Raw genomic sequence first — 112899 nt, 5'->3', positions numbered from 1 at the left:
CATTCAGCGTCCATAAAATACGCTGAGACGCTTTCTAAGACAGATGGGGATAAGTTATCCAGATTACTAGAAGAAAAGCGTGACGTGAACCATATTAAGTCTGACGGCAAACTGGATAAAGCTTTTGCAGAGTTTACAGATAGCTTGGATAAACCTAGCGAGGTTATGACAACTTACAAACCTTTAGATGCATTTCTTGGAGGAGGCATCACAGGAGGAAAGCTAATTGTCTTGGCTGGGCGACCAGGTACAGGTAAAACAGCTTTCGCATTGAACATTATGCATAGACTATTTTCAGACAATGACAATGTGCAGTGTGATTTCTTCACTTTTGAAATGGGCCAAAACGAATTGATTAAGCGGCTTATCTCGAAAGAAACAAGAATCAACTCTATGCTGTTCGTTGGAAATAATAAACTGTCAGACGAAAACAAGGTGAGAGCCAGAAAGTCATACGAGGATATGAAGAACAGATTTGATATGCGAGTGTACACTTCGGAATATTCCAATCTAAACGATATCAAGTATGCGATCAAGCAGCGATTAAGCGACAAACGGTACGTAGTGTTCGTGGACTACGCTGGGCTGATAACTGTCAATGATACACGCAAGAACGAACGGCAAGTCATGAACGAGGTTACACGAGAGCTGAAGAAACTGACAACTGATTATGGAATCACGATCGTTTTGTTGGCCCAGCTAAGTAGGGCGGTAATGAACAGAGAAGATAAACGTCCGATACTTAGTGATTTGAAAGAATCAGGCTCGCTTGAACAAGATGCAAATGTTGTGCTTTTGTTATCTGCTGATGAAAAAGAAGAACGCAAGATACGGTGTGATGTGGCCAAAAATCGAGAAGGGATGACAGGCATAGCACCGTTTATATTCGACAAGAAATATATGGATTTCTCAGTAGACTTTGACGAATGGAGAGGTTAGATGGACGGACAAACATATCTGGCTATCTTCAAAGAAAACGGCCTTGTGCGATCGGAATTGGTTCGAACAATTGAATCGCAAGTCAAGACTTTTGATCAATGCGGAATGCTAGATAAGGCCGAGGAAGCAAAATGGGTAGCAATCGAAGCTGCAGAAGAAGAAAAGAAAAAAGGACATCCGATCATGCAGGGCAATGAAACGAAAGAACAAATCGCACAACGATACTTGAAAGCGAGGGGAATGTTCTGATTATCACGATACCAGGAGAGCTAACAGACTTAAACAAATTCATCAATAGCCAACGGACGAACCGCTATGCAGGCGCTAAGTTGAAGAAGGAGAACACGGAAAAATGTTGCTATGCATTCTTGATGGCTAAAGCGGCAGGCCTGAGAGTGACAACACCAATCAACTTGAAAATCACTTGGTACTGCAAAAATAAGCGCAAGGATAAAGACAACATTGCGTTCGGGATCAAGTTTATCTTGGACGGAATGATTGAAGCGAGAGTGATCGCAAATGATGGATGGGGCGAGATTGCCAACTTTGAGCATCGGTTTGAAGTGGATAAGGATTGTCCGAGGATTGAAATTGAATTGGAGGAAGCAGAATGTTAAATATGAGGGTTTTAGATTACCAAATTACTAGTGATGAAAATTCTGTATCAGTTAACAAGGCAAGAATAAGTGAGAAAAATGGTAAAGAAGTTTTCTCGCTAGTTGGGCATTATCCGACTTTAGAAATGGCATTAAGAGGAGTTCAGAAACACTACACGCTAGGAGAAGGAACAGATATACAAACTATCAGTGAATACCGAAAGGCTTTGGCAAAAGTTCATGAAGCATTTCAAATCGAATTGGAGGAAGAAAAATGAATACAGTAAATTTAATCGGCAGATTGGTAAGAGACAACGAATTGAAGTACACGAAGTCGGGCAAAGCTGTGGCGACAAATACGCTGGCTTTAGACGATGGATGGGGAGAAAACAAGAAATCATATTTCATTCCGATCGTAGTGTGGGAGAAACAAGCCGAATCACTAGCCAACTATACAAACAAGGGATCGAAAATTGCTGTCAACGGTAAGCTGACTAGCAGAAGTTATGAAACGCAAGATGGGCAGAAAAGAACGATTATCGAGGTTGTGGCAAATCAGTACGGCGGAATCGAGTTTTTAGATACCAAAAACAACGGTGGTGGTGTTTCAAACAACCAAACGAGTAATAATGCCAACGCACAGCAAAACCGCAACAACGCGCAATCAGACCCATTTGGTAATTCGTCTATCGAGATCGATAGTCAAGACCTTCCATTTTGAGAGGTGAGCAGATGACACCGACACAAGAAAGCATACGCAAAATGTCAGATAAAGACTTAATCTGGCAAAAGAAATCAGTCGCAAGCCACCTGGAAAGAATCGAATTGTATTATCAATGGCTGACTGAAGAAATGGAACGGAGGAGTAAAGATGAAGATAAAGTGTGAATTATACAACGATAATTTTCAAAATAGGAAAAAATACAATATCCCAAAAGCACAGCTAGTGATTGCTGATATACCGTACAACTTGGGGAATAACGCATTTGCAAGCAATCCTAGTTGGTATGTTGGTGGAGATAATAAAAATGGAGAATCTAAGAAAGCAGGAAAGCAGTTTTTTCCAAGTGATAAAAACTTCAATTTAGTTGAATATATGCACTTTTGTAGCAAGTTGCTAAAACCAGAACCTAAAGAAAAAGGCAAAGCACCAGCCATGATAATGTTTTGCTCATTTGAGCAAATGGCTCCGCTGATTGAAGTTGCAAAGCGATACGGATTTAAAAAAAGTTATCCTTTGTTGTTTATCAAGAAGACAAGCTCGCAAGCGTTGAAAGCAAACATGAGAATTGTTGGAGCAACAGAATATGCAGTTGTATTTTACAGAGACAAATTGCCGAAATTTAACAACGATTGGCAACAAGAAGAAACTGGCAAAAAAATGGTTTTAAATTGGTTTGAGTGGAAGAGAGATAGTTTGAAAGAGATACCTAAGATACATCCGACTCAAAAACCAGTAAATTTACTCGAAAAATTAATAAAGACTTTTACAGATCCCGGAGATGTTGTTATAGATCCGTGTGCAGGAAGTGGGTCTACACTTTTAGCAGCTAAAAAAAATGAGCGGCATTCGTATGGATTTGAAATTTACAGACCTTTTTACGAAGAAGCAATAAACAAAATGCTGCCTATCGGGGATGAGAAAGAACATCAGATGGACATATTTGAAATATTGGAGGAAGTCAAATGAAACTAGCAGACACAGTAACAGGCGTACAAGATGGCAAATACAACCCGCCGCCCCGTGTGGTCAGAAAGCAACGGAGAGTAAAACCGTTACAAGAATACTGGTGCGTGACGGAACGGCTTAGAACGCCATTTAAAGCGATATGCGTAAAGGTGCTGACCAACTCGGCAATCGTCAGATTTGGCAGTGAGCAGACTGTAGTCAGGTTCAGGGATATGAAGAAGGTGGACGAATCATGAACATTATTGATATTTTCTGGAAAAACGTCGCTTGGCATTTAGGTAATAAAAATGCTGTGCTAACCAAGACACAAATGATTGCATACAGAAAGAAAGCAGGCGTGACCTTGACCACAGTTCAAGAAATTGCTGAAAAGCTTGATATTGATGATTACGCCATTTTATTTGAGCAGGTGGATTGAGTCAGGAATCGGAAGAAATAGCAAACTAGGAGGAAGAGTGATGGTGCAAGTAGAAGTTCTAAAGTTCATAGGATTTGTAACGGAAATATCACCGAAGGCATTCATCAATCGAAGAAACGAACTAATCTTAGTCCCAACCAAGAATATTTATTTTAACTTAAACGGCGTAGAGTCAAAAAGAGACATAACAGAAAAGATATTTCATTGGCTATCAAGACCAGCGCATAAAGGGGTGGGCAGTTATTGGGAAAACCGTATCAGAGCAATCATCAATAACTACTTACAAACTGACTTTAACCGAGATGATTTTGATTTAATCTACACAGAATTGGGTAATGCAACAAATCCAGAATTAACAGAAAAATTCATTGACTCGGATTATGATCTCAAAGTACTGGAGGAAGAGTGATGGCTAAAAAAATTGCCTCAGCTGCAGGATTGGGAAGGAACTCTTTTCACTACTGGGACTCGGAGATGGCACAAATTAATCTATATAGAGGTGGAAATCCAGATCCAACTTTCATCAGAAAAAGCAAACGAACTAAACCAAAAAAGCGGAAGAAGTAATTCCACAATCGTCAGCGATAGCAAACAGGAGGGATAAGATGGTACCAAAATTTAGAGCATTTTTAACCGAAACAAAAACAATACATGAAGTGCTACAAATTGATCTAAGTAGAAGTATGGTTAGTCTCAAAATTGAAAACGCCAGCGAGTGGTATTGGTTTAAAGAAGTAGTCCTCATGCAATCCACTGGCTTGAAAGACAAGAACGGCGTGGAGATTTTCGAGGGGGATATCGTTTCAGTAAGAAATCATCCATTTCAGAAAACAGAAAAATCGGGCGCTGGCATCGAAATTGATGGTGATTATGCGATTTCATGGAATGAAGGTGACCTAACTTGGTGTGCGGGTAATCTTTTGTTAGCAAGATTAAAACCTTATGTAACTGTCGCCGGCAATGTTTGGGAGAACCCAGAACTATTGGAGCAAGCCAATGAAAACTAGCCAAGCAATCATCATAGTGCTGCTAACGATCGCTGGCTTGAGTTGGCTATCCTATACAATTATCGACCAGCAAAAGCAGATCGTGAAGCTAGAACAGCAGCTGCAGCATGAGCAAATGAAGTACAAGATTATTATCAACGATCCGTTAGTCAGGGATGCGATGGAAGCGGGAGGATGAAAATGGGACTACCTAAGAAATCAAATCATGTTCGTGAAGTTAAAATGATGGAAGTTATTCATGTGGTTTCGTTTGAAGGTGAAGGAACCAAAGAAAATCCAGCAAGATTGATCAATGAATATTACTCCAAAGAAGGTACCTTGCTAGCAACGAAAGATGAATGGCTAGAGCGGGAAATTGAGAAGGCACAAAAATGACAGAAGCGGTTTTGATATTTGTAGCCGTAATAGCTTCTGTATTCGCAAGTGTGATTTTTGGTAAGGAAGATAATGAGGAGGGCAAGTGATTGGAGAAATGGCGTGTTGAACGAGTCAAGGCAGTGTTGAAAGATTACCGAGATACGGATAAGTACGTCAGAAAGCTTGAAGAAGAGATTCGAGTTCCGTATCGAGAAGAAGATGTTAATGGGGATATCAAGGGAACAAGAAGCGATAGCGATTTGATGTTCGGCACATTGTGGACCATCGAGACGGATAAGCAGATTCGGCGGTTGAAACGCAATAAGCAGATTGTGGAAGAGCTTCTGGATGAATGTGGCAGTGACACTGAGACGATCATCCGAGAGTTGTATATCAAGCGATTTCCGCAATATACGATGCAAGGGTTGGTTGATAGTTTCCAGATAAAGTGTGGTAAAACCAAAGCGTTTGAATATCGGAACAGATTTTTCGAAGAGTTAGACAAGATGCTTGATATATGAACGATTTGCGGAATTTTAGGCACTGAAAACGTGGTAAATTAGTATTATCAGATATCGCCCACAAGCAGAAACGCACAACGGCATTCAACCTCCTTTTGATACGTAAAAATTATTCTGTGGGCGATAGTCACTGTGGCGGAAGTAGAAGACGCAAAGGGTAATTGAAGTAGTCGGTGGTCGGCTACGAATCCTTGTTGCCAAAAGCAAAGACAGTTTCGTGAGTGGGGCAGTACCACTCCAGTGACATAGCAACCGAGGATTGTGGCATAGTTGGATATGGCGGCTCGAGATTGCGAGCGTGTAGGTTGCTTTAAATTTAAGTCAATACTCTCATTCCCTTGTGGCAGACGTGTATCTGATATGAGAGTTTTATAAGTCACTCATTGCGAGTGGCTTTTTATTTTGCAGAAAAGCGAGGTGGCAGACATAAACTGGACGGAACAAGAAATTGATAGGCTCAAAGATTTAATCAATGAAGGTTATACCAATAAAGAAATAGCAATCATATTATCAAACGAGTACGGAAGAGAGTTTACCAAGATTAGTGTAAAGAGCAAACGTCAACGATTGAACAAAGTAACGCCGCCTCGCACCATGGATGGCCAGTCGATCAACGAAAACAAACGATACAACATTGACGGCACCATTTCTCAAGCTGAATTCGATGTGAAGATGGCTTTCTACCAGAAGGACAGTAAAACGCCAGAAGACATCCTTAAGTACAAAGGCTATGATCCACAAGAGTGGGAAATATCTCAAGTAACCACCAATGAGTGGACGACCACTACAGCGGATGTCCAGAAATGGAATCAGCAGTTGAAGTTTGTGGTGAAGCCAAAGATGCAAAGCAACTCCAAGGATATCGTAGCAGCGATCAAAAAAGGAATAAAGCCTATAAAAGTTGATCCAATCAAAACAGGTATCAGAAATTTAGTCATTAATTTAACTGATGTTCACATGGGGATTGTTGACTACGAGTACATGAAGCCAGCTCAAGATGAAATTATGGAGATTATTAATAATGGTTACAAAACGATTTCTTTCAATATTATTGGGGATTTAGTTCATAACGACAGCATGGTCAATCCGTTTACAACAAAAGGAACACTAGTTGACGAGGTTGACATGGTTAAGGCTGTCGAGGATTTGAAGCAGTACATTGAACCGATGGTGCATGAAGCCTTGAGGCACTCAAAGGAAGTTCGAGTATATTACGTTCCTGGCAATCACGATTTGAGTATCTCCTATATGTTCATGCAGTATCTACAAGCTACTTTAAAAGGAAATGAAATAAAATTTGATTGTAGTCTAGCTCACCGAAAAGCTTATATGCTAGACAATGTTCTTATAGGTATAGCTCATGGTGACTTAGCTAGGAAAAACTTGCCTATGCTCTTAGCAACTGAGTTTCCACACCTGTGGGGTATTGCCAAAACAAGAGAATACTTTGTAGGTCATTTTCATAGTGAGAAAAAGGAAGTTACAGTTCCTGTCCAAGACAAAGACGGCGTGACTGTTAGGCAGCTTTCTACACTGAAGAAAAGTGACTACTACGAAGTAAAAAACGGCTATACAACCAGTAGAAAGAAATTGCAAATATTTGAATTTAATAATGATGAATTGAAGGTTACTTACGATGTGTAGGTAGCCTTTTAATTTTGCACAAACTAGGGTAGCTCCCGAAGAGAGTCGTCTCACTCCTGTTTGTGCTTATTTTGCTTAGAGACAAATAACTAAAGGAGACGGTAGTTATGGAAGAAATTTGGAAAGACATTAAGGGATATGAAGGAATTTATAAAGTAAGCAGTTTGGGCAGGATAAAATACCTTGAAAGAACTAATTCGGGTGGAGTTTATGTATCGGAAGGGATAAAACGACCTCAAGACAACGGGAATGGATATAAGTATGTTCAATTAAAAAAAGAAGGCACAAGAAAGAATTTTTATATTCACAGAATTGTAGCGGAGTGTTTCTTGCTTAATCCTGAAAAACTAAAAGAAGTTAATCATAAAAATGAAAATAAATCAGATAACCGAGCAGAAAATTTAGAATGGTGCACGCATTCTTACAATAACAGGTATGGCACAAAGGTCGAGCGAACAAAAAAACATCCGAACTATATAGCTCGTACACAAAGAGCAAAAACAAAAATTATTTGTATTTATCCAGATGGAAGATCAAAGAGATTCCCATCACAAGTTGAATGTGCAAGAGAGCTAGGAGTACCTGTTGCTGGAATTAATCAAGTTCTTAAGAAGAGGCAAAAAACACATTACGGATATCGGTTTGAATATGATAGCGAAAGGTTGAGGGTGACTTATGACATTTAAACGGTGTAAGCATGAATACGAACAGGTAGCTCGTATAGGTGGAGATACTCAAGCGACTGCTTTGAAATGTTCTTTGTGCGGCAAAACTAAAACAGAATGTCACGGCATCAACGGTCGCTTATCTTTCGAATATATCATCAGATATGTTGACGAAGTCCTATCGAGTAGGTGACTGATATGCATTACTATTACATCCAACTATCAGTAGGAATACTAAGGCATAAGAACATCCGACAAGCGGAGTTGAAACCTAAGCACACATTGCTTGAATGCTATGAGCAATTTAGTGACGAGTATATCGATCGGCATAGGTTGATATACATTGGGCATGGTTGGAAGAGTGATCCGCATATTGTGGAGAGACTGAGGAGGTATGGGATATGAGTAAAGATAAAAGAATGATTTTGGGAAATGCGTTTACTGCTTTTGAACAATTAGATTTAAGTAGAGTTCAATCGATAAATCTGGAATTGGTTGAATACGATGACGTTACTAATAAATTAGCCCTTGAAGTCGTATACTCGCCAGAAGTGGAAAAGAAAGCAGATGGATTCTTGTACAGTGACAGAGAGTTTTAAATGATTCCAATAGTAAAAACCAAAGCAGATCGTGCTAGGTTTTATGGATCGACCAAGTGGCGCAATCTAAGGCAGCAAATACTTGAGAGAGATCACTACGAATGCTTATGGTGTAAAGCCGAAGGTAGACTGACTACACAGCATGATTCGATACTGGAGGTCGATCACATAAAAGAGCTAGAAACAAATCCAGAGCTGGCGTTTGATCCAGACAACCTAAGAACGTTATGCAAGGACTGTCATAACAAGCGACACGATCGGATGAACTATCGTGGCCAAGCTAAGCAGAAGCGTTGGCAAGATGAGTGGTGGGGAGATTGATAAAAAATCAAATCCCAAAAATGACTAGAAAATCAAACGAAAGTGGGGAGTGACATACCCCCGGTCGAATTATTTTGGGGTCAAATCCCAATCTAGGGAACCGGTGGATGGGGTCAACTCCGCAGATGTATTCATTATTTTTCACACAACCCCACCCCGGGCTAGAAAGGAAGTGATTGTATGGCAGATTTAAAAAAGAGAAATAAGCTAGTTGCTGCCGAAGAAAAGCGGCTAAGCAAATTGTTTGAAGATATTGACGGGGACAAAAAGAAAGTCGTATCTGGTTTAATTACACAAGCAGCGCGGTTGAAAATTCTTCTTGATGAGATGTGGGTTGATATTTCTGAAAAAGGCGACTATGAACTTTTTTCTCAGTCAGAAAATCAAATTCCTTACGAGCGTGAGCGACCGGTTGCGAAACAATATAATTCTCGTGATCAATCTTATCAACGCGTGATTAAACAACTCACTGATTATTTGCCGGCCGAAAAGCAAAAACCTGCTCAAAATGCCGCGTTGGATGGCAGTGATTTGTTATGACAATAATAAAACCTTACTTCTTTGACGAATATGTAGATTTGTATGAACGAGGAATTATACCTTTTAACAAAGAGCGCATTCAGCTAGTTGATTACTTAAAAAAAGAAGTCCTGATTCGAGATGATATTTATTTCGATGATGAAATGATACAAAAGTTTGTGCGATATGCCGAAAAAAACTTTTTCCCATTAGCTAAATATCAAAAATTTATCACACCTTTCATTTTCTGCTATCAAAAAGAAGATGACGAGGTGTTTTTTGATGAGATTTTAAACTCTATCGCTCGTGGTGGAGGGAAAAACGGCTTTATGTCTGCACGCGATTCTTTTTTTATTAGCCCTCTATACAACGTTAGAAATTATGATGTAACAATTACTGCTAACTCAGAAAAACAAGGGAAAGTTAGTTTCAAAGAAGTTTATGAAATGGTTCAAATGAACCGATTAGAAACGCAATTTTATCTTACAAAGATGGCTATAACCAACCGAGTTACTAATTCTATTTTTAGCTATCGTACAAATAATCCAAAAACAATGGATAGTGCACGTGACGGTTGTTTGGAGTTTGACGAGATACACCAATTTGAATCATCTGATTTAGTAGATATCCAACGAAGCGGACTCGGTAAAATAAAGAATCCTAGAACTTTTTATAATGGAACGAACGGACATGTGCGTGAAGGGTTTTACGACAAAATTCTCGAGAGGGCGCAAAAGATATTCAGTGGAGAAAATAAAAACGACAGGCTATTTCCTTTCATCTGCAAAATAGACACGATTGACGAAATGGACAATCCAAAAATGTGGTCAAAAGCTAATCCGATGTTTGAGGAAGATACGTCTTATTCGAGACGCTTATTTTCAACTGTTAAAAAAGAATATGACAAACTTCAAGAAGAGCCATCTGGAAGAAGAGAATTTGTCGTTAAACGAATGAACTTTACAGAAGGAGATTCGGAAAAAGATGTTACAACTCACGAAAAGCTAATGGCGACTAATCAACCTATACCAGATTTGAAAAATCATTCTTGCGTTGCGGGTTTTGACTATGCAAGCATTCGAGATTTCGCAACAGTCGGATTGCTTTTCAAGGAGGATGACAAGTACATTTGGTTTCAGCATAGTTTCGCAAGGAAACAGTTTCTGGATACATTTAAATTGAAAGCACCTATCAAAGATTGGGAATCCAAAGGTCTAGTAACCATACTTGATGAACCGTCTATCGACCCTCGTCATTTAGTGGATTGGCTTGTGGAAAAAAGGAAACATTACAACATTGAGATTGTGGCGTCTGATGGATTTAGAATGGATTTGTTACGGCCGTTGCTTGATGAGAATGAATTCGCTAATGAATTCTTCAGAAACCCAAGGGGAGTTCAAGCTAAAGTAGCGCCAATCATTGAAGATGGATTTGCAAATGAACGATTTATTTTCGGTGACGACCCTATGATGCGATGGTACACGAACAATACGTATATCAAAGAAGACAGTTTAGGAAACAGAACGTTTTTGAAGAAGGAGCCAATACGACGAAAAACAGATGGCTTCCACGCTTTCTTGGCTGCTTTGTACAAAAGAGAGTTGATTGCCGAAACTATCGATTATGATGATGCTTTTGATATGTTGGATGAGATTGAATTTTAGAAAGTGAGTGATCACTATGTATAAACCTCAATACCTGAATGTAGAGCGAAAAACGAAAAACGTAATGGCTGGCAACACAGTTTATTTCACTAAAGTAACTTCAACACCTTTGGGCTACAAGAAGAAACAACCTGAACAGGTCCAAAATAAATCAGGTCGGCGATTTGCCGGAAAGTGAAGGTGATCCTGAAATCTCGCATTTATGCGTTAAATAAAAATAATAGAAAAGGAGTGGTTTTCGTGGGAGAAGAAAAGAATCATGGGAATGTGACAATTAACTTAAAATTCAAGAAAACTATCTATTTGAAAATCTTGCAAATTAAAATCGTTAGTTTCTTTAGCAAGAAAAAAGCAGAAGAAATGTACAACAATTTGAATGGCAATGACTTTGTCAAATTAAAGTCAATCAGATAGGCGTCCGTCACTAATTGAAAGGTGGTGAAAATATGTGAGTTTATTTGATGTCTTTAAGCAGTCCATACGTAACGAAGAACCCTCAGACTGGATTCCCGATCTTGTCTATGGGGATGATGAATCTGCTCGAGCATATCTGAAAATCATGGCTAAGAACACAGTGCTTGATTTTGTAGCAAGAACAATGTCCACGTTGGAAGTAAAGTTCAAAAACAAAGATGGCACTGCTGACTGGGAATACATTTTGAATGTTCGACCCAACAATGATATGTCGGCTGCAACGTTCTGGGAAAAGTTTTTCTACCGTCTTATGGACGACAACGAAGTGCTGGTCATTTTTACTGAAGATAACCAATTGCTGATCGCGGATGATTTTTCTCGCACGGAATACGCTGTTTATGATGATGTGTTCACTGGCGTAACAGTAAAGAACTATGTGTTTCAAAAAAGCTTCAGTATGTCAGATGTGATCTACATTGAATACAACAATGATAAACTTGATCGTTTTACAAAGGGCTTGTTCGAAGACTATTCCGAGTTATTTGGGCGAATCATTGAAATTGCAATGCGAAACAATCAAATTCGTGGATCGGTGTCTATCGATTCGACCGGAAGTATTAACGAAGAAAAAGGAAAGGACGGCAAGACACGTAGTCAAAGATTACAAGAGTATATTGACAAGGTCTACAATGCATTCAAAACAAAGTCTGTAGCAATTGTAGCAAAAATCAAAGGATTCGAGTACGAGGAATACACCAACAAACAAGGGGTTTCCAATCAATCCCTTGATGAGCTGAACAAAATGAAAACATCGTTGATCGATGATGTAGCCAACGCCATAGGAGTTCCTACGGCGCTTATTTATGGTGAAAAAGCTGAACTTGATTCTAACCTTCAAGCCTTTCGGAAGTTGTGTATCGCACCACTGATGAAGAAGCTTCAGGATGAGTTGATGGCCAAGATTATTACCAAAAAAGAATACAAGAATGGCGAACGTATCAAAGTTTCTAAAGTATTACCTGTCAGCATTCTGGAAAACGCTACTCAGATTGATAAGATCGTTTCTTCTGGAACTTTCTTGCGTGATGAAGTGCGTGAAGTGACAGACTATGATCCATTGCCGAATGGCGAAGGACAACGACTAATAATGACTAAGAATTATGACTACTTGGAAGGGGGTGAGAACGAAAATGCCGAAAGTTAAGAAAGTACCGTTTCAATTTACCAACGAAATCCAAAATGGTAAGCACATTCTCACCTTGAGTGGCAATGTCCAAAAGAAATATTGGCGTGATGATGATGTTATTAATGCGAAAGATATCCGAGAATCACTGGATAAAGTCACAGATGATATTGTGATCAAACTAAATAGTCCTGGCGGCGATGTGTTTGAAGGGATTGAAATTTACAACTACCTAAAAGATCACCCATCAAACGTCACTGTCGAAGTGACTGGTTTAGCAGCAAGCGCCGCAACCTTTATCATTGCTGGTGCTGATGAAGTGATTATGAACGTTGGTACTTCATTGATGATTCATGAAGCTTCAACATTCGCTTGGGGCAATAAACAGGATATCCAAAAAACGCTGAACGCTTTAGAAACTATTGATGATTCAATTTTAGAAATTTATTCAGACAAGACAGGTCAATCAGCTGATCAGTTGCGTGAATGGATGAATGAAGAAAAATGGTTCACGGCAGACGAAGCTGTAGAGTTTGGATTTGCTAATTCTGTGAAACGTGCCGAACCGGAAGAAGAACCACAAGATATTGCATCTATGATTCAAAATGCTGTCGCTGTTGCGATGGCTAATATAAGCCAACCTGTTACAAATCAAGTGGAACAAGAACTAAAACCAAAATCATTAATCGCACGTTTGCGAAAAGGAGAATAAACTATGTTAAACATTACAGACAAAACAGCAGATGCGAAGAAAATCTTCAACGCTATTTCTGCAAAAGAAGATGCAACACCTGAACAAGTAAACAATGCTTTAGAAGCTTACGTCACAGCCATTGCAGAAGATGCAGGTGCACAAGTACGTGCTGAGTACGAAGAATTAAAGAACGTAACTGACAACCGTGTTTTAGAAGCTCGGGGGATTCCAACCTTAACTGCTGAAGAAACGAAATTTTATAATGAAGTCTCAAAAGCTGGCGGATTTGACGAAGATTTAGTATGGCCAGAAACAATCTTTGAAAAAGTATTCGAAGACTTGGAAAAAGATCATCCTTTGTTGCGCTTAATCAATTTCCAATCAACCGTTGGAAAAGTCAAGGTCATTCGTTCTCGTCGTAAAGGTGTGGCGGTGTTTGGACCATTACACAAAGATTTAGAAGGGCAACTTGATGCGGAATTCGACTCGACAGAATATACGCAACTTGCATTGACTGCATTCATGCTAATTTCTAATGATACATTAGACTTAGGTCCTCGTTGGATCAATCGGTATGTACAGTTATCTTTGCGTGAAGCTGTTTCTGACATCTGGGAAGTGAAAATTGTTACTGGTACAGGTAACAACGAACCGATTGGACTTTTGAAAGATTTGGATGGAGCTGTTACTGGAGGTGTATATCCTGATAAAGCATCGGCTGGTACTTTGACTTTCAAGGATTCTGCCACTATGGTAAAAGAATTTGCTAAGGTGCTGAAAACTGCTTCAAAATACACACATCGTATTGGCGACAACGATACTGACGGTGAGACAAAATATCGTAAGGTTTCAGGCAAAGTGTACTTGATTGTAAATCCAGTTAATTATTACGATATCGTGGCTCGAGTTACAACCCAAAATGCTAACGGCGTTTTTGTTTCGAACTTACCATTCATTTCGCAAGATCATATCATCGAATCTTTAGATGTTCCTGAAAATAAATTGATTGCATTTATTGACGGCGAATATGATGCCACTCAATCTCGTCCTGAAAAAATTGCAGTTTACAAAGAAACCTTCGCAATGAAACGTGCAACTTTGTATGCGATCGACATGTTGGGTAACGGGCAGCCAACAAACAACGATGCAGCTCAAGTATATGATATTGCTATCCCAGCAGATGTTGACGGTGGCTCGGGGGAGTAACAACGCCTAACGCTCGTATGGCGACTGTAGACTATTCTAGCCTTACGGTTCCAGAACTAAAAGCGTTGTTAGACGAGCGTGCAATTGATTATGCAAGCAACGCTAAGAAGCAAGATTTAATTGATCTATTGGAGGGATAACGAATGAACGATCCAGTTTTTATTGATGAATTCAAAGATCGCTTTCGTATTTTTCATTCATCCGAAGATGAAAGTATTGGCAAACAACTGGAAAGTGGGTTTGCCGATATCAAATCAATTATTGGAGAGTTTGATCCTACAAAGTATGAAAAAGGCAAAGAATTAGTCTATGAGCGCACTCGTTATTTAAGAAACGAGGCGCTCGAATACTTTTATGACAACTTCCAGATGATGATCATGGACGCTTCAATTGACTTGGTAGGTGATCAAGTTGCCGATTAAAACAAAATATGAAAGACCTGAAATTGTAGCCGGTGATTTGAATACGCCGGTTACTTTTTTTGAAGTAAAACCAAATGATGGACCTGAACCTGGTGAACAAGAAAACAAGAAGTTGTATTACTGCACTTGCTTAGTCTACAATCCTTCTTCTAAGGATAGGGATATTCTTAGCGGAAAAGGAACAAAAAAAGCTGTGACAATCAAGATTAGAGATCCATATACAGACTATTTGCCAGACAATGCGCATAAAGTAGTCTTGGATGATTTTCGTTACAAAGATGATGTATGGGATATTGTAGATTTTGCGCCTGATGTTGAGAATAACGATTTTCTTAAAATCATCTTGGGGGTGACCTCATGAGCGTTTCAGTAAAAGGCGTGGACGAGATACTAAAGAATCTTGAAGCCAAGTTAGGTCCAGCAAGAACGAACCGGATTGTGAATAAGTCGCTTAGAAACTATGGAAAAAAATTACAACAAGATGTGCAAGAGGCGGTATCCAGTTACATGGATACTGGTGAAACGCATGACACAGTAATTGTTTCCGGAGTGAAAAAAGGACCGCCTAAAACGATCGAAGTTGGTTGGGGTCAAGGTTCAAGATGGCGCTTGGTGCATTTGAATGAATTTGGCTATACTCGGTTTGGTAGGTACATTAGTCCTAGAGGGATTGGAAAATTACAAGGGGTTGTTGATAAAACAGAAGGATCTGCATTTGAAGAGATGCGGTCAGAATTGGAGGAGTTAGCACGATGAAAGATATGATGATGGAAGTCTACAATGTTTTATCTGCTGATCCTACGATTGCAAAAGAGGTGACTGCAAAGAACATCAAATTCTATGAAGTACCTGAAAGCTTCGATTCGACCAAACCTTTTATTATCATCGATACACCTCTTGGACCGCCAACTAGTGCTTACTATGCAGCCAACAAAGAGATGTCTCAAACGTTCAGTTATCAAATTAACGTTGAAACTCAATCAAGGATTTTGACGAAAGAAATTGCTAAAGCAGTGAAAGCTGCGATGTGGAAATTTGGTTATGCTCAGTTAAATGGTGGGCTTGACGAATATTTCTCAGAAACAAAACGCTTTGTGGATGCAAGACGTTATCGAAAAAACACACAAATTCATGACACTGATTATTAATCGGTGTCTATTTTATTAGGAGGAAATTACAAATGGAAACTTATGGCTTTGATAAATTATCGGTTCGAAAACTTACCACAGCATTGGAACCAGATACAACAGCGAAAATTCACATTTTAGAAGGTAAACAAAAAGAAGGTGGACCTACTGCCTTCGACTTAACAGGGCTATCCAAAGAAGCGGTGAAAGTATTTGCTGGGAACGTTGAGTATTATTTGTCCAAGAAAGGTACCGGATCAGTAGCTGCAAACTTTGGTTTACTGGATGTACCTGTTGAAGTTGAACAAGAAATCTTAGGATTGATCAAAATGGCGGAAGGTATTGACGGTTTCGGTGACGAAACAGAGCCTCCATATATGGCTGCAGTCGTTGAAGCAGAAGATTTATATGGTGAACCAGTTGCTTTTGCTATGGTAGCAGGTTCGTTTAATCGTGATGGGTTTTCGTTGGCTACGAAAAACGATGAAGATTTTACACCTGAAGCGGGCGAGTATGTTTACAACGCAATCTCTCGAAAAATTACTATTGGTGAAAATGATAAAACTGTTAAAGTCTTACGTGCATTTGGGACGGCTGCAGTCGCTCAACTAAAAACTGCTGTACTTGGTGAGCCTGTTACTCCTCCAATTGGTGGCGGTGAATAATGAAGGGGAAGGTTAGTCTTCGGACTAGCCTTTTTATTTTTGATTAATAGGAGGAATTATACATGTCAGAAATTGGAAAAGAAATCAGATTGGATCTAATGATCAATGGAACAAGAAAGACCTTCACACAAAGCCACGTACCTTATTCAAAAGCTTTGGATTACACGGATGGTGAAGCAAAACTTTTTAAGAAGGATGATGAAGGCAATGATATTGCTCCTTCAGCCAGAGCGCTTACTGAATTCCGTGCTGAGTTTGTAGCCGGCTTGTTTGATGATAAAGATTTAACCGGAACTGTCCTTTTAGATGGTATCGATGCATGGGACAGAGATTTGATCATGGAAATCATTATGTACCGTGTCTTAGGTTACGAGAAAGACGTGGAAGAATCAGATCCAACAGATAAGAAAGACCCAAAAGGAAAAAAGGACGGAAAATAAGTCCGTCCGATCATCATGAGTTACAGCTAGATGTTGTGAGATCTATATTGAAGATTTATCCCAGTTGGACAATCAATGACGTTCTAAATACAGATACACTGTACCTTTATGAAATTATGTTTAAACAAACGCCAAATGGAAAGAAAAACAAGAAACGCAAAGAAACTAAGCCGTTGGCTGATTTAGTGAAAGGGGGCGGATAATTTGGCTGGTGCAACTCCATTAGGAAATATGGTCATAAAGCTAGGTTTGGATGATGCTGATTTTGGGAAAGGCGTTGCTAATTCTAAAAAGCAAGTACAATACCTAGCAAAAGAAATGCAAGCTAATATGAAAATTGCCGATATGGCAGGAAACAAACTTGGTAAATTAGGTACTCGATACGATGGTTTGACACAGATTATCAAAGCACAAGAAAACCAAGTGACCGCCCTCAAGAAAGCCTATGACGGTTCTTTCGTAGACGGAAAAGCAACAGATTCAACAAAGCGGCTAGCTAATCAGTTACAAGATGCTAACGGTAAATTGGCGAACTATAAACTTCAACTGCAAAATACAGCAGGTCAGATGGCTAGGCTACAAGTTGAAACTCAAGGTGTGACCGGTTGGCTAAAACAGCATGGCGATGCCTATATCAAACAAGGTGAAAAGATTCAAAAGTTTGGTGGCATGGTTTCCAAAGCGGGAACTGCTTTAACAGTTGGTGTAACAGCACCTATCGTCGCTGGTGCCACAGCTGTTACTAAAGCCGCTATTGATTGGGAATCAGCATTCGCCGGTGTTAAGAAGACTTCAGATGAAGTAATTGATAGCAATGGTAATGTTGTGTACTCTTATGCGGATCTTGAGACTAGTCTAAGAGGATTGGCAAAAGAACTGCCATCAACTCATTCCGAAATTGCAGCTGTAGCAGAAGCGGCTGGGCAACTAGGAATTCAAACGCAAGATATTACAGCTTTTACTAAAACCATGATTGATATGGGTGAATCCACAAACCTATCCGCTGAAGATGCAGCTACCGCAATTGCCAAAATAGCGAACATTACCGGAATGACATCTAGTGAGTATCAAAGGTTTGGGTCGTCTGTCGTTGCTTTGGGGAATAATTTCGCCACAACAGAAGCAGATATTGTTCAGATGTCAAATCGATTAGCTTCTGCGGGTACACTGGCAGGTCTAAGTAATCAAGAGATACTTGGGTTAGCTACTGCGATGAGTTCGGTTGGTATCGAAGCCGAGGCTGGTGGTACAGCTATGACCCAAACTCTCACAGCTATTGAAAAAGCAGCTGTTGAAGGTGGGGACAGTTTAGATCAGTTTGCAAAAGTTGCAGGAATGTCATCCAGCGAATTTGCTAAACAATGGAACGAAAAACCTATTGAAGCGATACAGTCATTCATTAAAGGTCTTGGAGAACTAGATGGAAAAGGCGAATCCGCGACACTAATGCTTGATGAAATGGGCTTAAGTGGTGTTCGGCAATCTAATATGCTTAAATCCTTAGCTTTAGCATCAGATACCCTTTCTGGCGCAGTTGACATGTCAACGCAAGCGTGGGAAGAGAATACAGCCTTAACTAATGAAGCTGGAACAAGATACGAAACAACAGAATCAAAACTAAAAATGTTGCGAAACGAAGCCGTGGATGCTGCGATTGAATTTGGAGGACCACTAGTTGACGCATTAAGAGATGGTTTGGAAGCTTCAAAACCGCTGATCAAGAGCTTTGGTGACATGGCTAAAGCCTTTAGTTCTTTAGATAAAGAACAACAGCAAAACATTATCAAATGGGGGCTAATGGCAGCAGCAGCTGGTCCAGCACTCAAGTTGCTCGGTGGGGGTATCTCTACCATCGGATCAGTTACAAAAGGTGTAGGAAAATTATCTACAGGAATTGTAGAGCTTGTAGCTGCATCTGCTGAGAAAAAAGCTCTAGCTACCTTAGCAACATCAGTTACAGGTGTTGGTACGGCTGCAAGTGGCGCCGCTGGGAGTGCAGGAGTTGGGGCGCTAACCACAGCTTTAGGTACTGGGGGATTAGCCGGGGCGCTACCTTTGATTGTTGGTGCTGGTGGATTGCTTGCAGTTGGGTATGGCGCTTGGAAGCTTTTCGGTGAAGAAGCTTGGAATTCTAGCCAACGTGTCCAGCGATGGGGAACTGATGTAGGAGAAGCGGTTGATGGAACCTTAACTAAAGTTCAGGATAATACGCAAAAAGCATCAGGTCAATTCGGTTTGATGGCAGATGGATTTGCGACTAACTCTGACTCGATGATCTCAAATTTTGAGAAAATAGGTCAAACCATAGAAGACAGCCTTGTGAAGAAAGTTGAGGGCTTGGATAAATTAATAAAAGAGCTTCCTGAATCTGTAAATTCATCTGTCAGTGATATGGTAGAAGACGAGAAAGTCAAGGCAGAATCTGCATTACAAATCGTTCAAGAGAATACCGCTCGGATCACAGAGATAAAGAAAACTGCTTCTAATAGTAATCGAGAAATTAGTGTATCTGAAGCGAAAATTATTCAAGATCTGGCGAAAAATACAACTCAAGCATATGTTGAAACTTTAGATGTTTCTGCAAACGAGAAGAAAAAAATACTTGCAGCCATGAACGCAGATGTAGCAAATGCAACAGAGGAAGAAGCGAAATTGTGGTTGCAATCTTTAGGTAAGCAAAGGCAGATAGCCCAGCAAAATGCAACTTTAAGTAGACAAGAAAAAGAAAAGTACCTACAAGATTTGGGATACAACTTAGATGGTGAGTTCGCTAAGAAATTTCTGGCGGCTTGGGATGAGATAAATTCAACGACTGTAAAAGGTTTTGATTCTCAAATGGAAACGATTCTTAAAAAATATCCTGAATTACAAAATGAGGTCTCTCTTGCAAACGGGCAACTAATTTCAAGTATGGGTGATTATGCTGATAGTGCAATTGCAGAAAACGAAAAAATCCTAAAGAGCGCTTCTGACTTATCAAGAGAATTGGCATCAAATGCAGAAAAGAATGCGGAAAAAATCTCTTGGACTGCATCAGAATCAAGTAAGGCTGGTAAGAAAGCAGCTCAAACTTGGAATGATTTAGTTTTTGATGAAAAGACCGGAGAAGTTAAATCCAATGTTGCAGAGGTCGTTACAGAAGCTACTAAAGATTCTCTAACGTGGAATAATTTGAAGCTAGTAGTCCATGATGCCGACTTAGATAGTAATGCAAAAGACGTTATCGGTGAAGCTGCAATTGCTAATGGTTGGTGGGACGGTATGGCTTGGTCCGATAAAAAAGCAATACTACAGGACGAATTTTCGATAACAATGTACAAAGCATTAGAAGACTCGGGAAAATGGGCAGAGATGTCATTTGATGAGAAAAAAGCATTACTTTACTCTAATACTCCTGAAGTCATGGCAGAAACAATGCTTAATTTGGGGATGTGGGAGCAATTTCAACCCCAGATTAAAAATTTGAATGCTGAAAATTATGATCTCTTAAATGCACTAAGCTTTTCGAAAACTTCATTAAACGAGTATAACGCACTAGATCCAGAAGTTAAAAGATTGATAGCAGAAGATCCAGCAACTTTAACGGTTAGTCAATCTAAGAAAATGCTAGAAACATATAACAGTGTTTCTCCAGAGCTGAAAAGATTATTGGGAGACAATACAAATGTAAATAGCATATTGGCAAACTCTAAGAGCAAAATCAATGATTACAATGCTACTGGCGTTGGTGCGAAACATTTACATGCAACAGCAGATTATTCTGAAGTACTAAGAGCGAAGAGTGAAATTGCTCAAGTATATAGCAAAAATGTGGTAATCGATGTTGAGTATCGTGGGAGAAGAACAGGACAAACAGCTATTCCAAATGCCAAAGGAACAAATTACCACCCGGGTGGAGATATGATCGTAAATGATCAATCAGGACCATTATACAAAGAGTTGGTTCAGTTCCCTGGTCAGGCTCCATTTATACCTCAAGGTCGAAATGTGTATATTCCCAATGCTCCTGCAGGAACGAAAGTTGCTCGAGCTAGTATCACTAAATCGATCATGCGACGCTTGGGCATTCCAAAGTATGCTGACGGAGTGGGTATTCCGGAAGATTCTTCATTGGTTAGAAATCTAAGGAGCATAAACACTGATTCTAATAAAAACAACAACAAAGTCATAGTACAAAACAACAATTCCGGTTTAGAAAACAAGTTGGATGTAATGATTTCGCTGTTGGATAAACTCGTTAAAAAACCGAATGTTTTGAAAGCAATTCTGGATGTCGATGAGGTATCCACTGTTACCGATAAACATTTAGGAAAAAACTTTACTAAGTTGAACTATACAAAGGGGGATGTTTGATGTTTTATAAGGTTTTGTTTGATCAAGGGAGTGGTTGGTTTGACCCTCAGCGAAAAATGAAAATCGTCTTCAAAGATATAAAACGAGCATCCCCAAACCACAATGTAGAGTATCAAGAGTTTAGTGGTAGTAATGGATCAAGACCGATTAACGAATCATTTAAATCATTTGAAATTCAATTTGACATAGACATTTTCTTTGAAAGCGAATGGGAGAAAGAATTGCTTGAAACAGAGTTGATAGAACTGATATTTAAAAATGGCTCGTATTATATCACGCACGAGCTGTCACCGGGTAAAATGTATGAAGTGTATCCCACCTCATTTGAACAGAACGAGGGGTATAACACTTATCAAAACTATACAGTCGTATTTAATGTGTTTAAGGGCTGTTCGGAATCCCTATCCACTACCCTAAAAGCTTTCAGCCTAGACGAAACTTGGCAATTCTCACAAGGTTTGGTTTCAGAAGACTATGAATACGTCCATCAGACTAGCCGCTTTACGATTTTCAATGCCGGCGATTTCGCGATTGATCCAAGAGAAAATTACCTGAAAATCAAAATTGAAGGGATGAGCGATGGCAATCTCACAGTGTTCAACGCAACCACTGGTGAGCGATTTATCTACCGTGGTTCACTCAACTCCGTTAGCGGCGAGACATTAACGCTTGATGGTGTCTATCCTCTAAAAAATGGTATTCACTGTGGGATTGATACAAATCACGGCTTAATCTCATTGGTTCCTGGCGAAAACAAAATCGAAATCTCCAACGCTTCACGTATCAAAACGGCGTGGGATTTCCGATTTCTCTATAAGTAGGTGATGGGATGAACGATATCATAATAGCAAATTTCGAGAAAACCAAAGAAGAGATCCTTGTCGATGTTGACAGGGACTCTTTTTTTGAAAATTGGCAAGAAAACGAAACGTGGGAAGTCGGCTTTTTGGTGATGAAAACCAAAGCCAATGCCCATTCATTTGATCTCGTAGACTACGAAAGCTCTGTTTTTTGGAACGGGCAGGAATTTATCGTCAAACAGATGAAAGACTATGCAGTTGGCGCACAGCGATTTAAAGAAGTAGTTGCCACACACGTCTATTACACGATCCAAGATGGCTATCAATACGAGCAGATGACAGGGACTTTCTCTATCAATCAATGTCTATCGCATATTTTTTCAGCTGGTAACCGAGGGTTTAGCTATGAAGTGGTTAACACCAATGGTGTCTTCAGCCGAATTGAACAGGAGAATTTCGGTGATGGAAACTACTTGAAATTGATTGATGAAGTGCTGACGGACTACGATGCAGTGGTGATCCCTGATAATAAACACTTGCGGTTTTATCCAAGAACTTACTACGGAAATGAGACACAAGAACAGATACGGTACAAGTTTAATACCGATGAAGTCCACTTTGAGATCGATACGTATAGCCTGAAAACGCAGATTCGCGGATTTGGAAAGAGGAAAGAAGACGAAAGCTACTATTTCAGTCCGATCACGTATACGTCGCCTGAATCAAGCAAGTGGGGCATCCGTATTCAAGATCCCGTGAACGATGATCGATTCACGGTCGCAAGCAGTATGAGTGCACGACTAAGGCGGGATATCCACGATTATCCGGACATTTCGGGAACGGTGAATATCAAATGGGCGATTGATCTAAATCGTGGGGACAAAGTGACGTTTGTCTACGAGCCACTCAATGTTTGTCAGATGATTCAAGTAGTCGGATTGAAAAAATATCCACTGATACCTAACAAACCGCCGGAAGTCACGTTATCGAATAATAAAAAAACAATGACAAATATTCTTGCAGGTCTGAAGAAGAAAGGAGTGTTGTAGTTGGGCTTAATGAAATTAGTAAAAAATGCGATCAGCTCAGAATGGAAGAAGACGTTTAATGACAATGTCGATTATTTAAATGGATTGGAAACACGAGTTGATCAAAGAAATCAGGCAACAAATAAACGGATCGATAATCTTGTATTGAACGCTGGCGGTGATAGCCCGAATGAAGTTGTGGATGCGCGGGTCAACACTGAGGGGGTTATCTTTGAGACGCTCCGAGAACGATTGGCGGCTGGGGAAGAATTGACTAAAGAGGAACTAACACTAGTAAATCAGTTGATCAAAAATCAAGGCGATGTTATCACTCAGCTTAATTCAGTAATTCAAGAACTCTATGGCGGATCTGGCGGCTCGATCTCGTTGTTTGTTTCTGCAGAATTAGGAAATGACACGACTGCTGACGGAACAGAAGAAAAACCGTTCAAAACGATTCAAGCGGCAATCAATAGTCTGCCGCTGCTATCCACGAGCCTATTCTATATCTATGTGGAACCAGGCGTGTATCTGGAAGATGTCGTGATTTCCAATATCACAAGCGGCAAGCTTGAGATCATAGCGTCAAATCTTTCGGTCATTGATGCTTCAGTCGGAGATACCGGCGTTTTTGTGAGGTCAGTTAGATTCGCTGATTGTGGAATGTACTGTGCGGTCAGAGGCTTTACCCAAACGGATGTAGCGAATTCACCGAAATATTTTGTTTCTTTTGATGGGGCAATGTACGGCGTTGCGGATAATTGCCGCGCGGTTCAAAACACAAAAAATATTGAGGGCTATACCGCGTTTAGTTGGGAGCGATGTGTTTCTGGAAATATTTACGGTTGCCACGCTTCAAACCAATATTATGCGCTCAAAGGCGCTTTTGGAACGGGCGTGAGAATTTCATACACCGTTTCAGGAACAGAAAACAATATAGTATATCGATCAGAAGGATCAACTATTTATCGTGCCGCCGGTGCTTCGATCAGCGGTACCACGATGGAATCTAAAACTTATGGTGGGCAGGTGTTCGCAGGATGAACGAAGATAACAAAATTTTTAAAACAAACGAATTTTCAATCGAGATCAGTCCAGTCGGGAAAGCTATTCAATCTAAAGACATTCAGTATTTCTCGTATGATGAGAATAGCGGCCTCCAGCTGATCCATATTTTAATGGATGGCAAGCCGCTTGATTTACCCAACGGAACGGAAATCCGACTTTCTGCCGTCAAACTCAATAATCAAAATCAAAAATTGATCTATACTCCTGAAATTGTTGATCCTCTGAAGGGAATCGTCTCTTTCGTTATCCCACGAGAGTTTTTAGGATATCGGGGGGAAATTCGTTGTGGACTGTATATCAATTTTTCAAACAATCAGACGATGCACGTTGGGTATTTTTATATCAACATGGGGGTATCCGATATTGACACAAACCTAACGGAATTCACCGAGGATTTTTGGCAAGGATGGAGCGAATTTGAAGCTGGTTCGACTGCTAAAATGCAAGAGTTAGAGCAACGAATTGACGAGCAAACCGAAATTTTTAATAACGCTGATGTTTATAATAAAGCTGAAATTGAAGATAAGCTAGAACCATTTGCACTTCGGACTGATATCGATACTCTAGATGCTGTTAAAGCAGACAAAAAATCCTTAGCACTAACTGATTCTAAAGTTGCTGACTTAGATTCTGTAAAAGCGGATAAAACGCAGGTTGCAACCAAAGCAGATAAAACCTATGTTGACAGTATGTTATCATCAATCGCACAAGGCGGTCCTAGGGAATTGTTTTATTCTCTTGCTGCTTTAAAAGCAAAGTATCCTAGCGGTGCAGATGGAACTTACTTAGTTTTTGATAGTGCAACAACTGATGGCGCTCATTCGTATATATGGGATAAATCAGTGTCGATTTGGAAGGACTTAGGAATTTATCAAGGGGTGGTGATTGCTGAGGATAGTATAACTACAACCAAGATAAAAGATAAAGCAGTAACTATAGATAAAGTTGATTTCTTTACTCCTGATTTCGTAAATTTAGTTGATACGTATATTGCCGATGAATATTACAACATAACTGATGGGAAAATATTAAAAAAAGGAGAAACCGGGTATCAAGCTAATTGGGGAAGAACAAAGCTAACTGCGGTCAATGATGGTGATATCATATATCGAAACGGCAAAGTTGGGAACTCAGACACAGGCCCAGTGTTTATAACTTTTTTTGCAGACAGTTCTGCTAGTCAATTTGTCAGTGGGGCTACATGGGCCATAACGGGCCAACTTAGTACTTATATAGTTCCTGTGGGTGCTAAGTATTTTTCTATGAGTATACGAGACACAGCTAAAGCAAACGGGGGAGAAGTTTCAGTAAACGTATCTCCCGGATATAAAAATACTAGACAATCGTTAGAAATAGGTAATTTTTCGAAAATAACCTATACATACGATAAAGGTTGGCTAGTGTCAGTTCCACACTCCGAAGACGTTTTAACGATCGATTACAAGAAAAAAGAATTTAAAGTTAAAGCAATTCCTTGTTTTGCAACGTGGGGATCGAATTACAAGTGGATTTATGGAGGAGGCGGAATCTCGCTTCCAGAACAAGGGTTCACCTATACATTCGATGAAATTCAAGCTGCTATAGGCGGCGTCACAGAGAGGCCGTATGTATATGTGTTTGTGCGCAGAGACCAAGGCACTGTTTATTCAGCTAAAGATATGTTCAGTTTCTATAGTGCCAAATATATGGAGGATCGTGGAGGTCCAAATTACAAACCGTTTCGAGAACAAATAATTAAAAGCCATGTGTTTATCGGTATGTTCGTTTTGACAACGACTGCATATTCTTTCCCCGGGACGCCTGTATCAGTTGTGACAACAAAAGCAGTTGATGCCATTACTAAGAAAATAAGTTTTTTAGGCGATTCCATAACCACTTACGCAGGATATATTCCCACTGGAAACGTTGCGTTTTATCCTTCATCAGGAGCTATTAAAGATGTGAATTTGACTTGGTGGAAGAAGTTGATTGATAAGTCTTCTGGTAAGCTTGAATTGTTGGTTAATAATTCATGGTCGGGCAGTCGCGTCACGACTACAGGAGGCACTGATTCATCCGGTATAACGAGAGCTGAGCTTTTGGACAATCAAACTGACAGTCCAGATATAATTATTGTTTATATGGGTGTTAATGATTTCAACAATAATGTGCCTATTGGGACTTTTGACGGGTCTAGCGCATTACCTAACGTAACAACAACCTTCGGAGAAGCATACGGAATATTATTAAACAAAGTAGTGAATAAATATCCCACGGCAAAAGTCTATTGCGCTACTATCCCGATAAATTCACGCGGTCCATATCCTCGTACAAATACTAACGGGGATACTTTGGCCTCTTACAATGATCGCATTCGGAAGATAGGAGAATCATTTGGGGCTGATATTCTTGATTTTGCCAGAGCGGGATTTAACCACGTCAGTGCAGCAAATTTCACGTCAGACGGCTTGCATCCTAATGAATCAGGCATGACTATTATGTATGATAAAGCTAGAAAAGCATTAGGTTTATATTAATTAAATATATTATGAAGTGGACAATCATCATTGGTTGTCTGCTTTTTTGGCTAATGGTATTGTGGCTGATATTTTGAAGTTAAGGATATAAAACGATCTATGCATTTAAAAAATAGAAAAGGTGGTATATATGGTGATTATTGACAATGGAGTGTTACTGAATGAATTTCGAGGGTTGCTGACAAATGGATATGTCCAGTTGTTCTTATGGGTAGTAGTAGGTGATATTGTTACAGGATTGTGCAAGGGCATTTTCGTTAAGGAAGCTAATAGCACGAAAGGATTGCTTGGTATTGTAAAACACATGCTCGTGGTCTGCTTGGTAATTATTGCCTATCCGTATTTAAAGATTATGAACCTTGAGACGTTTGCTACTGCATTCGTCTTTTTCTATATCGCGGTTTATGGAATTTCAATCACGGAAAACTTAGGTCAATTAGGTGTGCCAATTCCAAATTGGGTCAAAGAAAGACTGTCTAAGTTACAAGATAGTACCGAAAATCCAAAACCTAAAGTAACGGAAATTAAAATCGATTATGGTGACGGACAATCCGAAACTCAATCTTTGGATAGTAAAGATGATCCAGATTACGGTGACGGCCAAGAGTTCACAGAAAAGAAGGAGTAGCCTAGCGGCTGCTCTTTTTTAAAAGAAAGGATGATATAAATGAGTTTCATCAAATACGAGTATATCAATATTAATGAGTACTCAAGACCAGGTATCAGGAATAACGGTATTGATGGTATTGTTATGCACTACACCGCCAACAATGGTGGCACCGCACGCAATCACAAGAACTATTTTAATAATCTAAAAGGAAATTATGCTTCTGCTCAACTGTTTATAGATGATATTGAAGCACTCTGTATCATTCCCTTAAATGAAGTTGCGTATCACGCCAACGAAATCAGCAAATACAATGCAGATGGGTCGCGCTATCGTCCGCTGTATTCTAAGATAGGCAACGCCAACTATTCAACGATTGGTGTTGAAATGTGCCTAGATAAGAATGGAAATATCACTGAAAAAACATTCCAGAACACCGTTAAAGCTGTCAAAGAACTGATCGCAAAATATCCAAATATCACTCGAAATAAGATTTGGCGACATTATGATGTTACTGGCAAGAACTGTCCAGCTCCATGGGTAGCAAAACCAAGCGAGCTAGAACGCTTCAAAGATGCGGTGTTTGGCAAGACTAGCGGTTCTAATTCAGCAGCTAAACCTAGCACACCTTCTGTAAAACCAAATGCCGATAAAATCACAGAAGACGGAATGTTTGGACCAAGCACTGCCAATAAAGCGATGAAGTATGAAGGTATCACACCAGATGATGAAATCAGTCACCAATACCGCCAATCGTGCAACAAGAACCTTTATGCCGCACAATTTGATAATACACTAAAAGGATCCACCCTGATTCGAACATGGCAGAAACGGTTGAAAGCAAAAGGCTTATACAATGGTGCGATCGATGGACTATGCGGAACAGAAATGATCAAAGCTATGCAACGAGCCTTGAAGACAACGGTTGATGGAGTTATCAGCCCTGTATCTAACATGGTCAAAGCGTTGCAAGCAGCATTGAACAACAACAAGCTTCCGTGGTAAACAAATAGCCCGCTTTGGCGGGCTTGTACATAGATCATATTCATTTTACTTGCAGTAAATAAGTTTATACTATAAATTAGTAGGTGCGTGCAAAACTTTAAGAAGAGTAGTCAGGCGGTGAAAGCTTGGGGAAGTGCGCCTAATACTCTTCTTGTTTATTTTATCATTATTTCAACGTAATAGAAATTATTATTCAGAAAATCGTCAAAGAATTTACAGATGACTTTAGACATTTTTATATTAAGCCATATCAAAAATTAAAATCCCTCTTACTCAGAATCGAGCAGGAGGGAATTTTTATTGCATCAAAACAAGGTCTATGTGATGTAAAATTTTATAAATACATACGTTTATTAGTATATGATTATATTAAATTATTAAACAAGATCAAGCGTAACTATTGATTAAGCAGATTCAGAATGATATATTTAATTTGCAGATATTGATGACACTGTATGTAGTGTCTTAAAAAGCCGGGGGAAGTCGTGGTGATGATTTGTCAGAAGAACAAGATCAACTGTATGAAAAGTTGAAAAGAAATTTGGGTAATCCGAAATTTAAGGATGTTGAAGAGGCACTAGTTAAGCATGGATTTAGGTTAGAACAAAATAGTGGAAAAGCGACTCATTTTACTATCAGTTGTGACGTCCCTAATTTCTTTGGGCCTTTCGATAATAGAACGATAGTCAAACACTCTAAGAATTTAATCCCGCCGTATGGTAAAAGAGCCTTGAGTTATATTGAAAGGATGAGAAATTTATGACATTAGAACATTTATTAGAACGTAACTATGGCTATACAATTCGACCATTTGAAGATGAGTATTTTAAAGGATTTGTTGGCAAATACACGGATTTGCCTGTAGAGGTATATGGAACTACTGAGGAAGAAACCTTGGAAGATCTTAAGCTTGCAAAAGAAGAATATTTTGCGACTTGTATTAAAGAAGGGACAGCTGGATCTATACCTAAACCTACTTTAGCAGTCAGCACAGAGTTCAGCGGAAGAGTAACTGCTAGATTAGGAAAAACCTTGCACAGACGTTTAGTGGAGTATGCTGATTACGATAGTGTCTCTCTAAATCAAGCTATGCAAATGCTTATAGAGCGAGGTCTACAAGAGACTAATATCAATAGATTTGAAACTAAACTAGAAACAACTAACGAGCATCAAGAAACGATAGCTAAAGAGGTCATTGCTTTAAGAATGAACACAAGAATAGAGGCTGTCCCCAATAAAACTTCTTTAATTAAATGATAGGAGAGAATGTATGGATTTCGAAAAAGAAACACTTAAAGTTACAAATCTAATTTTCGAAGCAAATAGTAATGCAATTCTTAAAGATAGCAATACTTTGAAAATAAAAGCGGGGAAGATAAAAGATAGATTAATTATTTCCGCTGAAACGACAGCTTACTACAAAGATGAAAAATTCGTTATGAGTGCTGATTTTTCTGGTAAATTTATATTGGTAAACGAGACATTGGAAAATATCGAGACAAATAGCAAATTTCAAGAAGAAATAGGTAGAGAAATAGTAGAAAAAATATACAATAAATTCAATCTCTACGTGTCTTTATTTTCTCAAGAAGTTTACGATATTCCAATTTATCCATCAAGGATTAGTATAGATATAAACAACAGCGAAGTAGAAAACGATAGTGATCTAACATAGATAAACAACTAGATTTCCAAAAAGACTTCTTACTCAGAGTAGGGAGCCTTTTTTCATCGCTTCAAATTCAATCATGATTTTAGTTTTGCCAATGACAGTGTACTTCTTCACAACAAACTGCTTACGATCGTTATACTCGCCAGCAATCACGACTTGCATATCCTCATCCACATCTGCCAAGAAGTTCAAACTATGCGTTGCAATCAAGCAGTTCACTCCATCAAGCGAGAACCGCACCAAAGGGGTCTTGCTTATCTTCAATACACGTATCTTCGATACATAGCCTTTCATCGTTTTCATAACAATCGCCTCCGTAAGCTTGTACGTAATAACGACAATCCGTTTTACCTAAAGTGACAGCAACGTAAAACTCGACACATTTTGTGCCGTATAAAGCTTCCTGTGACTCAGAAACACTGTCCGGGAATTCATTTATAAACTCAGAAAGAGATAAGTATCCCTGCTCATATTGACTGATTATGTTCATATCAGTTGCCGCCGGGCTTATATTTTATATTCGGATCGTATCTTCGAAGAATCTTGTCTTGCGTTCTAACATGATCAAATAGATAGTTTTCTCCGTCTTTCTTAAATACATAAGCCAATTCTTCTGGGTAACCACTATAGCTTGATGGCACGGTAAAATAGGGTTTTCCAAAGTTCTCCATCGTCCGAACAAACTGATCGTAAAGTAAGTGCGCTGGGCCCATTCGTTCGATGAATTCATAATAGTAGCGTTCAAAAGCATATGTTCGTTGGTGCGCTAATGGTATTTGCATATCAATCACTCCTTGCAAGAATTATACGAACGAACGTTCTCGTTGTAAAGCGAACAGCAGATTAAGAAATACGATTTACGAAAAGCGAGGAAAAGCACATCGAAGCAAAGGTAAAATTTGACTACCATTTGACTACCAAATGACTACCAAACACGAAAAACTACGAAAAACATTGGGGAACTAGAAATACAAAAAAAGTGTTCAAAACCTCTTTAAATCAAGGCTTTGAACACTTAGGAAAAACTACGAAAATCTAATCGATTTTTCTTTATGGAGATGGCGGGAGTCGAACCCGCGTCCAAACATATTGCTACCTAAAAATCTACGCTCATAGTCAACTCATTTGAAGGTTCGCTTTACAGCTTGCCGAGTGACAGGCAGTCTGTATCGCTAGTCTGATGCTCTCTTTTTTATCTTACAGACGGAAAGATAAAACGTATCCCACTTAGAATAGGACCCTTACTCGAGCACATGGGCGATGCCGAGAGGATCTACGCTAACTGTTTTTAGGCAGCTAAAGCGTAAGAGTTTTCGTTTTTAGCAGTTATATTTAACTGTAACGTTTTAACGTAGACGTAACCTACGAAGCGCAATTCAGGCTCAACTATGCCTGTCGAATCCGTAACATCCCCTTGATAAAAGGGGTATCGCTACCATTCATTAGTATACCATAGTTTTGCCTGTATGCAAAGAATCAGATTAAGTCAAAGTGTTTCAGGGCGTGCACGATCCCGCCTTCGGTATTTTTCAGGGTCACGAAGTCTGCCAACTCTTTCAACTCTTGAATTCCATTTCCCATTGCAATTTTGTGGTCGCAGGCTTCTAAAAGAGCGAAGTCGTTGCTGCCGTCACCAAAGCCGAAGGTAGGTACATCTTCTAGACCCAACAATTCTACCAAGGTTTTTACGCCCGTCCCTTTAGAGGTGCCAGATTTTACGACATCGATTGAAAAGGGGGTATTACGATAAAAAGTTAATTCTGGAAAACGCTCATGATAATAAGCATCGTTGCCGACACCTAAAACCAACAACATATTGGTCCGATCTGTTTCATAATGCAGAGGATCGATTTCTGGTAAAGGGCTGCGGACATAGTTGTACGCACCAATCATTTCCTCGGTATGTCCAGTCGCCCAATAGCCTTTCTCATTGTAATAGCACAGTTCATCACCATTGTCTTTGACTGCTTGGAACATCCGTGCGCAAAGTTCAGGTTCAAGGGTATCGGAAAAAACTTCTTTGCCGTCAATACGGATAAAGGCGCCGTTCATGACGATGTTCGAGGTGATCCCAGCTGCTTCACGAATGGCGGTAACTTCAGGTTCGGTTCTTCCTGTTGCAATGATCGGCAGTACTTGGTTTTTTCGCAACATCGCCATCGCTTCAGCGATTTCGGATGTGATTTGCGAGTGTTCATCTAAAAGCGTACCGTCAAGATCAAAAAAAGTTAATGCTTTATAGGTCATGTATCTTACTCCTAAGGTTTATAGTCATAGTCCACTCACAATCTTATCAAAGATTGAAAAAAAGGCAAACCTTTATGAATAATCGGTGAAGTTGTTGGTAGAAGAAAGAAATTCGAGTATACTATAGGAAGAATGGAGTGAAACGATGATTTTTTTAGTAATTGGCATCATTTTTTTCTTGATTGGTCTCACTTTTTTTCTTTTTCCATCAAAAAAAATGAACCTTATTTATGGCTACCGTTCCTATTTAGCAAAACAAAATGAACGCAACTGGCGGCATGCTCAGAAACTATGCGCCCGTTATTTTCTGCTTTTTGGCGGAATCATGGCGGTCATTGGGTTTGTCTTGAAATGGCAAGAATGGACCAATTTTTTCCTAGTTGAAATGATCGCGATCCCTTGGTTCATCGTGCCGATCTTTGGCCTGATCGAAGAGAATCTGCAACGATTTGATAAAGAACATAGAGGTGAAGAAAATGAATATATTAATGATTGAAGACAACGAATCTGTTTCTGAAATGATGCAAATGTTTTTCTTGAATGAAGGATGGGAAGCGGCTTTTAAGTACGACGGCAAAGAAGGGCTGGAAGCCTTTGCTGCTGAACCAGACAAATGGGACATGATCACCCTTGACTTGAACCTTCCTTCCATGGATGGCATGATGGTGGCGCGCGAAATTCGCAAAATCTCCAGTACAGTACCTATTATTATGTTGACGGCCCGTGATTCAGAAAGCGATCAAGTCATCGGGTTGGAGATGGGGGCAGATGACTATGTGACGAAACCTTTTAGTCCACTGACCTTGATCGCGCGGATCAAAGCCTTACACCGCCGCAGTGAGTTGGTTGAAAAAACAACGCCTGAAGCTTCCGATGCAACTTTTGATGTTGTGACCGATCATTTCAAAATGAACACAAAAACACGGGAAGCCTATTTAAATGGCAAACCCATCGATGGGTTGACGCCGAAGGAATTTGATTTACTTTATACGTTAGCGAAAAAACCGCGGCAAGTCTTTTCACGAGAGCAATTGTTAGAACTAGTTTGGGATTACCAATATTTTGGTGACGAACGGACGGTTGATGCGCATATCAAAAAACTAAGACAAAAAATAGAAAAAGTGGGACCTCAGATCATTCAAACCGTCTGGGGTGTGGGGTATAAATTTGACGATGCAGGTGCTGCTTAATGCGCTACTTGTATCAACAGCTGATTGCGTTTTTTGTTGTGATCTTCGTGATTTTGATGACGATTGGTATTGCGTTTACACAAATGACGCGCCAAACATTACAAGAACGAAATTATGAGCAGTTAATGGGGTATGCTTCGTCGGTCGCGACGATTTCGCAAATCAGCGATTCAGAATATTTGCAGCAAAATATGACGCGAGATGGCTATCTGCAATATTCTCTGCATTTGGCTGAAAATATTTTGAGCAACCAAGACATTTCTTTTGCTTTCTTTAAAAGCCCCGATGACATCATTTATCCATTAGATACGACTCGTGCGGTAGATTTTCCAATTTCTGAAAAAGACTGGCAATCCTTAGAAAACGGGGCGCGTCTGCAACTGACATCACCCACGAATCTATATGGGGAAAAAGAACTGACTTCCTATGTTTTGATTCCTTTTTCTGTCAATCGAACGGATTTTTACGGGGTGATGGTGGTTTCACAATCGGCAAGCAGCATCTTGAATCTTGTCAGTGCTTTTAACCAAAACTTGTTTAAAGTATGTTTGATCTCGATCGTCGTTTCCTTATTGATCAGTTACCTATTTGCTACGTTCCAAGTAAGGCGGATCAATCGCATGAAACGAGCAACCAAAGAGATCACCAATGGCAATTTTGATATCTTCTTGCCAGTGCATAATCGGGATGAATTTGATGAGTTAGCCGAAGATTTTAATTTAATGACGAAATCCTTAAAAGAGTCGCAAGAGGAAATTGAACGACAAGAAGAACGTCGTCGACAATTTATGGCAGACGCTTCGCATGAGATGCGTACGCCTTTGACGACCATCAATGGCTTATTGGAAGGGTTAGAGTACAACGCGATTCCTGAGAATCAAAAGGACAATGCGATCCGTTTGATGAAAAATGAAACCAATCGCTTGATTCGATTAGTCAACGAAAACCTTGACTACGAGAAAATCCGAACCAATCAAATCTCGATGGTCATCAAAAAATTCGATGCAACGCAAACCATCAAAAATCTGCTGACGCAACTTGAGAGCAAGGCAGAAATCGCTAAAGATGTGTTGATTTTAGAAACAACAGAGCCAATTGACGTCTATGCCGACTACGATCGTTTCGTCCAAATCATGGTCAATATTTTACAAAATGCGATCCAGTTTACGGAAGATGGAGAAATTCGGGTTCGAATCGAAAAAGGCTACTTGGAAACGATCATCGAGATCAGTGATACGGGAATCGGCATGTCTGAAGAACAAGTCAAGAATATTTGGGATCGTTATTACAAAGTCGATCCTTCCCGTAAAAACCGTCAATTTGGTGAATCAGGTTTGGGTCTATCGATCGTTGAACAGCTCGTACGCCTACACAAAGGAAAAATCAGTGTAGAAAGTGAACTTGGCAAAGGCACGACGTTTAAAATTTCTTTTCCTGATATCGACTTAAATGAAGAATAGCAATCGACCGGCAGCAATTCGCTTAGCCGGTCGATTTTTTTTGCGGTTCAGTGGCAGCAGTCCAAACAAAAAGACCTGCTTTTGCAAGCAAGCCTTCTTGTTTGGGGGCTATGTAAGCTATAGATAAGTAGTATAAGGGGTATGGGCAAAGCATTCGTCTTCATGAATCAAATAGATGGCAACAGCAAATTGTTCGGCGATTTCTTGACACAAGGGCAGCAGGGTTTGAACCTCTTTCGTTGTTAATGTGCTCAAGACATTTTCGATTAAAAGGGTTTCTCTTTCTGAAAGTAAAGCTAAGAGCAGTTGAATTTTGAGCTCCTCAAAGGGTGTTAACTCTGTTCGATCTTTTTTCAAAGCCGATAAGGGAAGCTGTACATAAGGCAGCACTTCCTCTAAATCGCCCCCTTTTTTATTTGCAAGAGATACATTGTCCATGACCGATAAAAAGGGGACGGAGGGCCACTGTGCGCGAATCAAGATTGCTTTTTTTTGTGAAAGCAGCAAGCTTAATTCAGATGTTTTTGTTTCATTGTCTTTCGCAACATAAAAGAAACCAATTGATTTCGTTAGCTGAGTTGGTTTTTCCATTGTTTTTTCCTCCAATACAGACTATGTCCGCTAGCAATCAGACCAGTAAAGCTGGTAACAGCAGCAAGCAATACGATAAGTGTGTGGCGCGTACTCTCAAATAAAATAGCCAGCCAAGTGGTGCTGTTCAAGTCAACATTTTGGACAAGAATTTGACTGTTTTGCGGGATCGTAATGGCGAATTCTTGACCAGGAAGACTTTGAACAGCCTCCCAAAAGTGATCCGAAGCACGCTCACGATCAAGAGCGATGATATGCCCGCTAAGCAATTCTCGCTGGAAATAAGGCTGGAAGAGCAGCAACAACACAAAGGCGATCACGGCAGCTGCTAAAAGCGGCAAGAGCATTTCAAGCAACTGCATCGCCACCCATTGTCTGGTGGTGGCACCGCTTGCTAACCAGGCAGTGTACTCTGAGCGTTTCGATAATTGGTAATAAACTTGAAAGCCGATAAAGACCAGTGTAAAGGCACTAAAAATCAAATAGAACAGTTGATGATAGATCGTCGTGACTGGTTGGATCTCTTCCGCTACTTTCGTTTGCAAATCTTCTGTTGTTAAGAGATCTCTGGTTTGAGCGATCACTTGATCCATTGAGTAGATCAAGGCGAAGGTCACGATCAAGCCAATCACGGCAAAGAAGGATACAAGCGTATAAAGCACCATGGCTTTTTTATGATAAAATATGCTGGCAATCGCAAAATGTATAGTTTTCATCTAGTTCACCTCATCCTATTTCATAGTATAAAAGGGGAGTTTGAATAAAGTATGAAGTTCTTGTAGTAAAATATCGAAGCTAAAAAAGCAATAGAAAAAATCGGGTTTTTACGAACAAAACAGCCGAAAAAAATCCAGCAAAGCATCCGCCTTGCTGGATCGATCTTGTAGTACTTATAGGTTATTCTCCGCTATCTTGTTCCGTCATCTGCTGGTATTCTTGGAAGGTTTTTGTTTGGTACAGATCGACGGTCGATTGATTGCCGTTTTGAGAAAAGGCGCTGGTTGAATCACTGCCTAGATTCTTTTCGATATCCATCATTTGCTGAAGGGCGTCTTTATAATTATAGGTCGAAGGATCGACTTCTTCTAAACCGCTCTTCGCATAGAAACGTAAGAGATCACCATTGTTGATCTGATCAGAAACCGACAGCTGTTTGTCAACTTTGGCTTTCCACTCATCGACTTTCGCTTGCAGTTCATCGGATGGATCGTTGATCGGCATGCCGGTACGATTGTCATACAATGTACTGCTATAGTAAGTGTAGTCTGGTGTCACAAAGTCGCCATCGCGGAAGGCAACCAGTTGTTCATTTTGATCAGAGAATAAATCTTGTCCCAATTGAATATAGTTCGATGTATCTACACCGAGTAAGTGCAAGAGGGTTGGCAACGCATCAACTTGGCCACCATACGTATGATTGATGCCGCCGTTTGATTGTCCTGGAATATGGATCATATAAGGGACACGTTGCAATGAAGCATTGTCAAAGTTTGTCCAAGTCGAACTTGTTTTTCCAAGCAATTCTGCTAAGTTGCGGTTCCGAGAATTGGAAATTCCGTAATGGTCACCATATAAAACGATGACTGAGTTTTCGTACAAGCCGCTTTCTTTCAAGTAATTAAAGAACTCTTCTACGGCTTTATCTAAATAATTCGCGGTTGCGAAATACCCATTGATCGTTTGATCAGAAGTGTTCGCTAGCGGAAAGCCGCCTTCTTCATTGGTAAATTCAGAATATGGGTAGTGGTTAGAAACTGCAATGAATTTTGAATAGAACGGTTGTTGCAGGCGTTCTAAGTATTGTACCGATTGTTCAAAGAACGGTTTGTCATGTAAACCGTATTGGAATGAATTTTCATCATTGACATCATAATACGATGCGTCGAAGAAATAATCATAGCCAAACCGTTTGTAGGTTTCATTTCGGTTCCAGAAGGTACCCGTATTTCCGTGGAAAACCGCACTGGTATAGCCTTGGGTTTGACCTAAAATATCTGGCGCTGCCTCAAAGGTATTTTTCCCACCCAGTTGAGTGAATAATGCCCCCTGATTCAATCCGAACAAGGAATTTTCGAATAACGTTTCCGCATCACTGGTCTTCCCAGCTTTTACTTGATGGAAGAAGTTATCGAAACTAAAGGTGCTATCGCTATGATACAAACTATTGATAAATGGCATAACTTCATGTTCAACACCATCTTCATCTTTTAATTTATAATCGATCAAGAATTGCTGAACACTTTCTAAGTGAATATAAATGACGTTCTTGCCTTTTGCGATACCGAACAGATCGTCATTCGGTTCCGCGTAATGTTCTCTGACATAGCTTTCTACTTCGTTCATGTCGTTGGGACTTGCTTCGGCACGTACTTGCGAAGCTTGATAGGTTTGCACGCCATCATAAACCGTAAAGGCGTTGATCCCAAGGTATTTCACTAAATAGTCACGAGAAAACGTTCGAGTAAGCAGTTCAGGACGATCCGCTTCTGCTAAGAAAAGATTGGCAGAAAAGACCATGACAGCTAAGGTTGAGATCGCAAAAGCCATCCGTGCCCGCACAGGACGAGTGTCCATTTTGATTTTTTTCATTGAAAAGGCTGCAATCAGCACGATAAAGTCAATGAAGTACAACACATCGTAGGGACGGAACAAGCGAATTGCGCTTTCTCCTAGACCACTTGCTACTTTTCCTACACCGAGCATCGTGTTGATGGTGATAAAGTCAGTGAATTCTCGATAGTACGAAACATTAGAGAACAACAGCAGAGTCATCAAGAAATAGATCACAAGCATCGTGATATAAGCTGCTTTGGTTCTTCTTACGTACAATGCGATCGACAGCAACAACAAAGTCGTTGCGATCGGATTGATGAATAAGATGAAGTACTGAATGCTGCTTTCAATACCTAGGTGGAAGTCCACCATATAGGCAAAGATATTTTTTAGCCAAAATAATAGGGCTAATAGGAAAAAAAAGCCCATTCTTGTATTCACAAAGGTGGATACTTTATTTTTTTTCAAAGGAATCGTCCTCTCTTTTTCCAGTATAACCGGTAAATTACGATTTTACATCACAGTACATTTTACTAGGCTGTGAAAGACGTGTCAAATGAATTCCTTGTCATGACGCGGAATTAAGTATTTCTTTACTTTCAAGGATACAGACAATACAGTCGCTTTTTGCTATACTAAAAAGGAGAATGAATGGAGCAGATGAACATGAAAATAAAACTAACGAAGCAAGGATCAGCGAAGCTTCGCAAAAAGAATCCGTTGATCCAAAGAGAAGATCTTCAACAAGCAATCGAGACGAAGGAGTGGGTCACCTTTATTGATCAGGCCAACCATTTCTTAGGTGTCGGCTATCTTGGGGAACAAAATAAAGGGATCGGATGGGTCGTATCCTTTGAAGAAACAGTGATCGACCAAGCATTCTTTGCGCAACGCTTTGCGAAAGCAAAAGGTAAACGCAGTGCTTACTATCAAGATGACCTGACAGATGCCTTTCGTCTGTTTAATGGCGAGGGGGATCAATTGGGGGGACTTACCGTAGATTTGTATGGCGAGTATGTCGTTTTTTCTTGGTACAATGCCACCCTTTATCAACATAAAAAAGCGATCGTGGCGGCTTTTCGTCAAATCTTTCCCGAGATCAAAGGGGCATATGAAAAAATCCGCTTTACGTCTGATCTGCCTGAATCAGCATGGGTCTATGGAAAAACGGCACCTGAACCCTTACTGGTGAAGGAAAATGGCGTCACGTATGCGACGTATTTGAACGAAGGATTAATGACGGGCATCTTTTTGGATCAAAAAGAAGTTCGTGGGCAACTTGTTGATGGCTTGGCAGCTGGCAAGACGGTTTTAAATATGTTCAGTTATACGGGGGCGTTTTCTGTCGCTGCTGCTGTCGGTGGCGCTGCTCAAACAACGAGCGTCGATTTGGCAAAACGCAGTCTAGAAAAGACCCGCGAACAATTTGCAGTCAACGGCATTGATCCAGATACCCAGCGTATCCATGTCATGGATGTTTTCAATTACTTCAATTATGCCAGCAAAAAAGACTTGCGCTTTGATGTGATCGTTTTAGATCCGCCGAGTTTTGCCCGCAACAAGAAAAAGGTCTTCTCGGTTGCGAAAAATTATGGCGACTTAGTCACTGATAGTTTGGCGATTTTAGCGCCTGATGGCTTATTGATCGCCTCAACGAATGCGGCCAATCTTTCACCGAGGAAGTTTCAAGAAATGATCGAAGCATCCTTAAAGAAAGCACACGTTGCTTATGAATGTATTCAAAGTTATGGTCTACCAGCTGATTTTGCGGTAGATAAGCATTTTTCCGAAGGGAACTATCTGAAAGTATTCTTTTATCAAATGAAAAAGGAGTGAAGTAGATGAGCCGATCAAAACCAGTAACGTTAGACGGGAAAACACCGTTGATTTGTGTGCCATTGATTGGGAAAACCAATGAAGAGATCTTGAAACAAGCCATTGCTGCTGAGGAATCAGAGGCACAGATCGTCGAATGGCGTGTTGATCATTACAAACATGTCGAAGACCAGCAAGCGGTCTTAGATGCGTTATCACATATTCGCACGACATTAAAGCACAAAGAGCTGCTCTTCACTTTTCGAACCTTGGAAGAAGGGGGCGAGCGGGCGTTCACATTGACCCAGTACAAAGAATTGTGTTTAGCTGCTGCTGATTCAGGCTTGATCGATTGGATCGATGTCGAATTAGAGAAAGCTGAATTTTTAGGTCGAGCCTTTATTCAAGAAATCAAAAAGGCACAGGTAAAGCTGATATTGAGCAATCATGATTTTGAGAAAACGCCAGAAGATGCTGTGTTGATTTTAAAGATCGGCGTAATGAATCAATTTGGTGCCGATGTTGGTAAGTTAGCGATGATGCCCAAGCAAGTCCAAGATGTTTTACGTTTGATGGGGATCATTACTAAAGCTCGTGGCTTCAACCAACTGCCGTTGGCGATCATGTCGATGGGGGAGCTGGGTAAAATCAGCCGGGTTAGTGGGGCATTGACTGGTTCGGTCTTTACTTTTGCTTCGTTGCAAGGTGCTTCAGCACCTGGACAAATACCGATCGAACGAATGACCAACTACTTACAAGAATTTTCACTCAATGAGTAAGACCAGCCAAGGCCTTCTCTTAGAAGAAACCAAAACAAAAGAGGGATAAAATGGCGAAGAAGAAACAAAAAACCAATGCGATCCGTCAAGTAGAACAACAGAAAATCGCTTATAACGAATACACCTATGAGTGGTCGGAAGATCATCTCGATGCGCAATCCGTCGCTGCACAACTAGCACGCCCGCAAGCCATCTACAAAACGCTGGTGGCAGTGGGCAACAAAACAGGTCCGCTGGTGGCTGTGATTCCTGGAAACAGAGAAGTGGATCTGAAAAAGTTAGCCAAAGTCAGTGGAAACAAAAAAGTAGAGATGCTGCATCTGAGAGATTTAGAAGAAACGACTGGCTATATTCGCGGCGGCTGTTCGCCGATCGGGATGAAAAAGCTCTTTCCTACTTATATTGACCATAAGGCAGAGACACTTGAAGAAATCGTGGTTTCTGCAGGAAAGCGCGGGTTGCAGATGGGGCTTGCCCCACAAGCGTTGCAACAATTGACTAGGGCGGTCTTTGCCGATTTGTTGGCACCTGAACACGAATAAAAAATCCCCGTGAACCATCTTGAAATGCCGTTCACGGGGATTATTTTGTACTATTTTATTCCATTACTTCGATATCGAAAACCTCAATATTTTCTAAACCACCATAAAAGTCAAACCACGGAGTGGCATATTGTTTTAGAATGGCGTTTAATTCTTCAACATTTTCTTTCCCTTGGGTGTCCAGCCATTCCAGTAATGCTTTGGCGCCTTGCTTCCCATAGATTTCCACACTATCGCGCCAAGTTGCTCGTCCACCTAAGATCCCTGAGAATTTAGCACCGTGTTGACCAGCAAAGGTCAATTCATCGCGAAAGACATTCGCTGGGACACCCGCACTCAAATAGATAAATGGTCGCGTCGCAGCGTCACTAGCTTCTTTGAAGTAATTGGCGGCTTCTTCTTGCGTATAGACGGCCTCTAAGCCTTCTTTTTGGAAACCTTCCACTAAGTCGAACTGAACCGGTACTTCGACTTTCAAAATATCGATATGGTAATGATCTTTCGTCAGTTCCTGAATGGTTCGGATGACCTTGCTCGGTTTGATCTTGGCAAAAGCAGGTGATTTGTCATCTGTGATCTCATCGTCGTAAACGATTGGTTCCACAAATAACGGAATATCGGCCGCTTGTGCCTCCGTACCTAAACGTTCTAAAAACGCATGTTTGGTATCTAAAATCTCTTGCGGTTCATCTGGATTATAATAAACCAAGACTTTCGCAGCATCTGCCCCTTTTTTCACTAAGCGCTGCAGCGATTCATTGGGTAGAATTTCTGGCAAACGACCCGGCGTATTGACATCATACCCTGTTTTTTCATAGGAAAGGATCAAGCCAGCGTTGGGATTCTTTGCTTCGATCCCTAAGAAGCCATATTCCTCATCTAACAAAATACTGCTGACATATTTGGTCAATTCTTGGGAAACCAACTGCTTGAATTCATAAATGTGTTCCATCGTAAAGTCATCCGGTCCAGTTGCCGCCTTCATCATTTTTTTCATGGAACCACGTTGGTCGATCGCTAGTGCGGCAATCACACCATCCTCATTTGAAAGTTTTTGCATTCGTTCAAATTTACCTCTTGAAATTCGTTTCATTAAAAAAACCTCCCTCGATCTTGCTATCTTTAGTCTACGCCTACTTTGAGAAAAACCCAACTAATAAGCAAAAAGAGAGGAGACCCAGGTGTTGGTAGCAACGGCAAGGATATTGCTGCCAACACCTGGGTCATCGATCAATAACTGAAATAACTAGCTGTTTCTGCTGCGTTTTTCCCTGAAACATGTCCAGTACAAAACGCTGCTGTAATGTTGAAACCACCTGTATACCCATTGATATCCAATAATTCACCAGCAAAATACAAGCCGTTGATTTTCTTGCTCTCCATGGTTTTTGGATTGATTTCTTTCAGATGGACCCCGCCACCAGTCACGAAAGACTTTTCTAACGGGAACGTGCGAACGATAGTGACTGAAAAGCCTTTGATCAAGGAAGCGAGCGCAGCCAACTGTTCTGGTGAGGCTTTTTCAGCAACCAGCTCATGCAGGTCTAGCTGCTGCAAAAAGAAGGTCATCAAGCGCTCAGGCAAAAAGCCAGCTAAAGCATTCGGCAATTGTTTCTTCGAAGCCGCAGACTGAATCAATTCCTGGGTCAAGGCTTCATGGGATTTTGCTGGCAGACAATCCAGAACAACCATCACGGGTTGTTGCTTTTTCAATTCTTGGTTCACAAAAGAGGAACAGCGTAAAGCAGCTGGACCAGATAACCCAAAGTGGGTAAACAAAAGATCCATGGTATGGGCGACGATGGGCTTTCCTTTTTGATCCAAGACACTCAACGTGATGTCTTGCAAGGAAATGCCTTGCAACGTCCGCTCTTGAATAAAGGAGTCTTCTGAAACAAGCGGCGATTCGGTTGGATAAAGTGGCGTAATGGTATGGCCGACTTTTTTTGCCATCTTATAGCCGTCCCCCGTTGCGCCCGTGGAAGGATAGGTGCGGCCACCTGTCGTCAAAATCACACTAGGGGCAGAGAACTCATCGGTTTCGGTTCGCACGCCGCGAATTTGACTGCCGTCATGGATCAGCTTTGTGACGACCGTGTTCGTCAATAGGGTGACGTGATGATCGTTGATTGCTTGAAGCAACGCTTCGACGATGGTTTTTGATTTGTTCGTCACAGGGAACATCCGTCCGTGGTCTTCTTCTTTTAAGACGACACCTAAGTCTGCGAAAAACGCCATTACATCATAATTATTGAATTGAGAAAACGTGCTATACAAAAACTTGCCGTTTCCTGGAATATGAGCAACTAAATCATCTACCGGCCGATTATTGGTTACATTGCAGCGTCCGCCGCCAGTCATCAATAATTTCTTGCCGATTTTTTTGTTTTTTTCGATTAATAACACCCGCGCACCTTGTTTGGCAGCAGTGATCGCAGCCATCATGCCGCTGGTACCTGCACCAACAACAATGACATCATAGGTTTTTTCCATTCTTTTCACCTCTTTGGGATTGTAACACATCGGCTATGAGTGCTGAAAGGATTGGTCGATTTTTTTCGAATAATAAAAAATTCTGACAATTCTAAAAAAAAGCGTGCAATTTCAGAAAATTTCTTTAAAATAGAAAATATCTTAAAGGAGGTAATGCACTATGACCAAAGCTTCAGCTTACGTGAAAGAAATTCAAGCGAAGATTCATGAGAAAGACCAACACCAACCGGAATTTCTTCAAGCAATTGATGAATTTTTGCCTACGATCGTTCCCTTTTTAGAGGAGCATCCAGAATATATTGAATCAAATATCCTTGCACTCTTAACTGAACCAGAACGTTTTATCCAATTCAGAGTCCCGTGGCAAGATGATCAGGGCAACTGGCAAGTAAACCGTGGCTATCGGATTCAATTCAACTCGGCAATGGGGCCTTACAAAGGCGGCTTGCGTTTTCACCCAAGTGTAAACTTGAGTATCTTGAAGTTTTTGGCGTTTGAGCAAATCTTCAAAAACAGCTTGACAGGTCTGCCGATCGGCGGCGGAAAAGGCGGAAGTGATTTTGATCCAAAAGGCAAATCCAATGCCGAAGTGATGCGTTTTTGCCAAAGCTTTATGACGGAGCTGTCAAAACATATCGGACCTGACTTAGATGTTCCAGCTGGCGACATTGGTGTCGGAGGCCGAGAAATCGGCTATTTGTTTGGCGCCTACAAACGATTGAAACAATACGATGCTGGTATTTTAACTGGTAAGCCATTAGACTTCTGGGGCAGTAAAAACCGCACAGAAGCAACGGGTTATGGCGCCGTTTATTTCGTTAAGCATTTATTGACTGACCTAGGTGAAACCTTTGCAGGCAAAAAAGCGATCGTTTCTGGAAGCGGCAATGTTGCGATCTATGCAATTGAGAAATTGCAAGAATTAGGTGCGATCCCTGTCACGTGTTCTGATTCCTCTGGTTTTATCTATGATAAAGACGGCATTGATCTGGCCTTGTTAAAAGAGATCAAAGAAGTGAAGCGTGAACGGTTGACGGCTTACGCCAAGGAACGTCCATCAGCCGAATATCATGAAGGGGCATCTGTCTGGGATTTTGATACACCAGCGGAATTAGCCTTTCCATGCGCGACCCAAAACGAGATTGATCTCTCACAAGCCAAACGTGCAAAAGCCAATGGTGTCCGGGTCGTTTCTGAAGGCGCGAATATGCCTAGCTCATTGGAAGCAGCAGAATATTTTATTGAAGAAGGAATTTTCTACTGCCCAGGAAAAGCAGCCAATGCTGGCGGCGTAGCCGTTTCTGCGTTAGAAATGAGTCAAAACTCCCAACGACTGCAATGGGAAAAAGCTGAAGTCGATGCCAAATTGGACGATATCATGAAGTCGATCTATGAGGCATGCCGTGATACTGCTGAAACCTTCGAACAAAAAAATAATTTTATGTTAGGTGCGAACGTCGCAGGCTTTGAAAAAGTTGCTAAAGCAATGTTTGCTCAAGGACTTGTCTAAAATCACCCAACAGGCTACCTATCAGGAATTACTTGAAAAAAGTTGAAAAAAAACGTAAAGTAGGTAGTGTATGAAAAACTATTTTTTCAAGGAGGACAAATCATGTCACACATCAAGTTTGACTATTCGAAAGTAGCACCATTCGTGAACGAATACGAATTGAGCTACATGCAAAGTCAAGTTACAGCAGCAGACAAACAATTACGCGAAGGAACAGGTGCTGGTAGCGACTTTTTAGGTTGGATCGACCTTCCTAAAAACTATGACAAAGATGAATTTGCGCGCATCAAAAAAGCGGCTGAAAAAATTCAATCTGATTCTGAAGTATTAGTCGTGATCGGGATCGGCGGATCTTATTTAGGAGCGAAAGCAGCGATTGATTTCTTAAATCATTCTTTCTTTAACTTGCTACCAAATGAAGAACGCAAAGCACCACAAATCTTTTTTGCAGGTAATTCGATTTCTTCAACATACTTAGCAGATTTGATCGAAATCATCAGTGACCGTGACTTCTCTGTGAATGTGATCTCAAAATCAGGAACAACTACTGAGCCAGCGATCGCTTTTCGTGTTTTCAAAGAACGTTTGATTGAAAAATACGGCAAAGAAGAAGCCAACAAACGGATCTATGCAACAACGGATAAAGCGAAAGGTGCAGTAAAAGTTGAAGCAGATGCTGAAAACTGGGAAACCTTTGTGATTCCAGATGACGTCGGCGGCCGTTTCTCTGTATTGACTGCTGTTGGTTTATTACCAATCGCTGCCAGCGGAGCGGATATCGATGCCTTGATGCAAGGGGCAGCAGATGCTAGCGATGCTTACGCAAGTGACGACCTTGAAAAAAATGAAGCGTATCAATATGCAGCAATGCGTAACATCCTTTATCGTAAAGGCAAAGTAACCGAATTGCTGATCAACTACGAACCAGGCATGCAATACTTCTCAGAATGGTGGAAACAATTATTCGGCGAGTCTGAAGGAAAAGACCAAAAAGGGATCTATCCTTCAAGTGCAAACTTCTCGACAGACTTGCATTCTCTTGGTCAATACATCCAAGAAGGCCGTCGCAATATCTTTGAAACAGTTGTTAAAGTTGAAAAACCACGCAAATCAATTGCGATCCCTACACAAGAAGCAGATCTTGATGGTCTTGGCTACTTAGAAGGAAAAGAAGTTGATTTTGTTAATACGAAAGCCTTTGAAGGAACATTACTTGCACATACAGATGGGGATGTACCAAATCTGTTAGTAAAAATTCCTACAATGGATGCATACACGTTAGGTTACACCATGTACTTCTTTGAGATCGCTGTAGGTATTTCTGGCTACTTAAATGGCGTGAACCCATTTGACCAACCAGGGGTTGAAGCGTACAAGAAAAACATGTTCGCCTTACTTGGCAAACCAGGTTTCGAAGATCTTGCAAAAGAATTGAACGAACGTCTATAAATCAATACTTTTAGCACTTTTATAAATTGATGGTGAACGAAACATGTTCGCTTTAGTTTGTAACTGGTGATAGTTTTGGTGATAGTCGCAATTAAAAAGCACTCATTGCGAGTGCTTTTTTCTTTCGTTTTCGATGTAGTTTTCGAACTGCTCCATAGACCTCTTTTTGACCTCTGGTGAAATGTGGGCATAAATTTGAGTTGTTGAAATATCTTTGTGACCAAGAAAGTCTTTGATATCTTCTAAGGACAGACCAGCTTGCCGAGACCTGACTGCAAATGTATGCCTGCCATCGTGAACTCTAATTTTCGGCAAATCAGCTTTTTCAGCAATCCGATTAAATGCACCATTCACTGATCGATCACGAACTATCTTACCTTTGTATCTCTTACTGGTTTGTAAGAAGATAAATTGTTCGCCATCTTCAGTAGAAGGGAAGGTACCAAAAGTACTCAGGATATGATTTCTAAAAGCAAGCAGCGCTTGTTTGCTTCTTTTAGTCATAGGCATACTTCTGATACCGGCTGGTGTTTTTGGATCATCAGTAATGATAGCATTAATGTTCAAGCCTTTTTCAACTGATCCCAACCGTTCTCTTTCAATACTGATCATATTCCCACCGAAATCAATATCCTGCCACTGTAAACCCATTACTTCTGATTTCCTCAATCCCTGATCAAAGATTAGTAGGAAGAAGGGGTACCATAAAACCTCGGATTCTTTTTTCGCAAATTCTAAAAATCTATCAGCTTGCTGCAAATCATAATATCTGATCGATTCTTTTTTCTCAATCAATCTGGGAAATTCAACGAATTGAGTTGGGTTATCTTTTATATATCCTAATTGAATTGCTTTTTTGAATGCATTGCTGAGAGTTGCATTCACACTCTTGGCAGTAGTGATAGACAGTCCTTGTCCGCTTCTTCCTAATCCTGTCTTTGTAAGTAGTAGATTAATGAATTTTTGATGATCAGCTCGAGTATATTTGTTCAAAGAATATTTTCCAATATAGGGAATGATATACATCCTTATGTTGGCTCTGTGAACTACTCTTGTACCTTCTTTGACTGCTTGCTTATAATTGGTTACCCAATCTTCAAGAAATTCTTCTATAGTTAAGTTCTGTGGATTTTCTTTGAAATATTCTTCTGATGCAATTTTTCCTTCAATTATTTTGGCATAACTATTTGCTTCATCAAATGACTTAAATCCTTTTTTGTGTATCTTGTTTTGTTTTCCTGTTCCTGGATTGATTCCATTAGAAATGAAAACTTCATATCTATATTGTTTTGCCTTCTTTAAATAGTATTTCTTAATAGAAGCCATTAATTATCATTCCTTAATATGGACTCTGGCAGTTCAACCATTTTTGGTTTATACCAACCTTTTTCGTACAACTTATCAAGACCTAATTGTTTTTCTTCGTAAGTGAAGGCAGGTACTTTTCTGACTTTACCAGTATCTAAATCATGTTTTATTTGTAATTGATCCTTTAGTATCTCTTGATATTCCTCCTCGGTGTAATCAGGATTTGTCAAAATAGGGAATATTCTGACGGTAGGAACATCTTGTTTTAATCTCTCTCTCAATTTGTATGGATTCATAAAAATCAACCTTTCGTATTTTTAATATTTAAAATCAATATTTGAGTGAATCAGCACGAATATTATCAAAAATAAGTTACTTTTTCGTATTTATTTTCAATTAAAACGAATGTATGTTCGTTTTAATCTTGAAAAGAAAAGCCCGAAGGCTAATCTTTAACCGGATAAACATCAGAATTTTTCAAAAATCAAACGAGCGTCGTCTGTGGGCATTTCTCTTACCGTATTATCAAATGAAATAGAGATTATTTCTCCATCTTCTAAAGTTACAGCAACATCATCATTTGACGGATTTAATGTTTGATCTCTTGTTTGTCCAGTTGAATCATTGTAAATACTGGTAGACCATCCTAAATTATCGAATTGAGGATCCATTGATATATTAGACTTCAATTTGTAATTGCCAGCAGGTATATCTCTGCCTACGATGAACTCGCCAACTCCTAATTGGGTTGAAGGTTCAACTGTCTCTGGGACTGCATTAAATTTAACTTTAGAGATGTTGCTGAAGGAAAGGGTATCATTATTGAATAGGACCATACGTATTTTTGATGGATAATCCCCGATATCATCTTTTGCACCAGCTACCCAGTTGATAAACAGTGATGTAACAGAATCACGTGTGCCCATAATATTACCACGGCCGCCAGTGATTTCAACATCGTATATACCTGGAGTAACATCTCCATTTTCACCTACAACTAGATCTTTGGTCACATAGATTTCATCTGTAGTTTTCGACATAGTTGCTAAAGTGTTTAAAATATCAAGTGATGATTGCTCTTCTGCTACACTACTTGATTCAACTACAGCTTGATTTTCCGAATTAGATGATTGAGGAGGTGTTTCATTTTTAGTTTCTCCACATGCTGCTAATGATAAAGAAGAGATAAATACCAATCCTAAACTAATTGCTTTTTTCATTTTTCCATCTCCTAAAAATTATTAAATGATTTTAAAACTGCTACAGTCCCATTCGGTTGGAAAAGGAGAGTGTAGTTGTTTTCTGTTTTAATGCCGTTAAATTTCCTAGAATAGTAAGCGATGGCTGTTTTTAAGGTTTCAACTGTAATTTGTAAGTACTCAGCACTTTCCTCTACAGTTTTACATCCATGCTCATAGCATTCGATTATATCGTAAGGGCTTACTACTAAAATCGCACCAATGTCTCTGGCACGACGTTCTTGTCTCTTATCAGATCGAGTGGCTTGAGCTGTTATGTCTCCAACTGTTGTAAGATGATGACCCAGCTCTTCACCTATTGTCCCGGGTAGTTCTAAGTATGTTTGGTTAGGATTGAGATATACAATATTATCATCAAGAAGTCCTTTTTGTTTTTTTGGCATCATAGGATCATAAACGAAGTCCAATTCAGGGAACAAAGCCATCAATTCCTCATGCAATTGCATCTACACACCTACTTTTTCAAAGGATTATTTTTCCTATACTCTATATAGCGTAAAATTTCTTCAATTTCTTCTTCAGTTGCATCATCGTCAATATGTGCGGCAATAGTCCTTATCAGATCATTGGGTTTATCAAATGAATCAGACCATTCTTTTTTATAACCATCTTCCCCTTTCAACAGATAATCAACTGTTACTCCGTAAATAGCAGCTAAATCTATTAAAGACTGGTTATCTGGCTCTCTAGTCCCGTATTCCCAATTAGCGTATGTAGCCATATTTTTTAATCCCAATTTATTGGCTACTAACGTTTTGGTCCATCCGTTATTTTCTCTTAACTGTTCAAGTCTTTTAGCTAGGTTTGATTTATCCAATGTTTTCACCTCGTTTAGTTTATTATAAAACATTTAAACATATTATTTAAAAAGTTAAACAAAAAGTGTAATATATTCTTGACTTAAACAAATCGTTTATGTATACTGTGAATATAGAGTTAAACAAAAAGTTTAATTTAAGGTGGTGATAATAAATGAACCTCGGAAAAGATGCCTATAAGAGAATGCGAGATATTCGCAAGAAAAAAGGAGTAACACAGAAATATGTTGCTGATCAGCTGGGTTTTAAGACTTCTCAAGCATACGCTAACATTGAGTATGGTAATACAGAATTAAAATTAAGTGTAGCTCTTCAAGTTGCAACCATTTTAGGTGTATCTGTTTACGATTTTTTAGGCGAAAAAGTTAAACAAAAAGTTTAAATCGGAGGACAATAATATGAATCAACTGCAGATTTTTAGTTTCGAGTCCAAGGAAGTTAGAACAGTTGTTGTGAATGACGAACCTTATTTTGTTGGAAAAGACGTTGCAGATGTTTTGGGATATAGCAACACTCAAAAAGCTATCCTTAATCATGTTGATGAAGAAGATAAGGGAGTAACAAAATGGGACACCCTTGGTGGAAAGCAAAATATGACAATCATCAGTGAATCTGGATTGTACAGCTTGATTCTAAAATCCAAACTTCCAAATGCAAAAAAATTCAAACGTTGGGTGACAAGCGAAGTTTTACCATCTATCAGAAAACATGGTGCATACATGACAGATGATGCCCTGGCAAAAGCTTTAACTTCACCAGAGTTTGGAATCAAGTTATTAACAGAACTGAAAAATGAGCGTGATCAAAAAGAACAAGCTCAACAGCAATTAAAGGCTCAGGAGCCACAAGTTGTTTTTGCAAAATCAGTTGAGGTATCACAAAACTCGGTAGCAGTAAAAGTTTTAGCTACTATATTAAAGCAAAACGGCGTAAGTATCGGGCAAAACAGAATGTTTCAATGGTTGCGTGAGCATAAGTATCTTTCATCTCGACCAGGAAAATCTTGGAATATGCCAACTCAAAAGAGTATGGATAAAGGATTGTTTGAATTAAAAGCCAATACTTACTTCCATAATAATGGTGTTCCGGAAACGAATTACACACCACTTGTGACAGGTAAAGGGCAAATTTATTTTGTAAACAAATTCAAAAATGAATTTTTATGTGAGGTGGCAAAATGAAAGACAAACCACAAATGATTAAAGCAAATGTCGATTCGGGATTTCTACCACGCTATATCGAAATGATTATTCCTGCAATCAAACGCAAGTTTAACATTTCAATCGGTATTGAAGGCGAACTGTTCATAAACCCTGGCGGAGTTGAAGAAATCATCATTCGTTTTTTAGCTACCGATGAAGTAGCACAGGACATTTATTCCTATATTGACGAAAAATGGCAGTTCGCCTCAACACCTGAACTTGTTGCTTAAGTTCATTTTAAACAACAATTTACCGTTTGTGCCAAAAACAATAACGAATAAAAGGAGTGAAAGCATGCCGAAAGCAGCAAAAATCGGTCGGACCTTAAAACTATCATTATTTCTTTCGGGAAAGAGACAGAAAGAATTAGCGATCGATGCAAGCACACCAAATGCAACAGTAAGTGATCATTTTAATGGAGCCAACGTCAATATTGACAAGGCTATCGAGTATCTAGAGGCAATGAAAGAAAATGGGTATCAAGCTACTGATGAATTAACAGGAGACATCAGTTACCAATACTTAGGATTTTTCAAATCAATGGATGGCCAACTGGCAGATGTTAAATCAACGAACGATCTTGAGATATTTCAAGAAATCGAGTCAGATGAAAGAAAAGAACGGAAGAAAGTAGCTCAAAGAATCGTAGCTGAATCACAGGTGAGAATGCTGACTGATGTTGAAAAAACTGAACTTAGGAATTACACAGATGAGTTTCTTGATGAAATTATCGTAGAAATGGCGATCGTTTTTTCTATCTTGAAGATTTTAAACGTCACTATCCAAGAGGCTATTAAAGAGAGAATGCCTCACTGGATCAAAAAAAGATATATGAGGGGGTAACCACTATGAAAATATCTCAAATGAAGAATGTTGTACCACTTGAGAGAAGAAATGAAGTGTTAGAGGTTGAGTGGAAGAAAGCCAAAGAAATCGCCGATTATCTTGGTATTTCAAGACCAACGTTATCTAAATTAACACATAGGGCTATTGATCCGATTCCTTTTTCAAAACTTAGCGGGATTCTTCAATACGATCTGCAAAAGGTTAAGGAATGGGAAGAACGCAATAGAACTTTTAATTATAAGGAGGCGTAATTATGAAACGTTCAATCAAAGACACTTTGACCGTAACTGTACTTTTGTTTTTTGTAGTAGCATTCTCAGCTATTCACATTGCTGCAGGTTTGACATTAGTTTTCTTATGGGGCTTCGCTAATGTTGTTTATGATTTAGCTGCTAAAGATTACCAAGACAAAGAAAAAAGACTTGCTAGCCGACCAAAGCAATAGCAAGTCCATCAAATATTTGGATAAATATCTTTGTCTCCATTTTAAAACAGAAAAGGAGAAATGACAATGAATTCTTTTGAACAAGCGTTAGACGAGTATTTGACAACTCCCGGATGGGGTCAACCAATTTCAATCGAGGAGATGACAGATGATGAGTAAATCAACTCTTGAAATGACTCATGACGAGTGGTTATTAGATCGTCGAAAGGGTATAGGTGGCTCAGATGTCGCTACAATCCTTGGGTTAAACAAATGGAAGTCACCTTATCAATTATGGCTAGAAAAGACAGGTCAAATCGATTTAGAACACACCGAGAGCGAACCAGCGTATTGGGGAAATGTTCTAGAGGAAGTTGTCGCTAGAGAATTTCAAGAACGAACAGGCAAAAAAGTTCGCCGACGAAATCAGGTATTCGATCATCCGTTACATCCGTTCTTGCGAGCGAATATCGATAGAGATGTTGTTGGTGAAAATGCTATTTTGGAATGTAAAACAGCAAATGCCTTTCTAGGTAAGGAGTGGGAAGGCGAAGAAGTTCCTCTGAGTTACTTGTGCCAGGTTCAGCATTACATGAACGTTTTAAATAAAAAATATTGTTATATTGCGGTTCTAGTCGGTGGACAGAAGTTCATTTGGAAACGAGTTGATCGTGACCAGGAACTGATCGATACCATTACCGAATTATTAGTAGATTTTTGGGAAAACAATGTCATAAAAGGTATCGAACCCATGATTGATGGTAGCGAAGCTACACAAGAATTTTTGAAAGAACGTTATTCAGAGTTAGATGAAGTTGAGACAACTTTGCCGCCAACATTTGATGATCTTGTTGATCAAAAACGTGAACTAAAAAAGACCAAGAAAGATATCGAGACCTCTATTAGACAGCTTGATAACGAAATTATAAGTGAGTTGGGAAAACGTAAAGCCAGTATCGGTATCGCACAGAAGAATATCATATCTTGGAAATTAATATCTACAAGGCGTATGAACAGCAAAAAGCTTGCTGAGAAATATCCAGAAGTAGCTGAAGATGATGAAATTTACAGTGTCACTGAGTCGAGACGACTTACAGAAAAGGAGATCAAATAATATGGCAACTAATGACACGTTAAAGAACCAGTTAGCAGAGAAAAGCACTCAGGTAGTTGATCCTTCAAAGTTAGGTTTCAAAGCCTTAATGAGTACACCGCAAATGAAGAAGAAGTTTACTGATATCCTTCATGAAAAATCAGACCCATTCATGGGATCACTTATGACACTGGTTGGTGGCGATAACTATCTCTCCCAGGCTGAACCAATGACAATCATTGCATCAGCCCTAAAGGCAGCAACTATGGACCTGCCAATCGATAAGAATCTCGGTTATGCATATGTAGTTCCGTTTAATAGATATGAGAAAAAGGGTAAAAATTGGATTACACACAACGAAGCCCAATTCATTCTTGGATACAAAGGGTATATACAACTTGCACAAAGAAGCGGCCAGTACAAAGCATTAAATGCTTTGGCAATATATGATGGTCAACTAATTGACTGGAATCCTCTGACCGAAGAATTCACCTTTGATTATAAAGCCAAAATTTCTGATGAAGTTATAGGTTATGTGGGATTCTTTGAATTATTGAACGGCTTCAAAAAGACAGTTTATTGGACCAAGCAAGAAATTGAGAGTCACCGTATTAAGAACTCAAAAAGTAAAGACAAAGAGAAATTGAGCGGTGCTTGGGTTGAAAACTATGACTCAATGGCAATTAAAACAGTATTACGTAACCTTTTATCAAAATGGGGCTTACTTTCAGTCGAAATGCAAACAGCAATCACTTCTGATGAAAAAGTTTTCCGAGTTGATGAAAACAGTGATCTGATTGAGGAAACTGATTTATCAGATATGGAACCATTACCGCAAGAACGAAAAGAAGCAGAACGAGTTGATAATACAGAAAACATTGATACTTTGTTCGATACATCTAATCCGCCGTTAGAAAAACAATGAGGGAGTTCTTCTCCCTCTGATTAGGAGGAATAAGCGTGGCAAGACCAACGAAGAAAGGTCTTGATTATTTTCCTCTAGATGTCGATTTTTTATCAGATTTAAAAGTTCGAAGAATTATAAAAGCATGCGGTAAAGAAGCCGTTCATATACTACTCGCCCTGCTGGCTAATGTTTATCGTGATGAGGGATATTATGTTTTGTGGGATGAGGATCTTGCGTTCTTAGTGGCTGACGAAGTTGGTGCGAAGGAGGGCACAGTAGAAGAACTGGTAAAAAAAGCCGTACAAGTAAAATTCTTTGATAAAGAAATTTTTGATAAATACTCCGTATTAACTTCAAAAGGGATTCAAAACAGATACATTCTAGCCACTAAAGAACGTAAGAAAGTTGAACTAGAATTTAAGTATTTGCTGACAAATGAAGTTAATCGGTCGAATATCTCGATTAATGGGCGGAATAACTCGGTTAATCAGGGGAATAATCAACAAAGTAAAGTAAAGGAAAGTAAAGGAAAGGAAATAAAAGAAGATGCTACCGCGAGCGAAGGTGCGTCCCTCGAAACTTTCCAAAAATTATGGCTCTTTCCAAATGTTGTACAGGTCGATGATTTGCTTAATTTGGTGGATGTCTATGGCGATGAGCTTGTAGAGGCTGCTATTAAACTTGCTGGTAGTAAAGACGTCCCTAAGAATCGAGCTATTAGCTTTTTAACGGCATCTTTGCAGGAATGGGCAGACGCTAACGTTAAAACAATTGATCAAGCTAGAGATTATCAACGAACCAGAGGCGCTAAGAAACAGGGCTATAATCAAAAGCCAATACGTGAGGAAAAACTACCTGATTGGGCTGTGAATGGACAGGAAGAAGCCCAGTTATCACCGGAGCGTCAAGCAGAGCTTGATGCAAAACTTGCAGCATATTTAAACAAAACGAAGCATTGAGAGGAGCAGATGGCTTGAAGATCGTCATACCAATTACGCCAAAGCCACAGTCTAGGCCAAGATTTACCAAGCGTCGTAAGACTCCTTACGAAGAAGCACCGATGAAAGCATATAAAAATGCGGTTAAGTATCACACTATGGCTACAAAGCCGCTGCTGATCGATAAGGGTCCTGTGATGGTCGATATTTGTTTCTATGTGTATCCGCCAGCGTATATCTCAAAAGTGAAGAAAAACAGGACTTTGCTTGAGGACGAGACAATGTACTGCGATAAAAAGCCAGACATTGATAATTATTTCAAAGCAGTGACGGATGCGGTAAACGGCATTTTGTATAAAGACGATGGCCAGATAGCAGTTAGCATCTGCCGTAAAGTTTACAGCTTCAATCCTCGAACAGAAATTGAAATTAATCCACTTTAGGAGGGACCATCAATGAGAAGTAGAAGCATTAAAGCGCCATTCGAAGATTTTGGAGAATATGAATCAGCAAATGTTCAAGAAAAAGGATCTGTAAAAGTTGGTGAAAGCTACATCTGCACTCCGGGAAGACCTTTTTCAGGTCAGATAAGAGCGCAAGTAAGTCGAATTTACAATAATTCAGCACGAGTAAGAATCCTCAGCTGTATTGAAGAAAAAGATGATGAAATACAACGAAATCTTAACGATGTGACTGTAGTAAGTCTTAAGAAAATCCACGAAGTCTGCTAGAAACTCAGAAATTTGTTAGTTGAGAATCGGAAGATATTACCAACTAGGAGGAAACGAAAGTGAAAAAGGAGCTTTTAGATTTTATTGAAGAAGAAAAGGTTTTAGATGCCAATCCTAAAATGGAAATGGTACCTGCAAAACTGCTTGAGAAAAAGGTACAAGATTTATACCTCTTCGAGAAGTCTGCACAATATGACTTGATTGAATGGATTCAAGAAAATGACAGTGAACTTGCTGAAACAATTCAAGGAGTCATAGACACGTGGAAGGTGATACACAATATACCTAAAGTTATTGATCCTAATACCTCGGTTACTATCGATGCTGTTGATGTAGACAGTCTGACAGATGACATACTAAAGGGCGTGAAAAAAGGCATCTTTAACGTGATTAATACAAGACAGATTTAGTTAGTAATCGACAGAAATACACAACTAGAAGGGAAGACTATGAATGTCAAAACAGTATAAAGTACTCGGAGAGACAAGAGTGATCCAAGGTGAAAATGGCAATGCAAAAGTACAAATTTCGAAAGAGTTAGCGAATGATGAGCCTATGCTTGTTACATTTCTCGGCATGAATGTTGAAGCTGTCGCAAATAAATTTAATATGACAGTCGATGATCTTCTGAAACTGATAAAACAAAATATTGAAGTGGAGCCAATGCAATTCGATTAGTCTACTATCCACAAAAATTGTGGAAATAAAAAAACTACCCTAAAAGAGTAGCAACAGAATCATAAATTATTTTTTTTGGAATCGGAAATTCCGTGTTTAACTGCCAATCTGATGATTCCATAAAGCATAAATCCTATAAAAATATACCAAATAAAAGCTAAAAAAGTTCCCAAAGCAATACCTCCTTTTAGGTATTGTAACATATTTTATATTTTACCAAGCCAGCTATCCGACGAAATAAAAAACTGATTGATAATGGCATCAATCAGTAAGGGATATAAACGATCGAGGATAATATTACTTATCATCGTTTTCTTTAAAGTAGTCATCAATATACTCTTTAATTTTTTCAAAATCTTTAGTCAGAAAAAATTTAGAAGGAACTTTTATGATAGGAAGGTTATTTTCATTATCAAAAGGAGCGAATGGCTCAGGAAGAACCAAGTAGTCAACATTATCTTTGTCCCGAAGATAATTTACTGAAACATCGTAAAATTGAGAGAAATAATCTTTAAGGCTTGTATCTTTTTTAGAAAGAAGTCCTGGAGATAATGGCGTATACGACAACACATTATTGAGCACTAAGACAAAACAAATTTTTTTCATAGATAAACCACCTTTCAATTAGATTATATACCAGTTAATTGAATTAGTGTAAATGAATTGAAAATATTGGTATTTGATTATTTGATAATTAAAAATCTTTAAATTATAAAAAAACAAATAAATCCGCAATCGTCAACTATAACGGAATAATCACAACAAAAAACCAGCACCATTGGAGCAGAGGTACTGGAAAGGCTACGTTTAAAATTGATTGGGCCTCAATACTTTGGATTAGGAGTGTGCCTTTTTTTAAATAGTACTTTAATTAATCATTTTCAGCAAATAAAAAACCAACAACTATAAAGTTCCTGGCGATACCTAAAAATTTAAAGGAGTTAGTTAAAAGAATATAAAAGTATTACAAATATTCTAAAGCAAAAGTTGGAGGTAATTCAAGACCCACTATGAGTCTTCTTTGCGAACAATATGAATTTCGTTATCAGCAAGTTGTTCGCTAATACTATGGAATAATCTAAAATTGAATTCCATTTCAAGACAACGAAAGAACTCGTCTTGATATTCACTAGTAATATCGGACGCAGTTTTTAATAAGTCGTTTGGATCGTCTGTCAGTTCAAGCTCGACTGGTAGATACTCCAAATCATTTAAAACGTATTCCGCAGCAGATTTCATAGCAGCACGTGCATCAACAGTAATTTTCATACGATCGCCTCCTAAGGCGATTATATCATGAACGGAGGGATAAGATGGTACCAAAATTTAGAGGTTGGCATAAAGAACTAGAACAAATGATTTACGGTAAAGAAGTTTGTGGACACATTGAATACACAACTAATCTGATTGATGCTCTTAATACAATGCTTAATGAAGATGATTATGATATAGAAGTCATGCAATCCACTGGCTTGAAAGGTTATATGTCAGATTCACACGAAGACGATGAAGAAAAGGATGTTTATAGAGGTGACATCATTGATATCTTTTGGGAAGAGTGGCCCATGGGCTATTACCAAGAAAATCATATGATCGGTGTGGTTGATAAAGACGAAACAGGAACAGCATGGATAATCAAAGATGCCAAGTACGCCTTTGACACTCCCAAACCTATACCTAGTGAAGTTGATGGTATTTCTGTTTCCATGAGTTTACCTGATGCGGAAGATTTTGAAGAAATATTCTTGCACAATTTTAACTTAACATCAAGCGATATAACTATTTTAGGCAACATCTGCGAGAACCCAGAACTGTTGGAGCAAGCTAATGAAAACTAGCCACTCAATCATCATAATACTGTTAACGATCGCTGGATTGAGTTGGCTATCCTATACAATAGTGGACCAACAACAGCAAATCATAAAGCTAGAACAGCAGCTGCAACATGAGCAGATGAAGTACAAGATTATTATCAATGATCCGCTAGTGCAAGATGCGATGGAAAGTGGAGGATGAAGATGACTTTTGCAGTACTAGGTACAACGGCTTTTGTCGTGATTATGGTTCTATGTGTTGTGATAGGCAAGGCTGCTGACAAAAAGGAGCAAGATTATGGAGGACGCTATTTTATGGAACAAGATGGCTTTGATCATCGAAGTGATCGTCACAGAGCAGTTAAAAGAGATCGAAAGTAAAGCAAAATAAAAAGCATTAAGCAATCGCCCAATGCCCCCAAAATAATGATTTTGTACCCGCCAAGGTAATTTCATTATACCAAATAAAGGAGCGATTGAGCAATGATGCTATTACTAAGAGAAGTTGATTTTTCTCAAACGAGAAAGAATGCACGATATGTTTTGAAGAACTACCGTCGGTTGGAGCGGATTGCAGGTCGTTCAAAGATCGATGTCCGCTCACCAATTATTACTGATATGCCTAGAACACCTAGTAATGGAAATAAGTCTGAGGATGCTTTTATTCAAAGATTGGATGCAGAAACAGAAAGAGATGCAATAATCGTTGCGCTTATGGCTTTGAAGCTAACAAGCAGGCAGATACTTCATTATAGCTTCTGCTTACAAGATCAGTATTCTAATCTACGGATCGCAGATGAGATGGGCTATTCAGTTCGGCAAATTGAGCGAATGAAATCAGATGCATTGGTTGAATTTGCTGAAAGTTATCGTCGTAGCAAGCTTGTTGCTTATCGCTGAAAAATGGCGGTTTTTTGGCGGTATAATGGCGGTTTAGTACCAATAATCCATAGTAAGATAGTATTATCAATTATTGTAAATAACAGGGCGCACTCCTTAAAGATACGTTGGCAGACCTCCTTTCTGAAAATTATTCCCAGCGCCCTGTATTTAATTAAGGCGGCGACAAAAAATCTATTATGAATGGAGTTGAACACACTCCTTATCTTCATTCGCTAGCCGTCTTTTTTCAGGAATTGGCTCAGCTTGGTAGAGCGCTACTCTTGGGCAGTAGAGGTCGCAGGTTCAAATCCTGCATTCCTGATTGGGAGTTGTCAATTAGATTACTCACATGATCTTTGGTGATTCCTACTAAACAGTCCTTCGGGGCTGTTTTATTCATAAATTTCCTCATACTTTTGATATAATATAATCAAGAAGTGAGGTGATAAACATGAAGAGGGCAATACTTCCTTTCGAAAAAGAAAGCATTTTGAAAGATGAGGTACTAGAGCATATAAAATGGTATCAGGATCGTGTTAAAGAAGGATATGAGCTGTTAGAAAATGGACAAAAGTCTCAAGCAAGAGAAAAGCTGAGAGAAATAAATAAACAATTAGAAAAAGAAAATCGTCATTATCAAATGGACAGAGTAAGTAAACCAAATTTGGATAACACTTTATTTATGACTTACTCTATAGCTATTCATAATGCTCTTGCTCACCAGTCTCAAAAAAATTCGTTTAGCAGAATAGACTCTAATCTTTACGACATTTCTGATTATCTTGATGAAAGTGATTTTAATGATTTATAAACGACATTGACCTCGCTTGAGGTCTTTTTTTATACATAGAATTACAAAACAAACACAGATTGCGAGGTGGTGGAGAATGGATGGCTAGACAGAGAAATCCGATGCGAGATGAAGCATTTCGTATTTGGATAGAATCGAATAAAAAGAAGCCGCTCAAAGATATTGCCGATGAGTTAGGTGTATCTGCATCTACTGTCCGAAAGTGGAAATCAGAAGATAAATGGGACGGTGAAACGAAACGGAGCGCTCCGAATGAAAAAGAGCGTTACGATTCAATGCGTGGGAATCAAAATGCCAAGGGTAATCCCGGAGGCAAGCCACCACCTGACAATAAGAATGCTGTTAGCCATGGACTATTTGCCAACTGGCTTCCTGATGATACACGCCAAATCATTCAAGAACTCTATACATCTGAACCTAGCGATATCCTTTGGAACAATATTATGATCCAATATACCGCAATCATACGATCGCAGAAAATCATGAACGTTCAAAGTGAATTTGATCATACAGAAGATATTGTCAGTACGGAAGTAAATCCGATGTTTGTTGACCAAGAAACAGGCAAATCAGTCCAAACAAAGGTTACACGCCAATTTCAATATGCATGGGATAAACAAGCTAGTTTCCTAAATGCTCAATCAAGGGCAATGGGCACGTTGTCTAATCTAATTAAACAGTTCTTAGCCATTGCTGATGAGCAAGACGAGCGTAGGAAGAAACTTGACCTTATGGACGCGCAAATCGCCAAACTCAAATCAACTACTAATGATGATTCGAATACTGGTGGCGGAGATATTGTTATTGTCGATGCTTGGGGTGATTTCGATGAATAAGATCGATGTTCAAAAGGAGGTCAACCCACATTTCAAGTCAGTATGGATCAGCAAGAAGCCTTATAACATTTTAAGAGGCGGGCGGAACAGCTTCAAATCGTCTGTCATTGCGCTGAAGCTTGTTTTTATGATTTTGCTATACATTATGACTAAGAGGAAAGCAAACGTTGTAATCATTCGTAAGGTGGCAAACACGATACGTGACTCAGTATTTCTAAAGATTCAGTGGGCACTAGGAAAATTCTTTATCCTAGATCAGTTCTCTTGTACGGTATCCCCTTTTAAAATCACTCATAAGAAAACTGGATCTACCTTTTATTTTTATGGGCAAGATGATTTTCAAAAGCTGAAATCAAATGATATCGGTAATATTATTGCTGTGTGGGTCGAAGAAGCAGCAGAGTTTAATAGCGCTGAAGAGTTTGACCAAATGAAGGCCACGTTTATGCGACAGAAGCCAATGGATGCAAAGCAAGTTCAGTTCTTCTACTCATACAACCCACCTAGGAATCCATATCATTGGATTAACGAGTGGACCAATGAACTAGAAGGGCATAAGGACTACTTGATTCATTCATCAAGCTATAAAGATGATGCTTTAGGATTTGTAACGGAGCAAATGGTTGACGAGATCAACCGGATCAAAGAGAACGATTACGACTACTACTTGTATCTATACGAAGGGTTGCCAGTAGGCTTCCAAGATAATGTTTATAATGTAGAAACATTCCGCAAAATAATTGATTTGCCTAGCGATGATTATGTCACCGCTATTTTTTATTCCCTTGATGGTGGTCATGCCCAATCAGCAACAACAGTCCTTTGCTTAGGGTTGACGGCAAAACAAAAAGTCGTGCTGCTAGACACCTACTATTATTCACCAGCTGGAAAGAGCGTGAAGCTTGCACCTTCCCAGTTATCAACAGAGGTGCATAAGTTCATTTCTAAGACACTTGAAGACGAGCGGTGGAAGAATGCTCGTGTCGTTAACAGAACGATAGACAGCGCTGAAGCAGCACTTAGAAACCAGTATTATCTTGATCATCAAATCAGATGGCATCCAGTAGCTAAGAAAGATAAACAAACCATGATTGACTTTGCGACCAATTTATTTGCGCAAGGTCGTTTTTATTATCTCGATACTGAGAACAACAAGATTTTCTACGAGGAACATAAACATTACCGGTACAAAGAAGGTACCGCAGATACAGATAGCCCGGTAGTGATTAAAGAAGATGATCATACCTGTGATGCCTTTGAATACTTCTGTGTAGATAATGCAGCTATTCTTGGTATTGCAGTTTAGGAGGTGAGGATTTGGGATTAATTCAGTCAATAAAAAATTTATTTAGAAAGGGGGCGGCCAACATAGGAATTGTTCAGCGATTAGATAGTGTGTTAGATCATCCGAAAATAAGTATGGATCCAAACGAATACAATAGAATTAAAGATTCGTTAAGGCGTTATGAAGATAAGTACGACAAGGTTAAATTTATGAACAGCAACAAATCAAACCAAGAGCGTGACCTATCATCAATAAACATGATGAAGAAAGTGGCAAACCAGTATGCTACTGTTGTCTTTAACGAGCAGTGCGAAATTAACATTGATGGCGAAGCAGCCGAATTTATTTCCGGTGTATTCGAACACAATGACTTTAAAAAGAATTTCAGCAAATACCTTGAACCAATGTTTGCACTTGGAGGATTGGCGTGTCGACCATATCTAGATAAAGGATCAAACCAAATCGAATTCTCCTGGGCTTTAGCTGATGCCTTTTATCCTTTACAGTCTAATACAAACAATATCAGCGAAGGTGCTTTCACGTTTTACTCATCTAGAGTGGAAAACAAGAAACCTATTTTTTATACGCTCATTGAATTCCACGAGTGGGTAGAAGGCAACTTTGTAATTACTAATGAGTTATATCGTTCAGAACGATCGGACATTGTAGGCACTAAAGTCCCGGTAACAGATCTGTATCCAGATTTAGAAGAGTCAACAACATTTATTAATCTATCCAGACCGCTGTTTGGCTATTTGAAACCAAGTGGATTCAACAATATCAGCCCTTATTCGCCACTAGGATTAGGGGTTTGCGATAATTGTAAACGCACGCTAGATCGTATCAATCGATCATATGATGAGTTTGACCAGGAAATCAGACGGGGAAGACGCAGGATTGCAGCTAGTGAAATGCTGATGAACAGTCGGGTCGATGAAAAAGGACATGTCAGACAGTTCTTTGACAATCAAGAGGATACTTTCCAAATCATTCCAGGATCAAATATGGATGATTACACGATCAAAGACCTTACAACGAGCATTCGTACAACAGAATACGTTGCAGCAATCAATCACCATTTAAAAACACTAGAGATGGAAACGGCTTTGTCGAGCGGAACATTCAACTTTGATCGCACTGGATCGTTGTCTACAAAGACGGCGACCGAGGTGGTCAGCGAGAATTCTCAAACATATCAAACTAGATCTATGCAAATCACTGAGGTTGAAAAGTTTATTAAAGAACTGGTTATTTCTGTTTGTGAACTAGGAAAAGCGTTAAAGTTCTATAGTGGCGCAACACCTATGTTTGATGAAATTGCTATTGATTTCAAAGATGGTGCTTTTACTTCGACTGACGAGAAACTCACCTTCTATCAAAAACTGATTGCTTTAGGATATCCGACTACCAAAGCATTTGAAAAAATTTTGGAGGTGCCGGAAGAAACAGCCTTGGAGCTTTACCAAGAAGGATTGCGACTTTCCGCTGATAAATTATCAGGAATGATGAACAATGCCGGTTTACCAGAAGAAATGGAGTGATTAGATGGCGATCACTCAAAGGCAGTTAGATATTAAGACCGCTGCTATTCAAGATGCTTATGCCGCATTAGAAGAAGAGTTAATGAAACTCGTTGTAGATCGATTAAAGATCAAAACTAATACAGAATTGTCACAGGACTCAGTCTTTCAATGGTACCTTGAGAAGTTGGATCAATTAGGAATGCTAAATTGGGACACGATTAATGAATTGGTTGAGGAAACTAAATCAATCACTAAAAAAGAATTAAATGAATTAATTGTTAAAGAAGGTTATGAAGACAACCTTAAGGAAAATAAGAAGCTTGCAAACTTAGCCAAAACTCCTATCAAGGAGTGGACTAATCTGGATCAAATATTAAATCAGTTCTTTGACAGTCAATGGCTTGATTTTGAAAACCATATCAATCAAACTCTTTTATCAACTAATTATCAAGTGAATTCTATTGCGAGAATCTATCAACAAGTTCTAAACGACACCGTGGCTAGAACAATAGGAGGGTTATCAACGCCTCAGCAGTCATTTAAGCGAGCAATCTATGAAATGGTGCAAAAAGGGATAGATGTCAGTTTAAAGGATAAATCTGGAAAATCATGGACTCTTGAATCTTATGTAAGAACAGTTATCAAATCAACTACTGGAACAGTTTTTAACGATTTGCGCTTAGAGCGTGGTATTAATGAATATGGAATAGTGACTGCCCTTATGAGCCATCATGCAGCAGCACGTGATGCTTGTAGTAAGATCCAAGGCAAGTATGTTCTGATGGTTCCTAAAAATCAAGCTCCTGAAGAATTCAAACATTTGCCCAGCGTTTATGACTACGGATGGAAGACCCCAGCAGGGTGTAACGGTATTAATTGTAATCATCGATGGTATTCTCAACTACCTATGAAAGATACTGGTATGGCTGATCCTGTTGCTCCTGAAGTTGCACAAAAAAACGCCAAAATTGTTGCTAAACAAAGAAGATTAGAACGTTCAATTAGAATGGCTAAAAAGTCGCTTAAAGCCTCACAGTGGTTAGACGAATCTGATGACATAGATTACTTCAAATCCATGGTAAGGACAAGACAAGCTGTTCTACGTCAATTTATCATTGATAATGATACTTTACTACATCGATCATACGATCGTGAGCAAGTTTATACTTAAGGAGTTGGGAGCATGGAAAACCAAGAAAACCGAAATGTTTTACCACTGACAGAAGTTTTATTAGCCTTTTATCAAATAGGACTAGCATTAAAGTATGAGAAAAAACCGCCAGATTATCATTTTAGTAAAGTAGCCGATATGGCGGAAAGTGAAGGTGGTCAATATATCTAGCTCAAGACGTGCTTAACGTCTTTTTTTTATTCTTAGACCTGCTCGAAAGTCTCTAAAAGTCGGCTCATAGTGGGAGTTGCCACTCTAAAAACACTTAGGAGGAAGATTGATGAAAAAAGAAGATTTGATTGCACTAGGAATCGATGAAGAAGCGGCAAAATCAGTGATGGCTTTGCATGGTAAGACCGTAACGCAACTCAATGCGCAAGTAGCTACCGTTGAAGGCGAGCGGGACAGTGCCAAACAAGAACTAGCAGCAAATCAGGCAGAATTAGACACATTGAAAGAATCAGCAAAAGGTAACGAAGCGCTTGAACAGCAACTTGCTGATTTGCAGGCAAAGTTCGATGAGTCCAAAACCAATTCTGATAAGCAACTTTCGGAACAGCAGAAAGATTTTGCTATCAAATTGGCGCTTAAAGAAGCACAAGCGCTTGATGATGATATCGTCCTTGCTCAGTTGGATAAAGAGACGATCAAAGTCGTTGACGGCAAGCTACAAGGGTTTGATGAACAGCTGAAAGGATTGCAAGAGAGCAAAGCATTCTTGTTTCAGCAAGGAGAAGCCCAAGAACAAGGTGCTCCGAACTTCGCTGTTGGGGGCAATGCGCAAGGCGGTAACGGGAATGGTCAAGTTGATGCATTTCAAGCGGCCGCAAATAAATATATTTAACGGGAGAGATAAACATGACAATTAAGTATTTTACAAAGAACTACGCAGGCATTTTGCCAGACATTTTTATTAAGAAAACACCGTTTTTACGTGTTTTTGGTGGTGCTTTGCAAGTTAAATCTGACGCAGAGTACAACGAGAACTTTATGGATTTAAAAATCACAGATACAGACGTGACGATCCAAGAATATTCTACTGAAGCGGATGTTGCTTTTGGTGCTGGAACAGGCAATAGTAATCGTTTTGGCCCACGGAAAGAAGTCAAATCTATCGATATGACTGTTCCTTGGGAAGCGCCTCTTGCGATCCATGAAGGTATCGACAAATTTACCGTGAATGATATTCCTGATCAAGTCGTTGCTGAGCGTTTGGCTTTGCATGCCGTGGCTTGGGCTGGTCATGTCAATACATGGTTAGGAAAAGCTATTTCTGCCAATGCTAGTGAAACATTGACAGGCGAATTAACAGAAGACGGCGTTACAAAGTTGTTTGCCGACGCACATAAAAAGTTCGTTAACAACAAAGTTTCGACTACAATTCAGCGAGTTGCTTATGTCAATTCTGACATCTACAACTTCTTGATTGACTCTAAACTGGCAACGACTGCGAAAAACTCTGCCGCTAATGTTGATACTCAAACACTGTACCGCTTCAAAGGCTTCGAATTGGAAGAACTTCCTGATGATCAATTCGTTGCTGGTGAACATGCATACTTCACTGCTATCGGAATCGGTGTGGCTGGTGTAGGTATTGAAGTAGCACGTGCGATGGATTCTGAAGCATTCAACGGTGTTGCGTTACAAGGTGCAGGTAAATACGCAAACTATATTCCTGAAAAAAACAAAAAAGCGATCCTTAAAGCTAAATTGACTGCTCCTGCTGAAACACCTGAAGGGTAGGTATTGAACATGGCAAAATATAAGGTATTGAAGCGATTTCGCGATAAGGTCACGCGTGAAATCTACGAACCAAATAAAGTAATTGATATGACTGTGAAACGTGCCGATGAGGTTGCTAAGAACCTTGACGATACGTTTTTAAAACGCGTTGAGGAAGACAAGAAATAGTCTTCCTCTCTATTAAGGAGGGAGATTATGGCTTATCTAACGTATCAAGAATATCAAGGAATGAAGTTCACTAATTTAGATCCAACCGACTTTGATAAGCTCATTGAAAAAGCATGTGCATTGATTGATGTGCAGACAAGGAACTTTTATCAGTTCAACAATCTTGATAGTGACATCATTTTTCGTCAGAAGAAGTTTAAAATGGCGGTTGCAGCACAAGTTGAATACATGTATCAAGCCAATGCTACAACTTCGCTTGAGATCAACAGTCCACAATCTTGGTCAGTAGACGGTATGAGTATCACAGAAGCTAGCCGGTATAACAATACAGGCGCAAATGAGTCACCAACGATACTTTCAGATGACGCAGTTTTGTTTCTATCTGGAACAGGATTACTTTATAGGGGGCTTGGATAATGGGATATTATCGTTTGCCGCCTAAAAAAGCTTTCTGTCATACGATCAACTTTAAAGAAGTGATGGGTGAGGATGATTGGCAAAATCCTATTACGAAAGACTGGAAAATTGAAAATTGTTGGTTTAATTATGCATCTAAATTCACACGATCAGGAATAAATGCTAGTGACAAAGCGCCAATTGCATCAGTAACTATGACTGATCGATATTGTGGATCATTACCAAATTTCAAAGTAGCCTCGAAAATTTCGTTTAAGGGTGAGGATTTTACTATTGTAACTTCTAAGCCGTTGATTCTGAATGGTCAATCAATCGGTTGGCGTTTGGAGGTGGTCTGATGCCGGGGATTAAAGTGGATCTTACAGGTGTTAGAAAAAAGCTATCTGCTGAAAACTTTGAACGTGGCCAGTTCAATATGGCATCGAGGATGCACTCAACTATGAACGAAAATTTTGTTCCAGAAAGAGATGGAGATTTGCGTGCTATGAGTCATGTAGCACCAGACGGTAGCACTATTAATTGGGTTTCTGTATACGCAAGAAGACACTATTATGCTCCTGGGAATTGGAACTACACTATACCAGGAACTGGTCCTAGATGGGATCAAAAGGCCAAATCGATTTTTATGAGTGACTGGGTAGAAGCATTCAAGAAAGGAGCGGGCTTTTGATGGACTTTATTGAAAGACTAAATGAGTCAGTTAATACAGTACCCAATTTACCTCTCAAATGTTTTCTCGGTTATTTACCGCCGAAAGACGAAGCTTTTGTCCTTTTCCCGTTAGCTGGTGGACGAGTAGCAGAGGAATTCTTTGACGGAACAAAAGATCAAGAACTTAACTTTGAATTTGCAATGAAATCAAAAGACCAGCAGAAAATAAGCAATACTCTATGGCTAGTTCAAAATTATCTAGAAGAGCTTTCCGAACTTGCAAGTTCAGATGGCTCTTTTGATTTTGATTCGATCAGCATCACAAATAAGCCTTTTATCAATCAGTTAGACGAAACAGGAATTTATGTCTTTCTTGTTGATATAAAAGCAAAAATCACAACATATCCTAAGGGGGAAAATGAATAATGGCAAGAAAAAAGAATGCCCTACGTCAACATTTTGTTGCAGATTACGATCCTACTAAAGCGACAACTAAACCATTGGAAGATGCTTACAAGAAGTTTGGCCGTTATGTAACAACTGTAGAAGACGATGGCGATGTACAATCGGAAGATTATGCCGATTACGATGGTGACGGTACATTGTCTACAGACATTACTGGAATTACTGAAAAATGGAACTTTTCTGGTTATTGGGATCCTGAACAAGAAGCGCAGCAATTGGTTAAGAAGAAAAAGCGCGCTGTCGGTGATGACCGAAAAGTATGGCATAAAGTCATTGAGACAGACGGAACAACGATTGAAGGCGTAGGTACACTTAGCGAAAAGATCGTAGCTGGTTCGGGAGAAGCATCTGATTGGGAAGAGTTCAGCTGCAGTATCACTTATGATAAAACACCAGATGTAACAGATTCAACAACTGAAGAAACACCAGAAGGATAGAAGGGGAGCATAAGCTCTCCTTTTTTTATTAGGAGGAATTTAAACATGAAATTTGATATTAAACGATCGGGTTTTCCTATCAATATCGGCACATTAGAGTTTTTCTTTGGTACCTCAGTAGAAGAATTGACACGATTTTTTGACGTACAAGAAGAGATTGAGGATAAAATCAATCCTTTAGTTAAAAAAAGAGAAAAATTAGCGATCGATCAAGAGAATATTACTAAAAACGATGCTAATAACTTGATTAGTATTTCGAATGAAATGAACGCTCTTCAGTATGATGCATTGTTAGGAGATGGATCCTATGAAAAAATCTATGCCGAATATCCTGATGCAGTTCAATTGTTTGATTTATTTGATTCAATTGCAGAAAAAGTTGCTGAGGCAATCGAAAACGATGCAAAAGATCGCGAAGATAAACTTGCTGAACGTAAAGCAAATATGTTGAAAAAGAAAGCACTTAAAAATAAAAAGAAGAAAAAGTAGGTGATCTAAATGCGGTTGAATGACCCATTGACCACTGAAATTGAGTTTGAAGGCGTAAATTATCCTTTGGACTTGGCTTTTGACAATGTGCTAGATGTTTTAGATGCAATTTCAGACGATACGCTTATGGCATGGGAAAAAGTTGATATAGCATTGAACCTTTTAATTGGAGAATCAGACTTGGACTTCGAGAAGCAAATGGAACTTTGGGCATCTATTCTAGAAGATCACATTCAATTAGGAAACCAGCCGAAGCCTGTTTTTGATTTAGAGGGTAATCCGATGCCTACGCCTAAAATAGGAAATGAAAAGAAAAGTATGGACTTGGTCCAAGATGCTAAGTACATATACGCTTCGTTTCGCCAAATCGGGATTAATTTATTCGAGGAACAAGGAAAGATGCATTGGGAGGAATTTCAAGCAATTCTTGAAAGTCTACCAGATGATACTATTCTGCCCAAAATTGTTCAAATCAGACAATGGTCACCTCAAAAAGGCGAAAGCGCGAAGGAAAAGGAGCGAATGCGAGAACTTCAAGCTAAATACGCATTAGATCAGGAGGTGATTTTTGATGGCTGACGGAAAAATTGTTATTGCAGTAGATGTTGACGGCAACGATGTTACTATACTGAATAAAAATCTAGATCAGTTAGAAGGAAAGTCCTCAAAAGCTGGGGCTTCCATAAAAAACATGGCTATCAGTATGGGGCTTGTAAAAGTTGCTGGTGCAGCATTCAAAGTCTTATCAAATTCCTTAGACAGTGCTATCAGCCGATTTGATACGATGCAAAAGTTTCCTAAAGTTATGAATGCTTTAGGTTTTAGCGCAAAGCAATCGCAAAAATCAATTGACAAACTATCAGACGGAATTGACGGTTTACCGACTAAACTTGATGATGTCGTTGCGAGCACTCAACAAATGACCGCAATTACAGGCGATCTTGATAAGTCTACTGATACGGTTTTGGCGTTAAACAATGCGTTCTTAGCTTCCGGAGCTTCTACTGATGACGCTAGTCGCGGTATGCAACAATTTAATCAAATGTTATCTACAGGCACCGTTGACTTGGAGAGTTGGAAGACTTTACAAGAAACGATGCCTTTAGCTTTGCAAAAGACTGCTGAAGCTATGGGTTATGTCGGTAAATCAGCGCAACGAGATTTATACGCTGCCTTAAAAGATGGTACTGTTACTTTTGATCAGTTTAACGACAAATTGATAGAACTTGGTACTGGAACAGGAATGCTTGCTGGTTTGGCTAAGGAAAACAGCTTAGGGATTGCAACATCATTTGGAAATTTGAGTAACGCAGTTGCAAAAGGCGTTGCTAACGTAATTACCAAAGTAGACGAACTTTCTCAAGCATTGACTGGCAAAAGTATCGCACAAAATATTGATAGTGTTAAAGGGATTATAAATGACACTTTCGGCGCAATTGTAGAATCAATTGATGTTCTCATTCAAAATTCTGATGAATTGACCCAGACTTTTGAGACATTAGTGAGCGTGGTTGAACTTTTGGCTCCCGCTTTTGTAGCAGCCACAGGAGCTTATGTAACTTTCAAAGCTGCTATTGCTATAGGTTCTCTCGTGTCTTTTATAAGTCAAGTAATCGGGATAATCAGTGCTTTAGGTAGCATGATCAGCATGTTTGGTGTATCGGGAACAGCCTTTGCTCTATTATCGGCAATTATACCAGCAGGTATTCCTATTTTTGCTGTTTTAGCAGCCGCAGTAGGTGCTGTAATATCGGTTTTTACTTATTTTTATAAGACAAGTGAAACATTTAGAAACGGTGTAGACAAAACAGTCGCTGTTATTAGAGATGGTTTAATAACAGCGTTTGATTGGCTGAAATCAGTATTTGCAAGCTTATTGCCGACTCTCCAAACAGTTGCTTCGGTTATCGGAACCGCGGTAGTGAATGGGTTTAACAAGCTGGTAACTGTCGGATCGGCAATACTTTCTGTAGTGGTTCCGGCGCTACAACGATTTGCAAGTGCCGCTAAAGAAGTTGTTTCTGCTGGAATAGAGAAATTTGGTTCGGTACTATCCACGGTTGCAAGTGTGCTATCGGGTGTTTTCTCATCTGCAATGGGAATTGCAGGGAGCTTATTAGAATCACTTGGTGGATCGTTTGGAAAAATCGGTGGAGTGATCAGTATTGTTATCAGCATATTATCCAAATTAGCTTTGGCGGCATTTGGGTTAACTGGACCATGGGCGGCAGTAATCTCTTTAGTCTTATCATTTGTTGCAGCATGGTTGAAAACTGGTGACTTGTCATCAGACGGCATTACACAAGTATTTGATAATCTACAGTCTACTATTGCTAATGTTGCGAATTTTATTAGCGCTAATCTACCCAAATTTGTTCAACTTGCCACAGACCTCATCACTAGTTTTGTAGAGGGATTAACAACTGCTTTACCTGGTATAGTTGCAGTTGCTACTGATATCATCCAAACATTAGTCAGCGCCATCACTACTATTTTGCCCCAAATTATCACCTTAGCTACACAAGTAATCACAACTTTAGTCCAAGGGCTCGCAATGGCACTGCCAGCACTTATGATTGTAGCGTCTCAAATTATTGTCCAACTAATTACTGCTATAGCTGATGTATTGCCTCAATTAGTAGAGGTAGGCGTAAATGTCCTAACTGCTTTGATAGACGGAATCATCAGTGCTTTGCCAGTTATTATTGATGCTGCAATAGGCATACTGAACGCTTTAATTGATACATTATTAACCGTATTGCCAATGTTACTTGATGTAGGCCTACAAATCATCACTACTTTATTAGGCGCAATCATAACAGCATTGCCTGCGCTGACAGAAGCAGCAACATCAATCATAACTGGTTTGCTGACAGCGTTTATATCAGCGTTGCCTATGCTCATTGCCGTAGGAGTGCAAATACTGATGGCTTTGATCGAAGGATTATTATCAATTCTACCTACATTACTAATGGCAGTGCTACAAATTATTATGGCGCTGGTTACAGCTCTGATTGCAGCTCTACCTCAAATTATTGCAGCTGGTATTCAATTGCTAATGGCTTTGATTCAAGGGATACTTTCAATCTTGCCACAATTAATTGAAGCGGCGCTACAAATAATTATTGCATTGGTAGCAGCGTTTATTGAAGCAATTCCTCAACTTCTTGAAGCGGGAATCCAATTGTTATTGGGTCTTATCGCAGGTATTGTTTCTGTCTTACCACAGTTGATTGCTGCGATCATCCAATTAATAGTTGCAATTTTAGGTGCGCTTATAGGTGCTATACCTCAGCTATTATCGGCTGGCGTTCAATTGATAGCAGCTTTGATCAGCGGAATACTGAGTTTACTAGGTCAATTGTTATCCGCGGGTGGTCAGCTAATAAGCGGTCTCCTATCCACAATTTTAGGTTATCTAGGAGAATTGTTGTCTGCAGGTGCCCAATTGATAGCAAGCCTTGTTTCTGGCATAGGTGGTGCAATAGGTTCAGTTTTTAGTGCTGCTCAAGATATAGCAAGTGCAGTAGTTGATACGATTACTAGTATTGACCTATTTGGTGCAGGAGCTGCAATTATAGATGGTTTTCTTGGTGGCTTGAAGTCTGCGTACGAAAACGTAAAAAGCTTCATCGGAGGCATTGCTGACTGGATCGAACAAAATAAAGGTCCTATATCTTATGACAGAAAACTATTGATTCCTGCTGGTAAAGCTATTATGGGTGGCTTTAATGATAGCTTAGAAGATAACTTTAAATATGTTCAAAAAACAGTGGGCGGAATGGCAGATAAATTAAGTGCAAGCTTCAGCTTAACCCCTGAAACAGCCTTAGGCACCAATCGAGTTGGCATGTCTAGCGTTGGTAGCCAGATCGTCAACAACACGTATAACACCAACACCGGATCTGATTTGAAACAGATTATAGACGCTATTCAGCAACGTCCGCTAGTCGTCCAATCGATCTTGGACGGTCAAATGATTGGTAACAGCGTCGATCAAACAAACGGGGCAGTCTTGAAAAGAAAATTTTATACGAACGGAAGTGGTGTGTAGATGAGTAGCTCAGGAGTAGTTGTAAAATTGGGGTTTAGCAACGAAGTTATTGATCTAGCAGAGCGCTACAACATTAAATACACTGACATCAAGCTTGAAGGGCCGGTCCCGAACAACACCTACACACAATTTTCCGGCTCAAACGGTCGCCGTCTCGTAAATAGCAACATGGATGCCTTTGGGATCATGTTTAATTTTCGTGTGTATACATCTGGTTTAGACGATTCGGTATTGGCAGAAATAGAATTACGGCGCTTGTTTTTCAAAGAGTCAGAATTTTACTTTTTCTATTCTAAAGAGCCGGGAAAACGATTTAAAGTTTCGGTATCTGCGTTTGATATTGAGCGATCCGCCTCCTTCATTTTAAAGGTGTCTGCCGAACTTAGTGTTGATTCCGGACACTCGGAATCTATCGCTTCCACACTTTCCAATTTCAGCCTAGATGAAAGCTGGCAATTCTCACAAGGTTTAGTTTCTGAGGATTACGAATACACTCATCAGACCAGTCGCTTTACGATTTTCAATGCCGGCGATTTCACGATTGATCCAAGAGAAAATTACCTGAAAATCAAAATTGAAGGAATGTCAGACGGCAATCTCACAGTGTTCAATGCAACCACTGGTGAGCGATTTATCTACCGTGGTTCACTCAATTCCGTTAGCGGCGAGACATTAACGCTTGATGGTGTCTATCCTCTAAAAAATGGTATTCACTGTGGGATTGATACAAATCACGGTTTGATCTCATTGGTTCCTGGCGAAAACAAAATCGAAATTTCCAACGCTTCACGTATCAAAACGGCGTGGGATTTCCGATTTCTCTATAAGTAGGTGATGGGATGAACGATATCATAATAGCAAATTTCGAGAAAACCAAAGAAGAGATCCTTTTCGGTGTTGACAGGGACTCTTTTTTTGAAAATTGGCAAGAAAACGAAACGTGGGAAGTCGGCTTTTTGGTGATGAAAACCAAAGCCAATGCCCATTCATTTGATCTCGTAGACTACGAAAGCTCTGTTTTTTGGAACGGGCAGGAATTTATCGTCAAACAGATGAAAGACTATGCAGTTGGCGCACAGCGATTTAAAGAAGTGGTTGCCACACACGTCTATTACACGATCCAAGATGGCTATCAATACGAGCAGATGACAGGGACTTTCTCTATCAATCAATGTCTATCGCATATTTTTTCAGCTGGTAACCGAGGGTTTAGCTATGAAGTGGTTAACACCAATGGTGTCTTCAGCCGAATTGAACAGGAGAATTTCGGTGATGGAAACTACTTGAAATTGATTGATGAAGTGCTGACGGACTACGATGCAGTGGTGATCCCTGATAATAAACACTTGCGGTTTTATCCAAGAACTTACTACGGAAATGAGACACAAGAACAAATCAGGTTCAAGTTTAATACCGATGAAGTCCACTTTGAGATCGATACGTATAGCCTGAAAACGCAGGTTCGCGGATTTGGAAAGAGGAAAGAAGACGAAAGCTACTATTTTAGTCCGATCACGTATACGTCGCCTGAATCAAGCAAGTGGGGCATCCGTATTCAAGATCCCGTGAACGATGATCGATTCACGGTCGCAAGCAGTATGAGTGCACGACTAAGGCGGGATATCCACGATTATCCGGACATTTCGGGAACGGTGAATATCAAATGGGCGATTGATCTAAATCGTGGGGACAAAGTGACGTTTGTCTACGAGCCACTCAATGTTTGTCAGATGATTCAAGTAGTCGGATTGAAAAAATATCCACTGATACCTAACAAACCGCCGGAAGTCACGTTATCGAATAATAAAAAAACAATGACAAATATTCTTGCAGGTCTGAAGAAGAAAGGAGTGTTGTAGTTGGGCTTAATGAAATTAGTAAAAAATGCGATCAGCTCAGAATGGAAGAAGACGTTTAATGACAATGTCGATTATTTAAATGGATTGGAAACACGAGTTGATCAAAGAAATCAGGCAACAAATAAACGGATCGATAATCTTGTATTGAACGCTGGCGGTGATAGCCCGAATGAAGTTGTGGATGCGCGGGTCAACACTGAGGGGGTTATCTTTGAGACGCTCCGAGAACGATTGGCGGCTGGGGAAGAATTGACTAAAGAGGAACTAACACTAGTAAATCAGTTGATCAAAAATCAAAGCGAAGCTATCACTCAGTTAAATTCAACGATTCAAGAACTCTATGGAGGATCTGGCGGCTCGATCTCGTTGTTTGTTTCAGCGGAATTAGGAAACGACACAACTGCTGATGGAACAGAAGAAAAACCGTTCAAAACGATTCAAGCGGCAATCAATAGTCTGCCGTTGCTATCCACGAGCCAATTCTATATCTATGTGGAACCAGGCGTGTATCTGGAAGATGTCGTGATTTCCAATATCACAAGCAGCAAGCTTGAGATCATAGCGTCAAATCTTTCGGTCATTGATGCTTCAGCCGGAGATACCGGCGTTTTTGTGAGGTCAGTTTTATTCATTGATTGTGGAATGTACTGTGCGGTCAGAGGATTCACACAAACAGATGTAGCGAATTCACCGAAACGTTTTATTTATTTCCACGGTGCTATGTACGGCGCTGCAGAGGGATGCCGGGCGGTTCAAAACACGAAAAATATCGATGGCTATACAGCATTTGGATGGGAGCGATGTGTTTCTGGAAATATTTACAGTTGCCACGCTTCAAACCAATATTATGCGCTCAAAGGCGCTTTTGGAACGGGCGTGAGAATTTCATACACCGTTTCAGGAACAGAAAACAATATAGTATATCGATCAGAAGGATCAACTATTTATCGTGCCGCCGGTGCTTCGATCAGCGGTACCACGATGGAATCTAAAACTTATGGTGGGCAGGTGTTCGCAGGATGAACGAAGATAACAAAATTTTTAAAACAAACGAATTTTCAATCGAGATCAGTCCAGTCGGGAAAGCTATTCAATCTAAAGACATTCAGTATTTCTCGTATGATGAGAATAGCGGCCTCCAGCTGATCCATATTTTAATGGATGGCAAGCCGCTTGATTTACCCAACGGAACGGAAATCCGACTTTCTGCCGTCAAACTCAATAATCAAAATCAAAAATTGATCTATACTCCTGAAATTGTTGATCCTCTGAAGGGAATCGTCTCTTTCGTTATCCCACGAGAGTTTTTAGGATATCGGGGGAAGATTCGATGCGGGCTATATATCAATTTTTCAAACAATCAGACGATGCACGTTGGGTATTTTTATATCAACATGGGGGTATCCGATATTGACACAAACCTAACGGAATTCACCGAGGATTTTTGGCAAGGATGGAGCGAATTTGAAGCTGGTTCGACTGCTAAAATGCAAGAGTTAGAGCAACGAATTGACGAGCAAACCGAAATTTTTAATAACGCTGATGTTTATAATAAGGCTGAAATTGAAGATAAGCTAGAACCGTTTGCACTTCGGACTGATATCGATACTCTAGATGCTGTTAAAGCAGACAAAAAATCCTTAGCACTAACTGATTCTAAAGTTGCTGACTTAGATTCTGTAAAAGCGGATAAAACGCAGGTTGCAACCAAAGCAGATAAAACCTATGTTGACAGTATGTTATCATCAATCGCACAAGGCGGTCCTAGGGAATTGTTTTATTCTCTTGCTGCTTTAAAAGCAAAGTATCCTAGCGGTGCAGATGGAACTTACTTAGTTTTTGATAGTGCAACAACTGATGGCGCTCATTCGTATATATGGGATAAATCAGTGTCGATTTGGAAGGACTTAGGAATTTATCAAGGGGTGGTGATTGCTGAGGATAGTATAACTACAACCAAGATAAAAGATAAAGCAGTAACTATAGATAAAGTTGATTTCTTTACTCCTGATTTCGTAAATTTAGTTGATACGTATATTGCCGATGAATATTACAACATAACTGATGGGAAAATATTAAAAAAAGGAGAAACCGGGTATCAAGCTAATTGGGGAAGAACAAAGCTAACTGCGGTCAATGATGGTGATATCATATATCGAAACGGCAAAGTTGGGAACTCAGACACAGGCCCAGTGTTTATAACTTTTTTTGCAGACAGTTCTGCTAGTCAATTTGTCAGTGGGGCTACATGGGCCATAACGGGCCAACTTAGTACTTATATAGTTCCTGTGGGTGCTAAGTATTTTTCTATGAGTATACGAGACACAGCTAAAGCAAACGGGGGAGAAGTTTCAGTAAACGTATCTCCCGGATATAAAAATACTAGACAATCGTTAGAAATAGGTAATTTTTCGAAAATAACCTATACATACGATAAAGGTTGGCTAGTGTCAGTTCCACACTCCGAAGACGTTTTAACGATCGATTACAAGAAAAAAGAATTTAAAGTTAAAGCAATTCCTTGTTTTGCAACGTGGGGATCGAATTACAAGTGGATTTATGGAGGAGGCGGAATCTCGCTTCCAGAACAAGGGTTCACCTATACATTCGATGAAATTCAAGCTGCTATAGGCGGCGTCACAGAGAGGCCGTATGTATATGTGTTTGTGCGCAGAGACCAAGGCACTGTTTATTCAGCTAAAGATATGTTCAGTTTCTATAGTGCCAAATATATGGAGGATCGTGGAGGTCCAAATTACAAACCGTTTCGAGAACAAATAATTAAAAGCCATGTGTTTATCGGTATGTTCGTTTTGACAACGACTGCATATTCTTTCCCCGGGACGCCTGTATCAGTTGTGACAACAAAAGCAGTTGATGCCATTACTAAGAAAATAAGTTTTTTAGGCGATTCCATAACCACTTACGCAGGATATATTCCCACTGGAAACGTTGCGTTTTATCCTTCATCAGGAGCTATTAAAGATGTGAATTTGACTTGGTGGAAGAAGTTGATTGATAAGTCTTCTGGTAAGCTTGAATTGTTGGTTAATAATTCATGGTCGGGCAGTCGCGTCACGACTACAGGAGGCACTGATTCATCCGGTATAACGAGAGCTGAGCTTTTGGACAATCAAACTGACAGTCCAGATATAATTATTGTTTATATGGGTGTTAATGATTTCAACAATAATGTGCCTATTGGGACTTTTGACGGGTCTAGCGCATTACCTAACGTAACAACAACCTTCGGAGAAGCATACGGAATATTATTAAACAAAGTAGTGAATAAATATCCCACGGCAAAAGTCTATTGCGCTACTATCCCGATAAATTCACGCGGTCCATATCCTCGTACAAATACTAACGGGGATACTTTGGCCTCTTACAATGATCGCATTCGGAAGATAGGAGAATCATTTGGGGCTGATATTCTTGATTTTGCCAGAGCGGGATTTAACCACGTCAGTGCAGCAAATTTCACGTCAGACGGCTTGCATCCTAATGAATCAGGCATGACTATTATGTATGATAAAGCTAGAAAAGCATTAGGTTTATATTAATTAAATATATTATGAAGTGGACAATCATCATTGGTTGTCTGCTTTTTTGGCTAATGGTATTGTGGCTGATATTTTGAAGTTAAGGATATAAAACGATCTATGCATTTAAAAAATAGAAAAGGTGGTATATATGGTGATTATTGACAATGGAGTGTTACTGAATGAATTTCGAGGGTTGCTGACAAATGGATATGTCCAGTTGTTCTTATGGGTAGTAGTAGGTGATATTGTTACAGGATTGTGCAAGGGCATTTTCGTTAAGGAAGCTAATAGCACGAAAGGATTGCTTGGTATTGTAAAACACATGCTCGTGGTCTGCTTGGTAATTATTGCCTATCCGTATTTAAAGATTATGAACCTTGAGACGTTTGCTACTGCATTCGTCTTTTTCTATATCGCGGTTTATGGAATTTCAATCACGGAAAACTTAGGTCAATTAGGTGTGCCAATTCCAAATTGGGTCAAAGAAAGACTGTCTAAGTTACAAGATAGTACCGAAAATCCAAAACCTAAAGTAACGGAAATTAAAATCGATTATGGTGACGGACAATCCGAAACTCAATCTTTGGATAGTAAAGATGATCCAGATTACGGTGACGGCCAAGAGTTCACAGAAAAGAAGGAGTAGCCTAGCGGCTGCTCTTTTTTAAAAGAAAGGATGATATAAATGAGTTTCATCAAATACGAGTATATCAATATTAATGAGTACTCAAGACCAGGTATCAGGAATAACGGTATTGATGGTATCGTTATGCACTACACCGCCAACAATGGTGGCACCGCACGCAATCACAAGAACTATTTTAATAATCTAAAAGGAAATTATACTTCTGCTCAACTGTTTATAGATGATATTGAAGCACTCTGTATCATTCCCTTAAATGAAGTTGCGTATCACGCCAACGAAATCAGCAAATACAATGCAGATGGGTCGCGCTATCGTCCGCTGTATTCTAAGATAGGCAACGCCAACTATTCAACGATCGGTGTTGAAATGTGTTTAGACAAGAATGGAAATATCACTGAAAAAACATTCCAGAACACTGTTAAAGCTGTCAAAGAACTGATCGCAAAATATCCAAATGTCACTCGAAACAAGATTTGGCGTCATTATGATGTAACTGGCAAGAACTGCCCGGCTCCATGGGTAGCAAAACCAAGTGAGCTGGAACGATTCAAAGATGCGGTGTTTGGCAAGACTAGCGGTTCTAATTCAGCAGCTAAACCTAGCACACCTACTGTAAAACCAAATACCAATAAAATCCAAGAAGACGGAATGTTTGGACCAAGTACTGCCAATAAAGCCATGAAGTACGAAGGTATCACACCAGATGACGAAATCAGCCATCAGTATCGGCAAGCGTGCAACAAGAACCTTTATGCGGCACAATTCGATAATACACTTAAAGGTTCAACACTGATTCGTACATGGCAGAAACGGTTGAAAGCAAAAGGTTTATACAATGGTGCGATCGATGGACTATGCGGAACAGAAATGATTAAAGCTATGCAGCGAGCCTTGAAGACTACAGTTGATGGGTTTATCAGCCCAACAAGTCAAATGGTTCGAGCTTTGCAAACTGCATTGAACAACAATAAGCTCCCATGGTAAAAAACAAGCCCTTTCTCTGCAAATGAGAAGGGGCTTGTTTTATTTTCTGTATTTATTTTCTATAGCTAAAGCTTTTGCTGTGAAGTTGGTAAAATAATTATCTATACCAAGATCGATTGCTTCTTTTATTTCATCAGTAGAATTAATTGTCCAAATGTTAAAAAGTTTATCACGACTATGAACTAATTCTACATTTTCGTTGGTCATCATACTCTTTTCAGCCGCAACTATATCTACAACGTCATATGTGACTGCTTCTTCCAATTCGTCTTGATCTTTAACTAATAAGAGTTTTGACATACTTGGAAAACTTTTGTTCAAATCTTGCAATGGTTTGATTTCAGATGCCTGAACTACGATATTATCCTCCAAGTTATTTTTCTTCACAATGTCTTCGAAAAGCTTCGTTTGATTAGAATTTTCCTTCAGTTCTATTACATAATTCACAGTATCTCCATATCGATCAAAAACATTTTGTAAACTCAATATCTTTTCATTATTTTCAGTTCTTAAATCAGAAATTTCATCATCGCTCATATTTGAAAAAAGTTTGTCTAAACCAGTTATTCTTTTTGCGGATAAATCATGAGAAACATAAAGAGTGTTGTCTCTGGACGTTACAAGATCTTGTTCGATATATTTTGATCCGTATAAAATCGCCAAATCATAGGCTGCGATTGTGTGTTCAATTTCTTCTCCGGAAGCGCCCCTATGAGAGTATACTCTGGAACTGGGGGCGTTAGTATTTCTTATTAAGTAAAATGTTAAGAGTGAAGAAAGGAGAACTAAAAAAATCAAGAACGGAATTAATATTTTTGTTTTTTTTATCTTTTTTCGATGCATATAGTACCTCAAAGTTTTTCTTTTATTGTACCAGAAAAAAATTATATAAGAGAACATTTTTCTAACTCGGGATTCTAAGACATAAATAAATGCGCAAATAAATTAATCATAAATCGGCGAATACCGACAACTAATAATTAAAGATAATAAAGATCACTCTCTCTAATGTATTCAAACTAGTCATATTGCTGATTTGTCAAAGAGTATTGAACAAAAATAAGCTTCCATGGTAAATAAATAGCCCGCTTCTGCGGGCTTGTACAAAGATCATATTCATTTTACTTGCAGTAAATAAGTTTATACTATACATTAGTAATTGCGTGCAATACTTTAAGAAGAGTAGTTAGGCGGTGGTAGCTTGGGGAAGTGTGCCTAATACTCTTCTTTTTTATTTTATCATTATTTCAATTTAATAGATATTATTGTTTAGAATATCGTCTAAAATATTTTTATGTTTTTTAGCATATTATAATATTCACTTCATGACAAAAATTAATAAATCTGTCTCTCAAAATTATATAATATTTTTATTTGAATCAAACTAAGATAAATTGTAAAATAGTGATAGCCTTTTTAAAGGCTATCTTTTTTATCATTTCTGAGCCCACTCTACCCGAGGGTGGGTTATTTTGTACCTTTATAACGTTTTGCATTGATCTGATAGGGGAATTTCTATATTAGAGAAATATATGACTATAACGAATCCTCACTGCCTTCAAGTATGATGAGAGCTCATAATATACTAAAATCTAAAAAAAGAGTATTATAAAGAAAGTTAAAATTCAAATTTATCTTGTACTTAAAGTTTATGAATGCTATATTTGTGTTGTAAGCATACAAAATATGCTGATTTTTGCATGCATAAGAATGGAGAGAATAATGGCTTATTTTGCTAATTTGATATGTTCGGAAAACGCTACAACTAAAGGAGATGATTTAATAATTGAACAACCTTTAGTAAGTCTTGTTTTGGATACATTTCCCAACAATTATAGCTTTTTTGTAGGTTTTAGTCTTGTTCAAATTAATAAGACTATAACGCAGCAAGATTATGTAATGCTTTCATTGTTCGACCAAGAAGATGATGAGCTTTTTTCTACTGGGAAAATTAATATTCCTTTACCAGATGATCTTGATGAGCCATTGGATAATTTTACAGCCAACGTGAGCTTTAACAACATAAAATTTCATGCTCCAGGTTTATATAAAATGACAGCATCAAGTTCATTGGCTGATGCTAAAACAACTTATTTTACTGTACGTGAAGATTGATATACTCAAAATTGAAAGGAGGAAGCTAAAATTATGAATATTCAAATAGCTAAGCCAATAGTTAATGTAGCGGTAGCTTCTTTTTCTTTATACAGTATATCGATGATAAATACTGATAACATTACAATCGAAAATAGCTCTAATTCGTATATAGGCGAACCTGAATTTCATTTTAGAGATGACGCGTTAAGAAAGTTGGATGAAGGAGACTTTCAAATTATCTTTAAAAGCCCTGTTATCCAAAAAAACAAAAATGAAATTTACTTGATAAAAGCAAATATGGAGCAAATTTTGGGCAGAGAAATTAAATATAGTCTACGATTTAATGCTGAGTTGGATACTTACTTTTTTGCGATTATAACGAATGATGAAAACTTTGATAATGATTATGCTAAATTAGATCAAATGGATGAACAACTTAAAGATAGCTCTTATAAAGGCAAAAAGATTGTCGTGACATTGGAGGAAGAAGATGTTTGATTTTCGTGAATATTACGAAATATCGAGAAGCATAGAAGAAACTCCGGATCTTTTTAAAACCGAATCTTATAGAAGGACAGGTATATCTAGAGCATATTATAGTTGTTATAAAATTTGTGATGAATTTGTATCAACTAACTATTCTAATTATAATGGTTTTGAAGGAAAGAGTTCTCATCGCAGTCTCTGGTTATTTTTTTCGGTTGAAAAAGAACTAAAAAAATTGGAAATTAACGAACCTGCCACAAGACTTTTGGAGTTAAGGCAAAAATCAGATTATAAAGCTCAAGCCAAAATGACAAAAACTGATTTAAAACTTGCGAATCGAGAGGCTAAAAAGATTATTGATAAAATTCAGGATGCATATAATTTGAAATCTGAAGCATAGAAAAGACCGCTTACTCATAATTGAGCAGCCGGTCTTTTTTCATTGCTTCAAACTCAATCATTATCTTCGTTTTGCCAATCACCGTATACTTTTTCACAACAAACTGCTTCCTATCATTAAACTCACCAGCAACCACAATTTGCATGTTCTCATCCACATCAGCTAGGAAGTTCAAACTATGCGCTGCAATCAAGCAATTCTCATTATCAAGCGAGAACCGCACCAAAGGGGTCTTGCTCATCTTCAACACACGTATCTTCGATACATAGCCTTTCATCGTTTTCATAACAATCGCCTCCATAGGGTTGTACATAATAGCAACAATCCGTTTTTCCTAAAGTGACAGCAACGTAAAATCCGACACATTTTGTGCCGTATAAAGCTTCCTGTGACTCAGAAATACTGTACGGAAAATCATTTATAAACTCACAGAAAGATAGGTAACCCTGCTCATATTGACTGATTATGTTCATTACACATCAAACCACTTTTTCTCAGTAAAGAAATCTATATTTCGAATTTCACCATATTCTATGAGGGTGGACCCGATGTAGATTCCCAGATCATTGTGACCAGACAGAAAACCGGTTATATCGGGCATGAATTTTCCCAACTGAGTATAATTTAGTTGCACGGCTAACTTTTTGTGTTTCATAAGCGCTTCTTGAAGAAACTTTCCTATTTCTTCTTCATCCATTTCTGGTTTAGGAGGGCATACATAAGCTAACTCTTTGTCAACTCTATCAATATCGGTTGTATGTTCCGATAAAAAGAATCCTATCCATTTTAATTTTTTTCGATCCTCATAAGGTTTAATCATTCCCATAATTATCACTCCTTACGGAAAATTATACGAACGTTTGTTCCCTTTGTAAAGCGAACAGAATTATAAATTTAAAATTAGAATCGATAGAAACATCTAAAATTTCTGGTGATAGTTTTGGTGATAGTGAATCTAAATATAGGAAAAGTTAGAAACGGAAAATACTAATAAAAGGGCTGATATTAAAGGGTTTTATTAAATGGGAAACAATAGGAAAAGGGAAAGAGGTACAAGAAAAACATGTTCGCCTTACTTGGCAAACCAGGTTTTGAAGATCTTGCAAAAGAATTGAACGAACGTCTATAATTCGATAAAGAAACGCCTTGAGCCAGTCTGATTGGCTCAAGGCGTTGTTTTATTTTCGTATTTGTTGTGTAACTAGATCGTTGGGCCAATAAATCAGCGGTCTTCTTTTAATCCCCAAAGCAACGCAGCAGACAATAGTCCAAAGATACAGGTTTGAATAATTGGCATTTGGCTCATCTCCTTTTGATTTCCTTTAGTATAAAATGCTTTTTAAGAAGTGGCACGAACAAACCAGTGTGTTTCAACGAACGAAACTGTCATTTCTTGGTGACAAATGCGTGATGAATTGAAATAAAACGTTTTCAATTTGATGCTTTTTTGTTATTATATCTTTAAGAAAGAAAACGGTTGAGGTGAGGATATGGAGAATATTACGATCGGTGAAAAATATGTCTGCCAACCTGTCGGGGCGAGCAAGCCTGTGATTGGTGTGGTGGAAAAACTATACGTAAATACGGCGTTGATCGTCGTTTCAAGTTATGAAGAAGAAGATCAAGCACAAGTAGAAGCTTGTAATCGTCGGATGATCGTCAGTTTCAATAAAATTTGTACGCAAACGAACGTTGCCTAACCAACTAGCAAAAAATGCTGCTCAACGGAACACCGTGAGCAGCATTTTTCTTCGTGTGAGATCAGCCAACGCCGATCACAAAATTCAATAGTTTGTCTGAATAAGTCATATCTTCTTCCGTCACACTCAACTCTTCATTTAAGATCTCCATCTGGTCAGTAATGATCCCGTCCACCCCGTAAAAACGCATCCGGCTGATAGTATCTGCATCATTGGGGGTCCAAACGAACACTTCCTTGCCATCAGTTCGGGCAGAAGCGATGAAGTTGCGGTTGATCGTACTGTATTCCATCGTCAGAAAATCAGCACTGGTCAGTGGTGGCCCCACGACATTGAAGGGCATGATGTATCCTGAAATCAATTGAGGCGCCTGAGCCTTTAATTCCTCAACAACTGTATAGGAGAGACTTTGCATAATATGACCATTTGCAAGGAGGTCCTCTTGATATCTTGCTAAAAAGGCATTTACAAGTTCCGCGGTATCTTTTCGCTGCGTTTTGATCTCCACCAGCAGTTTTTGGTCCAATTGGTTGGCAAGTGCCAAGTACTCATCAAAGGTTGGAATACGCGCTGTCTGATTGTTTTCCGAAACTGTCAGTGATTCGGCGTAACTCAAAGGCAATTGCTCTGGTTTGCCATGACCAACTGTCAACGGACGGTAAGAAAAATCATGATAGACAATAAAATGACCATCACTGGTTTGCTGGACGTCCATTTCAACATAATCCGGTTGGTACTTCTCGCTAGTAAAGCGTAGTGCTTCAAGAGAATTTTGGACCCCTTGTCCGTCGCTGACCCCTCGATGGGAGATCGTTACCGGATGGATCGAAGCAGCTGAAGTCAGATAGTTCATATTATATAGACTAACACCGACACCGAAAAGCACCGTTACCAAGGTAAACAACGAACTTTTTAGACCTAAGAAGTGACGCTGGTTCAATGGTTCTTGGTGGAACCATGAAGGAATCTCTGGTAAAAAGCCTTCATCATCCATGAAATCAACGATGATGTAAAAAATGGCTACCGTCGATAAAATGACATTCAGTAACAAGATAAACTGCAAGAAAGTCATAATAAAAACAGCACTATACAACGCATAGTCCGGTGTAACAACTTCAATCACCGCCTGAATGGTAATCAGCAAAGTGAAGCCCAGTGTCGAAATCAACAAGATGCTACCGCCGATAAAGACAAATTGACCAACGATGGCAAAAAAACGGCGTTTTGTTACTTGGAGGCTTTCTTTGATCGCTTTTCGAAAGGGCAGATCACGTAATATCATTTCTGGCAAGGCAAAGATCACGCGAATCCCCAAGTAAATCAACAAAACATAAACCAACAGCACTGCCCCGATGATCAAGACACGGTTGGCAAAAATGAAATCCATGATAAATGCGGGAATTTTGATTTTTGCGAGTAAATCAGAATTAAAACTCAACCCACCGATTGGTAAAATCAGTAAGAAGTAAAACAGGAAAAATAAAAAAGTCATCGGCCGTAGTTTACGCAACTGCAAAACAGTCATCCGTAACAATTGCCGCAAGCTGATCGGCTGTTTCTTTTTAATAAAATAGACACTTAGCAGCAAAAAAGTAAACTCAAAAAAGACGGCTAATAAAATCAAAAGTAAAATCAGTGTTAATGAGAGCAGCACGACTGGGTGGTCGGTAAAGATACTGCCGATATTATCAAAAGAAAGGTAAGGCAAGCCCCCACGTTTTAAGACGAACTTGGTGGAAGCCGATAAGATTGGGATCACTAAGAACAACAAAGCACCGTGCATCAGTAACACATCACGGAAGTAGGCGTTGCTGTCTTTCAAAAAATCCCAAGTGTTGACTAAGCTGTTTTTTAAATAATTCATGGTCGTCATCCTAACAAAAGTAAGTATTTTGGTTCCTATTTATTCTAGAAAGGCGGAAAAAAAGAGTCGAACAGTTTCAGAAGCACATTCGCCACAGGTATAGATCCCTGTATGAAAAGCAGCTCCTTCATGTTCGGCTCAATGAATTGATCGTTTTTCTTACCTATTTTTCTTATCCGCCTAACAAACCAGTTAAGAATGTTCCACCATAAATCAAAGCCATGCTGTACAAGAAAATTGAAGCAGGTTTTGCCAACAAAATAATCAACGTAAATTTCTTCACTGTCATGTTGGTCAAGCCAGCCATTAGACAAAGGGCATCATCTGGGGCGACTGGTAGAAAGATTGCAAGGGCGAAAAGTTTTTCAAATCGGCTTTGGTTATCTAACCAGCCAATATATTTATCGTAAGTTTTGTCACTGATCATACTTAAAATGAATGGTTTACCGTATCGTCGGCCTAGCAGGAAAATAATGACAGAACCAATACTGATTCCTACATAGTTATAAACGAATCCTAGATAAGGACCGAAAATCAAGACACCTGCAGCGCTGGAGACACCACCGGGAATGATCGGGATCACTACTTGCAAGATCTGCAAAAGGATAAAGACGATTGGTCCTAAGATAACGGAATTTCCAACTAGACCTCGCAGTGCATTAATGTCTTTGAAAACACCTAGATTGATAAAATAGATCGTTAATGCGATAGATAAACCTAAGCCAATAATAGAAATCGTATTAATGATACGACGAGAAGTTGCTATGCTCACAGGACTTCATCTCCTTTATGTTTCATAATCCCACTATACGGGGTGAGACCAGAAAAATCCAGTAAAACAAATGACAAACGTCAAACAGTTTTGTAAGGTATGCCTTTATTATAAAAGAAGTCCGAAAAGAAAACATTGTACTAAAGTCTGAAATAAGAAAAATTTATAGTTTCTGCGCACCAATAGTTTCAGGAGATTTTTTTATCTGAGGGATGTTTTTTCGTTCGTTTCATTTGCCAACGATTAACGATCTTTTCAACCACACTCGTCATCATGAAACCTCCAGCGATCGCCCCAGCGGTGATGACAACGATCATCAGATTTTCAAAGCCGACAAAGTTGTCGCCCAAAGCGAATTCTCGAACGGCTTTGTAGGCAGGACCACCCGGTACGAGAGGAACGAGGCTAGGAATGTTAAAAATGATCATGGGCATTTTTTTTCTGCGGGAAAAAAAGATGCTGACGCAACCGACGGCAAATGCGGCTAAGAAGTTGGCGCTGCCTAGACCGTAGCCAATCGTTTTCAATGACCAATAGATCATCCAGCCAACCGTTCCAGCAATGCCTGTTGCAACTAAGGCTCTTTTAGGAATATTGGTCAAGATACCAAAGGTCACGGTGCTTAAAAAGCTAAAGGAAAGGTGAATAAAAATCGTCATGAGATCCCTCCAAATAAGGTGAAGACCGTGGCGATGCCAACACCGATCGCGGCAGCTGTGAAAATAGCTTCAGTTCCCCGAGCAGTCCCACTGATGAGATGGCCTGCCAAAATATCCCGAAAGGAATTGGTGATCGCTACACCAGGAACTAAGGGCATGACGGCACCGATAATCAAATTATCGACGTTTTGTGCGACATGAAGAGAGACCGCTAGAAGAGACAAAGTACCGATCAGTAAAGAGGCGCAAAACATATCCAAAAAGCGGATATCGATGACTTTTTTGACCCAATAGGCGCATAAAAATCCCAGACAGCCAATGACAAACGTTGCTAGAAAATCAAACCAAGCACCGCCGAAAATAATCATTAAAGTACTGCTGACCACGCCCGCACTAAACACCTGCAGCCAATAAGGAAAACTTGGTGTCGTTGGATTGACCTTTTTTAATGCCTCGTGCAGTTCCACTAACGAGATTTTTTTTTCAGCATAGGCACGAGACAATCCGTTGACGGCAACAATTTTTTCGAGATTGATGACTCGATCATGAACATTTTCTACTTGTGCATAGTGGCTACTGCGTAAGCCCATAAAAAGTCCAGTTGCTGTTACATAACTAATGCTGCCTTGCTCTCCGGCATTTGCTGCAATTCGATTCATTGTATCTTCCACTCGATAGACTTCCGAGCCGTTTTCCATCATGATTTTTCCTGCCAACAAACAGGTCTCCAATAATAGCTCTTTTGATTCAGCCATTTCCAAACTCCTTTTTCAATCGAATTTGCGCACTACATTCTTAGTGTACAATTTCAGCGAGTTTTCAACAAGGAAGAAAAGTAGATTTGAAAAATAACTAGCAGCCAATGCGTAGGATTTTTTGTGATAAATGAAAGGAGAAGCACTTCTTTTAATTAGTAAACATTCGTTTTTAATGAACAAAGTGAATAGAAATAAGATAACGGATGGAGTGTTTTATTTTAAAAAAATGAATATCTCGGTTACAATTAAATAAATATAAAAAGGGGGATTTATTGATGCGAAGGAAGGTCTATACAAGAGAACACATTTTGAAGGCCGCTTATGAACTGATCAATAGAGAAGGTTTTGGCAATTTTACGGCCCGGAATATCGCTAAGCACATGGGAATTTCTACTCAACCGATTTATCTTGAGTTCGAAAATATGCAGGACTTAAAAAATACCTTGGTGGAGGCTGTTTTCAAAGATTTATCGGAAAATGTTTTTCCAGTTGTTCGAACAGGAGACAAACTTGTTGATTTAGGCCTGAATTATATACGCTTCGCTCAAGAGCAGCACAATCTCTACATCGCCCTTTTTATCGACGACTATGGCGGTGGGAAATTGATGCATGATTTTTCATCGACCTATTTCAAATCCTTGATCAAATCAGAAGAAAAATATGCGGATCTTTCAGAAGATGCGGTAAATGCACTACATAATGGCGCATGGATCGTTGTGACTGGTTTGGCTTCCTTAATGTCGGCGGGTATCATCACACCCACCGATGACCAGATCATCAAAATCATCAACGAGACCATTGAAGGCGTAATCGAAAAGAAAGATAGCTACATCTTCGATTAAAGAACAAAAAATCTGCATCCCATTACTTATTGGGTGCAGATTTTTCTTGACATTTTTAATAAAACTAGCGAAAATAACTGTTATGGAGAGTTGGCAGAGTGGTAATGCAGCGGACTCGAAATCCGCCGACCCGGTTCATCCCGGCGCGCAGGTTCAAATCCTGTACTCTCCTTATATCAACGCTTTGGAGCGTTTAGCCTATCTTTTGAGATAGGCTTTTTTGTTTGTTGTGGGCAGAGGCGTGGGCAGAGAAGCTAACTGACTGCCGAGTTTGCTCGATGACCATCTGAAAAAACCTCAGCCTAGACTCGATCTGGAAATCAACAGAAATGTACGTCAATTCGCTGGACCCTTTTTTGCTTGTAGTCCTGCAACAAACGAAAAGAATCAATCGGGCAAACGCGCTAAGGCGTATTCAATTTGTTCAGAAGTAAAGCCTTCAAAGGAAAGTTGGCTCGCCACACGCTCATCTGATAAGGATAAATTTTGCGAGTAGCGAATCGCTTTTTTCAATGCTTGCTCATTCCAATCGGCATCCACGGTGGCTACGGCAAAGTCTGCTGCGCTCTCAGAAAAATCTTCATAGAGTAGTTGGCGTTTCAAGCTCGACTGAGAAAACGCATTGCTGGATAAGTATCTTTCTGCACGATTCAGTGCATTTCTTTCTTCACGAGAAAGTTGAGGTGCATGTTGCTCGTTGTTTGCGGGTTCTTCTTGTTGCGCGCTGCTTGCTTCGTTGTTGCCAGCTGTTTGTTCTCCTTGTGGTTGTTCCATGGAAGCAGTGGCATCGCCAAAGGATTCATTTTTCCTTGCTTCGTTACGTAAAGAAAGGCTTAATTGCGCAGTGATGCTATCGAAAGACGTCACATCTTGGTAGAAGGACAAGCCACCATACGAAAACAAGACAATAAAGGCGGAAGCGACAATGAGAAAAACATTTCGATCTCGTTTGTTTTTTTGAGTTATCAACCCAATATAAAATAAGATAATGCCAAAAATGAAACCGATCAAACCGATAAAAAACAAACCAGCGAAAAATGTAGCCATAAGCATCCCCCCTAAGAAAACAGTTTCCTAAATTTAATAGTACTATGTCTGGAATCAGAAAACAGATTTGTCTTTTCATGACTAGAGGAAAAGAATGATTTGACAAATGTAACGTGTATGCCATTAATGGATCATTCATATGTATTAAAGAAGTGACGCTCAAGAATTACTGGTGAAATCGCTGGTAAACGAAATGAAAGTACAGTTGTATCAGTAGGAGGGAAGAAGATGGATTTTCAAGAAAAAGATTACTTCATGCGTTACACAAAAATTGCGGCACAGGGATTGAGCAAGTTTATTACGCAAGGATCTGTTGATGAAATCTTACAGCTGGATGAACAGCAAAGTGGACAGAAGCAAGAAGCGGATACTGCAAAAGACAAAAGCGAGCCAAAAAACAAGAAAGCACCTAGCTAATTTTTTCCTTAGCGAGGTGCTTTCAGTACGAATCGGTATCCTTCATTTGGATAAACTCCTTATGCAGTTTTTTTCAATTCTTGTACAGCTTGCTCGATCGTAATTCCAGTCGCAAAATGATTCGCATCTTTTTTATCGAAAACGATAAATAAATTCAATTTGGTATCCAGAGTTACACGATATTGTAGATCTGTGTTATAGAATGTCATAGTCATTCTCCTTTCTTAAAACTTGTCATTGAAAGGCAACGGTTAGTTGATAACGAAATTCCATAGTTAGAATAACACTTTTTTTCACATTCGTCCAATAAAACTATCAAACGAACGAATCTGACTGATCCTTTTCAAGAAATCAATGCCTGAGAATGGCAGCAAAAGAAGTTTCCTGGAGTCAGTAAATTCGGGAAAAGTATCTTTGTATATTTTCAGAAAAATAGAATTCATAAAAAATTTCTTAAGAATTTTGAGGATAGCTATTTTCTTAGATAACAAATTTGTAAGATTGAGAGTATGAGATGGTTGGAAACCTTGATATCATAAGGTTTGTCTCCAAATTATGTTTTGTGCAAAAATATATTGATTGTATTTTTTTGAAAAAGAGATCGTATCTCTTGAATTCTATGGTATGATTTACTTTAGAAAAATGAAAATGGATTATGAAAACGGATGTGAAAATATGTGCGGAATTGTCGGCTTTGTCAATTCAAAAGACCAAAAAGAAATCATTATTGAACGCATGATGGACCGGATCGTTCATCGCGGACCAAACAGTTCAGGAAAATTTACCGACGACCAAGTAGCGTTAGGGTTTCGTCGTTTATCGATCATCGACTTAGAAGGTGGCTCACAACCGATTTTTAACGAGGATCGAACAAAAGTCATTATTTTTAATGGGGAAATCTATAACTTTCAAGTGTTGCGGGAAGAATTGATCCAAGCAGGTCATGTTTTTTCTACCCATGCGGATACCGAAGTAGTCTTACATGGCTATGAGGAGTGGGGCATTGATGTTTTGCAGCGCCTGCGGGGAATGTTTGCTTTTGCCATCTGGGATACTCAAAAACAAGAGCTTTTCGGCGCACGGGATCACTTTGGGATCAAACCATATTACTATGCGCAAATGAATGGCAGTTTTATGTTTGGTTCTGAAATCAAGAGCTTTTTGCCTCATCCAGATTTCAAGAAAGAGTTGAACCAAGAGGCGTTGAAACCTTATTTGACTTTTCAATACTCGCCTTTGAACGGAGAAACCTTCTTTAAAGGCGTTCATCGTTTGCAAGAAGGGCATTATTATTTGTTTAATGAACAGGGATTGACGATCAAGCAGTATTGGGATGCAGATTTTTCAGTGAAAGAAAATCATTCAAGAGAAGAATGGGTCGACAAAATCGATCAAGCAGTCCAGGAATCAATTGCCGCTCATCAAATCAGTGATGTTGAAGTCGGCTCATTTTTATCCAGTGGTGTCGATTCAAGTTACGTAGCTTCTGTCTTGCGACCAGATCGCTCGTTTTCAATCGGGTTCGATGACAAAACCTACAACGAAGCGATCGAGGCCCGCAAATTGACGGAAAAACTTGGTTTGAACAACACAGCAGCGGTCATCGATGGTGAAATGTCCTTTGAAGCATTCCCGTTGATTCAGTATCACTTGGACGAACCAGATTCTAACCCAAGCTGTGTCCCTTTGTACTTTTTAGCCAATCTGGCAGCACAGCAAGTGCGAGTCGTTCAATCTGGGGAAGGGGCAGATGAATTATTTGCCGGTTATGCTGCTTATGGCTTCCACACAAACTCTAAAGCGGTGCGCGTTTTTGCCCAAGGGTTGAAAAAATTGCCACAAAACATCCGCTTTCGTTTGGGACGTCAAATCGGCAAAATGAAAAACTTCCATGGTCGAATCCATCTTTATGAAGCAACGGCACCTGCCCAAGACTTCTTTATCGGGCAAGCACTGGTCTTTGAAGAAGAGGAAGCACTGCAGCTTTTAAAACCAACGTATCAAAAAGGACCCTCTGTTGCTGAAATCGTTGCGCCTCATTACGAGAAAGTCAATGGTCTCAAAGACGAGGTCAATAAGATGCAATATTTAGATCTTCATCAGTGGATGCCGAAGGATATCTTGTTAAAAGCAGACAAAATGTCCATGGCGAGTTCCTTGGAATTACGTGTTCCTTTATTGGATATCGAGATGCAGAAGTTGTCGCAAACGATCCCGACGAAATATTTGATCAATCAAAACAACACCAAAGATGTGTTTCGACAAGCGTCAAACCGTCATTTGCCAAAAGAGTGGGCAAACCGTGAAAAACTCGGCTTTCCTGTACCTATCAAGGCATGGCTGAAAGAAGGAACAGGGTATGAAGCAGTCAAGAGCCTTTTTGAGTCAGACTTTGCGGCAACCTTCTTCGATCAAACAGCCATTTTACAAATGCTTGAAGACCATCGCCAAGGAAAACCGAATCTTCAGCGAAAAATCTGGACGATCTTTACGTTCTTGACCTGGTACAAAGTATTCTTTATTGATGAATCGATTCCAGAAGCCAAAGAAATCGTTTATGAAACACTTTGATTTGAATATGGCAGCAAAAAAAAAGCTGATGCGGACATCCCGCATCGGCTTTTTTATAGACCTAAATATTTTTCCAAGTAATCGACCATGCCATCTTCCGCATTGGTTTTGTCGGTAACATCATTGGCGATCGATTTTAATTGTTGCGTGCCATTCGCCATGGCAACGCCCCAGCCCGCATAATCTAGCATCTCCAAATCGTTGTGTTCATCACCAAAAGCGATGATATCTTGTCGATCCAAAGACAAAGAATCCGCGATCACCGAAAGACCAAGTGCTTTATGGACCCCTTTTGGTACGATCTCTAAGATAGCTTGAGGTCCGCCCCAGGTTCGAACATCGACCGCATCGTCGAATTGATCCTTGATACGTAAAGAAACAGATTCTGCTAATTCATTTTCGGTTTTCACTAGTAATGAAGTGGGGTCCGTTTTTAAATTTGCTAATAGATTTTTTTCGGAAGCATTGCCCGAAAAGAAAAAGTGCTGATCAAATCCGCTTAGGTCATCGATGAAAAAGGTTTCGCGATTTTCTGCTGCCACAAACGTCAGCCCCAGCTGCTCTTTTTGCGCCATGAGCTCAAACGCAATTTCTCGAGAGATCGAGTGCTCCATTTCATTTGCCCAGACTTGTCGAGGTTTATGGACTAACCCACCGTTAAAATTGACCATTGGTGTTGTGAGCGCCAATTCTTTATAGAATTGATCGCTCATACGAAAAGGTCTTCCTGTAGCGATGGTAACAAAGTGTCCCGCTTTGGTGGCGCGAACCAGTACCTCACGTGTGCGAGGGGAAAGTTGGGATTCAGTATTTAAGGTTGTGCCATCTAAATCAATGGCGATGATTTTTGGTTTCAAAAGACTCGCTCCATTCTCTTATGGTAGTGGCTTAAGTGTAACATATTTCTGTCATTTCACAATACAAGTAAGTTTTCGATAAGTTTTCATAATATTTACAAAGCAAAACACGAACATTAAACGTTTTTGGTTCGTTTTATTCGGAAAAAGGTTTGAAAAGCGAAAATTATTCCCTTATAATTTGTAATTGTTCGATGAAAAGCGCAATTATTCATTTTTTCTTTTCATAGAAACGATTAAAGTTCAGGAGTGAAACATAACATGGAAAAGTTTTTCAAATTAAAGGAGAATAAAACGACGGTTTCCACAGAAGTGATGGCTGGGGTCACCACCTTCTTCGCGATGAGTTATATTTTGTTTGTGAATCCGACGATTTTATCTGCTGCAGGAATGCCGTTTCAAGCTGTTTTCTTAGCAACGATCATCGCTTCAGTGATTGGTACCCTGATCATGGGCTTATTTGCAAATGTGCCTTACGCGCAAGCACCTGGAATGGGCCTTAATGCATTCTTCACCTTTACCGTCGTTTTTGGTTTGGGGTATACGTGGCAGCAAGCATTAGCGATGGTTTTCATCTGCGGCTTGATCAACATTTTTATCACGGTCACTCGTATCAGAAAAATGATCATCCATGCGATTCCAGAAAGCATGCAGCATGCAATTGGCGGCGGGATCGGGATCTTTGTGGCTTATGTAGGGATCAAAAATGCCAACTTGCTAAACTTCAGTGCAGACACTGCCGCAGTGACTGGTTCAGTTGTCGACGGTGAGACGATCGTGAGTGCCAATTTTAATGGGGGGATCGTCCCAGCTTTGGCGAATTTCAATAATGCACCTGTTTTGTTAGCAGTGATTGGTTTAGTAGTGACTACTTTATTAGTGGTGAAAAATGTTCGTGGGGCAATTATTTTTGGTATTTTAGGAACGACGATCATCGGTATTTTGATGGGTGTGGTGGATTTAAGTGCCATTGATTGGCATGGGAATTCATTAGGAAGTTCCATCAGCGAACTAGGCATCACATTTGGCGCTGCGTTTGGCTCTGAAGGAATGGGCTCACTATTCAGTGATTCTGCCAAAATCCCTCAAGTAATTATGACGATTTTAGCGTTTAGCTTATCAGATGTCTTTGATACGATCGGTACCTTTATCGGGACTGGACGTCGTACAGGGATCTTTTCGAAAAAAGATGAAGAAGCGGTTGAAAACAGTAACGGATTGAACACGAAGATGGATAAAGCCCTTTTTGCAGATGCCGTAGCCACTTCAGTTGGTGCCATCGTAGGGACCTCAAATACAACGACTTATGTGGAATCAGCAGCTGGTATCGGTGCTGGTGGACGCACGGGCTTGACTTCTGTTGTAGTGGCAGCACTCTTTGCAATCAGCAGTATCTTTTCTCCACTGATCTCAATCGTTCCCGCACAAGCGACAGCACCAGCGTTGATCTTAGTTGGGGTAATGATGATGGCTTCGTTTGCAGACATCAAGTGGACCGATCTAGAAGAAGCAGTTCCCGCTTTCTTCGCGTCTATTTTTATGGGCTTGTCTTACAGTATTTCCAATGGGATCGCTGTTGGTTTCATTTTCTACGCATTAGTGAAAATAGTGAAAGGAAAAGCCAACGAAGTGTCTCCGATCATCTGGGTCGTCAATGCGTTGTTTATCCTAAACTTTGTCATTTTGGCTTTGATCAGTTAAGTTTAATGAAGAAAATCTTTCTGTATGTTACCTGCAGAAAGATTTTTTTATTTGATTATTACTCACGATACGGTATAGTATTTGTGAAAGAAGGTTTGTAAATGAAGATTGATTGGAAACGAAATCTACTGATTTCATGGGTAGGTTGTTTTTTTACGGGTGCCAGTTTTAGTCTTGTCATGCCATTCATTCCCTTATATATAGAAGAGTTAGGCGCTCCAGAGAGTCAAATTGAGTTGTTTTCTGGATTAGCAATCTCAGTAACGGCGTTTGCGGCGGCTATCATTGCTCCAGTATGGGGAAATCTAGCAGATCAAAAAGGTCGTCGTTTAATGATGATTCGCGCGGCTGCGGGGATGACAGTGACGATGGGTTCTTTGGCTTTTGTACCGAATGTCTATTGGTTGTTGATCATGCGATTCTTTACTGGAATTTTATCGGGGTATATTCCCAATGCGACTGCGTTGATTGCTTCGCAGGCGCCTCGAGAAAAAAGTGGTTGGGCGCTTGGGACATTGGCTACAGGAGCCATCGCAGGGAATTTGATCGGTCCATCGATGGGTGGGGCGTTGGCGCAATGGTTTGGTATGAAAAATGTTTTTATCATTACTGGTGTTGTGCTGCTAATTACGCTCTTGCTTACGATTTTTCTCGTTCAAGAAGATTTTGAGCCGGTTGAAAAGGGCGATTTGCTGTCCATCAAAGAAATTTTTGGTCAAATCAAAAATATGCAGCTGCTTGTCGGTTTGTTTATTACGTCACTGATTTTACAGCTAGGTGTAACGAGTATCAGCCCGATCCTCACGTTATATATTCGTGATCTAAGCGGGAATAGTGGCAATATTTTGTTTGTCAGCGGATTGATCGTCTCTGTTGCTGGTGTTTCGGCAATCATCTCTTCGCCATTTTTAGGCAAAATCGGTGATCGTTACGGCAATCACAAGGTATTGTTAGGCGGTTTATTGCTGTCATTTTTCTGTTTCATTCCGATGGGCTTTGTCTCCACACCGTTTCAGTTGGGCGTGCTGCGCTTCTTGCTTGGTTTTTCGACGGGTGCGTTGATGCCGTCGATCAACACACTGATCAGCAAGATCACCCCGATGGAAGGGGTCAGCCGCATCTACAGCTACAACCAAATGTTCTCTAACTTTGGACAAGTGTTAGGTCCGATGGTCGGCTCAACGGTGGCAGCTGGCTTTGGTTATCCCGCCGTCTTTTGGGTAACTAGCGGGTTTGTACTGATCAATATTTTTATCTCAGGATTTAATTTCCGTAAAAGCTTGCGTAAAACGGACATCAGTGAATAGTTGAAAAGAAAAAAAAACCAGTTACAATAAAGGTAACTGGTTTTTTTTTAATGGCTTGTCTTTTCAGGCGCTGGTGCGATAATACCAACAAGAATGATCACCACACCTGTGACCAAAGAGATGATTGAAGTTAATTGAAAATCATAAGTTGCTCCAGCAAGTGAGCTGCCTAGATAGCCAACGACTTGACCTAATACAAAAGTCCAAAATAAAGTGACTAAGTAACGCATGACGACACCTCTTTTCTGCGTATCTTCCATTTCGACTTTAGTTTATCACAAAAATATTTATTGTAAAGATTTTCACTTTTTCATTTTGTTTTTCAAATCTAATTACTAGCAGAAAGAAAGAGAATTTTCATTTTTGGAGGGATTTCAATGTATTCACAGCTCACCACCTTAAGCGCCTATTCGTTGCTGCAAAGTACGATCAAAATTCCTCACTATATAGAGCAAGCCAAAAAGATGGGCTATCAGACGTTGGGTCTGACCGATCATAATGTTCTCTATGGCGCGGTCGAGTTTTATCAGCAATGCCTAGCACAGGGCATCAAGCCGATTTTTGGCGCTTTGTTCGACTGTACCTTCGGAGAGGGATCAATGTCCTTTCCGTTATACGTATTTGCAAAAAACCTCAAGGGCTATCAAACCTTGATGCGTTTATCAAGTGAAAAAATGATCACCGAGCAGTTGAATTTGGCTGCTTGTGATTCTTTGCAGGACCTCTTTGGTTTGCTGCCTGAAGGCGAGGGGTTTCTGCCTTCTCAGCACGATGATCTAGAAGCCAATCAAGAAGCACTGCGAGCAATCAGCCATAAATTTGATTCTGAGAGCTTGTTTTTAGGTATTACTAGCAAAGGGTTAGATCCAGAAACGATCGCTTGGTTTAACGAGCAAAACATTGCACCATGTGCCTATCAACCAATCGCGGCTTTAGCACAAGAAGAAGCCTTTGCAGTCAAAGTGATGACGCATATCAAAGAGGGCTCGCAAATTGAAGACTTTCGTCAGGCTAAAGAGCAAGGGGCTGCGCAGCTTTTTCTACAACCAGCAGACCAACTGACCGCGGCATTTGAAGAATGGTCGCAGGCATTGATGAATAATCAGCGGATTGCAGCTGAATGCGCCGTCGAGCTGCCGCTGCATCAGCGGCTGTTGCCTCATTACCCGCTACCAGCCGAAGAAAGCGCTGCGGACTATTTGCGGAAAATTTGTTTTGAGCGTCTGCCTCAGCGTGTTGCCCACGTTACATCGGCGTACGAACAGCGTTTGGATTATGAGTTGTCCGTCATCCATAAGATGGGCTTTGATGACTATTTCTTGATTATTTGGGACGTCATGGACTTTGCCCACCAACAAGAGATCGTTACCGGCGCTGGACGGGGATCGGCTGCTGGCGCACTGGTGGCATATGTTTTATCGATCACCGACGTGGATCCAATCAAATACGATCTTTTGTTTGAACGATTCTTGAATCCAGAACGTTACACGATGCCTGATATTGATTTAGACATTCCTGACAATCGCAGAGACGAGATTTTACAGTATGTGCGCCAAAAATACGGGCAAGAATATATGGCACAGATTGCAACGTTTGGCACCATGGCGGCCAAAATGGTTCTGCGAGATGTTTCTCGTGTCTTTGGTCTTTCGCAAAGTGAAGCCAATCGCTGGTCAAAAGCCATCCCCAATGCCTTGAAAATGACCTTAGATCTTGCTTATGAACAATCCAATCAGCTGCGAGAATTGGTGTCGTTTAATGAGCGAAACCAAGTAATGTTTCAAGTCGCCAAAATTTTAGAAGGCTTGCCACGTCACGTATCGACTCATGCCGCTGGTGTGGTGATCAGTGACAAGAATTTGCTTGATCTGGTTCCCTTACAAGAAGGCAGCGATGGGATCTGGCTGACCCAATTTACCATGAATGACGTAGAAGCCATCGGCCTATTGAAGATGGACTTTTTAGGCTTGAGAAACTTATCGATCATTGATAATACCTTGAAAGGCATTAAACGAATCAGCCAACAAATCGTTACCCAAAAGGAGATTCCTCTTGATGATCCAGCAACATTGCGCTTGTTTCAAAAAGGCGAGACCGCAGGGATCTTCCAATTTGAATCAGCGGGGATACGCAATGTGCTGCGTAAGTTAGGACCAGAAAGCATCGAGGATATTGCCGCAGTCAATGCCTTATATCGTCCAGGACCGATGCAAAATATCGATACCTTTATTAAGCGGAAAAAAGGACAAGAGCGTGTCTCTTATCCAGATGACAGCTTGATTCCGATTTTGCAAAACACTTACGGAATTATTGTCTACCAAGAGCAGATCATGCAGGTAGCTTCCAAAATGGCTGGTTTCAGCTTAGGACAAGCAGATATTTTGCGTCGAGCAATCAGTAAAAAGAAAAAAGACGTCTTGGATGAGGAACGTCGTCATTTTGTGCAAGGCGCCTTAGCCAATCAGTACGATGAAAAGACCGCCAATTTGGTCTATGACTATATCGAGCGGTTCGCCAATTACGGGTTTAATCGATCCCATGCGTTTGCCTATTCCTTTATCGGCTTTCAAATGGCCTATCTGAAGGTACACTATCCCGCACCATTTTTTGCTTCGATCCTACACTCGGTACGCAACACCGCCAGCAAAATGAAAGAATATTTAAATGAAGCCGCACGTTATGGCGTAGAAGTACTGCCGCCTTCGATCAATGCCAGTGGGTTTAGTTTTCAACTGCAAAATGAAAAACAAATTCGTTTTGGTTTCAGCAGTATCAAAGGAATCCGACGCGACATGATCCAAGACATTTTGGCAGAAAGAAAAGAGCATGGTAATTTCACGTCTATGGATCAATTTTTGCTTCGCTTAAATCAGCGTAACAGCAAATGGTTAAAATTGGATTATTTATTGCCGCTTTTGAGCATCGGCGTATTCGATGTGATCGCCCCCAATCGAAAACAAGCACTGATCCAGCTAGAAGGAAAGATCCAAAACATTACTTATAGTGGCGGCAGTTTGGATCTCTTAGAAACTATGGCATTAAAAGAAGAAGCCGTTGCCGATTACAAACTAGAAGAAAAACTGGCTTTGGAAGAAGAATACTTAGGTGTTTATTTGTCTGGCCATCCCGTGGAACAGTTTCAAAAATTGCACCAATTAAAACAAATCACTGATATTGCCGATCTGGTTCCGAATGAACGGGTGCGTATCCTTTTATATGTGCGCAAGATTCGAGAGATTCGAACGAAAAAGGGCGAACAAATGGCGTTTGTCGAAGGAACGGATGCCAGCAAAGAAGTGTCAGTAACGATTTTTCCCATCGTTTATCGACAAGTACGTTCCTTGATTGAAGAAAATGCTGTTCTTTATATCGAAGGAAAGGTCGAGGTAAGTCGTTACAATGGTGAAATCCAACTCATTGCTGATAAAATAGACTTAGCAGAAAACGTTCAAAATAAAATTGCGTCACAAACTTGTTACTTAAAGATTTCTGCTGAAGCTGAAACGTCGCACCTGCAAGCATTGTCGAAGGAAATGAAGCAGCATCACGGAAATATTCCAGTGGTGATGTTCTATGAAAGCAGTGGCAAAAAAGTGTTATTAGCAGAAGAAAACTGGGTGACGGATGAGCCGGACTTTGTCAAACAACTGATCGCATTATTAGGAAATGGAAATGTAATTTTCAAGTAATTTTCCGAAAACGGTAATTCAACTTACACTTTTTTCAACTTTTTCCCACTATTTCAAGACATTTTCATGGAATAATGGTAGAATATGTCTCGTGGTTATTACTTGAAAACTAGCAAACAGGGTCTTCCCTAAACAAAATCTTTTGATGAGGTGAAAGAATAATGAAACGCATTGGAATTCTAACCAGTGGTGGCGATGCACCAGGAATGAACGCAGCGATTCGCGCAGTTGTCAGAAAGGGTATTTTTGACGGACTTGAAGTATACGGAATCAACTATGGCTATGCCGGACTAGTCGCAGGCGACATTCGTCGCTTAGATGTTGCTGATGTTGGTGACAAAATTCAACGTGGTGGAACATTCTTATATTCAGCACGTTATCCAGAATTTGCGACACAAGAAGGACAATTAAAAGGAATCGAACAATTAAAGAAATTTGGCATCGAAGGGCTAGTCGTGATTGGTGGAGATGGATCTTACCATGGTGCGATGGCACTTACTCGTCACGGTTTCCCAGCGATCGGGATTCCAGGAACGATCGATAATGACATTCCAGGAACAGATTTCACGATTGGTTTTGATACAGCGATCAATACTGTCTTGGAATCCATTGACCGGATCCGTGATACAGCGACATCACATGTCCGCACATTCGTGATCGAAGTAATGGGTCGTGGTGCTGGCGATATCGCTTTATGGTCAGGTGTGGCCGGTGGTGCGGATGAAATCATCATCCCAGAACATGATTTTGACATGCAAGTTGTTGCTGATCGTATCCGTGAAGGACGCGACCGCGGGAAAAAACATTGCTTGATCGTTTTAGCCGAAGGTGTGATGGGCGGAAATGATTTTGCTGACAAACTTTCTGAATACGGCGATTTCCATACCCGTGTATCAATTCTAGGACACGTTGTCCGGGGTGGTTCACCAAGCGCTCGTGACCGTGTGTTAGCAAGTAAATTTGGTTCATATGCCGTTGAATTATTGCAACAAGGCAAAGGCGGTCTATGTATCGGTATCGAAAACAATGAAATGATTGCTTCTGATATCATCGATACCCTTGAAAACAATCGTCACAAACCAGATCTTAGCTTGTATAACTTGAACAAAGAAATCTCATTCTAAAGAGATTTTTAAAGCAACGCAACAGTAATTTTGTAAAAAAAGCTTATTAGCTATTTTAAATAAATGAATAGGAGCGTTTAGTAATGAAAAAAACAAAGATCGTAAGTACATTAGGACCAGCAAGTAACAGTGTGGAAATTATTTCTCAACTGATTGAAGCCGGTGCGAATGTCTTCCGCTTTAACTTCTCTCATGGAGATCATGAAGAACAATTAGCGCGTATGACAATGGTTCGTGAAGCCGTAAAGAAAACTGGTAAAGATGTCGGTATCCTTTTAGATACAAAAGGTGCTGAAATCCGTACAACTGTACAAAATACGACAGAAGCAGACTTTGGTCGTGCTGGATACATCCAATTCAACGTTGGCGATGAAACACGTATTTCAATGGATCCAGAACACAAAGGAACAAAAGAAAAAATTGCTGTAACTTATCCTGGTTTATTTGAAGATGTTCATGTGGGCGGACACATCTTGTTTGATGATGGCTTGATCGACATGGAAATCAAAGAAAAAGACGAAGCAACCCGTGAATTAGTGGTTGTCGTTAAAAATGCTGGAATGTTAGGATCACGTAAAGGGGTCAATGCTCCTGGCGTATCAATCAGCTTACCTGGTATTACTGAAAAAGATGCAGAAGATATCCGTTTTGGTCTTGATAACGATATCGACTTCATTGCCGCTTCATTTGTACGTAAAGCGCAAGACGTCTTAGAAATTCGTGAAATTTTAGAAGAAAAAGACATGACTCATGTGCAAATCTTCTCTAAAATCGAATCACAAGAAGGTATCGATAATATCGATGAAATCATCAAAGTTTCTGATGGTATCATGGTTGCCCGTGGTGACATGGGTGTTGAGATCCCTGCTGAAGAAGTACCAATGGTTCAAAAGAGCATCATCAAAAAATGTAACGCTGCTGGTAAATCAGTTATCACAGCAACACAAATGTTAGAATCAATGCAACAAAACCCACGTCCAACTCGTGCAGAAGCTTCTGACGTTGCCAATGCTGTCTTTGACGGTACTGATGCAACAATGCTTTCTGGTGAGTCAGCAAACGGTGACTACCCTGTTGAAGCAGTAGCAACAATGGCACGTATCGACGTGGAAGCAGAAAAAGCTTTATCAGAAAACAGCACTTTCCAAATCAACCAATTTGATAAAACAGATGTAACGGAAACAATCGGTTTATCTGTCGCGCGTGCAGCGAAAAACTTAGGGGTTAAAACAATCGTTGCTGCCACTGAATCTGGCTACACTGCAAAAATGATCTCTAAATATCGTCCAGATGCTGACATTTTAGCTGTTACATTTGACGAACGCACAAAACGCGGCTTGATGCTTAACTGGGGTGTGTACCCAACCGTTGCTGAAAAACCATCAACAACTGATGAAATGTTTGAATTAGCAGCAAAACAAGCAGTTGATTTAGGCTTTGCTAAAGAAGGCGATCTAATCTTGATCACAGCCGGTGTTCCTGTTGGTGAACGCGGAACAACCAACGTAATGAAGATCCAATTGATCGGATCAAAATTGCTTGAAGCGCAAGGAATTGGTGAAAAATCAGTTGTTGCCAATGCCGTGATTGCTCACAGTGCCGAAGAAGCAATTGCGAAAGCAAAAGATGGCATGATTTTAGTTGTACCAACAACAGATAAAGAATATATGCCAGCAATCGAAAAAGCAGCAGCTTTAGTTGTTGAAGATGGCGGCTTGACTTCTCATGCAGCAGTTGTCGGAATCGCGAAAGATCTACCAGTGATCGTTGGTGCCAAAGACGCAACAACAACTATCAAAGATGGCGAATTGGTTACTCTTGATTCTCGTCGCGGTATCGTTTATCGTGGAGAAACAACAGCGATCTAATGATTTTTAACGATTGATCAAGCAGCAGGCAAGTGCACGTTGTGCGCTTCCTGTTGTTTTTTTGAGAGTGTCGAAATCCCTTGAGAAAAGGCATTAAAATGACACGATTAAAAATGAAAAAGGTGTCAAGAAAATTTCATTGACAAAGCCTCAGAAGCCCTGTATAATTGCTTTTGTTGCTTAGGGGTGATAAAAATGAAATGGTCTTTATTGGAATTAAAAAAATACCAAGAGACACCGCTGATGTTTGAAGAAACACTTGACCTAAAAAGTCAACTGATAAAACGCGATGGACAGATCATTGATTTGTCTCCTGTAAAAGTAAAAGGGCTGATGAGTGTTGATAAGCAAGGATACTTGCTGCACTATCAAGTGGAAACGACGATGACATTGCCATCTACTCGTTCTTTGACACCTGTAGCGATTCCTTTTGATTTTTCAGTGGATGAACAATTCATGACACCAGAGCAATTTCAGCGTCGCGATGAAACGATCGTCGAAGAAGAAGTTTTGATCATTGAAGGTCAAACCATCAGCTTAGATGAATCAGTCGCTGATAACCTATTACTTGCGATTCCTTTGCAAGTCCTGACAGAAGAAGAAAAACAAGGTTCAGCAATGCCATCTGGCAACGATTGGGCTGTTTTGTCAGAAGAAGACTTTGCAAATCAAAAAGAAGCGCAAGCTCAACAAGTTGATCCTCGTCTTGCAAAATTATCCGAATTATTCAATGAATCAGATGACGATAACGCGTAGGATTGGAATAAATTGCAGCCTCAAGGTTGCGTTCATTAACAAGGAGGTGTAGCAAAATGGCAGTACCAGCTAGAAAAACTTCGAAAGCGAAGAAAGCAAAACGTCGTACACATTACAAATTGACAATCAACGGTTTGAACGAATGTGCAAACTGTGGTGAAATGAAAAAAAGCCACCATGTCTGCTCTAACTGTGGTCATTACGATGGCAAAGACGTAGCAACAAAAGAAGCATAATTCCTTTTTTTCAGAAAGAGGATTCTAAAACCTTAGGCTAACCATGGAGCCTGAGGTTTTTTTGTTTTTTTTGGAAAAGATGGAACTTTTCAGAAATATTTTTTGTCCATCGAAAGAGAATAGTTCAAAAGCAGGTACATTTGCGCTATAATGAAAAAGATAATTGAATCTTAGGAGGATGAAAGATGACAAAACAACAAATCGGCGTTGTCGGTATGGCTGTTATGGGCAAAAACTTAGCGTTGAACATCGAAAGCCGCGGTTATTCAGTTGCCTTATTTAACCGTACTGGTTCAAAGACAGAAGAAGTAGTAAAAGAACATCCAGATAAAAATTTTAAAGCAACTTATACGATAGAAGAATTTGTCCAATCAATTGAAAAACCACGTCGTATTTTATTAATGGTAAAAGCAGGATTTGCGACGGATGCTACGATCCAAGAACTATTGCCTCATCTAGACAAAGGCGATATTTTGATCGATGGCGGAAATACCTTCTTTAAAGATACCGTTCGTCGTAACGAAGAGTTGGCAAACTCAGGAATCAACTTTATCGGTACGGGTGTTTCTGGTGGGGAAGAAGGCGCCTTGAAAGGTCCTTCGATCATGCCTGGTGGTCAAAAAGAAGCATATGAATTGGTTGCACCGATCTTGGAACAAATTTCAGCAAAAGCTGAAGATGGCACACCTTGTGTAACTTATATTGGACCAAATGGTGCGGGCCATTACGTAAAAATGGTTCATAATGGGATCGAGTATGGCGACATGCAGCTGATTGCGGAGTCTTATGACTTGATGCAAAACATTTTAGGTTTATCTGTTGATGAAATGGCTGATATCTTTGCCGAATGGAACAAAGGTGAATTGGATAGCTACCTAATTGAGATCACAGCGGATATCTTGACACGTAAAGACGATCAAGGAACAGGCAAACCGATCGTTGATGTGATCTTAGATGCTGCAGGCAATAAAGGAACTGGGAAATGGACGAGCCAAAGTGCCTTAGACCTAGGTGTTCCATTGCCATTGATCACTGAATCTGTTTTTGCTCGCTATATCTCAGCTTACAAAGAAGAACGGGTCAATGCCAGCAAAGTATTACCGAAACCAGAAGCGGTTGCTTTTGAAGGAAACAAAGAAGAATTTATCAATAAGATCCGTGAAGCCTTATACTTCAGTAAAATCATGAGCTATGCACAAGGCTTCGCGCAATTACGTACAGCATCAAAAGAGTACGATTGGGATCTTCCTTTTGGTGAGATTGCCAAAATTTGGCGTGCAGGCTGTATCATCCGTGCGCAATTTTTACAAAAAATCACGGATGCTTATGACAAGAACGCTGACATCGAAAACTTATTATTAGATGATTACTTCAAAGACATCACCAAACGCTATCAATCTTCTGTACGTGAAGTAGTTGCGCTAGCTGTCCAAGCGGGTGTCCCTGTGCCGACGTTCTCTTCTGCGATCGCGTACTTTGATTCGTATCGTTCTGATCGTTTGCCAGCGAACTTGATCCAAGCACAACGGGATTACTTCGGCGCGCATACGTATGAACGGACAGATAAAGAGGGAATTTTCCATTATTCATGGTATGACGAAGCGTAAGCTTCAAGAGAATTCAAAAGAGAAAGGCCGAAAGTGAGAACTTTCGGTCAATCTCTTTTTTATTTTTTAGATACATGATAAAATAAGACAGATAATGTCTATTTTAAAGGCAGAATAATCAATAAAGGGGCTATCAATAATGAGTAATATTCTAATCATTGAAGATGAAAAGAACTTAGCTCGATTTGTGGAATTAGAATTGAAGCATGAAGGGTATAATACCGAAGTTCATTACAACGGACGGACGGGACTGGATGCTGCGCTGAATAATGAATGGGATGCAATCTTATTGGATCTAATGCTTCCAGAGCTAAATGGGTTAGAAGTTTGCCGACGTGTGCGTCAATCGAAGAACACCCCGATCATCATGATGACCGCGAGAGATTCTGTGATTGATCGAGTATCAGGTTTGGATCATGGTGCTGATGATTATATTGTGAAGCCTTTTGCAATTGAAGAATTGCTGGCACGCTTACGTGCGTTGCTTCGCCGTATCGATATTGAAGGGGACAAAAACGTCGCAAAACAAACCACGATCACTTACCGCGATCTAACGATTGAAAAAGAAAACCGTGTCGTTCGACGTGGAACAGATGTCATTGAACTAACGAAACGCGAATATGAGCTATTGTTGACTTTAATGGAAAACGTCAATGTCGTTTTAGCCAGAGATGTTTTATTAAACAAAGTCTGGGGCTATGAGACAGAAGTTGAAACCAACGTTGTCGATGTTTACATCCGCTACTTACGGAATAAAATTGATGTACCAGGGGAGGAAAGCTATATCCAAACCGTTCGTGGTACAGGTTATGTGATGCGGTCGTGAACCTTAAAAAAAGAATGAAAAAATTAAAAGAACTGAAGGGGCCTTCTTTAACTGTAAAGTGGGCCTTCGCAAGTTCTTTCTTTATATTCGTCGTATTTACGATCTTTGCTGTGATCACCTATAAAACATCGGTGAATTTGATCGTCGCTAAAGAAGAAAACAATGTGGAGCGGACGATGTCAGAGGTTGCTTCTCGTTTAGCCAATTCGGATCAAGAACTAACATTGGTTCGGACGTATCGTAATTTAACCAAAAATGATGCGGGGACGACGAGCATTTATGATCGCACTTCAACGATCGATGGCAACTTAATGAAAATCGATTCCTTTATTTCGGAATTAGGCCAAGCGCCGTTGAGCTTGTTTGTTTATAATTTGAATGAGGATCTTGTGTTTAAAACCCATGAGAATGATTTAGCACTGATCGACACGCAGCGCAAAGCGCCAACCATCGTAACGCTGGATGGTATCACAGGCTTTCTCTCGATCCAACCCATCTATTCAAAAGGCACCAGAGAGCGGATTGGCTATGCACAAACATTTTATGAATTGACTTCTTTTTACGAAATACGCAGCAAACTGCTGCTGACTTTGATTATCTTAGAAGTCGTTTCTCTGATTCTTAGTAGTGTGCTTGGGTTCTTTTTATCAGCGTATTTCCTTCAGCCGTTAAAGGTCTTGCGAGATACGATGGAAACCGTTCGGAAAAACCCACAGTCAACGGTGCATATGCCAGAATTAAATACGAACGATGAACTGTCTGATTTAGCAGATATCTTTAACGAAATGCTGGATCGCATGCGCCTATACATTGAACAGCAAGAGCGATTCGTCGAAGACGTTTCTCATGAGTTGCGAACGCCTGTGGCGATCATTGAAGGACATATGAATCTGTTGCAGCGTTGGGGAAAAGACGATCCAGAGATTTTGGATGAGTCTCTGGCAGCCAGTATGCAAGAGATCAGTCGGATGAAGACGCTAGTACAGGAGATGTTGGATCTCTCAAGAGCGGAACAAGTGGATGTTCATTATGCAAATGAAACAACCAATGCAAAAGAAGTTGTCTATCAAGTCTTCAATAACTTTAAAATACTGTATCCGGATTTTGTTTTTACATTGGATGATGACTTATACCATGAGTTGAAGCTGAAAATCTATCGCAATCATTTTGAACAGATCATTATTATTGTCTTGGATAACGCAGTGAAATATTCCACTGATCGAAAAGAAGTTCATCTGTCCATTTCGTTGGATCGGCAATCCTTTGAAATTGCCATTCAAGACTTTGGTGAGGGAATCTCCAAAGAAGACCTCGACAAGATCTTTAATCGTTTCTATCGGGTAGACAAAGCCCGTGCTAGAACCAAAGGCGGAAACGGGCTAGGGCTATCTATTGCGAAACAGTTATTGGAAAGCTATAAAGGAAAAATTTCAGCAGAGAGTGTCATCGGTCAAGGAACGATCTTTCGAATCTATATACCGATCGTTCAATCAGAAGATCGGACGAAAAGAGAACGTTAGGCGAAAAGCTTAAGTTCTCTTTTTTTATCCATTAATGATAGATTTAGCCGCAAAATACTTCTTATAAACGAACGTTCGAATCGTTTGACAATGAATAATTCGCTTATAAAAATAGTTGCCAAAAAGCCTATTTTTTTAGTTGATTTTTCCTTTAAGAATTGCTATATTATTACTTGTCCTTGTTAAGACATTTGTAACAAACACTGATTGATTTTTTTTGAAATTAGTTGTTGACGAAACATTTTACAAGTGTTATTATAACAAAGTCGAAAAAATATCATCTCTGAAAAACCTAATAAATCAAAAAAACTTTTCAAAAAAGTGTTTGACATATAACGGTTGAGATGGTAAGATAAAAAAGTCGCTGAGGTTAAGAAAGAAGTTAAATAACAACTTCTTGAAAAAAACTTTTAAAAAAGAGTTGACAAACAAACGTCCCTCTGATATGATATAAAAGTTGCTAACACAGCACGGTAGACCTTTGAAAACTGAACAAAGCAAGCAAACGAACCAATGTGTAGGACGTTTCAATTTATTGAAACAAATACATGCAAGCAATAGCTAGCAAAGTTAATTTTTATGAGCTTAATGACCGTATGGTCATTCAAACAAATCATTATGAGAGTTTGATCCTGGCTCAGGACGAACGCTGGCGGCGTGCCTAATACATGCAAGTCGAACGCTTTTTCTTTCACCGGAGCTTGCTCCACCGAAAGAAAAAGAGTGGCGAACGGGTGAGTAACACGTGGGTAACCTGCCCATCAGAAGGGGATAACACTTGGAAACAGGTGCTAATACCGTATAACACTATTTTCCGCATGGAAGAAAGTTGAAAGGCGCTTTTGCGTCACTGATGGATGGACCCGCGGTGCATTAGCTAGTTGGTGAGGTAACGGCTCACCAAGGCAACGATGCATAGCCGACCTGAGAGGGTGATCGGCCACACTGGGACTGAGACACGGCCCAGACTCCTACGGGAGGCAGCAGTAGGGAATCTTCGGCAATGGACGAAAGTCTGACCGAGCAACGCCGCGTGAGTGAAGAAGGTTTTCGGATCGTAAAACTCTGTTGTTAGAGAAGAACAAGGATGAGAGTAAAATGTTCATCCCTTGACGGTATCTAACCAGAAAGCCACGGCTAACTACGTGCCAGCAGCCGCGGTAATACGTAGGTGGCAAGCGTTGTCCGGATTTATTGGGCGTAAAGCGAGCGCAGGCGGTTTCTTAAGTCTGATGTGAAAGCCCCCGGCTCAACCGGGGAGGGTCATTGGAAACTGGGAGACTTGAGTGCAGAAGAGGAGAGTGGAATTCCATGTGTAGCGGTGAAATGCGTAGATATATGGAGGAACACCAGTGGCGAAGGCGGCTCTCTGGTCTGTAACTGACGCTGAGGCTCGAAAGCGTGGGGAGCGAACAGGATTAGATACCCTGGTAGTCCACGCCGTAAACGATGAGTGCTAAGTGTTGGAGGGTTTCCGCCCTTCAGTGCTGCAGCAAACGCATTAAGCACTCCGCCTGGGGAGTACGACCGCAAGGTTGAAACTCAAAGGAATTGACGGGGGCCCGCACAAGCGGTGGAGCATGTGGTTTAATTCGAAGCAACGCGAAGAACCTTACCAGGTCTTGACATCCTTTGACCACTCTAGAGATAGAGCTTCCCCTTCGGGGGCAAAGTGACAGGTGGTGCATGGTTGTCGTCAGCTCGTGTCGTGAGATGTTGGGTTAAGTCCCGCAACGAGCGCAACCCTTATTGTTAGTTGCCATCATTTAGTTGGGCACTCTAGCGAGACTGCCGGTGACAAACCGGAGGAAGGTGGGGATGACGTCAAATCATCATGCCCCTTATGACCTGGGCTACACACGTGCTACAATGGGAAGTACAACGAGTTGCGAAGTCGCGAGGCTAAGCTAATCTCTTAAAGCTTCTCTCAGTTCGGATTGTAGGCTGCAACTCGCCTACATGAAGCCGGAATCGCTAGTAATCGCGGATCAGCACGCCGCGGTGAATACGTTCCCGGGCCTTGTACACACCGCCCGTCACACCACGAGAGTTTGTAACACCCGAAGTCGGTGAGGTAACCTTTTGGAGCCAGCCGCCTAAGGTGGGATAGATGATTGGGGTGAAGTCGTAACAAGGTAGCCGTATCGGAAGGTGCGGCTGGATCACCTCCTTTCTAAGGAATATTTCGGAAGACTACACATCGTTTGCCTTTGTTCAGTTTTGAGAGGTCTACTCTCAAGTAAATACCCGGGGCCTTAGCTCAGCTGGGAGAGCGCCTGCTTTGCACGCAGGAGGTCAGCGGTTCGATCCCGCTAGGCTCCATTAACGACAATGGTCGTTAAGCTTTGTTCATTGAAAACTGGATATCGAAGAAATAATCAAAACAAGTAACACACACCGAGTTGAAATGTTAAAAGAGTTTTTTAATAAGTTCAACGCTTATTTTCTTGAGCAACCTTCTATCGCTAGAAGAAGTACTCAAAACCGACCGTAAGGTCAAAGGTTAAGTGAATAAGGGCGCACGGTGGATGCCTTGGCACTAGGAGCCGATGAAGGACGGGACTAACACCGATATGCTTTGGGGAGCTGTAAGTAAGCTATGATCCAGAGATTTCCGAATGGGGGAACCCAGCATCTTTTATAGGATGTTACGTCTGCGTGAATACATAGCGCAGTCGAGGTAGACGCAGAGAACTGAAACATCTAAGTACCTGCAGGAAGAGAAAGAAAATTCGATTCCCTGAGTAGCGGCGAGCGAAACGGGAAAAGCCCAAACCAACAAGCTTGCTTGTTGGGGTTGTAGGACTCCGATATGGTAGTCTATTCAGATAGTCGAAATACTTGGAAAAGTATGTCAAAGAGGGTAAAAACCCCGTAGGCGAAATTTGGATAACACCTAGGAGGATCCTGAGTACGGCGGAACACGAGGAATTCCGTCGGAATCCGGGAGGACCATCTCCCAAGGCTAAATACTCCCTAGTGACCGATAGTGAACCAGTACCGTGAGGGAAAGGTGAAAAGCACCCCGGAAGGGGAGTGAAA

The 112899-nt window shown here is 39.9% G+C and carries 129 protein-coding genes, 3 tRNA genes, 2 rRNA genes, 1 other RNA gene and 2 pseudogenes (2 of these 137 running past the window's edge); 109 read left to right on the top strand and 28 right to left on the bottom strand.

Annotated elements, in window-relative coordinates; all coding sequences use genetic code 11:
• From IGJ25_RS13230 to IGJ25_RS13035, 40 genes and pseudogenes are all read left to right on the top strand, one after another.
• A protein-coding gene (locus IGJ25_RS13230; RefSeq protein ID WP_438779397.1) for a DnaB-like helicase C-terminal domain-containing protein crosses the window boundary here: on the top strand, window positions 1-939 show its 3' portion. 300 nt of this gene lie to the left of the window's left edge; the window shows 939 of its 1239 coding nt (coding positions 301-1239); the start codon falls outside the window, past its left edge; its stop codon occupies window positions 937-939.
• Window positions 940-1188, top strand: coding sequence for a hypothetical protein (locus tag IGJ25_RS13225; RefSeq protein WP_438779396.1), 249 nt, complete (start codon window positions 940-942; stop codon window positions 1186-1188). It abuts the gene before it with no gap.
• Between the two features lie 122 nt (window positions 1189-1310).
• Window positions 1311-1556 (top strand): RusA family crossover junction endodeoxyribonuclease, encoded by a 246-nt coding sequence (locus IGJ25_RS13220; RefSeq protein ID WP_438779447.1) that lies wholly within the window; start codon window positions 1311-1313, stop codon window positions 1554-1556.
• Complete coding sequence (locus IGJ25_RS13215; RefSeq protein ID WP_438779395.1) at window positions 1550-1813, top strand: hypothetical protein; 264 nt, start codon at window positions 1550-1552, stop codon at window positions 1811-1813. Before IGJ25_RS13220 ends, IGJ25_RS13215 begins: the two co-directional genes overlap by 7 nt.
• Window positions 1810-2256, top strand: a complete 447-nt coding sequence (locus IGJ25_RS13210) for a single-stranded DNA-binding protein (RefSeq protein WP_438779394.1) — start codon at window positions 1810-1812, stop codon at window positions 2254-2256. The genes IGJ25_RS13215 and IGJ25_RS13210 overlap by 4 nt, the downstream gene beginning before the upstream one ends.
• Window positions 2257-2267: 11 nt before the next feature.
• On the top strand, window positions 2268-2423 hold the full coding sequence (locus IGJ25_RS13205) for a hypothetical protein (protein ID WP_438779393.1): 156 nt from the start codon (window positions 2268-2270) through the stop codon (window positions 2421-2423).
• Window positions 2407-3225, top strand: a complete 819-nt coding sequence (locus IGJ25_RS13200) for a DNA-methyltransferase (RefSeq protein WP_438779392.1) — start codon at window positions 2407-2409, stop codon at window positions 3223-3225. Before IGJ25_RS13205 ends, IGJ25_RS13200 begins: the two co-directional genes overlap by 17 nt.
• Window positions 3222-3461 (top strand): hypothetical protein, encoded by a 240-nt coding sequence (locus tag IGJ25_RS13195; RefSeq protein ID WP_438779391.1) that lies wholly within the window; start codon window positions 3222-3224, stop codon window positions 3459-3461. The genes IGJ25_RS13200 and IGJ25_RS13195 overlap by 4 nt, the downstream gene beginning before the upstream one ends.
• Window positions 3458-3643 carry a hypothetical protein gene (locus tag IGJ25_RS13190; RefSeq protein ID WP_144772202.1) on the top strand — a complete coding sequence of 62 codons (186 nt, stop codon included), beginning with the start codon at window positions 3458-3460 and terminating at the stop codon, window positions 3641-3643. Before IGJ25_RS13195 ends, IGJ25_RS13190 begins: the two co-directional genes overlap by 4 nt.
• Before the next feature lie 40 nt (window positions 3644-3683).
• Window positions 3684-4052, top strand: coding sequence for a hypothetical protein (locus IGJ25_RS13185; RefSeq protein ID WP_375838529.1), 369 nt, complete (start codon window positions 3684-3686; stop codon window positions 4050-4052).
• Window positions 4052-4210, top strand: coding sequence for a hypothetical protein (locus tag IGJ25_RS13180; RefSeq protein ID WP_375838528.1), 159 nt, complete (start codon window positions 4052-4054; stop codon window positions 4208-4210). Before IGJ25_RS13185 ends, IGJ25_RS13180 begins: the two co-directional genes overlap by 1 nt.
• Before the next feature lie 38 nt (window positions 4211-4248).
• The gene (locus IGJ25_RS13175; protein ID WP_438779390.1) at window positions 4249-4650 is read left to right on the top strand and encodes a YopX family protein; all 402 of its coding nucleotides are present in this window, start codon (window positions 4249-4251) and stop codon (window positions 4648-4650) included.
• Window positions 4640-4828 carry a hypothetical protein gene (locus tag IGJ25_RS13170; RefSeq protein ID WP_438779389.1) on the top strand — a complete coding sequence of 63 codons (189 nt, stop codon included), beginning with the start codon at window positions 4640-4642 and terminating at the stop codon, window positions 4826-4828. Before IGJ25_RS13175 ends, IGJ25_RS13170 begins: the two co-directional genes overlap by 11 nt.
• A gap of 2 nt (window positions 4829-4830) precedes the next feature.
• Window positions 4831-5025, top strand: coding sequence for a hypothetical protein (locus tag IGJ25_RS13165; RefSeq protein WP_349703079.1), 195 nt, complete (start codon window positions 4831-4833; stop codon window positions 5023-5025).
• An 89-nt stretch (window positions 5026-5114) separates the two neighbouring features.
• Complete coding sequence (locus tag IGJ25_RS13160; RefSeq protein WP_285603897.1) at window positions 5115-5528, top strand: integrase; 414 nt, start codon at window positions 5115-5117, stop codon at window positions 5526-5528.
• 417 nt (window positions 5529-5945) lie between these two features.
• Window positions 5946-7172 (top strand): hypothetical protein, encoded by a 1227-nt coding sequence (locus tag IGJ25_RS13155; RefSeq protein ID WP_438779388.1) that lies wholly within the window; start codon window positions 5946-5948, stop codon window positions 7170-7172.
• A 107-nt stretch (window positions 7173-7279) separates the two neighbouring features.
• Window positions 7280-7858 carry an NUMOD4 domain-containing protein gene (locus IGJ25_RS13150; RefSeq protein WP_438779387.1) on the top strand — a complete coding sequence of 193 codons (579 nt, stop codon included), beginning with the start codon at window positions 7280-7282 and terminating at the stop codon, window positions 7856-7858.
• 380 nt (window positions 7859-8238) lie between these two features.
• Window positions 8239-8436, top strand: coding sequence for a hypothetical protein (locus IGJ25_RS13145; protein ID WP_438779386.1), 198 nt, complete (start codon window positions 8239-8241; stop codon window positions 8434-8436).
• The gene (locus tag IGJ25_RS13140; RefSeq protein WP_438779385.1) at window positions 8437-8757 is read left to right on the top strand and encodes an HNH endonuclease; all 321 of its coding nucleotides are present in this window, start codon (window positions 8437-8439) and stop codon (window positions 8755-8757) included.
• A 180-nt stretch (window positions 8758-8937) separates the two neighbouring features.
• Window positions 8938-9297, top strand: a complete 360-nt coding sequence (locus IGJ25_RS13135; RefSeq protein WP_240078163.1) for a hypothetical protein — start codon at window positions 8938-8940, stop codon at window positions 9295-9297.
• Complete coding sequence (locus IGJ25_RS13130) at window positions 9294-10940, top strand: terminase TerL endonuclease subunit (RefSeq protein ID WP_438779384.1); 1647 nt, start codon at window positions 9294-9296, stop codon at window positions 10938-10940. The genes IGJ25_RS13135 and IGJ25_RS13130 overlap by 4 nt, the downstream gene beginning before the upstream one ends.
• A gap of 448 nt (window positions 10941-11388) precedes the next feature.
• The gene (locus tag IGJ25_RS13125; RefSeq protein WP_438779383.1) at window positions 11389-12558 is read left to right on the top strand and encodes a phage portal protein; all 1170 of its coding nucleotides are present in this window, start codon (window positions 11389-11391) and stop codon (window positions 12556-12558) included.
• Entirely contained in the window at window positions 12545-13249 is a 705-nt protein-coding gene (locus tag IGJ25_RS13120; RefSeq protein ID WP_438779382.1) for a head maturation protease, ClpP-related, read from the top strand. The genes IGJ25_RS13125 and IGJ25_RS13120 overlap by 14 nt, the downstream gene beginning before the upstream one ends.
• A gap of 3 nt (window positions 13250-13252) precedes the next feature.
• Window positions 13253-14437, top strand: a complete 1185-nt coding sequence (locus tag IGJ25_RS13115; RefSeq protein WP_438779381.1) for a phage major capsid protein — start codon at window positions 13253-13255, stop codon at window positions 14435-14437.
• Between the two features lie 17 nt (window positions 14438-14454).
• The gene (locus tag IGJ25_RS13110) at window positions 14455-14577 is read left to right on the top strand and encodes a HeH/LEM domain-containing protein (protein WP_071859285.1); all 123 of its coding nucleotides are present in this window, start codon (window positions 14455-14457) and stop codon (window positions 14575-14577) included.
• Between the two features lie 3 nt (window positions 14578-14580).
• On the top strand, window positions 14581-14859 hold the full coding sequence (locus tag IGJ25_RS13105; protein WP_148394780.1) for a phage gp6-like head-tail connector protein: 279 nt from the start codon (window positions 14581-14583) through the stop codon (window positions 14857-14859).
• The gene (locus IGJ25_RS13100; RefSeq protein WP_240078157.1) at window positions 14849-15220 is read left to right on the top strand and encodes a phage head-tail adapter protein; all 372 of its coding nucleotides are present in this window, start codon (window positions 14849-14851) and stop codon (window positions 15218-15220) included. Before IGJ25_RS13105 ends, IGJ25_RS13100 begins: the two co-directional genes overlap by 11 nt.
• On the top strand, window positions 15217-15615 hold the full coding sequence (locus IGJ25_RS13095) for a hypothetical protein (protein WP_438779380.1): 399 nt from the start codon (window positions 15217-15219) through the stop codon (window positions 15613-15615). The genes IGJ25_RS13100 and IGJ25_RS13095 overlap by 4 nt, the downstream gene beginning before the upstream one ends.
• A complete protein-coding gene (locus tag IGJ25_RS13090) occupies window positions 15612-16007 on the top strand; it encodes a hypothetical protein (protein WP_231472884.1) in 396 nt (131 codons plus the stop codon). The genes IGJ25_RS13095 and IGJ25_RS13090 overlap by 4 nt, the downstream gene beginning before the upstream one ends.
• A 32-nt stretch (window positions 16008-16039) precedes the next feature.
• Window positions 16040-16651 (top strand): phage tail protein, encoded by a 612-nt coding sequence (locus IGJ25_RS13085; protein WP_438779379.1) that lies wholly within the window; start codon window positions 16040-16042, stop codon window positions 16649-16651.
• A gap of 62 nt (window positions 16652-16713) precedes the next feature.
• Window positions 16714-17091, top strand: coding sequence for a phage tail assembly chaperone G (gpG, locus tag IGJ25_RS13080; RefSeq protein ID WP_375360042.1), 378 nt, complete (start codon window positions 16714-16716; stop codon window positions 17089-17091).
• Window positions 17092-17295: 204 nt separating this feature from the next.
• Window positions 17296-21444: a phage tail tape measure protein gene (locus IGJ25_RS13075; RefSeq protein ID WP_438779378.1), complete on the top strand. Its 4149-nt coding sequence runs from the start codon at window positions 17296-17298 to the stop codon at window positions 21442-21444.
• Window positions 21444-22265, top strand: coding sequence for a phage tail domain-containing protein (locus tag IGJ25_RS13070; protein ID WP_438779377.1), 822 nt, complete (start codon window positions 21444-21446; stop codon window positions 22263-22265). The genes IGJ25_RS13075 and IGJ25_RS13070 overlap by 1 nt, the downstream gene beginning before the upstream one ends.
• Window positions 22266-22273: 8 nt before the next feature.
• Window positions 22274-23293, top strand: a complete 1020-nt coding sequence (locus IGJ25_RS13065) for a phage tail protein (RefSeq protein ID WP_438779376.1) — start codon at window positions 22274-22276, stop codon at window positions 23291-23293.
• Window positions 23294-24316: a hypothetical protein gene (locus tag IGJ25_RS13060; RefSeq protein ID WP_438779375.1), complete on the top strand. Its 1023-nt coding sequence runs from the start codon at window positions 23294-23296 to the stop codon at window positions 24314-24316.
• Window positions 24313-26856 carry a GDSL-type esterase/lipase family protein gene (locus IGJ25_RS13055; protein WP_438779374.1) on the top strand — a complete coding sequence of 848 codons (2544 nt, stop codon included), beginning with the start codon at window positions 24313-24315 and terminating at the stop codon, window positions 26854-26856. Before IGJ25_RS13060 ends, IGJ25_RS13055 begins: the two co-directional genes overlap by 4 nt.
• A 130-nt stretch (window positions 26857-26986) precedes the next feature.
• Window positions 26987-27355: pseudogene (locus IGJ25_RS13050) on the top strand (phage holin family protein); the annotation flags it as partial.
• 168 nt (window positions 27356-27523) lie between these two features.
• Window positions 27524-28468 carry a peptidoglycan recognition protein family protein gene (locus IGJ25_RS13045; RefSeq protein WP_317726083.1) on the top strand — a complete coding sequence of 315 codons (945 nt, stop codon included), beginning with the start codon at window positions 27524-27526 and terminating at the stop codon, window positions 28466-28468.
• A gap of 759 nt (window positions 28469-29227) precedes the next feature.
• Entirely contained in the window at window positions 29228-29725 is a 498-nt protein-coding gene (locus IGJ25_RS13040) for a toxin-antitoxin system HicB family antitoxin (protein WP_086269494.1), read from the top strand.
• 13 nt (window positions 29726-29738) lie between these two features.
• Entirely contained in the window at window positions 29739-30143 is a 405-nt protein-coding gene (locus IGJ25_RS13035) for a hypothetical protein (protein ID WP_368264405.1), read from the top strand.
• Between the two features lie 33 nt (window positions 30144-30176).
• Here the strand turns inward: IGJ25_RS13035 and IGJ25_RS13030 are convergent, their stop codons facing one another.
• The 4 genes from IGJ25_RS13030 to IGJ25_RS13015 all read right to left on the bottom strand — a co-directional run bounded on the left by IGJ25_RS13030 (window position 30177) and on the right by IGJ25_RS13015 (window position 32387).
• Complete coding sequence (locus IGJ25_RS13030) at window positions 30177-30443, bottom strand: hypothetical protein (protein WP_438779373.1); 267 nt, start codon at window positions 30441-30443, stop codon at window positions 30177-30179.
• Between the two features lie 188 nt (window positions 30444-30631).
• Window positions 30632-30922, bottom strand: a complete 291-nt coding sequence (locus IGJ25_RS13025; protein WP_438779372.1) for a DUF5960 family protein — start codon at window positions 30920-30922, stop codon at window positions 30632-30634.
• A 268-nt stretch (window positions 30923-31190) separates the two neighbouring features.
• Window positions 31191-31554: a transfer-messenger RNA gene (gene ssrA, locus IGJ25_RS13020) on the bottom strand.
• A gap of 62 nt (window positions 31555-31616) precedes the next feature.
• On the bottom strand, window positions 31617-32387 hold the full coding sequence (locus IGJ25_RS13015) for a Cof-type HAD-IIB family hydrolase (RefSeq protein ID WP_005231883.1): 771 nt from the start codon (window positions 32385-32387) through the stop codon (window positions 31617-31619).
• Between the two features lie 145 nt (window positions 32388-32532).
• Here IGJ25_RS13015 and IGJ25_RS13010 point away from each other — a divergent pair, with 145 nt between their 5' ends.
• The 3 genes from IGJ25_RS13010 to IGJ25_RS13000 are packed head-to-tail and all read left to right on the top strand — an operon-like array spanning window position 32533 to window position 35037.
• Window positions 32533-32883, top strand: a complete 351-nt coding sequence (locus IGJ25_RS13010; protein WP_015510109.1) for an SdpI family protein — start codon at window positions 32533-32535, stop codon at window positions 32881-32883.
• Complete coding sequence (locus tag IGJ25_RS13005; protein WP_010749704.1) at window positions 32864-33577, top strand: response regulator transcription factor; 714 nt, start codon at window positions 32864-32866, stop codon at window positions 33575-33577. The genes IGJ25_RS13010 and IGJ25_RS13005 overlap by 20 nt, the downstream gene beginning before the upstream one ends.
• Window positions 33577-35037, top strand: coding sequence for a sensor histidine kinase (locus IGJ25_RS13000; RefSeq protein WP_005229120.1), 1461 nt, complete (start codon window positions 33577-33579; stop codon window positions 35035-35037). Before IGJ25_RS13005 ends, IGJ25_RS13000 begins: the two co-directional genes overlap by 1 nt.
• Before the next feature lie 117 nt (window positions 35038-35154).
• Here the strand turns inward: IGJ25_RS13000 and IGJ25_RS12995 are convergent, their stop codons facing one another.
• From IGJ25_RS12995 to IGJ25_RS12985, 3 genes are all read right to left on the bottom strand, one after another.
• Window positions 35155-35628 carry a hypothetical protein gene (locus IGJ25_RS12995; RefSeq protein WP_074536007.1) on the bottom strand — a complete coding sequence of 158 codons (474 nt, stop codon included), beginning with the start codon at window positions 35626-35628 and terminating at the stop codon, window positions 35155-35157.
• A complete protein-coding gene (locus tag IGJ25_RS12990) occupies window positions 35607-36344 on the bottom strand; it encodes a hypothetical protein (RefSeq protein ID WP_005229124.1) in 738 nt (245 codons plus the stop codon). The genes IGJ25_RS12995 and IGJ25_RS12990 overlap by 22 nt, the downstream gene beginning before the upstream one ends.
• A 181-nt stretch (window positions 36345-36525) precedes the next feature.
• Complete coding sequence (locus tag IGJ25_RS12985; protein ID WP_074933621.1) at window positions 36526-38610, bottom strand: LTA synthase family protein; 2085 nt, start codon at window positions 38608-38610, stop codon at window positions 36526-36528.
• 237 nt (window positions 38611-38847) lie between these two features.
• On the opposite strand from IGJ25_RS12985, the gene IGJ25_RS12980 reads away from it, so the two are divergent.
• The 3 genes from IGJ25_RS12980 to ybaK are packed head-to-tail and all read left to right on the top strand — an operon-like array spanning window position 38848 to window position 41317.
• Window positions 38848-40017 (top strand): class I SAM-dependent rRNA methyltransferase, encoded by a 1170-nt coding sequence (locus tag IGJ25_RS12980; protein WP_225001167.1) that lies wholly within the window; start codon window positions 38848-38850, stop codon window positions 40015-40017.
• Between the two features lie 5 nt (window positions 40018-40022).
• Window positions 40023-40775: a type I 3-dehydroquinate dehydratase gene (gene aroD, locus IGJ25_RS12975; protein WP_005229128.1), complete on the top strand. Its 753-nt coding sequence runs from the start codon at window positions 40023-40025 to the stop codon at window positions 40773-40775.
• Window positions 40776-40825: 50 nt separating this feature from the next.
• Window positions 40826-41317, top strand: coding sequence for a Cys-tRNA(Pro) deacylase (gene ybaK / locus IGJ25_RS12970; protein WP_005229129.1), 492 nt, complete (start codon window positions 40826-40828; stop codon window positions 41315-41317).
• Between the two features lie 55 nt (window positions 41318-41372).
• On the opposite strand, the gene IGJ25_RS12965 is transcribed toward ybaK, so the two are convergent.
• Together IGJ25_RS12965 and IGJ25_RS12960 are read right to left on the bottom strand one after the other, a co-directional pair.
• The gene (locus IGJ25_RS12965) at window positions 41373-42410 is read right to left on the bottom strand and encodes a tagatose 1,6-diphosphate aldolase (protein ID WP_005237193.1); all 1038 of its coding nucleotides are present in this window, start codon (window positions 42408-42410) and stop codon (window positions 41373-41375) included.
• 137 nt (window positions 42411-42547) lie between these two features.
• A complete protein-coding gene (locus IGJ25_RS12960) occupies window positions 42548-43810 on the bottom strand; it encodes an NAD(P)/FAD-dependent oxidoreductase (protein WP_225001166.1) in 1263 nt (420 codons plus the stop codon).
• Window positions 43811-43970: 160 nt separating this feature from the next.
• Here IGJ25_RS12960 and gdhA point away from each other — a divergent pair, with 160 nt between their 5' ends.
• Both gdhA and IGJ25_RS12950 read left to right on the top strand, forming a co-directional pair.
• On the top strand, window positions 43971-45320 hold the full coding sequence (gdhA, locus tag IGJ25_RS12955) for an NADP-specific glutamate dehydrogenase (protein WP_225001165.1): 1350 nt from the start codon (window positions 43971-43973) through the stop codon (window positions 45318-45320).
• Window positions 45321-45422: 102 nt separating this feature from the next.
• Window positions 45423-46769, top strand: coding sequence for a glucose-6-phosphate isomerase (locus tag IGJ25_RS12950; RefSeq protein WP_438779371.1), 1347 nt, complete (start codon window positions 45423-45425; stop codon window positions 46767-46769).
• Window positions 46770-46871: 102 nt separating this feature from the next.
• Here the strand turns inward: IGJ25_RS12950 and IGJ25_RS12945 are convergent, their stop codons facing one another.
• The 5 genes from IGJ25_RS12945 to IGJ25_RS12925 all read right to left on the bottom strand — a co-directional run bounded on the left by IGJ25_RS12945 (window position 46872) and on the right by IGJ25_RS12925 (window position 50153).
• Window positions 46872-48095 carry a tyrosine-type recombinase/integrase gene (locus IGJ25_RS12945; protein WP_438779370.1) on the bottom strand — a complete coding sequence of 408 codons (1224 nt, stop codon included), beginning with the start codon at window positions 48093-48095 and terminating at the stop codon, window positions 46872-46874.
• Window positions 48095-48373: a hypothetical protein gene (locus IGJ25_RS12940; RefSeq protein WP_312189521.1), complete on the bottom strand. Its 279-nt coding sequence runs from the start codon at window positions 48371-48373 to the stop codon at window positions 48095-48097. Before IGJ25_RS12940 ends, IGJ25_RS12945 begins: the two co-directional genes overlap by 1 nt.
• A gap of 171 nt (window positions 48374-48544) precedes the next feature.
• Entirely contained in the window at window positions 48545-49297 is a 753-nt protein-coding gene (locus IGJ25_RS12935) for a hypothetical protein (RefSeq protein ID WP_182454502.1), read from the bottom strand.
• Between the two features lie 11 nt (window positions 49298-49308).
• On the bottom strand, window positions 49309-49782 hold the full coding sequence (locus IGJ25_RS12930) for an ImmA/IrrE family metallo-endopeptidase (RefSeq protein WP_312189519.1): 474 nt from the start codon (window positions 49780-49782) through the stop codon (window positions 49309-49311).
• A gap of 8 nt (window positions 49783-49790) precedes the next feature.
• Window positions 49791-50153 (bottom strand): helix-turn-helix domain-containing protein, encoded by a 363-nt coding sequence (locus IGJ25_RS12925; RefSeq protein ID WP_396203968.1) that lies wholly within the window; start codon window positions 50151-50153, stop codon window positions 49791-49793.
• Between the two features lie 155 nt (window positions 50154-50308).
• Here IGJ25_RS12925 and IGJ25_RS12920 point away from each other — a divergent pair, with 155 nt between their 5' ends.
• The 13 genes from IGJ25_RS12920 (at window position 50309) to IGJ25_RS12860 (ending at window position 56973) form a co-directional block, all read left to right on the top strand.
• Window positions 50309-50536, top strand: a complete 228-nt coding sequence (locus tag IGJ25_RS12920) for a helix-turn-helix domain-containing protein (RefSeq protein ID WP_118215336.1) — start codon at window positions 50309-50311, stop codon at window positions 50534-50536.
• 16 nt (window positions 50537-50552) lie between these two features.
• Complete coding sequence (locus tag IGJ25_RS12915; RefSeq protein WP_438779369.1) at window positions 50553-51335, top strand: BRO family protein; 783 nt, start codon at window positions 50553-50555, stop codon at window positions 51333-51335.
• Window positions 51332-51586 carry a hypothetical protein gene (locus IGJ25_RS12910; protein WP_086292996.1) on the top strand — a complete coding sequence of 85 codons (255 nt, stop codon included), beginning with the start codon at window positions 51332-51334 and terminating at the stop codon, window positions 51584-51586. The genes IGJ25_RS12915 and IGJ25_RS12910 overlap by 4 nt, the downstream gene beginning before the upstream one ends.
• Window positions 51587-51650: 64 nt before the next feature.
• On the top strand, window positions 51651-52199 hold the full coding sequence (locus tag IGJ25_RS12905) for a hypothetical protein (protein ID WP_438779368.1): 549 nt from the start codon (window positions 51651-51653) through the stop codon (window positions 52197-52199).
• A 5-nt stretch (window positions 52200-52204) separates the two neighbouring features.
• A complete protein-coding gene (locus IGJ25_RS12900) occupies window positions 52205-52453 on the top strand; it encodes a helix-turn-helix domain-containing protein (protein WP_438779367.1) in 249 nt (82 codons plus the stop codon).
• A 2-nt stretch (window positions 52454-52455) separates the two neighbouring features.
• The gene (locus IGJ25_RS12895; RefSeq protein WP_438779366.1) at window positions 52456-52647 is read left to right on the top strand and encodes a hypothetical protein; all 192 of its coding nucleotides are present in this window, start codon (window positions 52456-52458) and stop codon (window positions 52645-52647) included.
• A gap of 151 nt (window positions 52648-52798) precedes the next feature.
• Window positions 52799-53740, top strand: coding sequence for a YqaJ viral recombinase family protein (locus IGJ25_RS12890; protein ID WP_438779365.1), 942 nt, complete (start codon window positions 52799-52801; stop codon window positions 53738-53740).
• 1 nt (window position 53741) lies between these two features.
• Window positions 53742-54644 carry a recombinase RecT gene (locus tag IGJ25_RS12885; RefSeq protein ID WP_416230094.1) on the top strand — a complete coding sequence of 301 codons (903 nt, stop codon included), beginning with the start codon at window positions 53742-53744 and terminating at the stop codon, window positions 54642-54644.
• Between the two features lie 35 nt (window positions 54645-54679).
• Window positions 54680-55585 (top strand): Lin1244/Lin1753 domain-containing protein, encoded by a 906-nt coding sequence (locus tag IGJ25_RS12880; RefSeq protein WP_438779364.1) that lies wholly within the window; start codon window positions 54680-54682, stop codon window positions 55583-55585.
• 14 nt (window positions 55586-55599) lie between these two features.
• Entirely contained in the window at window positions 55600-56007 is a 408-nt protein-coding gene (locus IGJ25_RS12875) for a RusA family crossover junction endodeoxyribonuclease (protein WP_438779363.1), read from the top strand.
• A 12-nt stretch (window positions 56008-56019) separates the two neighbouring features.
• Window positions 56020-56295: a hypothetical protein gene (locus tag IGJ25_RS12870; RefSeq protein ID WP_438779362.1), complete on the top strand. Its 276-nt coding sequence runs from the start codon at window positions 56020-56022 to the stop codon at window positions 56293-56295.
• Between the two features lie 59 nt (window positions 56296-56354).
• On the top strand, window positions 56355-56705 hold the full coding sequence (locus IGJ25_RS12865; RefSeq protein ID WP_438779361.1) for a hypothetical protein: 351 nt from the start codon (window positions 56355-56357) through the stop codon (window positions 56703-56705).
• A 43-nt stretch (window positions 56706-56748) separates the two neighbouring features.
• Window positions 56749-56973 carry a hypothetical protein gene (locus IGJ25_RS12860; RefSeq protein WP_438779360.1) on the top strand — a complete coding sequence of 75 codons (225 nt, stop codon included), beginning with the start codon at window positions 56749-56751 and terminating at the stop codon, window positions 56971-56973.
• A 297-nt stretch (window positions 56974-57270) separates the two neighbouring features.
• On the opposite strand, the gene IGJ25_RS12855 is transcribed toward IGJ25_RS12860, so the two are convergent.
• Window positions 57271-57579 (bottom strand): hypothetical protein, encoded by a 309-nt coding sequence (locus tag IGJ25_RS12855; protein ID WP_142434969.1) that lies wholly within the window; start codon window positions 57577-57579, stop codon window positions 57271-57273.
• Between the two features lie 402 nt (window positions 57580-57981).
• A complete protein-coding gene (locus IGJ25_RS12850; RefSeq protein WP_438779359.1) occupies window positions 57982-58242 on the bottom strand; it encodes a hypothetical protein in 261 nt (86 codons plus the stop codon).
• A 44-nt stretch (window positions 58243-58286) separates the two neighbouring features.
• Between IGJ25_RS12850 and IGJ25_RS12845 the strand changes: the two genes are divergently transcribed.
• From IGJ25_RS12845 to IGJ25_RS12715, 27 genes and pseudogenes are all read left to right on the top strand, one after another.
• A complete protein-coding gene (locus IGJ25_RS12845) occupies window positions 58287-58811 on the top strand; it encodes a YopX family protein (RefSeq protein WP_438779358.1) in 525 nt (174 codons plus the stop codon).
• Window positions 58801-58989, top strand: coding sequence for a hypothetical protein (locus IGJ25_RS12840; protein ID WP_438779357.1), 189 nt, complete (start codon window positions 58801-58803; stop codon window positions 58987-58989). Before IGJ25_RS12845 ends, IGJ25_RS12840 begins: the two co-directional genes overlap by 11 nt.
• 281 nt (window positions 58990-59270) lie before the next feature.
• On the top strand, window positions 59271-59687 hold the full coding sequence (locus IGJ25_RS12835) for an ArpU family phage packaging/lysis transcriptional regulator (RefSeq protein ID WP_438779356.1): 417 nt from the start codon (window positions 59271-59273) through the stop codon (window positions 59685-59687).
• 230 nt (window positions 59688-59917) lie between these two features.
• Window positions 59918-59991 (top strand) — tRNA-Pro (locus IGJ25_RS12830).
• Between the two features lie 129 nt (window positions 59992-60120).
• On the top strand, window positions 60121-60480 hold the full coding sequence (locus IGJ25_RS12825) for a hypothetical protein (protein ID WP_438779355.1): 360 nt from the start codon (window positions 60121-60123) through the stop codon (window positions 60478-60480).
• Between the two features lie 80 nt (window positions 60481-60560).
• The gene (terS, locus tag IGJ25_RS12820; RefSeq protein ID WP_438779354.1) at window positions 60561-61316 is read left to right on the top strand and encodes a phage terminase small subunit; all 756 of its coding nucleotides are present in this window, start codon (window positions 60561-60563) and stop codon (window positions 61314-61316) included.
• Window positions 61309-62622, top strand: coding sequence for a PBSX family phage terminase large subunit (locus tag IGJ25_RS12815; RefSeq protein WP_438779353.1), 1314 nt, complete (start codon window positions 61309-61311; stop codon window positions 62620-62622). The genes terS and IGJ25_RS12815 overlap by 8 nt, the downstream gene beginning before the upstream one ends.
• 11 nt (window positions 62623-62633) lie before the next feature.
• Complete coding sequence (locus tag IGJ25_RS12810; RefSeq protein WP_438779352.1) at window positions 62634-64142, top strand: phage portal protein; 1509 nt, start codon at window positions 62634-62636, stop codon at window positions 64140-64142.
• A 4-nt stretch (window positions 64143-64146) separates the two neighbouring features.
• Entirely contained in the window at window positions 64147-65295 is a 1149-nt protein-coding gene (locus tag IGJ25_RS12805; RefSeq protein WP_438779351.1) for a phage minor capsid protein, read from the top strand.
• A gap of 12 nt (window positions 65296-65307) precedes the next feature.
• On the top strand, window positions 65308-65466 hold the full coding sequence (locus IGJ25_RS12800; RefSeq protein WP_223597575.1) for a hypothetical protein: 159 nt from the start codon (window positions 65308-65310) through the stop codon (window positions 65464-65466).
• Between the two features lie 109 nt (window positions 65467-65575).
• The gene (locus IGJ25_RS12795; RefSeq protein ID WP_438779350.1) at window positions 65576-66139 is read left to right on the top strand and encodes a phage scaffolding protein; all 564 of its coding nucleotides are present in this window, start codon (window positions 65576-65578) and stop codon (window positions 66137-66139) included.
• A gap of 14 nt (window positions 66140-66153) precedes the next feature.
• Window positions 66154-67038 (top strand): capsid protein, encoded by an 885-nt coding sequence (locus IGJ25_RS12790; RefSeq protein WP_086292965.1) that lies wholly within the window; start codon window positions 66154-66156, stop codon window positions 67036-67038.
• A 9-nt stretch (window positions 67039-67047) separates the two neighbouring features.
• A complete protein-coding gene (locus tag IGJ25_RS12785) occupies window positions 67048-67206 on the top strand; it encodes a hypothetical protein (protein WP_195266627.1) in 159 nt (52 codons plus the stop codon).
• A 27-nt stretch (window positions 67207-67233) separates the two neighbouring features.
• On the top strand, window positions 67234-67623 hold the full coding sequence (locus IGJ25_RS12780; protein WP_438779349.1) for a hypothetical protein: 390 nt from the start codon (window positions 67234-67236) through the stop codon (window positions 67621-67623).
• Entirely contained in the window at window positions 67623-67961 is a 339-nt protein-coding gene (locus IGJ25_RS12775; RefSeq protein ID WP_438779348.1) for a putative minor capsid protein, read from the top strand. Before IGJ25_RS12780 ends, IGJ25_RS12775 begins: the two co-directional genes overlap by 1 nt.
• Window positions 67961-68293 (top strand): minor capsid protein, encoded by a 333-nt coding sequence (locus tag IGJ25_RS12770; protein WP_438779347.1) that lies wholly within the window; start codon window positions 67961-67963, stop codon window positions 68291-68293. The genes IGJ25_RS12775 and IGJ25_RS12770 overlap by 1 nt, the downstream gene beginning before the upstream one ends.
• Window positions 68293-68700: a minor capsid protein gene (locus IGJ25_RS12765; RefSeq protein WP_438779346.1), complete on the top strand. Its 408-nt coding sequence runs from the start codon at window positions 68293-68295 to the stop codon at window positions 68698-68700. Before IGJ25_RS12770 ends, IGJ25_RS12765 begins: the two co-directional genes overlap by 1 nt.
• Complete coding sequence (locus IGJ25_RS12760; RefSeq protein ID WP_167827011.1) at window positions 68700-69176, top strand: phage tail tube protein; 477 nt, start codon at window positions 68700-68702, stop codon at window positions 69174-69176. Before IGJ25_RS12765 ends, IGJ25_RS12760 begins: the two co-directional genes overlap by 1 nt.
• A gap of 45 nt (window positions 69177-69221) precedes the next feature.
• Window positions 69222-69665, top strand: coding sequence for a hypothetical protein (locus IGJ25_RS12755; protein WP_438779345.1), 444 nt, complete (start codon window positions 69222-69224; stop codon window positions 69663-69665).
• Window positions 69666-69674: 9 nt separating this feature from the next.
• Complete coding sequence (locus IGJ25_RS12750) at window positions 69675-70244, top strand: Gp15 family bacteriophage protein (RefSeq protein ID WP_438779344.1); 570 nt, start codon at window positions 69675-69677, stop codon at window positions 70242-70244.
• Window positions 70237-73719 carry a tape measure protein gene (locus IGJ25_RS12745; RefSeq protein ID WP_438779343.1) on the top strand — a complete coding sequence of 1161 codons (3483 nt, stop codon included), beginning with the start codon at window positions 70237-70239 and terminating at the stop codon, window positions 73717-73719. The genes IGJ25_RS12750 and IGJ25_RS12745 overlap by 8 nt, the downstream gene beginning before the upstream one ends.
• On the top strand, window positions 73720-74550 hold the full coding sequence (locus IGJ25_RS12740; protein WP_438779342.1) for a phage tail domain-containing protein: 831 nt from the start codon (window positions 73720-73722) through the stop codon (window positions 74548-74550).
• A gap of 8 nt (window positions 74551-74558) precedes the next feature.
• Window positions 74559-75578, top strand: coding sequence for a phage tail protein (locus tag IGJ25_RS12735; RefSeq protein ID WP_438779341.1), 1020 nt, complete (start codon window positions 74559-74561; stop codon window positions 75576-75578).
• Window positions 75579-76601: a hypothetical protein gene (locus IGJ25_RS12730; protein WP_438779340.1), complete on the top strand. Its 1023-nt coding sequence runs from the start codon at window positions 75579-75581 to the stop codon at window positions 76599-76601.
• Window positions 76598-79141, top strand: coding sequence for a GDSL-type esterase/lipase family protein (locus IGJ25_RS12725; RefSeq protein WP_438779339.1), 2544 nt, complete (start codon window positions 76598-76600; stop codon window positions 79139-79141). The genes IGJ25_RS12730 and IGJ25_RS12725 overlap by 4 nt, the downstream gene beginning before the upstream one ends.
• A gap of 130 nt (window positions 79142-79271) precedes the next feature.
• Window positions 79272-79640 (top strand): annotated as a pseudogene (locus tag IGJ25_RS12720) (phage holin family protein); the annotation flags it as partial.
• 168 nt (window positions 79641-79808) lie between these two features.
• Window positions 79809-80753 carry a peptidoglycan recognition protein family protein gene (locus IGJ25_RS12715; protein WP_438779338.1) on the top strand — a complete coding sequence of 315 codons (945 nt, stop codon included), beginning with the start codon at window positions 79809-79811 and terminating at the stop codon, window positions 80751-80753.
• A gap of 39 nt (window positions 80754-80792) precedes the next feature.
• Here IGJ25_RS12715 and IGJ25_RS12710 read toward each other — a convergent pair whose 3' ends face one another.
• On the bottom strand, window positions 80793-81596 hold the full coding sequence (locus IGJ25_RS12710) for a glycerophosphodiester phosphodiesterase (RefSeq protein WP_438779337.1): 804 nt from the start codon (window positions 81594-81596) through the stop codon (window positions 80793-80795).
• An 879-nt stretch (window positions 81597-82475) separates the two neighbouring features.
• Between IGJ25_RS12710 and IGJ25_RS12705 the strand changes: the two genes are divergently transcribed.
• From IGJ25_RS12705 to IGJ25_RS12695, 3 genes are read left to right on the top strand one after another with little or no spacing between them, the layout of a single operon-like run.
• Window positions 82476-82868, top strand: coding sequence for a hypothetical protein (locus IGJ25_RS12705; protein WP_413137376.1), 393 nt, complete (start codon window positions 82476-82478; stop codon window positions 82866-82868).
• A gap of 33 nt (window positions 82869-82901) precedes the next feature.
• Window positions 82902-83348, top strand: a complete 447-nt coding sequence (locus IGJ25_RS12700; RefSeq protein WP_438779336.1) for a hypothetical protein — start codon at window positions 82902-82904, stop codon at window positions 83346-83348.
• Window positions 83341-83736, top strand: a complete 396-nt coding sequence (locus tag IGJ25_RS12695; protein WP_413137378.1) for a hypothetical protein — start codon at window positions 83341-83343, stop codon at window positions 83734-83736. The genes IGJ25_RS12700 and IGJ25_RS12695 overlap by 8 nt, the downstream gene beginning before the upstream one ends.
• A gap of 10 nt (window positions 83737-83746) precedes the next feature.
• Here the strand turns inward: IGJ25_RS12695 and IGJ25_RS12690 are convergent, their stop codons facing one another.
• From IGJ25_RS12690 to IGJ25_RS12680, 3 genes are read right to left on the bottom strand one after another with little or no spacing between them, the layout of a single operon-like run.
• Complete coding sequence (locus tag IGJ25_RS12690; protein WP_438779335.1) at window positions 83747-84022, bottom strand: hypothetical protein; 276 nt, start codon at window positions 84020-84022, stop codon at window positions 83747-83749.
• Entirely contained in the window at window positions 83943-84209 is a 267-nt protein-coding gene (locus tag IGJ25_RS12685) for a hypothetical protein (protein WP_438779334.1), read from the bottom strand. The genes IGJ25_RS12690 and IGJ25_RS12685 overlap by 80 nt, the downstream gene beginning before the upstream one ends.
• The gene (locus IGJ25_RS12680; protein WP_008377784.1) at window positions 84209-84562 is read right to left on the bottom strand and encodes a hypothetical protein; all 354 of its coding nucleotides are present in this window, start codon (window positions 84560-84562) and stop codon (window positions 84209-84211) included. The genes IGJ25_RS12685 and IGJ25_RS12680 overlap by 1 nt, the downstream gene beginning before the upstream one ends.
• 664 nt (window positions 84563-85226) lie before the next feature.
• Here IGJ25_RS12680 and IGJ25_RS12675 point away from each other — a divergent pair.
• The gene (locus IGJ25_RS12675) at window positions 85227-85436 is read left to right on the top strand and encodes a hypothetical protein (protein ID WP_005229136.1); all 210 of its coding nucleotides are present in this window, start codon (window positions 85227-85229) and stop codon (window positions 85434-85436) included.
• Between the two features lie 61 nt (window positions 85437-85497).
• On the opposite strand, the gene IGJ25_RS12670 is transcribed toward IGJ25_RS12675, so the two are convergent.
• From IGJ25_RS12670 to IGJ25_RS12655, 4 genes are all read right to left on the bottom strand, one after another.
• A complete protein-coding gene (locus tag IGJ25_RS12670) occupies window positions 85498-87300 on the bottom strand; it encodes a glycerophosphoryl diester phosphodiesterase membrane domain-containing protein (protein ID WP_225001164.1) in 1803 nt (600 codons plus the stop codon).
• 172 nt (window positions 87301-87472) lie between these two features.
• On the bottom strand, window positions 87473-88072 hold the full coding sequence (locus IGJ25_RS12665; RefSeq protein ID WP_005229140.1) for a TVP38/TMEM64 family protein: 600 nt from the start codon (window positions 88070-88072) through the stop codon (window positions 87473-87475).
• A gap of 188 nt (window positions 88073-88260) precedes the next feature.
• Complete coding sequence (locus IGJ25_RS12660; RefSeq protein WP_016608602.1) at window positions 88261-88731, bottom strand: threonine/serine exporter family protein; 471 nt, start codon at window positions 88729-88731, stop codon at window positions 88261-88263.
• Complete coding sequence (locus IGJ25_RS12655; RefSeq protein ID WP_010749694.1) at window positions 88728-89486, bottom strand: threonine/serine exporter family protein; 759 nt, start codon at window positions 89484-89486, stop codon at window positions 88728-88730. Before IGJ25_RS12655 ends, IGJ25_RS12660 begins: the two co-directional genes overlap by 4 nt.
• A gap of 278 nt (window positions 89487-89764) precedes the next feature.
• Here IGJ25_RS12655 and IGJ25_RS12650 point away from each other — a divergent pair, with 278 nt between their 5' ends.
• Both IGJ25_RS12650 and IGJ25_RS12645 read left to right on the top strand, forming a co-directional pair.
• Complete coding sequence (locus IGJ25_RS12650; protein WP_010749693.1) at window positions 89765-90331, top strand: TetR/AcrR family transcriptional regulator; 567 nt, start codon at window positions 89765-89767, stop codon at window positions 90329-90331.
• Between the two features lie 84 nt (window positions 90332-90415).
• Window positions 90416-90503: transfer RNA gene (locus IGJ25_RS12645), tRNA-Ser, on the top strand.
• Window positions 90504-90718: 215 nt separating this feature from the next.
• Here the strand turns inward: IGJ25_RS12645 and IGJ25_RS12640 are convergent.
• Window positions 90719-91378: an Ltp family lipoprotein gene (locus tag IGJ25_RS12640; RefSeq protein ID WP_225001163.1), complete on the bottom strand. Its 660-nt coding sequence runs from the start codon at window positions 91376-91378 to the stop codon at window positions 90719-90721.
• Window positions 91379-91606: 228 nt separating this feature from the next.
• On the opposite strand from IGJ25_RS12640, the gene IGJ25_RS12635 reads away from it, so the two are divergent.
• Window positions 91607-91795 carry a hypothetical protein gene (locus tag IGJ25_RS12635; RefSeq protein ID WP_016608598.1) on the top strand — a complete coding sequence of 63 codons (189 nt, stop codon included), beginning with the start codon at window positions 91607-91609 and terminating at the stop codon, window positions 91793-91795.
• Window positions 91796-91854: 59 nt separating this feature from the next.
• Here IGJ25_RS12635 and IGJ25_RS12630 read toward each other — a convergent pair whose 3' ends face one another.
• Window positions 91855-92004, bottom strand: a complete 150-nt coding sequence (locus IGJ25_RS12630) for a hypothetical protein (protein ID WP_005229155.1) — start codon at window positions 92002-92004, stop codon at window positions 91855-91857.
• Window positions 92005-92470: 466 nt separating this feature from the next.
• On the opposite strand from IGJ25_RS12630, the gene asnB reads away from it, so the two are divergent.
• Complete coding sequence (asnB, locus tag IGJ25_RS12625; RefSeq protein ID WP_010749664.1) at window positions 92471-94366, top strand: asparagine synthase (glutamine-hydrolyzing); 1896 nt, start codon at window positions 92471-92473, stop codon at window positions 94364-94366.
• Between the two features lie 53 nt (window positions 94367-94419).
• Here the strand turns inward: asnB and IGJ25_RS12620 are convergent, their stop codons facing one another.
• Window positions 94420-95223, bottom strand: a complete 804-nt coding sequence (locus IGJ25_RS12620; protein WP_005229159.1) for a Cof-type HAD-IIB family hydrolase — start codon at window positions 95221-95223, stop codon at window positions 94420-94422.
• Between the two features lie 261 nt (window positions 95224-95484).
• On the opposite strand from IGJ25_RS12620, the gene IGJ25_RS12615 reads away from it, so the two are divergent.
• Both IGJ25_RS12615 and IGJ25_RS12610 read left to right on the top strand, forming a co-directional pair.
• A complete protein-coding gene (locus IGJ25_RS12615) occupies window positions 95485-96924 on the top strand; it encodes an NCS2 family permease (protein ID WP_225001162.1) in 1440 nt (479 codons plus the stop codon).
• Window positions 96925-97025: 101 nt separating this feature from the next.
• On the top strand, window positions 97026-98231 hold the full coding sequence (locus IGJ25_RS12610) for a multidrug efflux MFS transporter (protein ID WP_005231893.1): 1206 nt from the start codon (window positions 97026-97028) through the stop codon (window positions 98229-98231).
• Window positions 98232-98278: 47 nt separating this feature from the next.
• On the opposite strand, the gene IGJ25_RS12605 is transcribed toward IGJ25_RS12610, so the two are convergent.
• Window positions 98279-98461 (bottom strand): YjzD family protein, encoded by a 183-nt coding sequence (locus tag IGJ25_RS12605; RefSeq protein WP_008377814.1) that lies wholly within the window; start codon window positions 98459-98461, stop codon window positions 98279-98281.
• 147 nt (window positions 98462-98608) lie between these two features.
• Between IGJ25_RS12605 and dnaE the strand changes: the two genes are divergently transcribed.
• The 11 genes from dnaE to IGJ25_RS12550 all read left to right on the top strand — a co-directional run.
• Entirely contained in the window at window positions 98609-101920 is a 3312-nt protein-coding gene (dnaE, locus tag IGJ25_RS12600) for a DNA polymerase III subunit alpha (protein ID WP_225001161.1), read from the top strand.
• Between the two features lie 161 nt (window positions 101921-102081).
• A complete protein-coding gene (gene pfkA, locus IGJ25_RS12595) occupies window positions 102082-103044 on the top strand; it encodes a 6-phosphofructokinase (protein ID WP_005229169.1) in 963 nt (320 codons plus the stop codon).
• A gap of 83 nt (window positions 103045-103127) precedes the next feature.
• Entirely contained in the window at window positions 103128-104912 is a 1785-nt protein-coding gene (gene pyk, locus IGJ25_RS12590) for a pyruvate kinase (protein ID WP_005229179.1), read from the top strand.
• Between the two features lie 195 nt (window positions 104913-105107).
• A complete protein-coding gene (locus IGJ25_RS12585) occupies window positions 105108-105668 on the top strand; it encodes a YceD family protein (RefSeq protein ID WP_010749661.1) in 561 nt (186 codons plus the stop codon).
• Between the two features lie 56 nt (window positions 105669-105724).
• Window positions 105725-105904 carry a 50S ribosomal protein L32 gene (rpmF, locus tag IGJ25_RS12580; RefSeq protein WP_005229191.1) on the top strand — a complete coding sequence of 60 codons (180 nt, stop codon included), beginning with the start codon at window positions 105725-105727 and terminating at the stop codon, window positions 105902-105904.
• A 185-nt stretch (window positions 105905-106089) separates the two neighbouring features.
• Window positions 106090-107511 (top strand): NADP-dependent phosphogluconate dehydrogenase, encoded by a 1422-nt coding sequence (gene gndA, locus IGJ25_RS12575; RefSeq protein ID WP_005229192.1) that lies wholly within the window; start codon window positions 106090-106092, stop codon window positions 107509-107511.
• Between the two features lie 139 nt (window positions 107512-107650).
• Window positions 107651-108337 (top strand): response regulator transcription factor, encoded by a 687-nt coding sequence (locus tag IGJ25_RS12570; protein ID WP_005229193.1) that lies wholly within the window; start codon window positions 107651-107653, stop codon window positions 108335-108337.
• A 14-nt stretch (window positions 108338-108351) separates the two neighbouring features.
• On the top strand, window positions 108352-109857 hold the full coding sequence (locus IGJ25_RS12565) for a HAMP domain-containing sensor histidine kinase (protein WP_034696083.1): 1506 nt from the start codon (window positions 108352-108354) through the stop codon (window positions 109855-109857).
• 614 nt (window positions 109858-110471) lie between these two features.
• Window positions 110472-112030 (top strand): 16S ribosomal RNA (locus IGJ25_RS12560).
• 76 nt (window positions 112031-112106) lie between these two features.
• Window positions 112107-112179: transfer RNA gene (locus IGJ25_RS12555), tRNA-Ala, on the top strand.
• A gap of 179 nt (window positions 112180-112358) precedes the next feature.
• Window positions 112359-112899: ribosomal RNA gene (locus IGJ25_RS12550) — 23S ribosomal RNA — on the top strand; it runs 2374 nt beyond the window's last position.
• Together the 16S and 23S rRNA genes with 1 tRNA gene alongside form the textbook arrangement of a ribosomal RNA operon.

Source organism: Enterococcus sp. DIV0240d (assembly GCF_051711245.1).
Taxonomy (GTDB): Bacteria; Bacillota; Bacilli; order Lactobacillales; family Enterococcaceae; genus Enterococcus_D; species Enterococcus_D casseliflavus.
The sequence above is the reverse complement of the archived record's forward strand: the minus strand, read 5'-3'. Positions and strand labels throughout refer to the sequence as shown.

What these genes read in the sequence shown, in the direction of transcription:
- IGJ25_RS13055 (WP_438779374.1), top strand. Translation starts at nt 24,313, where the DNA reads ATGAACGAAGATAACAAAATTTTTAAAACAAACGAATTTTCAATCGAG.
- IGJ25_RS13190 (WP_144772202.1), top strand. Translation starts at nt 3,458, where the DNA reads ATGAACATTATTGATATTTTCTGGAAAAACGTCGCTTGGCATTTAGGT.
- IGJ25_RS12960 (WP_225001166.1), bottom strand. Translation starts at nt 43,810, where the DNA reads ATGGAAAAAACCTATGATGTCATTGTTGTTGGTGCAGGTACCAGCGGC.
- IGJ25_RS12995 (WP_074536007.1), bottom strand. Translation starts at nt 35,628, where the DNA reads ATGGAAAAACCAACTCAGCTAACGAAATCAATTGGTTTCTTTTATGTT.
- IGJ25_RS12910 (WP_086292996.1), top strand. Translation starts at nt 51,332, where the DNA reads ATGAAAGACAAACCACAAATGATTAAAGCAAATGTCGATTCGGGATTT.
- IGJ25_RS12775 (WP_438779348.1), top strand. Translation starts at nt 67,623, where the DNA reads ATGGGATATTATCGTTTGCCGCCTAAAAAAGCTTTCTGTCATACGATC.
- IGJ25_RS13145 (WP_438779386.1), top strand. Translation starts at nt 8,239, where the DNA reads ATGAGTAAAGATAAAAGAATGATTTTGGGAAATGCGTTTACTGCTTTT.
- IGJ25_RS13070 (WP_438779377.1), top strand. Translation starts at nt 21,444, where the DNA reads ATGTTTTATAAGGTTTTGTTTGATCAAGGGAGTGGTTGGTTTGACCCT.
- IGJ25_RS12805 (WP_438779351.1), top strand. Translation starts at nt 64,147, where the DNA reads ATGGCGATCACTCAAAGGCAGTTAGATATTAAGACCGCTGCTATTCAA.
- IGJ25_RS12605 (WP_008377814.1), bottom strand. Translation starts at nt 98,461, where the DNA reads ATGCGTTACTTAGTCACTTTATTTTGGACTTTTGTATTAGGTCAAGTC.
- IGJ25_RS12790 (WP_086292965.1), top strand. Translation starts at nt 66,154, where the DNA reads ATGACAATTAAGTATTTTACAAAGAACTACGCAGGCATTTTGCCAGAC.
- IGJ25_RS12765 (WP_438779346.1), top strand. Translation starts at nt 68,293, where the DNA reads ATGGACTTTATTGAAAGACTAAATGAGTCAGTTAATACAGTACCCAAT.
- IGJ25_RS12770 (WP_438779347.1), top strand. Translation starts at nt 67,961, where the DNA reads ATGCCGGGGATTAAAGTGGATCTTACAGGTGTTAGAAAAAAGCTATCT.
- IGJ25_RS13115 (WP_438779381.1), top strand. Translation starts at nt 13,253, where the DNA reads ATGTTAAACATTACAGACAAAACAGCAGATGCGAAGAAAATCTTCAAC.
- IGJ25_RS12750 (WP_438779344.1), top strand. Translation starts at nt 69,675, where the DNA reads ATGCGGTTGAATGACCCATTGACCACTGAAATTGAGTTTGAAGGCGTA.
- IGJ25_RS12855 (WP_142434969.1), bottom strand. Translation starts at nt 57,579, where the DNA reads ATGAAAAAAATTTGTTTTGTCTTAGTGCTCAATAATGTGTTGTCGTAT.
- IGJ25_RS12780 (WP_438779349.1), top strand. Translation starts at nt 67,234, where the DNA reads ATGGCTTATCTAACGTATCAAGAATATCAAGGAATGAAGTTCACTAAT.
- IGJ25_RS12570 (WP_005229193.1), top strand. Translation starts at nt 107,651, where the DNA reads ATGAGTAATATTCTAATCATTGAAGATGAAAAGAACTTAGCTCGATTT.
- IGJ25_RS13165 (WP_349703079.1), top strand. Translation starts at nt 4,831, where the DNA reads ATGGGACTACCTAAGAAATCAAATCATGTTCGTGAAGTTAAAATGATG.
- IGJ25_RS12705 (WP_413137376.1), top strand. Translation starts at nt 82,476, where the DNA reads ATGGCTTATTTTGCTAATTTGATATGTTCGGAAAACGCTACAACTAAA.
- IGJ25_RS13140 (WP_438779385.1), top strand. Translation starts at nt 8,437, where the DNA reads ATGATTCCAATAGTAAAAACCAAAGCAGATCGTGCTAGGTTTTATGGA.
- IGJ25_RS13220 (WP_438779447.1), top strand. Translation starts at nt 1,311, where the DNA reads ATGGCTAAAGCGGCAGGCCTGAGAGTGACAACACCAATCAACTTGAAA.
- IGJ25_RS12655 (WP_010749694.1), bottom strand. Translation starts at nt 89,486, where the DNA reads ATGGCTGAATCAAAAGAGCTATTATTGGAGACCTGTTTGTTGGCAGGA.
- IGJ25_RS12710 (WP_438779337.1), bottom strand. Translation starts at nt 81,596, where the DNA reads ATGCATCGAAAAAAGATAAAAAAAACAAAAATATTAATTCCGTTCTTG.
- IGJ25_RS13045 (WP_317726083.1), top strand. Translation starts at nt 27,524, where the DNA reads ATGAGTTTCATCAAATACGAGTATATCAATATTAATGAGTACTCAAGA.
- IGJ25_RS12840 (WP_438779357.1), top strand. Translation starts at nt 58,801, where the DNA reads ATGAAAACTAGCCACTCAATCATCATAATACTGTTAACGATCGCTGGA.
- IGJ25_RS12695 (WP_413137378.1), top strand. Translation starts at nt 83,341, where the DNA reads ATGTTTGATTTTCGTGAATATTACGAAATATCGAGAAGCATAGAAGAA.
- IGJ25_RS13225 (WP_438779396.1), top strand. Translation starts at nt 940, where the DNA reads ATGGACGGACAAACATATCTGGCTATCTTCAAAGAAAACGGCCTTGTG.
- terS (WP_438779354.1), top strand. Translation starts at nt 60,561, where the DNA reads ATGGCTAGACAGAGAAATCCGATGCGAGATGAAGCATTTCGTATTTGG.
- IGJ25_RS12795 (WP_438779350.1), top strand. Translation starts at nt 65,576, where the DNA reads ATGAAAAAAGAAGATTTGATTGCACTAGGAATCGATGAAGAAGCGGCA.
- IGJ25_RS12740 (WP_438779342.1), top strand. Translation starts at nt 73,720, where the DNA reads ATGAGTAGCTCAGGAGTAGTTGTAAAATTGGGGTTTAGCAACGAAGTT.
- IGJ25_RS12660 (WP_016608602.1), bottom strand. Translation starts at nt 88,731, where the DNA reads ATGACGATTTTTATTCACCTTTCCTTTAGCTTTTTAAGCACCGTGACC.
- IGJ25_RS13185 (WP_375838529.1), top strand. Translation starts at nt 3,684, where the DNA reads ATGGTGCAAGTAGAAGTTCTAAAGTTCATAGGATTTGTAACGGAAATA.
- IGJ25_RS12980 (WP_225001167.1), top strand. Translation starts at nt 38,848, where the DNA reads ATGAAAATAAAACTAACGAAGCAAGGATCAGCGAAGCTTCGCAAAAAG.
- gndA (WP_005229192.1), top strand. Translation starts at nt 106,090, where the DNA reads ATGACAAAACAACAAATCGGCGTTGTCGGTATGGCTGTTATGGGCAAA.
- IGJ25_RS12735 (WP_438779341.1), top strand. Translation starts at nt 74,559, where the DNA reads ATGAACGATATCATAATAGCAAATTTCGAGAAAACCAAAGAAGAGATC.
- IGJ25_RS12870 (WP_438779362.1), top strand. Translation starts at nt 56,020, where the DNA reads ATGAGAAGTAGAAGCATTAAAGCGCCATTCGAAGATTTTGGAGAATAT.
- IGJ25_RS13040 (WP_086269494.1), top strand. Translation starts at nt 29,228, where the DNA reads ATGACATTAGAACATTTATTAGAACGTAACTATGGCTATACAATTCGA.
- IGJ25_RS13135 (WP_240078163.1), top strand. Translation starts at nt 8,938, where the DNA reads ATGGCAGATTTAAAAAAGAGAAATAAGCTAGTTGCTGCCGAAGAAAAG.
- IGJ25_RS12935 (WP_182454502.1), bottom strand. Translation starts at nt 49,297, where the DNA reads ATGAAAAAAGCAATTAGTTTAGGATTGGTATTTATCTCTTCTTTATCA.
- IGJ25_RS13200 (WP_438779392.1), top strand. Translation starts at nt 2,407, where the DNA reads ATGAAGATAAAGTGTGAATTATACAACGATAATTTTCAAAATAGGAAA.
- IGJ25_RS12640 (WP_225001163.1), bottom strand. Translation starts at nt 91,378, where the DNA reads ATGGCTACATTTTTCGCTGGTTTGTTTTTTATCGGTTTGATCGGTTTC.
- IGJ25_RS13175 (WP_438779390.1), top strand. Translation starts at nt 4,249, where the DNA reads ATGGTACCAAAATTTAGAGCATTTTTAACCGAAACAAAAACAATACAT.
- IGJ25_RS12885 (WP_416230094.1), top strand. Translation starts at nt 53,742, where the DNA reads ATGGCAACTAATGACACGTTAAAGAACCAGTTAGCAGAGAAAAGCACT.
- IGJ25_RS13215 (WP_438779395.1), top strand. Translation starts at nt 1,550, where the DNA reads ATGTTAAATATGAGGGTTTTAGATTACCAAATTACTAGTGATGAAAAT.
- IGJ25_RS12950 (WP_438779371.1), top strand. Translation starts at nt 45,423, where the DNA reads ATGTCACACATCAAGTTTGACTATTCGAAAGTAGCACCATTCGTGAAC.
- IGJ25_RS13150 (WP_438779387.1), top strand. Translation starts at nt 7,280, where the DNA reads ATGGAAGAAATTTGGAAAGACATTAAGGGATATGAAGGAATTTATAAA.
- IGJ25_RS13120 (WP_438779382.1), top strand. Translation starts at nt 12,545, where the DNA reads ATGCCGAAAGTTAAGAAAGTACCGTTTCAATTTACCAACGAAATCCAA.
- IGJ25_RS13170 (WP_438779389.1), top strand. Translation starts at nt 4,640, where the DNA reads ATGAAAACTAGCCAAGCAATCATCATAGTGCTGCTAACGATCGCTGGC.
- dnaE (WP_225001161.1), top strand. Translation starts at nt 98,609, where the DNA reads ATGTATTCACAGCTCACCACCTTAAGCGCCTATTCGTTGCTGCAAAGT.
- IGJ25_RS13030 (WP_438779373.1), bottom strand. Translation starts at nt 30,443, where the DNA reads ATGAAAACGATGAAAGGCTATGTATCGAAGATACGTGTATTGAAGATA.
- pyk (WP_005229179.1), top strand. Translation starts at nt 103,128, where the DNA reads ATGAAAAAAACAAAGATCGTAAGTACATTAGGACCAGCAAGTAACAGT.
- IGJ25_RS12785 (WP_195266627.1), top strand. Translation starts at nt 67,048, where the DNA reads ATGGCAAAATATAAGGTATTGAAGCGATTTCGCGATAAGGTCACGCGT.
- IGJ25_RS12725 (WP_438779339.1), top strand. Translation starts at nt 76,598, where the DNA reads ATGAACGAAGATAACAAAATTTTTAAAACAAACGAATTTTCAATCGAG.
- IGJ25_RS13025 (WP_438779372.1), bottom strand. Translation starts at nt 30,922, where the DNA reads ATGCAAATACCATTAGCGCACCAACGAACATATGCTTTTGAACGCTAC.
- IGJ25_RS12755 (WP_438779345.1), top strand. Translation starts at nt 69,222, where the DNA reads ATGAAATTTGATATTAAACGATCGGGTTTTCCTATCAATATCGGCACA.
- IGJ25_RS12845 (WP_438779358.1), top strand. Translation starts at nt 58,287, where the DNA reads ATGGTACCAAAATTTAGAGGTTGGCATAAAGAACTAGAACAAATGATT.
- asnB (WP_010749664.1), top strand. Translation starts at nt 92,471, where the DNA reads ATGTGCGGAATTGTCGGCTTTGTCAATTCAAAAGACCAAAAAGAAATC.
- IGJ25_RS13005 (WP_010749704.1), top strand. Translation starts at nt 32,864, where the DNA reads ATGAATATATTAATGATTGAAGACAACGAATCTGTTTCTGAAATGATG.
- IGJ25_RS12825 (WP_438779355.1), top strand. Translation starts at nt 60,121, where the DNA reads ATGAAGAGGGCAATACTTCCTTTCGAAAAAGAAAGCATTTTGAAAGAT.
- IGJ25_RS13210 (WP_438779394.1), top strand. Translation starts at nt 1,810, where the DNA reads ATGAATACAGTAAATTTAATCGGCAGATTGGTAAGAGACAACGAATTG.
- IGJ25_RS12860 (WP_438779360.1), top strand. Translation starts at nt 56,749, where the DNA reads ATGTCAAAACAGTATAAAGTACTCGGAGAGACAAGAGTGATCCAAGGT.
- IGJ25_RS13105 (WP_148394780.1), top strand. Translation starts at nt 14,581, where the DNA reads ATGAACGATCCAGTTTTTATTGATGAATTCAAAGATCGCTTTCGTATT.
- IGJ25_RS12690 (WP_438779335.1), bottom strand. Translation starts at nt 84,022, where the DNA reads ATGAAAACGATGAAAGGCTATGTATCGAAGATACGTGTGTTGAAGATG.
- IGJ25_RS12615 (WP_225001162.1), top strand. Translation starts at nt 95,485, where the DNA reads ATGGAAAAGTTTTTCAAATTAAAGGAGAATAAAACGACGGTTTCCACA.
- IGJ25_RS12680 (WP_008377784.1), bottom strand. Translation starts at nt 84,562, where the DNA reads ATGGGAATGATTAAACCTTATGAGGATCGAAAAAAATTAAAATGGATA.
- IGJ25_RS13095 (WP_438779380.1), top strand. Translation starts at nt 15,217, where the DNA reads ATGAGCGTTTCAGTAAAAGGCGTGGACGAGATACTAAAGAATCTTGAA.
- IGJ25_RS12985 (WP_074933621.1), bottom strand. Translation starts at nt 38,610, where the DNA reads ATGGGCTTTTTTTTCCTATTAGCCCTATTATTTTGGCTAAAAAATATC.
- IGJ25_RS12565 (WP_034696083.1), top strand. Translation starts at nt 108,352, where the DNA reads ATGAAAAAATTAAAAGAACTGAAGGGGCCTTCTTTAACTGTAAAGTGG.
- IGJ25_RS13195 (WP_438779391.1), top strand. Translation starts at nt 3,222, where the DNA reads ATGAAACTAGCAGACACAGTAACAGGCGTACAAGATGGCAAATACAAC.
- IGJ25_RS12890 (WP_438779365.1), top strand. Translation starts at nt 52,799, where the DNA reads ATGAGTAAATCAACTCTTGAAATGACTCATGACGAGTGGTTATTAGAT.
- IGJ25_RS12630 (WP_005229155.1), bottom strand. Translation starts at nt 92,004, where the DNA reads ATGACATTCTATAACACAGATCTACAATATCGTGTAACTCTGGATACC.
- IGJ25_RS12920 (WP_118215336.1), top strand. Translation starts at nt 50,309, where the DNA reads ATGAACCTCGGAAAAGATGCCTATAAGAGAATGCGAGATATTCGCAAG.
- IGJ25_RS12760 (WP_167827011.1), top strand. Translation starts at nt 68,700, where the DNA reads ATGGCAAGAAAAAAGAATGCCCTACGTCAACATTTTGTTGCAGATTAC.
- IGJ25_RS12585 (WP_010749661.1), top strand. Translation starts at nt 105,108, where the DNA reads ATGAAATGGTCTTTATTGGAATTAAAAAAATACCAAGAGACACCGCTG.
- ybaK (WP_005229129.1), top strand. Translation starts at nt 40,826, where the DNA reads ATGGCGAAGAAGAAACAAAAAACCAATGCGATCCGTCAAGTAGAACAA.
- IGJ25_RS12745 (WP_438779343.1), top strand. Translation starts at nt 70,237, where the DNA reads ATGGCTGACGGAAAAATTGTTATTGCAGTAGATGTTGACGGCAACGAT.
- pfkA (WP_005229169.1), top strand. Translation starts at nt 102,082, where the DNA reads ATGAAACGCATTGGAATTCTAACCAGTGGTGGCGATGCACCAGGAATG.
- IGJ25_RS13205 (WP_438779393.1), top strand. Translation starts at nt 2,268, where the DNA reads ATGACACCGACACAAGAAAGCATACGCAAAATGTCAGATAAAGACTTA.
- IGJ25_RS12685 (WP_438779334.1), bottom strand. Translation starts at nt 84,209, where the DNA reads ATGAACATAATCAGTCAATATGAGCAGGGTTACCTATCTTTCTGTGAG.
- IGJ25_RS12610 (WP_005231893.1), top strand. Translation starts at nt 97,026, where the DNA reads ATGAAGATTGATTGGAAACGAAATCTACTGATTTCATGGGTAGGTTGT.
- IGJ25_RS12700 (WP_438779336.1), top strand. Translation starts at nt 82,902, where the DNA reads ATGAATATTCAAATAGCTAAGCCAATAGTTAATGTAGCGGTAGCTTCT.
- IGJ25_RS13015 (WP_005231883.1), bottom strand. Translation starts at nt 32,387, where the DNA reads ATGACCTATAAAGCATTAACTTTTTTTGATCTTGACGGTACGCTTTTA.
- IGJ25_RS13010 (WP_015510109.1), top strand. Translation starts at nt 32,533, where the DNA reads ATGATTTTTTTAGTAATTGGCATCATTTTTTTCTTGATTGGTCTCACT.
- rpmF (WP_005229191.1), top strand. Translation starts at nt 105,725, where the DNA reads ATGGCAGTACCAGCTAGAAAAACTTCGAAAGCGAAGAAAGCAAAACGT.
- IGJ25_RS13180 (WP_375838528.1), top strand. Translation starts at nt 4,052, where the DNA reads ATGGCTAAAAAAATTGCCTCAGCTGCAGGATTGGGAAGGAACTCTTTT.
- IGJ25_RS13085 (WP_438779379.1), top strand. Translation starts at nt 16,040, where the DNA reads ATGGAAACTTATGGCTTTGATAAATTATCGGTTCGAAAACTTACCACA.
- IGJ25_RS12930 (WP_312189519.1), bottom strand. Translation starts at nt 49,782, where the DNA reads ATGCAATTGCATGAGGAATTGATGGCTTTGTTCCCTGAATTGGACTTC.
- gpG (WP_375360042.1), top strand. Translation starts at nt 16,714, where the DNA reads ATGTCAGAAATTGGAAAAGAAATCAGATTGGATCTAATGATCAATGGA.
- IGJ25_RS12670 (WP_225001164.1), bottom strand. Translation starts at nt 87,300, where the DNA reads ATGAATTATTTAAAAAACAGCTTAGTCAACACTTGGGATTTTTTGAAA.
- gdhA (WP_225001165.1), top strand. Translation starts at nt 43,971, where the DNA reads ATGACCAAAGCTTCAGCTTACGTGAAAGAAATTCAAGCGAAGATTCAT.
- IGJ25_RS12850 (WP_438779359.1), bottom strand. Translation starts at nt 58,242, where the DNA reads ATGAAAATTACTGTTGATGCACGTGCTGCTATGAAATCTGCTGCGGAA.
- IGJ25_RS12990 (WP_005229124.1), bottom strand. Translation starts at nt 36,344, where the DNA reads ATGAAAACTATACATTTTGCGATTGCCAGCATATTTTATCATAAAAAA.
- IGJ25_RS13110 (WP_071859285.1), top strand. Translation starts at nt 14,455, where the DNA reads ATGGCGACTGTAGACTATTCTAGCCTTACGGTTCCAGAACTAAAAGCG.
- IGJ25_RS13065 (WP_438779376.1), top strand. Translation starts at nt 22,274, where the DNA reads ATGAACGATATCATAATAGCAAATTTCGAGAAAACCAAAGAAGAGATC.
- IGJ25_RS12900 (WP_438779367.1), top strand. Translation starts at nt 52,205, where the DNA reads ATGAAAATATCTCAAATGAAGAATGTTGTACCACTTGAGAGAAGAAAT.
- IGJ25_RS12635 (WP_016608598.1), top strand. Translation starts at nt 91,607, where the DNA reads ATGGATTTTCAAGAAAAAGATTACTTCATGCGTTACACAAAAATTGCG.
- IGJ25_RS13000 (WP_005229120.1), top strand. Translation starts at nt 33,577, where the DNA reads ATGCGCTACTTGTATCAACAGCTGATTGCGTTTTTTGTTGTGATCTTC.
- IGJ25_RS12835 (WP_438779356.1), top strand. Translation starts at nt 59,271, where the DNA reads ATGATGCTATTACTAAGAGAAGTTGATTTTTCTCAAACGAGAAAGAAT.
- IGJ25_RS13090 (WP_231472884.1), top strand. Translation starts at nt 15,612, where the DNA reads ATGAAAGATATGATGATGGAAGTCTACAATGTTTTATCTGCTGATCCT.
- IGJ25_RS13035 (WP_368264405.1), top strand. Translation starts at nt 29,739, where the DNA reads ATGGATTTCGAAAAAGAAACACTTAAAGTTACAAATCTAATTTTCGAA.
- IGJ25_RS13130 (WP_438779384.1), top strand. Translation starts at nt 9,294, where the DNA reads ATGACAATAATAAAACCTTACTTCTTTGACGAATATGTAGATTTGTAT.
- IGJ25_RS12965 (WP_005237193.1), bottom strand. Translation starts at nt 42,410, where the DNA reads ATGAAACGAATTTCAAGAGGTAAATTTGAACGAATGCAAAAACTTTCA.
- IGJ25_RS12800 (WP_223597575.1), top strand. Translation starts at nt 65,308, where the DNA reads ATGGAAAACCAAGAAAACCGAAATGTTTTACCACTGACAGAAGTTTTA.
- IGJ25_RS12815 (WP_438779353.1), top strand. Translation starts at nt 61,309, where the DNA reads ATGAATAAGATCGATGTTCAAAAGGAGGTCAACCCACATTTCAAGTCA.
- IGJ25_RS12675 (WP_005229136.1), top strand. Translation starts at nt 85,227, where the DNA reads ATGGAGAATATTACGATCGGTGAAAAATATGTCTGCCAACCTGTCGGG.
- IGJ25_RS12895 (WP_438779366.1), top strand. Translation starts at nt 52,456, where the DNA reads ATGAAACGTTCAATCAAAGACACTTTGACCGTAACTGTACTTTTGTTT.
- IGJ25_RS12650 (WP_010749693.1), top strand. Translation starts at nt 89,765, where the DNA reads ATGCGAAGGAAGGTCTATACAAGAGAACACATTTTGAAGGCCGCTTAT.
- IGJ25_RS12715 (WP_438779338.1), top strand. Translation starts at nt 79,809, where the DNA reads ATGAGTTTCATCAAATACGAGTATATCAATATTAATGAGTACTCAAGA.
- IGJ25_RS12945 (WP_438779370.1), bottom strand. Translation starts at nt 48,095, where the DNA reads ATGGCTTCTATTAAGAAATACTATTTAAAGAAGGCAAAACAATATAGA.
- IGJ25_RS12940 (WP_312189521.1), bottom strand. Translation starts at nt 48,373, where the DNA reads ATGAATCCATACAAATTGAGAGAGAGATTAAAACAAGATGTTCCTACC.
- IGJ25_RS12905 (WP_438779368.1), top strand. Translation starts at nt 51,651, where the DNA reads ATGCCGAAAGCAGCAAAAATCGGTCGGACCTTAAAACTATCATTATTT.
- IGJ25_RS12915 (WP_438779369.1), top strand. Translation starts at nt 50,553, where the DNA reads ATGAATCAACTGCAGATTTTTAGTTTCGAGTCCAAGGAAGTTAGAACA.
- aroD (WP_005229128.1), top strand. Translation starts at nt 40,023, where the DNA reads ATGAGCCGATCAAAACCAGTAACGTTAGACGGGAAAACACCGTTGATT.